Raw genomic sequence first — 115,343 nt, forward strand, 5'->3', positions numbered from 1 at the left:
GTGGTCGGCTCGACCGGCCTGGACGCACTGAAGTCCCTCGCGGTCATCATGCTCGGCTTCTACGCCACGTGCCTGGTCTTCGTCTTCGCGGTGCTCGGCACGCTGCTGCGGCTGGTCGCGGGCGTCAACATCCTTTCGCTCTTCAGATACCTGGGCCGCGAGTTCCTGCTGATCCTGTCCACGTCCTCGTCCGAGTCCGCCCTGCCGCGGCTCATCGCGAAGATGGAGCACATGGGCGTCAGCAAGCCCGTCGTCGGCATCACCGTGCCGACGGGCTACTCCTTCAACCTGGACGGCACCGCCATCTACCTGACGATGGCCTCCCTCTTCGTCGCCGAGGCGATGGGCCAGCCGCTGGCCATCGGCGAGCAGATCTCGCTCCTCGTCTTCATGGTCATCGCGTCGAAGGGCGCGGCGGGTGTCACCGGCGCCGGCCTGGCCACGCTTGCGGGCGGTCTCCAGTCGCACAAGCCCGCGCTGGTCGACGGTGTCGGCCTGATCGTCGGCATCGACCGGTTCATGAGCGAGGCGCGCGCACTGACGAACTTCGCGGGCAACGCCGTCGCGACGGTGCTGATCGGCACCTGGACCAAGGAGATCGACAAGGGCCGCGCGGCGGAGGTCCTCGCCGGGCGCGTGCCGTTCGACGAGACGACGCTGGGCGACGACGGGCACGGCGGCCACGGCGGCCACGGCGGTCACGACGTCGAGGGTGACGCCCCGGCCGGTGTCCCGGAGCGGCGCGCCGAGGCGGCGGAGCCCGCCAAGGTCTGAGAAACCCCGGGGGAGACAGGGGGTGCGGAGCAAACCGCGCGGGAGCCGACGGAGAAGCCGGCTCCCGCGCGGTTCACATGGGGTTCGGCTTTGGCGTACCGCCGGTAACATGGCGGTCGTCGTGCACGCATGGCATGCGCATGCCTCTGATGGCACTGCCCGCCGACCGCCGACCGCCGACCGCCGACTGACCGACCGTCACCGGTACCGCCGCGAAGGGATGGTCCCCCCATGTCACGTCTGGCCCGCTCGACCGCCGTGCTTGCCCTCGCCCTCTCGCTCACCCTCGGCCTCTCCACGTCCTCGTCCGCCGGACCGTCGAAGGCCGCGGCACCGCTCCGTGACGTGGTCCTGGTCGGCAACAGCGCGGACGGCACCGTGAGTTTCCTCGACGCCCGTACGTACCGGAACCTCGGCACCCTCGACGTCGTCCCCGGCCTGGAGGAGATCCTGGCCGGCATGGACGTGTTCCGCCGCGCCGCGTACGAGGTGGTCAAGCAGCCTCAAGCGGTTCGTCGCCCGCGAGATCGACCCCAGACGCTCGGCCCGGCCCGGAGATCACCGGCGGGAGCACTGACCAGCACACCAACCGAACAAACCACTCAAACCGACCTTGCTCCCGCAGCTTGACAACTATAGGAGCATCCCGCACGTGAGCACGGGTCCGCAGTGTTCAGCTCAGCCCACGGGGCGCTTCTGGTTCTCGATGTACTGCTTCACGAGGGTCAGGGGTGCCCCGCCGCAACTTCCGGCGAAGTACGAGCCGGACCAGAAGTGCCCGCCCCACAGGTACCGGCGCACGTGCGTGTCGTACTCCTTGTGCAGCAGGCGGGCGGAGACTCCCTTGAGGGAGTTGACCAGCTTGGAGAGCTGGACCTTCGGTGGGTAGTGCACGAGCAGATGGACGTGATCGTCCTCGCCGTTGAACTGCTTCAGCTCGGCCTCGAAGTCCGCGCACACCTCCCGCATGATCTCTTCGCAGCGCGTCAGCATGGCGTCCGTCATGGCCTTGCGCCGGTACTTCGTGACGAAAACCAAGTGGACGTGCAGGTTGTAGACGACGTGACGGCCCGTGCGTATATCGGGGTTTGGGTTCCAGCGTGGTGACATGAACCAAGTATGTATGGTGATCGCTATGCAGCTCAGGTACGGGTTCCGCTTGTACCCGACCGGTCCGCAGCGCTCGGCGCTGGCCAGGGCGTTCGGGTGCGCTCGGGTGGTCTTCAACGACGCGCTTCGCGTCCGTGAGGACGCCCGTGCCGCCGGGCTGCCGTTCGTCACCTCCGGCGAGCTGTCCAAGCGGCTCACGGCGTCGAAGAAGACGCCCGAGCGGGCGTGGCTCGGTGAGGTGTCCTCGGTGATCCTCCAGCAGTCCCTTCGGGACCTGGACACCGCGTACCGGAACTTCTTCGACGGCCTCAAGGGCAAGCGCCCGAAGACGGGGCCGCCCCGCTTCAAGTCCAAGCGGGACACCCGGCAGGCGATCCGCTTCACCGCGAACGCCGGATGGAAGATCACCCCCGGCGGGAAGCTCCGTCTCCCCAAGGTCGGCGACGTGCCGGTGAAGTGGTCGCGCACCCTGCCGTCCACGCCTACCACCGTGACCGTCATCAAGGACAGCGCGGGCCGCTATTTCGCCTCGTTCGTGGTCGAGACCGGCCCGGAAGAAGTCCTCACCCCGGTCAGGCCCGAGGTCGGCATAGACCTCGGCCTGGGACACTTCGCCGTCCTGTCGGACGGCCGGAAGGTCGACAGCCCGCGCTTCCTGCGCCGAGCTGAGAAGCAGCTCAAGAAGGCTCAGCGCTCCCTCTCCCGCAAGGAGAAGGGCAGCAGCAACCGGAACAAGGCCCGCGTCAAGGTCGCCCGCGCTCACGCACGGGTGGCCGACGCACGGCGGGAGTTCCACCACCAGCTCTCCACCAAGCTGATCCGCGAAAACCAAGCCATCGCGGTGGAAGACCTGGCGGTCAAGGGACTCGCCCGTACACGCCTGGCCAAGTCCGTGCACGACGCCGGATGGTCGCAGTTCGTAACCATGCTGGAGTACAAGACCAGCCGGTACGGGCGCACCTTCGTGCGCATCGGTCGGTTCGAGCCCACCTCACAGGTCTGCTCGGCCTGCGGCGTCAAGGACGGCCCCAAGCCCCTGCACGTCCGAGAGTGGACCTGCGGGGCGTGCGGGACCGTCCTGGACCGAGACATCAACGCGGCGGTCAACGTCGCCAAGGCGGCCGGACTGGCCGTGACAGCCCGTGGAGCGCAGGTAAGACGGGGACTCGTCCCCGCACAGCGCGTTGAAGCAGGAACCCACCCGGAGCCGCACCCGACAACGGCGCGGCAGACGGGAATCGCCCTCCTCTAGGTGGGCGAGGATGTCAAAACATGTCCATCGGTGTGACGTCGCTGCCCAAGGCCCTCGACTTCCTCAAAGGCACCAAGCAGGTCACCGTCGCCGACGCCACGACACTGAAGGTGGTCCGCACGTACACCTTCGACAAGGGTGTCCGCCCGGCCGTCGTCACCCCGGACGGCAGGACGATGTACGCCCAGCTGTCGTACCTGAACGGATTCATCGAGTACGACCTGGAGGCCGGTCGTACGGTACGGACGGTCGAGATGCCGTTCAGCGCCGCGGGAGCGGCGCTGAAGCCGGACGACTACCCGCAGAACTCCGCGCACCACGGCATGGCCATGAACGCCGCGCGGGACAAGCTGTGCATGGCCGGGACCATCGACGACTACACGGCGGTCGTCTCCCGCCCCGGTCTCACGACGGACGGCTTCGTCCACTACCCGCAGGGCTCACTGCCGTACTGGACGGTGACCGGACCCGGCGGCAAGCACTGCTGGGTCACCCTGTCCAACCGGGACGAGGTGTCGGTCGTGGAGTACGGGACGGCGAAGGAGGTCGCACGGGTGAAGGTGGGCGACTTCCCGCAGCGCGAACGGGCGGGACGGGTGGCGCCGGAGGCCCTGTCGGGGCTGACACCGCAGGGCTGAGGCCCGGCGGACGCCCGGCCTCACGGACACCGCTGTTGCCCTGACGTCGGCGTCAAGCTCTAGGTTCGTGGCATGCGAATCGGCGAACTGGCGGAGCGCGCCGGGGTGACCACCCGCACCCTGCGCTACTACGAGTCGCGCGGGCTGCTGCCCGCCCGGCGTACCGGCAACGGCCACCGCGTGTACGACGAGGACGACCTGCGGCTGCTCCAGCAGATCCGCACCCTCCAGGACTTCGGGTTCGACCTGGAGGAGACCCGGCCGTTCGTGGAGTGCCTGCGCGCCGGTCACCCGGCCGGGGACGCGTGCCCCGCCTCGCTGGCCGTGTACCGGAGGAAGCTCACCGAGCTGGACTCCCTGATCGGCCGGCTCCGGTCGGTCCGCGACCAGGTCGCCACGCACCTGGCCGTCGCCGAGGCGGCCGAGCACGACGCCCCCGAACCACAATGCGCATTCGGAGGTACCACCCCATGACCCTGACAGCCGTCACGGACGCGGACTTCGGCACCGAGGTCCTGGCCGCCGACCGCCCCGTCCTCGTCGAGTTCACCGCGGACTGGTGTGGCCCCTGCCGCATGCTGGCCCCGGTCCTCGCCGAGGTCGCCGCGGAGGAGTCCACCCGACTGAAGGTCGTCCAGCTCGACATCGACACCAACCCCGAGACGGTCTCCCGCTACGCGGTCCTGTCGGCCCCCACCCTCATGCTGTTCCGCTCGGGCGAGCCCGTGAAGTCCATGGTCGGCGCCCGCCCGAAGCGCCGCCTCCTCCAGGATCTGGAGGAGTACCTGGAGCCTGCCCTCACCGGGCACTGACCAGCAGTCGCTCCACGTCGCTCCACGCGGGCGCCGACAGCAGAGGACGCAGCCGCTGGAAGAAGCCCAGCAGTTCGGCGCCCCACTGCTGCCGGAACTCCGGGCTGACGGACGCGATGTCCAGTTCGTTGGCGGCGGTCAGCTCGGCGAAGTCGCGCCGCCGGGACGGTGACGGGCTGAACACCACACCCGTGAACCGGTCCCGGTACGGCGCGTCGTCCTGCTCCAGGCGCGGGTACGAGGCATCCCGGTCGCAGCTCGCGTAGAAGTACACGAGCTCCTCGGCCTCCGTCCCGACGGCGGCCCGCAATTCCCCGCGCCGTTCCAGTGGCAGCAGCGCCGTGGCGAAGCCGTCCGTCCCGTAGAAGGCGTGGCACAGCCCGGCGAGCCGCAGCTCCGGCCGGGCTCCCCATGCGGCGAGCCGCTCCCGCACCCGGAGCAGATGCGCGAGCAGGGTGCCACCCGGATGCTCCATCCCCTCGGCCCCACAGGCCCTGAGCAGCGCGACCGCCTTCTCCTCCGCCATGCGCCCCCCTGTCACCGCCGCACAAAAAAGCCCCGGTTCCGAATTGACGGCCGGGGTATATCTGCGCGTATATTCAATGGTTCCGTGTGTACGCATAAAAAAAGCAGCGCACGGGATTTGAATAAGCGCACAGTATCGCGTCGGGAGTGGAATTGTCAATCGGGGAATCCGAGGCGCTGCGGAAAGAACAGCACTTCATCAGTGAGCTGTACGCCCGGCTCGACATGCTGCGCGAGCGCGCCGAGGCCGCCGTGCGGGACGCGCTGAAGGATGCCGGGACCGGGCTGCAGGCGCGGCTGGAGCGGGATGTGCTGGTGGCCGAGCAGTCGGGGCTGCTCGCCGCGTACAACGCCGGCGACCAGGGGCTGTGTTTCGGGCGGCTGGTGTTCCAGGACGGGCGAGACCACCACATCGGGCGGATCGGGATCCGCGAGGACGACGACGAGCGCACCCCTCTCGTCATCGACTGGCGCGCCGACGTCGCCCGGCCCTTCTACCTCGCCACCGGCCACACCCCCATGGGCCTGAGCCGCCGGCGGCACATCAGCACACACGGGCGTGACGTCACCGGCCTCCACGACGAGATCCTCGACCTGCGGGACGGCACCCGCACCGGGCACGAGGGGCGGGACGCCGACTCCGTACTGCTCGCCGCGCTCGACGCCGCCCGCACGGGGCGGATGCACGACATCGTCCAGACCATCCAGGCCGAGCAGGACCGCGTCATCCGCGCCCCGCACCAGGGAGTCCTCGTCGTCGAGGGCGGCCCCGGCACCGGCAAGACCGCCGTCGCCCTGCACCGGGCCGCGTATCTGCTGTACGCGCACCGGGAGCAGCTCGCCCGGCGGGCCGTCCTCGTCGTCGGGCCCAACCCGGCCTTTCTCGGCTACATCGGTGAGGTCCTCCCCGCCCTCGGGGAGACCGGTGTCCTCCTCGCCACCATGGGCGAGCTGTTCCCCGGCGTCCACGCCGTCGGCATCGACACCCCGGAGGCGGCCGAGATCAAAGGGCGCGCCGCCATGGCCGGCATCCTCACCCGGTACGTGCGCGACCAGCAGACCGTGCCGCCCACGCAGGACCCGATAGAGATCGACCACGAGGACTACGGCACCCTCCTCCTCGACCGCGACACCGCCGAGGACGCCCGCTGGGACGCCCGCGGCACCGGGCTGCCGCACAACCTCGCCCGCCCCCGCTTCGCCACCCGGATCATCGACGCGCTCACCGCGCAGCTGGCCGACCGGCTCGGCGCGGACCCGTTCGGCGGGCCCAACCTCCTCGACCCGTCCGACATCGCCCAGCTCGGCAAGGAGATCGCGGCCAGTGGCGAGGTGCACGCCGCGATCGAGCGGCTGTGGCCGAGCCTCACCCCGCAGGGGCTCGTCGAGCGGTTCCTCGCCGACCCGTACGGGTATCTGCCCGACGGCGAGGCCGAGTTCCTGCGGCGGGCGCCCGGCGCCCCCTGGACCCCCGCCGACGTCCCCCTCCTCGACGAGGCCGCCGAGCTCCTCGGTGACGACGACTCGGCCGCCCGCGCCGCCGCCGCCCGCGAGCGCGCCCAGCGCGTCGCCTACGCGCAGAGCGTCCTCGACGTCTCGTACGCCTCCCGGACGTACGAGTTCGAGGACGAGGAGTCCGAGGTCCTCGGCGCCCACGACATCATCGACGCCGAACGGTTCGCCGAGCGCCACGAGGAGGACGACCACCGCAGCGCCGCCGAGCGGGCCGCCGCCGACCGCACCTGGGCGTTCGGGCACATCATCGTGGACGAGGCGCAGGAACTGTCCGCGATGGCGTGGCGGCTGCTGATGCGCCGTATCCCCACCCGCTCCATGACCCTCGTCGGCGACCCGGCCCAGACCGGCGACGCGGCGGGGTGCGGGTCCTGGCAGGAGATCCTCGACCCGTACGTGGGGGAGCGCTACGAGCACGTCATGCTCGGCGTCAACTACCGCACACCCGCCGAGATCATGGAGGTCGCGGCGGAGGTGCGGCGCACCGAGGAGCCGGGCTTCCGGCCGCCGCGCTCGGTACGGTCGACGGGCGTACCGCCCTGGGAGGTCACGGCGGACGACCTCGTGGGCGCCGTCGCCGACGCGGTCGCGCGGGAGGTGCGCGAGGAGGGCCGGCTCGCCGTCATCGCCCCGGCCGCCCACCTCCCGGCCCTCGCCGCGGCGCTGCCGGACGCCGCCCACGGGCCGAGCCCCGATCTGACCCGGCCCGTCGTACTCCTCGAATCCCGGCAGGCGAAGGGCCTGGAGTTCGACACCGTGCTGGTGGCCGACCCGGACGGTATCCGGGCCGGCGCGCCGCACGGCGTCAACGACCTCTATGTGGCCCTGACCCGTGCGACCCAGCGCCTCGGCCTGATCCGGCTCGGCTGACCGGCCTCAGCCCACCGGCTTGAACCACACCGTCGCCAGCGGCGGCAGCGTCAGCCGCACACTCACCGCGCGGCCGTGCGCCTCCACGTGCTCGGGCCTCACCGGGTCGGCGTTGCGTACGTCGCTGCCGCCGTAGCGGGCCTCGTCGGTGTTCAGGACCTCCGCCCACGCGGTGACCTCCGGGGGCACGCCCAGCCGGTACTCGTGCCGCACCACCGGCGAGAAGTTGGTCACCGCCAGCAGCGGGGCGCCCTGCTCGTCGTAGCGCAGGAACGCGAACACGTTGTCGTCGGCCGCGTCACCCACGACCCAGCGGAAGCCCTCCGGGACGGTGTCCCGCTGCCACAGGGCGGGCGTCCCGGTGTACACGGTGTTCAGGTCGCGGACCAGGTCCCGCATGCCCCGGTGGTCGCCTGCCGAGTGGTAGTCGTCGCCCAGCAGCCACCACTCCGGCCCCTGACCCTCCGACCACTCCGCGCCCTGCGCGAACTCCTGGCCCATGAAGAGGAGCTGCTTGCCCGGGTGGGCCCACATGAAGCCCAGGTATGCGCGGTGGTTGGCGCGCCGCTGCCACCAGTCGCCGGGCATCTTCGACACGAGGGCCTGCTTGCCGTGCACCACCTCGTCGTGCGAGATCGGCAGGACGTAGTTCTCGCTGTACGCGTACACCATCGAGAACGTCATCTCGTTGTGGTGGTACTTGCGGTGCACCGGCTCCTTCGAGACGTACACCAGCGAGTCGTGCATCCAGCCCATGTTCCACTTCAGACCGAAGCCGAGGCCGCCGTGGTCGGTGGGGACGGTCACGCCGGTCCAGGCCGTGGACTCCTCGGCGATCGTGACGACGCCGGGGCAGCGGCGGTAGACGGTGGCGTTCATCTCCTGGAGGAACCGGACGGCGTCGAAGTTCTCCCGGCCGCCGTGCTCGTTGGGCGCCCAGTCGCCGTACTCGCGGGAGTAGTCGAGATAGAGCATCGACGCGACGGCGTCCACCCGCAGGCCGTCGATATGGAACTCCTCGCACCAGTACACGGCGTTGGCGACGAGGAAGTTCCGCACCTCGGTCCGGCCGTAGTCGAACTCCAGCGTCCCCCAGTCGGGGTGCTCGGCTCGGCGCGGGTCCGGGTGCTCGTACAGCGGCGTGCCGTCGAAGCGGGCCAGGGCCCAGTCGTCCTTCGGGAAGTGCGCCGGGACCCAGTCGACCAGGACGCCGATGCCTGCCTGGTGGAGGCGGTCCACCAGATACTTGAAGTCGTCCGGGGTGCCGAGCCGGGCGGTCGGCGCGTAGTACGAGGTGACCTGGTAGCCCCAGGAGGGGCTGAACGGGTGCTCGGCGACGGGCATCAGTTCGACATGGGTGAAGCCGAGGTCCTTGACGTACGCGGGCAGCTCATCGGCGAGCTCGCGGTAGGTCAGGCCCGGCCGCCAGGACGGCAGGTGCACCTCGTACACGGAGAACGGCGACAGGTGTACGGGGCGGTCGCCCCGGTGGGCCATCCACTCGGCGTCCCCCCACACATGGTGCGAGGCGGTGACGACGGAGGCGGTCTCCGGCGGGCACTGGGTGCGGCGGGCCATCGGGTCGGCGCGCAGCGAGTGGCCGCCGTCGGGGCCGACGATCTCGAACTTGTACAGCGTCCCCTCGTCGATGCCGGGCATGAACAGCTCCCACACCCCGCTCGCGCCCAGTGACCGCATGGGCAGGCCCGAGCCGTCCCAGAACGTCCAGTCCCCGGCGAGCCGTACACCGCGTGCGTTGGGCGCCCACACGGTGAAGCGGGTTCCGGCGACCCCCTGGTGGGTCATCACATGTGCGCCGAGCGCTCTCCACAGCTCCTCGTGGCGGCCCTCCCGCACCAGGTGCAGGTCCAGCTCGCCCACCGAGGGCAGGAACCGGTACGGGTCGAGGACCTCCAGGTCGCCCGACTCGTACGACACGAGCAGCCGGTAGTCCGCCGGCACCTCCGGCAGCGGCAGCACGCCCGAGAACAGCCCGTCCCCGTCGTCGTGCAGCGCCCGCCGCTCGCCGTCGCCGAGCACGACGGCCACCGCCCGCGCCTGCGGCCGCAACACCCGGAACGCCACGCCGTCCGGCACCGGGTGAGCCCCCAGCAGTCCGTGCGGATCATGGTGCTCACCGGCCAGCAGCCGCGCTCGGTCGGCGCCCTCCAGGGGGTGGGCCGGCACCCCGTCGGCACTGACACGCGGCCGAGGCGGCCTACCGGGTACGGGCGCCTCCAGGGTGGTGACGACGGGCTGCCTGGTCGTCGCGGGCGGTTTACGGGTCGGACGGCGGGGGGTCACGGGGGAATGCCTCCTCGGATCGGTCACGTCAGGGGGTCGGGGAAGTACGGGGGGCGCTGCGAGAGCGCCCGGTCGGTGGAGGGCCTGGACCCGGTCGACGGCTCCGACCGCTCCGTCCCGGCGCCACGCGCCGAACCGCGCGCCGACGCCGACCCCGGCGCGTGGCGGGGGTCGGGGGTGTGCCGCTCCGGGGCGGGCGTCGGGTCCGTGGTGGCCGGGGTGCGGCGTTGTCCGTCGTCGGCCCGGCGCGGGTCCGCGGCCGGGGCGGTCGGGCGGTGTCGGGCCGACGGGTTGCCCGGAGGCCGGGGCGCCGTCGGCCGGGGGGTGGAGAGACGGCGGATGGCGGACATGGGGACCGGGAGCCAGTCGGGGCGGTGGCGGGCCTCGTAGACGACCTCGTACACCGCCTTGTCGGTCTCGTAGGCGCGCAGCAGTTCCGGCTCGGCGCGCGGGTCGTGGCCGGACGCCTCGGCGTAGCCCGTGCAGTACGCGTCGCGGCAGCGGTCCGCCCACTCCGCGTTCCAGGGGTGGTGGGAGTGGGCCGCGTAGTCGAAGGAGCGGAGTATCCCCGCCACGTCCCGCACCGGCGGCTGCGGGCGGCGGCGCTCGGCGAGGGGCTTCGTGGGCTCGCCCTCGAAGTCGATCAGCGTCCAGTCGCCGTCCGGCGTGCGCAGCGCCTGCCCCAGGTGCAGGTCGCCGTGGACCCGTTGGGTCCCCCATGTGCTGCCGTTCTCGGCGAGTGCGGCGACCGCCTCGAAGGCGGCGCGCAGCCCGGGGACGTACGGCATGAGCGCGGGCACCGCCTGCGTGGCGGCGTCCAGACGGCGGCTCATCGCGACGGCCAGGTTCTGCGCCTGGCTCCGGGCCAGCGTGATCGTCGGCAGCGCGTCCGCCAGGGCGGTGTGGACCTCGGCGGTGGCGCGGCCCAGCGCCCGGGCCTCCATGGTGAAGTCGCGCCCCTCAGCCAGCGCGTCCAGCGCCAGTTGCCAGCCGTCCCGGGAGCCGCGCAGATACGGCTGGAGGACCCCGAGCGTGGCGCCGTCCGGGCGGCCGGCCCCCGCCTCGTACCAGGCGACGGGCGCGGGCACCCGGGCGCAGCCGGCCCGGGCGAGCGCGAGCGGCAGCTCCAGGTCCGGGTTGGCGCCGGGGTGGATCCGCCGGAAGATCTTCAGGATGTACGCGTCGCCGTACACGAGCGACGTGTTCGACTGCTCGGTGTCCAGGACGCGTGGTGTGAGCCCGTCGGGGATGGCCACCGTGCGGTGGAAGTGCAGCGGGCCGATCGGGCCCGGTGCGCGCAGCCGCTCCAGGAGCAGCGCCGTGAGGCGCGGGTCGCTGAGCGCCTCGTACACGGCGCGCCCGGCCAGCGGCCCCTCGGTGACGTGCCCGATCAGGGCGGGCGCCAGCTGCGGGGGCAGGGTGTCGCGTACGCCCAGCAGCAGCTGGTAGCAGTCGCCGGGCGACGCGGACATGGCGGCGAGACCGGGCTGCTGCACGCGGACCAGCAGGTGCAGCAGGCCCGGCCCGGCGGTGTCGACCGGCAGCAGTTCGGTCGCCGAGACGAGGGCGAAGCCGGTGACCGGCCGACCCTTCCCGGCGAACCATCGTCTCCGCGGCAGCCATTCATGGAGCAGCGGCGCCAGTGACGGCAGCAGGGCGACGGGTGCCCGGGCGGTGGATGCGGTCTCCGACATGGCAGCGCGTCCTTTCCCCGGGTACTACAGAATGCACAGAACGTGCAGAGTGTCCCGGAATGCGGCATGGGCTGTCCGGCTGTGCGGGACGTGTCGGGCGGGGATGGTCCTTATCAACCCGAATCGACGTATGAGGGGGACAGTGCCCAGGGCGGAGCGAGGAAAACGCCCCGCCCTGATGTGGGGGTGTGGGGGGTGAGGACGCGCCGTCAGCGGGTGGAGGAATCTGTGGAGTTCATGGCCCGCACGGCCGGTTCCGCCGGTTCCGCCGGTTCCGCGGAGTCCGGCGCCGACCGCGCCGACGGCGGCCGTACCGCTTGCGGTCGTGCCGACTGCTTCGCGGAACCCGCGGCCGCCTTCGTGGGGAGCACCGTGTCCTTCCGCAGCCGGAACCAGTAGAAGCCGTGCCCTGCCAGGGTGAGCAGATACGGCCACTCGCCGATCGCGGGGAAGCGGACCCCGCCGATGAGCTCCACCGGGTGGAGCCCGTTGAACTGCCGCAGATCCAGCTCCGTCGGCTGCGGGAAGCGCGAGAAGTTGTGCACGCACATCACCAGGTCGTCGCCGTACTCGCGGAGGAACGCGAGGACCGCCGGGTTCGACGACGGCAGCTCCGTGTACGAGCCGAGCCCGAAAGCCGGGTTCTGCTTACGGATCTCGATCATCCGGCGCGTCCAGTGCAGCAGCGACGACGGCGACGCCATCGACGCCTCCACGTTCGTCACCTGGTAGCCGTAGACCGGGTCCATGATGGTCGGCAGGTACAGCCGTCCCGGGTCGCACGACGAGAAGCCCGCGTTCCGGTCGGGCGTCCACTGCATCGGGGTCCGCACGGCGTCCCGGTCGCCCAGCCAGATGTTGTCGCCCATGCCGATCTCGTCGCCGTAGTACAGGATCGGCGAGCCGGGCAGCGACAGCAGCAGCGCGGTGAACAGCTCGATCTGGTTGCGGTCGTTGTCGAGGAGCGGCGCCAGCCGCCGCCGGATGCCGATGTTGGCGCGCATCCGCGGGTCCTTGGCGTACTCCGCGTACATGTAGTCCCGCTCCTCGTCGGTGACCATCTCCAGCGTCAGCTCGTCGTGGTTGCGCAGGAAGATGCCCCACTGGCAGTTCGCCGGGATCGCCGGCGTCTTGGCCAGGATTTCGGAGACGGGGTAGCGGGACTCCCGGCGGACCGCCATGAAGATTCTCGGCATGACCGGGAAGTGGAACGCCATGTGGCACTCGTCGCCGCCGGCCGCGAAGTCGCCGAAGTAGTCGACGACGTCCTCCGGCCACTGGTTGGCCTCGGCGAGCAGCACCGTGTCCGGGTATGCCGCGTCGATCTCCTTGCGGACCCGCCTGAGGAAGGAGTGCGTCTGCGGCAGGTTCTCGCAGTTGCTGCCCTCCTCCTGGTAGAGGTACGGCACGGCGTCGAGGCGGAAACCGTCGATGCCCAGGTCCAGCCAGAACCGCAGTGCGGAGAGGATCTCCTGCTGGACGGCCGGGTTCTCGTAGTTGAGGTCCGGCTGATGCGAGAAGAACCGGTGCCAGTAGTACTGCTTGCGCACCGGGTCGAAGGTCCAGTTGGACGTCTCGGTGTCGACGAAGATGATCCGGGCGTCCTGGTACTGCTTGTCGTCGTCGGCCCAGATGTAGTAGTCGCCGTACTGGCCGTCCGGGTTGGTGCGGGACTCCTGGAACCACGGGTGCTGGTCGCTGGTGTGGTTCATCACGAAGTCGATGATCACCCGCATGCCGCGCTGATGGGCGGCGTCCACGAACTCCACGAAGTCCGCCAGGTCACCGAACTCCGGCAGCACGGACGTGTAGTCCGCGACGTCGTAACCGCCGTCCCGCAGCGGCGACTTGAAGAACGGCGGCAGCCACAGGCAGTCGACGCCGAGCCACTGCAGATAGTCCAGTTTGGCCGTGATTCCCTTGAGGTCGCCGATGCCGTCGCCGTTGCTGTCCTGGAAGGAGCGGACCAGCACCTCGTAGAACACGGCCCGCTTGAACCAGTCGGGGTCCCGGTCCTTGGCGGGGGTGTCCTCGAACGTGTCGTGGACGGGCTCGTTCACGGTCATGATGTGGGTGACCCTCCGATCGGGGGAGACGGTCGCAGGACCGTGAGGACGTGCGCGGGTGTGGCACCCGGCTCGAGGCGCACGTAATTGGTCCTGCCCCAGTGATAGGTCTCGCCGGTGAGCTCGTCGCGCACCGGTACGGTCTCGTGCCAGTCCAGGCCGAGCTCCGGCATGTTCAACGAAACCGTCGCTTCCTGGGTGTGGTGGGGATCGAGGTTCACGACCACCACCACCACATTCGACCCCGTCCGCTTGCTGTACGCGATGACCGCGTCGTTGTCGGCGTGGTGGAAACGCAGGTTGCGCAGCCGCCGCAGCGCCGGGTTGCGGCGCCGCACCCGGTTGAGCGTGGTGACGAGCGGGGCGATGCTGCGGCCCTCCCGCTCGGCCGCCGCCCAGTCCCTGGGCCGCAGCTGGTACTTCTCCGAGTCGAGGTACTCCTCGCTGCCCTCCCGCAGCGGGGTGTTCTCGCACAGCTCGTACCCGGCGTACATGCCCCACGTCGGCGAGAGCGTCGCCGCCAGCACCGCCCGCGCCTCGAACGCCGCCCGGCCGCCGTGCTGGAGGTAGGCGTGCAGGATGTCCGGCGTGTTCACGAACAGGTTCGGCCGCATGTACGAGGCGGCCTCGCCGGACAGCTCCGTGAGGTAGTCGGTCAGCTCCTGCTTGGTGTTCCGCCAGGTGAAGTACGTGTACGACTGCTGGAAGCCGATCGCGCCGAGCGTCCGCATCATCGCGGGCCGGGTGAACGCCTCCGCCAGGAAGATGACGTCCGGGTCGGTGCGGTTGACGCTCGCGATGACCTTCTGCCAGAACACCACCGGCTTGGTGTGCGGATTGTCGACGCGGAAGATCCGTACGCCGTGCGCCATCCAGTGCCGCAGCACTCGCAGCGTCTCACGGACGATGCCCCGCATGTCCTTGTCGAACGCGATCGGATAGATGTCCTGGTACTTCTTAGGCGGGTTCTCGGCGTACGCGATGGTGCCGTCGGCCCGGTGGTGGAACCACGCGGGTCGCCGCTTCACCCAGGGGTGGTCCGGGGAGCACTGCAGTGCGAAGTCCAGCGCCACCTCCATGCGCAGCTCACGGGCGCGCGCCACGAACGCGTCGAAGTCCGCCGGCGTGCCGAGGTCCGGGTGGACGGCGTCATGGCCGCCCTCGGCGGAGCCGATCGCCCACGGCACACCCGGGTCGTCGGGCCCGGGCGTCAGGGAGTTGTTCGGGCCCTTGCGGTGCGTGCCGCCGATCGGGTGGATCGGAGGCAGGTACACCACGTCGAAGCCCATCGCGGCGATCGCCGGCAGGCGCTCGGCGGCCGTGCGGAGGGTACCGGAGACCAGCCGGCCGTCCTCGTCGTACCGCGCGCCCTCGGAGCGGGGGAACATCTCGTACCACGACCCGTACAGCGCCCGCTCCCGCTCCACCAGCAGCGGCAACCTCTTCGACGCCGTGACCAGTTCCCGCAGCGGGTTACGGGCCAGGGCCTCGCGGACGTCCGTGGTGAGCGCGGCCGCGAGCCGTTCGGCGGGCGCACGGCTCACGTCGCGCATGGTGTCGACCGCGGCGAGGACGGCCTCGCGGTCTTCGTCCTTCGGCACGCCGTCGGCCGCGCGCTCATGGAGCGCGGCGCCCTCCTCGAGGACCAGGTCCGTGTCGATAGCCGCGGGGATCTTGATACCCGCCTCGTGGCGCCAGGTGGCCACCGGGTCGCTCCACGCCTCGACGTGGTACGTCCAGCGGCCCTCGCAGGTGGGGGTGACCTCGGCGCCCCACCGGTCCGTGCCGGGCGCCAGCTCTCTCATGGGGGTGAACGGGCCGGGCCGCCCGGACGGGTCGGTCAGCACCACATCGGCGGCGACCGCGTCATGGCCCTCCCGGAAGACCGTGGCCGTGACCTGGAAGGTCTCACCGGCCACCGCCTTGGCGGGGCTTCTACCGCAGTCGACGAGGGGAGAAACGTCCAGGACGGGAATGCGACCAATCAGCGAGTTCACAGCATCACCTGAGGGTTGCTTACGGGGTATCGCTCTTTGTAACTGCTCTGTTGACGCATGGCGCTGCGCAGGCATCACCGCTCCTCTCCGGGTTCACTCGGGTGGGCGGGTACCGGAGGAGCCTTCCCATGCCTCTCGGGTGGGCAATCCGGGGGTTCAGTACCTACCGACACGTAGGGTTGTCCGGCCAGACAGCCGAGAACCGACCCCGTTCGATGGAATTACGGGGCCGGTTCACCGGTCGGGAGTGTCAGACGCTCTTTCGTGCCGCCAGGGAGGGGCGAGGGATCACCGCTCGGCCCCGCTCGGCTCCTCCGCCCACACCTGCCACGGACGCCGTGTGATCCAGTCCTCGACCGGCGCGGGCCGGACCGAGAGCAGCCGGGCCGCCGTGCCGTCGTCGCCCGCCATCAGCAGCGGATCGGCGCCCGTCGCCATGTAGTGGTAGATGCCCGCGATACCCGCCGCCGCGTCGTCGCCCAGCACCCGCGCCAGACTCCGCTCGAACACCGCGGGCTCCAGCGGTACATAGTGTACGGACCGGCCGAGGCCGCGCGCGAAGGCCGCCGCCAGATGGTCACCGGTCAGCGTCCGCGCGCCGCCGATGTCGAACGACCGGCCCTCGACGCCGTCCGCGGTGAGCGCCCCGTACACCGTCTCCGCCAGGTCCTCGTGGGACAGCCACGCGGTCGGGGTGTGGGCGGGCAGCGGGTAGGCGAGCACCCCGTCGTTGACGAGGGCCGGACCGTTCCACGGGCTGAACAGATTGTCAAGGTAGACCGGCGGGCGGACCACGACGAGGGGCACGCCGCTGTCGCGCAGCACCTCCTCGGCGACCCGCCGGGTCTCGAACGCCGCCACATGCGTCCTCCCGGCCGGTACACGGGTGTTCGCGTTGTATACGATCCGGCGCACTCCGGCGTCCCGGGCGGCGTGCGCGACGTTCAGCGCGTACTGGGCGACGCGCTCCTCGTCGTACACCAGCGGCATCGCCACGGCGGCGTGCGTCGCGCCCTCGAACATCGCCCGGACGTCCTCCGGCCGCCCCAGGTCACCGGATGCGCAGGCCACGCCGGGCATCGGGGGCCGGTCCCCCTCGGGGCGGCGCGACAGGGTCCGCACCCGGTGGTTCCGTTCGGCCAGGAGACGGGCGATCGCGCCGCCCTGGAAGCCGGTCGCGCCCACGACTGCGACGCGCATCGGAATGTGATCGGACATATGCCTGAAGGGCCCTTCGATAGGGTGTCTGAAGCTGCCAAGACGGCACCTTTCAGGCTGGCGGCGGCGGCTTTGGCCGATCAATTAACAAACCGGGGCGGGGGTTGAAGGATCGTCCATGGACAGCATGCGGAACGACGGCGACGACCTCCTGAGTGAGCTGCTGAAACCGCTCCGACTCACCGGGGTGTTCGACAGTCGCTGGCACGTACGGGCCCCGTGGGCCATCGAGGGGGACGCGGAGCAGAGCTGCGCGGTCCTCCACTATGTCGTCGAGGGCGACTGCTGGATCGGCGGCACCGACCATCCCGCGCAGCAACTCCTCGCCGGTGACCTGGCCGTCTTCCCGACCGGCGCCGCCCACCGGCTCTCCGACCAGCCCGACCGGCAGGGCGTGCCCCTCAAGACCGTGCTGCCCGAGCGGCAGCCCGGCACCTCCGGCGAGATCCGCATCGGCGGCGAGGGCCCCGAGAGCCGGCTGCTCTGCGCCGGGCTGCACTACGACTCCAGCGCCGCCACCGGCCTCTACCGCGCGCTGCCCTGGGCACTGGTCCTGGACCGCTCCCAGGTCGACCGCGAGCCGCTGCTCCGCGACACGCTCCGGCTCCTCGCCGCCCCCGACCGGCCCACCGGACCCGGAGACCGGCTCATCACCCTGCGCGCCTTCGAGATGGCCCTCGTCCTCGCCCTGCGCCCGCTGCTCCGCGACTTCTCCGAGAACCCGGCCGTCCTGCCCGTGCTCCGCCACCCCGGCATCAGCCGCGCCATGGTGATGATCGCCACCAGATTCGCCGAGCCCTGGACCATCGAGTCGCTCGCCCGCGAGGTGGGAATGTCCCGCTCCGCCTTCACGGCCGCCTTCCGCGAACTCGTCGGCGAGGCCCCCGCCCGGCATCTGACGGGGCGCCGCATGCAGGAGGCGGCCCGGCTGCTCTGCGAGACGTCGCTGCCCCAGTCGGCCGTGCCGCAGCGCGTCGGCTACCAGAGCGCGGTCGGCTTCCATCTGGCGTTCCGCAAGTGGTTCGGCAAGACCCCGGGGGAGTACCGGTCCCACGCGGCGAGGGTCGCGTGAGCGCGGCCCGGCCCGCGTACGGAACATTCCGGTCGCAACGGCGGGCAACGGCTGGCCGGTTCTTAAGGACCGCTGGACGGTCGTTCATTGCCGCAGGTGGCCAAGGGCGGAAAGGCTCTGCTCGGCACAGCCGTTCCCCAGAGGAGACATGGTGACCAGGTCCGGTCAGGATTACTTGCAGTCGCTACGCGACGGCCGCGAGATTTGGCTCGACGGCGAGCGGGTCGACGACGTCACCGGGCACCGCGCCTTCCGCAACACGGCCGCGTCCCTCGCCCACCTGTACGACCTGGCGCACGACTCCGAGCACACCCCGGTACTCACCCGGGACGGCGTCCACCGGGCGTATCTGGTGCCCCGCTCGTACGACGACCTCGTCGCCCGCCGCGCCGCCCACAAGGTGTGGGCGGAGGCCGGGTACGGGTTCCTCGGGCGGACCCCCGACTACATGGCCGGTGGCGCGGCCGGGTTCGCCGCCGCGCCCGCAGTGTTCGCGACCGCGACGTACGACGGCTCGGCGCCCGCCCTCGCCTACCACCGGCGGATGGCCGAAGGTGATCTGTATCCGGCGTTCACGCTCACAAATCCGCAGATCGACCGCACCCGGTCCGCGGCCGAGCAGGAGCAGGACGATCTGGTCGTCCGGGTCGTCGCGGAGAAGGACGGCGGGATCGTGGTGCGCGGCGCGAAGATGATCGGCACCGCCGCCGTCTTCGCCGACGAGGTGATCGTCGGAACCATCGAGCCGCTCCCGCCGCAGGACGCCGACCACGCCGTCACCTTCTCGCTGCCCCTCGCCACACCCGGGGTGAAGCTGCTGTCGCGCACCTCCTACGAGGCCCGGGCGCGCAGCGTCTTCGACAACCCGCTGTCGTCGCGGTTCGACGAGAACGACGCGCTGCTGGTCTGCGAGGACGTGTTCGTGCCGTGGGAGAACGTCCTCACCTACCGGGACGTCGACGCGTCGTTCCGCATGTGGTGGCACACCCCGGCGTTCCGGAACTTCGTCCACCAGGCGGCCACCCGGTTCTGGACCAAGCTGGAGTTCCTCACCGGCATCGCCATCCTGCTGGCCAAGGCGAACAACACATACGAGCTGCCGCCCGTCACCCAGACCATCGGCCGGCTCCTCGGCAGGGTCGCGCAGGCCAAGGCGTTCGTGCTGGCCGCCGAGGCGTCGTACGAGCAGGTCGACGGCGGGCGCGGTGGGGTGGCGCCCGGCAAAGACATCTCACTCGCGCAGCGCATCATGGCCGCGGAGCTGTACCCGCAGGCCGTCCAGGACATCAAGCTCCTGGCGGGCGGCGGGCTCATCCAGCTCCCCGCGTCCGGCGAGGACCTCCTCCACCCGGAACTCGGCCCGCTCCTCCGCAAGTACGTCCGCTCGCCCGGCACTCCGGCCGAGGAGCGCGTCAAGCTGCTGAAGCTCGCCTGGGACGCGCTGGGCTCCGAGTTCGCCGGCCGCCACGAACAGTACGAGCGCTTCTACCACGGCGCCCCGCACGTCGCCCTCATGCAGCAGGCATGGGAGGGCGACGGGGCGGCCTGCGAGGGGTTGGCCCGGGCGTGCCTGGACGGCTACGACCTGTCGACCGGGACGCCCCGGTGAGCGCCCCCCGTCCGGCGGGGAGACACCGTGGCAGGTGACGTGCACGGAGCGCGGGGGGCGCTCGCACTGCTCGCCTCCACGCAGCTCCTTCTCATCATGGACACGGCGATCGTCAACGTCGCCCTCCCGTCCGTCGGCCACGACCTCACCGCGAGCTCCACCACCCTCTCCTGGGTCGCCAACGCCTATCTCATCTCCTTCGGCGGCCTGCTCCTCCTCGGCGGCCGCGCCGCCGACCTACTCGGCCACCGCCGACTGTTCGTCACCGGCCTCGGCCTGCTCGCCGCCGCCTCCGCCGCCGGAGCGCTCGCCGGCTCGGCGGCGACGCTCGTCGCGGCCCGAGCCGCGCAGGGCGTCGGGGCGGCGCTCGCCGCGGCCGCCGCGTTCGCGCTGCTGCTCAACCTCTTCCCGGACGGCCCCGCCCGGCATCGCGCGCTGGGCGTGTTCGCCGCCATGGGCGGCCTCGGCGGGGTCCTGGGCACCGTCCTGGGCGGGGTACTCACCGACCTGCTGGGCTGGCGCTCCACGTTCTGGCTCAACGTCGCCCTCGCCGTCCTCATGGCCGCCCTCGCGCTCCGGCTGCCGGCCGGCTCCGCGCCCGCCGCCGAGCCCGGCTTCGACGCGCTCGGCGCGTTCACCGCGACCGCCGGGCTCGGCCTCGTCGCGTACGCCCTCGTCGCCCGCAGCCCCCTCGCGGGCGTCGCCGGGCTCGCCCTCCTGGCCGCGTTCGCCCTGCTGGAGACCCGGGTCGCCCGGCCGCTCGTGCCGCCCGCCGTGCTGAGACGCCCCGCGCTGCGCCTGGCCAACGGGCTGAGCGCGCTCGCCCAGATGGCGCTGTTCCCCATGTTCTTCCTGGTGAGCCTCTACCTGCAGAGCGTCCTCGGGTACTCCCCGCTGCTCGGCGGCCTCGGCCTGCTGCCGCTCTCGCTGGTCGTCGTCGCGACCGCCCCGCAGACCGGCCGGATCATCGCCCGGCTCGGCCTCACCCGGACCATGACGCTCGGCTTCACGCTGCTGCTGGCCGGCATGGTGTGGCTGGCGCTCGCGCTCTCCGCCGACGGCACGTTCGCCGGCACCGTCCTCGCGCCCAGCCTCGTCCTCGGCGCCGCCCTTCCGCTGGTCATGGTCACCACCAATGTGGCCGCCACGGCGGAGGCGGCGCCCCACGAGACCGGGCTCGCCTCCGGCCTCGTCAACACCAGCCAGCAGTTCGGCTCAGTGCTGGGCCTCGCCACCCTCGTGGCCGTCGCCACCGCCTTCCCCCGAGCTCTCGACCTCGTTCGAGCGGGGGGCACCCCCCTCACCGAGACGGCGACCCCACTCGCCCAGACCACCGGCTTCCGTGCGGCCCTGCTCGTCGGCGCCGCCTTCGCGGCAGCGGCCGCCCTGCTCTCCGTGCGGCTGCGCCTGCCGTCCCCCTCCCCCGAGCTCCCACCTCCGTTCGAGCAGGGGGGAGCCCCAGCGGCGGCGAGCCTGCGCCAGGACCGGGCCGGCGACCCGCGGTGACTGCCCGGCGGCCCGGGCGGCGGGGACCCGGCGGCTCACCGCCGGGCACCCCGCCGCGCCCTGCCCGCCGGAGCCGACCGCGACACCACCTCATCCACACGTGCCCGAGAGGGGCCTTCGTTGACCCTTTACGACCTAGTCGAGCCCGGACTCGTCATCGCCTGCGCCGAACCGCGCTACCGGATATCCGAGATACGCGCCGCCGACCCGCTCGGCGCCGACGCGCTGCTCGCCGCCGTCCCCGGCATGAACCGGGACGCCGACGTGGCCGCGCTCACCGTTGCCCTGCGCGCCCTCGCCCCCGACCTCGACCGGGTCGCCGAGTGGAGCGTCGTGGAGGCCCTCGCCGGGATGCGCGACCTGGGGCTGCTGCTCGGCTCCCTCAAGCGCCACGGCGCCGAGCCCGTCGCCGCCGTCCCCGAGGTGCTGCCCGTCCTGGAAGAGCTGGGCCGCCGCACCGGCATGGTGCCCCGCGACACCGTCCACCACTACACCACCTGGAACCCGCTCGGCCGGCGCCGCCGCACATACACCGGCGCGGAGATGGAGGCCCACCTCCAGGACGCCGTCAGCATGGTGTTCCCCAGCCTCGTCGCAGCGCTCGACACCTGCGGCGAGCTGGCCCGCCTCGAACCGTACGACCCCGGGTTCGCCCTCGCACTGGACCGCACCGCACAGCACGTCCAGTCGATGGTCGACTCGATCGACTTCACCGTCGCCAACGTCACGCCCGAGTTCTTCGCCCGTGTCCTCCGCCCGTACTTCGAGGAGATCGACGTGGCAGGGCGCGACTACCTGGGCCCCGCGGCCGCCCAGGTACCCCTCTGGCTCGTCGATCTGACGCTCTGGCAGAGCGACCGCTCCGACCCGCGGTACGACGCGTTCCTGGAGGAGTCGGTCCAGTACAGCCTGCCGTCGTGGCGCGCCTTCCACGCCGCGCACCGGGGCGGCGCCTCCGCCGTCGGCAAGCTCTCCGCGGCGCTCAGCTGGGAGACCACGCACCGGCTGTCGCCCCAGCTCACCGCGTCCGCCGTCTCCCTGGCCCGGGTGCTGCGCCTCCTGAAGACCTTCCGCGCCCGCCACCTCGGCATCGCCCGCAAGGCCTACCACGACGACCTGCGCCTGTACGAGGCCGGCAGCGGCGGCGCCCCCGTCGCCCTCCTCCGCGGCGTCCTCGACCTGACCCGGGACAACGAGACCCTGGTGCGCCGCGCCACGGTCCTCCCCCGCACCCCGGCCGCCTGAGAGGACCACGGGACATGACCCAGAACACCACCCCGCGCGAACCGGACGGCACCCTGACCATCCGGCACGGCTCGGCCCCGGCCCCGGCCGCCGCCCCGGACCCGGACCCGGACCCGGCCTCCACGGCCCCCCGTGCGGCGACCCGCGCCACGGCCGCCCGCGGCACGACGCCCGACATCCTCGTCGCCGGTGGCGGTGTCGCCGGGCTCACCGTCGCGCTCGCGCTGCACGCCGCCGGGTTCGGGCGGGTCACCGTCGTCGAGGCGGCGCCCGAGATACGGCCCGTCGGCGCCGGGCTGAACCTGATGCCCAACGCCGTGCGGGAACTCGACGCGCTCGGAGTGCTCGACCGGCTGGAGACCGACGCCGTCCGCACCCGCGAGCTGCGGTACTACCACCGGTGCGGCGCCCTCGTCGCCCGCGAGGAACGCGGCGTGCGCGCCGGCTACCGCTGGCCGCAGCTGTCCGTGCACCGCGCGCACCTCCAGCGCGTCCTCGCCGACACCGTCCGGGAACGCCTCGGGCCCGGCGCGCTCGTCACCGGCGTCCGCGTCACCGGTGTGGAGCAGCCGCTGGGCGGCGCACGGCCGCGGGTGCGCATCGAGCACCGCTGCGACGGCACCCGCAGCCTCGCCGCCCTCGAACCGGACGTGCTGATCGGCGCCGACGGCATCCGCTCGGCCGTCCGCACCGCCCTCCACCCCGACGAGGGCGAACCGCCGTGGAACGGCATGCTCGTATGGCGGGGGGTGTCCAGCATGGACGCCCGGCGCACCGGCTCGTTCATGTTCATCGCGGGCGACGACCGCCAGAAGGCCGTGGTCTACCCGATGACGGAGCCGTCGCTGCGCCGCCCCGAGGTCCTCGTCAACTGGGCGCTCTCCATGCCGGCCGACGCCGTCGACGAGCGCTTCCTCGGGGACTGGAACCGGCCTGTCCCGGTCGGCCGGTTCTTCGAACACTACGAGGGCTGGGAGTTCGGCGGGGTCAGTGTCCCGGAGGTTCTGCGCGCGGCCGACGGCGCGTACGAATACCCCATGGTGGACCGCGAACCCCTCGCCCGCTGGAGCCACGGCCGTACGACCCTGATCGGCGACGCCGCCCACGCCATGTACCCCATAGGCTCCAACGGCGCCACCCAGTCGATCATCGACTCCCGTGCCCTCGCCCACGCCCTGGCCGTACACCCCGACCCGGGGGAAGCGCTCGCCGCGTACGAGGCCGAACGCCGCCCCGCCATGACGGAGCTTCAGCGAGCCAACCGGCGCCTCGGGCCGGAGGTCGTCATCAACCTGGCGCACGAGCGGGCCCCCGGCGGCTTCACCGACATCGACGACGTCATCCCGCCGGACGAACGCCGTGCCATCGCCGCCCGCTACGCGGCGACCGGCGCGTTCGACCCGGAGACGGTGAACCTCGGCTCGCCGTACGACGTCCCGTCCCGCCGGACCCCGCGCCGCGACACGCCGCCCCGTGGCACCCCGCGTGGTACCCGGCGTGACTCCGGGCGCGACACCCCGCGCGACACCCCGGTCCGCGCGCTCCCCTAGTGCGCCCCCGGTGCCACATGCGCCGTGCGCCATGGCCGTGCGCGTCGTCGTGGCACTACCGTCGGAGCAGGACGGCGGACGCATACCGTGGTGCGTCCGCCACTGTACGTATCTCCCCTGCGAAGGTGGAACACGTGAAGGCCATCCGTCGATTCACCGTGCGCCCCGTCCTGCCCGACCCACTCCGACCACTCAGTGACCTCGCGCGCAATCTGCGCTGGTCCTGGCATGCCGAGACCCGAGAGCTCTTCCAGGCCGTGGACCCCGAGGGGTGGCGTGCGGCCGGCGGCGACCCGGTCCGGCTCCTCGGCTCCGTCTCCGCCGCGCGGCTCGGCGAACTCGCCAAGGACCGGCGCTTCCTGCGCCGCCTGAACGCCGCCGCCGACGATCTCGACGACTATCTGCGCGGCCGCCGCTGGTACCAGAACCAGCCCGCCCAAGGCCCGGACGGCGACGCTCCGCCACCCGCGGCCATCGCCTACTTCTCGCCCGAGTTCGGGGTCACCGCCGCCCTGCCCCAGTACTCCGGCGGCCTCGGCATCCTCGCCGGCGACCACCTCAAGGCCGCCAGCGACCTCGGCGTCCCCCTCATCGGCGTCGGCCTGCTCTACCGGCACGGCTACTTCCGCCAGTCCCTCTCCCGCGACGGCTGGCAGCAGGAGCACTACCCGCTCCTCGACCCCAACGAGCTGCCCCTCACCCTGCTGCGCCGACCCGACTCCACGCCCGTCCGGGTCTCCCTCGCCCTGCCCGGCGGACGCTCCCTCCACGCCCACGTGTGGGTGGGGCAGGTCGGCCGGGTCCCGCTGCTGATGCTCGACTCGGACGTCGAGGAGAACGGCTCCGGCGAACGGGACGTCACCGACCGCCTCTACGGCGGCGGCAGCGAACACCGGCTCCTCCAGGAGATGCTGCTGGGGATAGGAGGAGTACGGGCCGTGCGGGCCTACTGCGACCTCACCGGCCACCCCGCCCCCGAGGTGTTCCACACCAACGAGGGGCACGCCGGGTTCCTCGGTCTGGAGCGCATCCGGGAGCTCACCGACGGGGGCACCGACTTCGACGCCGCCCTGGAGGCCGTCCGCGCGGGCACGGTGTTCACCACGCACACGCCCGTCGCGGCCGGCATCGACCGGTTCGACCGCGACCTGGTCGCCCGCCACTTCGGCCCGGGCGCCGAGCTGCCGGGTGTGGACCTGAGCCGCATCCTCCAGCTGGGCCGCGAGACGTACCCCGGCGGTGAACCGAACCTCTTCAACATGGCGGTCATGGGTCTGCGCCTCGCCCAGCGCGCCAACGGCGTGTCCACCCTCCACGGCGCGGTCAGCCGGTCGATGTTCGCGGGCCTGTGGCCGGGCTTCGACGCGGAGGAGGTGCCGATCACCTCCATCACGAACGGCGTCCACGCCCCCACGTGGGTGGCGCCCGAGGTGGTCCGCCTCGGCGCCCGGCAGATCGGCGCCCAGCGCGCCGAGGACGCCCTCAGCGTCGGCGGCTCCGAGCGCTGGGACTCCGTCGCCGACATCGACGACTCCGCCGTCTGGGAGCTCCGCCGCGAGCTGCGCGAGCAGCTGGTGCACGAGGTGCGCACCCGGCTGCGCGCGTCCTGGCAGGAGCGCGGCGCCGGCGCCGCCGAGCTGGGCTGGATCGACGGGGTCCTCGACCCGGACATCCTGACCATCGGCTTCGCCCGCCGCGTCCCCTCGTACAAACGGCTCACGCTGATGCTCCGCGACCGCGACCGGCTCCGTGAGCTGCTGCTGCACCCGACCCGCCCCGTGCAGATCGTCGTCGCGGGGAAGGCCCACCCGGCGGACGACGGCGGCAAGCGGCTGGTGCGGGAGATGGTCCGGTTCGCCGACGACCCGCGCGTACGCCACCGCATCGTCTTCCTGCCCGACTACGGCATGGCGATGGCGAAGAAGCTCTACCCGGGCTGCGACGTCTGGCTGAACAACCCCCTCCGCCCCCTGGAGGCGTGCGGTACGAGCGGCATGAAGGCCGCACTCAACGGCTGCCTCAACCTGTCCGTACGGGACGGCTGGTGGGACGAGTGGTACGACCCGGACTTCGGCTGGGCGATCCCCACCGCCGACGGGCCGACGACCGACGAGGACCGGCGGGACGACCTGGAGGCGCATGCCCTGTACGAGCTGATCGAGCAGCGGGTGGCGCCGCGCTTCTACGACCGGGGCGCGAACGGGCTGCCCGAGCGGTGGATCGAGATGGTCCGCCGCACGATCACGTCCCTCGGGCCGAAGGTGCTGGCCGGCCGGATGGTGCGGGAGTACGTGGAGCGCCTCTACACCCCGGCGGCGCTGGCCCACCGGTCGCTGGACCCGGAGGCGGCGCGGGAGCTGGCCGAGTGGAAGTCCCGGGTGCGCACGGCCTGGCCGGGCGTGGCCGTCGACCACGTCGAGGTGGACGAGACGAGCGAGGTCGCCGAACTGGGCTCCACGCTCGCTCTGCGGGTCCGGGTGACCCTGGGCGACCTGCTCCCGGAGGACGTGGAGGTCCAGGCGGTCGCCGGGCGGGTGGACACCCATGACTCGCTGGCCGACGCCCGTATGTTCCCGCTGAAGCCCGCGGGCGGCGGCACCGGCCCGGACCAGCAGGGCCGCTGGGTGTACGAGGGCCCGCTGAGCCTGGACCGCACCGGCCCGTTCGGCTACACGGTCCGCGTGCTGCCCGCCCACCGGCTGGTCGCGGTGGGCGCGGACCTGGGCCTGGTGGCGCTGCCGACGGAGTCCACGGCGGAGGGCGCGGGGGTCCTGATGCGCTGACCCCGGTGACCTCCCGCGCCGCTTGTGGCCGTCGCCCCCTCCCCTCGTGGGGGGCGACGGGCCGCGGCACCCACCCTGCCGCCCCGGCGGGCCCGGGACATCGTCCTGGGGTCCGGACCGCACTCGGCCGTCCGGCGGATACGGGTGCGGTACCGGAGGAGGAGCACGGGGCGCGGCGAACGCGAGCGGCCGCCCGGGGGCGATCCCCCGGGCGGCCGTGTGCTGAGCGGTGCGGTGCGGTGCGGGATGTGGCCTACGGGAACGTCAGCTTGAAGCTGTTGATGTACCCGGTGTCGTAGCGGGCCGTGTCCCGCACGCGGAGCTGCCAGGTGCCGTTGGCGTTCTCGCTGGACGCGTCGACGGTGTACGTCTCCTTGACGTTGTCGGCGGAGTCCCCGCCGCTGGCGTTCTTCAGCCGGTAGGCGCTGCCGTCCGGGGCGACGAGGTCGATGACGAGGTCGCCGCGCCAGGTGTGGACGATGTCCACGCCGACCTTGAGGCTCGACGGGGCCCGGCCCGTGACGCCGCTGACGGTGACGGACGAGGACGCGGTGCCCAGGTCGGGGATGTTCACATCGGCGGTGTTCTCGAAGACCGTGCCGCCGGGCTCGCCCGGGTCACCGGGGCGGGAGCCCACATTGATGCCGGCCCAGGCGTTCTCGACGGCCTTCACCTCGGCGCTGTCGGCGCCGTACAGCTCGGTGGCGACGGCGACCGTGCCGGTGCGGGCGCCCGCGTAGTTGGTGGTGCTGGTGAACTTGGTGGTGAGCGCCTTGAACCAGATCAGCGACGCCTTGTCACGGCCGATGCCGGTGACGGGCAGCCCGTCGGAGGTCGGCGAGTCGTAGTCGACGCCGTTGACCGTCTTCTTCCCGCTGCCCTCGGAGAGCATGTAGTACCAGTGGTTGGCGGGGCCCGACGAGTAGTGGACGTCGATGCTGCCGATACCGGAGTACCAGAAGTCCTTGGACTTGCCGTCCCTGCTCGGCTTGTCCATGTAGCGCAGCGGGGTGCCGTCGCCACGGATGTCGATCTTCTCGCCGACGAGGTAGTCGCCCTTGTCCTGGGTGTTGTCGGCGTAGAACTCGACGGCGGCGGCGAAGATGTCGGAGGTCGCCTCGTTGAGGCCGCCCGACTCGCCGCTGTAGCGCAGCCCGGCGGTGTTCGACGTGAGCCCGTGGGTCATCTCGTGGGCGGCGACGTCGATGGACGTCAGTGGCTTGGAGTTGCCGGAGCCGTCGCCGTACGTCATGCAGAAGCAGCTGTCCTGCCAGAAGGCGTTGACGTAGTTGTTGCCGTAGTGGACCCGCGAGTAGGCACCGACGCCGTCGCCGCGTATGCCGCTGCGCCCGTGGACGTTCTTGTAGTAGTCCCAGGTGAGCGCGGCGCCGTAGTGGGCGTCTGCCCCCGCGGTCTCCAGGTTGGACGGGGAGCCGTTGCCCCAGACGTCGTCGGAGCCGGAGAACAGGCTCCCGGTGCCGGAGGTGCCCCGGTTGAGGTTGTACGTCTTGTGGTTGCCGCGTGCGGTGTCGGTGAGGTTGTACGAGCTCCCCGACTGCGCGGTGCCGAGGGTGACCTGGCCGCTGTACATGGTGTTGCCGGTGCCGTTGTGGACGGCCTGCCACTCGTACAGCTTGGCACCGGTGCGGGCGTCGGTCACGACGTGCAGCTCGTTCGGGGTGCCGTCGTGCTGGAGGCCGCCGACGACCGTCTCGTACGCGAGGACGGGGTCGCCGTCCGCGAGCCATACGACCTTGCGGGGTGCCCGCTCGGCCTCGGTCGCCTTGGACCCCTCGGCCCGGGCGGCGGTGACGGCCTGCCGCTCGGCGGCGGCGGGCGCGAGGCTCGCGCCGGTGCCGACGTTCCTGAGCTCCGCGCGGGACGCCTTGGTGACGCTCCGCGTCGCCCCCGCCTTCGACTCGGTGACGACGAGGTCGCCGCCGAGTACGGGCAGGCCCGCGTAGGTGCGCTCGTAGCGCGTGTGGGTGGTGCCGTCGCGGTCCTGGACGACATCGCGGACGACGAGCTTCTCCTGCGCGCCGAGGCGGAGTTCCCTGGCGGTCGCCGCCTTGCCCGCGTCGGCGGCGCGGATCAGCGCGGTGCGCTGGGCGGGGGAGAGGTCGGCGGGCAGGGCCCCGGGGTCGGCCTGTCCCGCGGCCTGGCTCGTGGGGGCGGCGGTGGCCCATGCGTCGGCGGCGGTGGCCGACCCGGTCTGGACACCCACGGCGAGCATGGCCGAGGCGGCTATCAGAGCGCCGGTCGCGGTGGCGCGACGGCTTGGCGTGGATCTCACGCGGACTCCTTTTGCGAGGGGGGTACCGGGGGCTGGGTGTGCCCTCGGGAGGTGCAAGAAGAGCTGGCGGAGCAACGTGCGGAGAATGGGGGAAGAGTGGCACCGGACATGGGCATCTGTCAGGACCGCGTCAAAAACTTGGCCAGAATTCGTCCGTTGCCTGAAATGTCATATCCGTTAACCGGACAATGGGCGGCCGTTGGCCGCTCCGGACGACACTGCGGCCCGGCAATGGCGTCCGCGACCGGATGAGCGCGGTCGAGCGGGCCGCTCTGCTGCGGCTGATGAAGAAGCGACAGCGACGGCACCATGCGGTACAACCCGCTGAAGAAGTCGGCCGGGCACAGCCGTTCGAGGTGGTCAGGCCACCCGGTGGCTGTGCCGGGTGGCGAGGACGGCCGGGACCGCGCTGGAGGAATCGGGGCAGTAGTCGGTGCACTCGCTGCGGGTGATCGGCTTCTTGTCGCCGCGCCGCGCCGCGCGGCGTCGGTTTCCTCTTCGATCAGCACGCGCACACGGGTCGGCGCGTCGGCGTCGATGAACCATGACGACGTGAACGTGCACGAAGCCGTTCTTGACCTCACCGGTGCCGGTCGTCTCTCCGGGGAGGTAGGTGGTGATGCTGTCCTTGAGCGGGTCTTCGGCGGGCGTGATCGAGAATGATCACGCGGCGGCTCCGGTGCGCTGGGCGAAGAGGTGCAGGCCGGGGATCTCCCGGTTCGCGGTGAGGAGTTCGGCGGTGATTGCCCGAACCTTCGGACGCCGGGCTTCTTCCGGCGCGTACTGCTCCATGGCCCGCAGGGCGATGAAAGCCTTCTCCGGCTCGCCCAGGTCCCGCCAGACGCGGGCGATGTCCATGCACATGCGTCCTCGGCGCTCCGCGTTGGGTAGGCGGCGCAGGTCGGTCTTCTCCGCGAAGGTCAGGGCCTCGTCGGCCTCGCCCAACGCATGGTGCACGGAGATCCGGAACACCTGCGTTTGGTCGATCCCGAACACGCCGGGGATATACAGCTTGCGGGCCATCGTTTCCCGGCGGGACGCGGTCTCTTCGGCCTCCTCGATGAACTCCATGGCTTGTCCACGCCAGCGGGGCTGGGCGGCGCTGTAGCTCGCGGTCAGCAGCAGCGTGCCGCGCATGGCAAGCTGGTCGGGGCTCTCGTCGAGCCGGTCGGCCGCTTCCTTGAGGTGGTCGATGGCGGCCTGGTACTCACCGGATCGGCGCATGGTGATGGCCATGGAGTGCGCGGCCTCTCCCATGACGACCGGGTTGCCCGTCAGCTCCGCCTGCATACGGGCCCGGTCGGCGGCGATCCACGCGTAGCCCTGGTAGTTCTTGATCGCGAGCTGTGCGAGGAGGACGTAGGCGCGTGCGGCGATGTCGTGGGCGCGTGATGCCAGGGACCGGGAGATGAGCGGCGGCAGCGCGCGCCCGAGATCGGTGTAATGCGCTTCGTGGAACAGGCCGCGGGCGTGGCTGAGCGACGAGGTGAGGGCGTCACGGGCAGCGGGACGGGCGTCGGGGAGCTTGAACAGCGCCTGTTCGACCAAGTTCTTCGGTTCGGCGGCCGAGGCGGTGGAGGACGGGAGCGCTGCGGCGATCCCCACCCCCAGTCCCAGAGTCAGCAGCTCACGGCGGTGCACATCGTCCCCTTCGAGTCCCACGGCTTCTGCGGACAGGCCCAGCACATCACATAAGGCGACCAGCGCGGCCGTATCCGGTGTGACCTTGTCGTTCTCCACGCGGGACACCCACGAGGCGGAGTAGCCCACGGCGTCGCCCAGGCCCCCTTGAGACAGCCTCTTGATCAGTCGCGCGCGCCGTAGCGTCTCGCCCAACGTCTCGGTCATGCACACATTTTGCCGATTGATGCACAGGTCTTGCAGGTGTTTCCAGCGTCGTAGCCGCCGGGCGCGTACTGCCGTTGACTGAGTGTCACGCCGCCTGGGAGCCCCTGGGGAGCAGTACCGGCTCCTGGGCGGTGTCTCCAAACCGGCGGCCACGTCCTCGTGTCCCTCGCGCCGGGGACGGCGCTACCGGCGCCGGGTGCTTTCCCCCCGAGGCCCCGGTGCTATCCAGCACCACTCGAAACACAATCGAGAGGAGCACCACCATGAGCACCACCCTCAGCCCGGAGCGCATCGAGCTGGGCCGGTTCTTCACCGTCACCGCGCGGCGGTTCCGCGACGGTGACAGGAGGCCGATGGAGATGTTCTCCCCGGCCATCGACGCCGAGTGGCACGAGCTGCTCACGTCCCCGGAGTACGCCGACTTCTGCACTGAAACGGCCGGCATGCCGCTCGGTCACGCGCCGTTCATCGGCGTGGGCGAGATCTCCTGGGTCCAGGCGTACGAGGAGATGTTCGGCTCCCTGCCGGAGATCTGGTTCACCGACAAGGATGGCCAGGTCGACCGGGAGGCCCTGAACCGCTACCGGGACACCGGCGTCGTGGTCGCCGAGTGGGACTGCGGACCCACCACCGGGGACGGCGACGACGCCGTCCCGGAGCGGCGCGAGACCGCCACCCGGTGATCACCACGCACGCTGAAGGGGTGCTCCGGCCCACCGCCGGGGCGCTCCGCCTCATTGAGGCCCGCACCACGAACCCGTGCTCGGCCGACGTCACGCCGTACGTGCAGGCGGTCGCCGCCCACTGCCCCTACCTGGCGCCCTCGGTCGAGCGCGGGCTTACCGGGTGGACGGTGTACGAGGCGGCCGGGGACGAAGACGACATCGAAGCGGAGGTGTTCCACGCCGGGGTACAGGCCGCCGAGTGGGTGCGTCCTCTTGCTGGTCGGCGGCATGGCGCGCTCGTGTGCGAGAACATCGTCCTCCTGGGCGCTGACTACGGGGTGATGAAGTGGCCGCACTGGGCACTGAAGAACCTGTACGGGCCCATGGGGTTGATGTTCGGGAAATTCCGGGCCGGCGAGGAGCACACCGACCGGTACGGCCGCGACGTGCCCTCCCCTCCGGTGCCGTTCATGCCGGTCCGGGGCGCGGTACGGCCCCGTGACCCGCGTTTCCTGGCCGCCACACCCACCCTCGCCGCCGCTCTCGCCAACGCGGTGGACGACGGCCGGGACGTATTCGCTGATGTACCGCCTGAGTGGAAGGACGTGAAGCGGTGGGCGCACCAGCTCCTGTTGAAGCAGTAGAGGTCTTGGCCGAGCGGCTGGGGCCACCGGTCATCGAGGATCTCCTCAGCGACCGCCGCGGGTCACGGGCATGGAAGCTCGAAGGTTCTCGGGGCGCGGTCGCGCTCAAGGCCAACAACCCCGAGGACGACGGTGCACGGGACAAGGCCGCCGAGATGGACCAGGAGGACCGTCATCTCCTCAAGCTCATCCACGCGGGTGCGATCCGCCCCGGCTACCGGGTCGACGCCGGGGCCTGGGAGCGCGGTAGGTGGCTTGCGGTGGGCTGGGTCAACGGCGTCCCGCTGTGGCGAGCCTTCGCGCTCGCCCGGGGAACCGAGGGCGACCGCCCGTCTGTGCGGCCCTGGCTCCTCGGTATCGCCCGCACATGGGCTGAGCGCCTGGCGCGGATGCACGCCGCAGGGTGGGCCCACGCCGATGTACAACCCACCAACACCCTCGTGACGCCCGACGGGCATGCGGCGATCATCGACTACGCCTTGTCCTGCGGCCCCGATGAGGACCACATCCCGTACCGGGGAGCCCTGACCCACACGACCGCTCCGGAGGTGGCGGACGCAATCCTGTCCACGAGCAACGACACCCATGTCCAGGCCCGGCCGCCAGCCGACGTCTGGGGCCTGGGGGCGTCGCTCTTCTGGTGCTGGACCGGACAGCGCCCCGTCTCCTACGAGGACACCGCAGACCGCGCGGTGAAGCTCCAGACCATCACCAAAGGCCGCACCATCCTCCTGGACCAGGCCCGGCCGTGGGCCTTCCCGGTGTTCGAAGACATGCTGTCGGCCTGCCTGACGCCGTCCCCCGAGGACCGGCCCACGGCCGCCGATCTCGCCGCCATGCTCACCGCGGGCACCCGTTGATACGCCTTCGGCCCCTCACCATGGACGACGCACCCGAGCTCCGCCGCGTCTACCACGGTGGATCTGTGCATTTCCTGGGACGAGGGGAGATGACCGGCGAGGACGCCGAGCGGTACATCGAGCGCATCCAGGCATGGGCGAAGGAGGAACCGGTCGTTCATCATGTCCTCGGTATCGACCATGCCGGGGACCTGGTCGGTGTCGTCAAGCTCCGCCGCGTCGGCACCCACGGCCGGGTGAGCTACGTCCTACGCGAAGACACCTGGGGCTCCGGGTACGCAACCGAGGCCGTGAAGCAGCTCGTCGTGTACGCCTTCACCACCGCCAGCCTGGACAGCCTCGGCGCAAAACACCATCCCAACAACCCCGCCTCCGGTCGCGTCCTGACCAAGGTCGGATTCGAGTGCGTCGGCACGTCGAACATGCATGCCGTTGACGGGGTGGTCGTGCCCCACCTGGTGTACGAACTCCACCATGCTCGTTGAACAGCCCGAGCACCGCGCCCCACCGAAGTACGACCAGGAGGCGGGGCGCAGTACGGTCTCAGACGACGCGCTCGCGGACCGGCGCTTTCGGAGCCGTGTCCCCTGCCGCGGCTGGGTCGGCGTCGATGCTGCCGGGACTGGCGCCCGGTGAATCCCGGATGAATGCACCCGGTACTCCCGGACGGCCGGCGTCGACTCCATCGCGTCCCACGCGATCGCCACCGACGTCTGCGTCTGAGCGGTGCGCTGGGCGTTCGCCGGGGCGGTCGGGGTGGATGTCGCGGGCAGCACGGCCGTCAGCGGCGCGCGTGAAGGACGAGTACGCGCTGCCACCGAAGTCCAGCGCGCGCATGGCCCGGACCTTGAGGTTCACCAGGCCCGTACGCGTCCACGGCGCGGCTGTCGTGATCACGGGGAACAGCCGGCTCGCCGCCGCCATCGGACAGTGGGGCCACCGGGATGAGTGCATCCGCGAATGGTGGCCGCTCAGGCGTTGAACTGGTCGCGCTGGATCGCCGAGACGAACGAGGACCAGGCTGATCGGTCGAAGGCGAGGGCGGGGCCGTCCGGGGTTTTGCTGTCACGGACGGGGACGACGTCGGGGATGGCGGGGGCTATTTCGATGCAGTTGCCGCCGTCGTTGCCGCTGTAGCTGCTCTTGATCCACTCCATGGCGCTCGTACCCCTCCATAACGTCGCTGATCAGAGCCGCGGATTCACGGGCTGACAGAGCGTCCGCCCTGAGCACATCATAGGCACGGCTGTAGCGGGTGTAGAGAGTTGGATCGTCTTGGAAATGGCCTCTGTTGAGAGACTCCGAGTACAGCCACTCGTCCCCCTCTGGCAGCCTGATCAGCGTCATGGACGTCTTTGGCCGGCTGAGCCCCGCGCGGTTCGCCGGGGCGACCTGGATCCAGATGTTGGGGCGCTGCCCCACATCGAGAAGGTGTGCGCACTGGACCCGCATGACGGCCGGGCCGCCCACGACGGTACGCAGGCAGCTTTCGTCCAGTACCGCGATGTACAGCGGTCCACCGGGGGCGAGGAAACGCTGCTGTCGACTCAGTCGGGCCTTGACCCGTTCCTCCACTTCCTCGCCGCCGGCGATCTGGGAGAACAGGGCCCGCGCGTAGTCCTCCGACTGCAAGAGGCCCGGCATGTCCTGAGCCTGGTACTCGCGTAGCGCCACCGCTTCGGCGTCCATCTCCGCCCTGCGCCTGAACCAGTCCGGGTGTGTGACCTCCGGATACCAATCGATCTTTCCCCACAGTCGCAGCAGCACCCCTCCCGTCCTCAGCAGGTCGTCGCACGTCCTGGCGAACGTGTCCTGCGGGACGCGTGTGCCCGCCTCCACGCGGGCCACGTGGGAGCGGTCGCACGGGATCTTCCTGGCGAGTGCCGCCTGAGTGAGGTCCGCAGCCTCGCGGTAGTGCTTCAGCAGCTCGCCGAACACGGCGGCGGTCGTGGCCGCCGTTCCCCCTGTGGCGTTGCGTCGGCTCACCTGGTCTCCCCCTGTGACAGTCGATCAATGGCACGTGCAAAGCGTTGAGTTGCGTCGATGCGCTGAGCAACGCTGGACGCACCCAAAGTAATTGAGCGTCCTCGCGTCGCGGGGCGTGAGCCACGTACGGAGCAGCGATGGAACAACAGGTCGAATGCGGCACGCTTGTCTACGACCCGGTGGCCGACAAGGTCGGCGAGTACCGGGCCGTCTCGGGTCCGTATGTGCTGCTGCGTCCCCTCGGTGGGGGACGGGAATGGGAGGCCGATCCGGTACGCATCCGCCCGGCGTCCCTGGCCGAGCGGCTCAGCGCCGGGGTGCGGGCCGCCAACGGCCGGACCGCGACCGGCGCCGCCGCGTCCCTGGACCGGCCACCCGCTCCCGTACCCGGCTGTGCGGCCTGCCTGGAGCTGGCGGCCCTGCGCGCGGACGCGCGCAACCGGCACGACGGCAGCGCGGCGACCGACGCCAGCGTCCTGCTGCGGCGCCATCTGGCGGAGCGGCACGCGGGCTGACGGTTCTGTCCGGGACTGACGAAAGCGGCACCGGAAGACTGTGGGGCGCGTGTCAAGTGCCTTGCGGGCCAGGCGTGTTGGAATCGCCTGCATGGCGACTGCATCTGCTGCTCCCGGTGACTCCCCGCGGCCTCTCCGTGCCGAGGTCGAGCGGCTCCGTGACGAGGCGGCACGGCAGAAGAACCTGGCCCACCGAAGAGCCGACTTCTGGGCGAAGGTGGACATCGGCCTGGGCTTTCCCGCCGCCATGCTGGCCGGCGTGTCCGGTGCGGCGGGGCTGGCCTCGGCCGACGCCCGGGTCCCCGCCGCGCTGGTGGCGCTCGCCGCGGCGGGGCTCGCCGCTGGGGCGGCGTTCCTGCGGAGCGATTCCCGGCGCCGCGCGAACAAGCGCGCCCGCCAGGCATGGGCGGCCGTGGAGGCCCGGGCCAGTGTGACGCTGCTCCAGGAGCGCGTGGCCCCCGACGACCTCGGCGAACTCTTCGAGGGCCGCCAGGCGGCCCTGGTCGCTTACGAGGGGGACGAGCCGCAGGGGTGACAAAGGAAGGGTGGGGTTCGCGCCGTTCTGTCGTGAGCGAGGCCCGGGTGAGGCCGCTGACCGTACGGTCCCGACCCGCGAAATCGGCCAAAGCCGAGCCGGGACTCCCGCGTGCGACGGGTAACCTTCCGCGTGCGTGACGACCCCGCCGACGCGGGGGCGAGGAGGGGGCGGTCAGTGAGCGGGGTGGTGATCCATCTGCCGCGGGGGAGCGGTGGCGGCGGCGTCGGCGGCGAGTCGTGCGCTGACGCGGTGACGTTGCGGCTCGGCCCGGGGGAGGTGGCGCGTTTCGGGCGGGGCTCCACGACGAGCCCGGTCGAGCTCCGCCTCTTCGATGAGGCGATCTCCCGGCTGGCGGGGGAGATCCGGGTGACCGACGACCACTGGCAGCTCAGCAACCACAGCACCTCGCAGAGCTATCTGGTCGAGAACCCAGAGGGCGCGGGGGAGTATCTGAGGGTTCCGCCACGGCGGGCCGGAGCCCCCATACCCTTCGAGTTCTCGCGTGTCGTACTGCCCACCCGTGGCGACAGCGCGGTCGCCTTCCAGGTGTTCGCGCCCGACCACGTCTACCTGGACCCGGACGGCACGGGCGGCCCGTTGGGGAGCCGCACGGTCATGGCGTACTCCCTGGACGAGACGGCCATCTACTTCCTGGTGCTGGTGGCGCTCTGCGAACCGCGGCTGCGTGACGAGTCGCCGGTCGCGGTGCCGACCACGCCCCAGATCGTCGAGCGGCTCGGCGGTCACGCCGCCTGCGAACGGCTGACGGCCCGGGCGGTCAGCTCGCACATCGACTACCTGGCCGAGGAGAAGGTCCGGGTCGGCGTCCCGGCCGAGGACGAACACCGCAGGGGTGCCCGCCGCAACGGCAAGCGGGAGGCACTCGTCGGACTCGCGCTGCGGTTCGGGCTCGTACGGGAGGAGCATCTCGCGCTGCTGCCGCCCAGGGTCGGAGGAGTGAACGGTGCACGGCCCGGCCGACACATCGGGAAGTGACCGCACCGAACAGGTCCCGCCCGGCTACCGTGTGGGCCGCTGGGAGGTCACCGGGCCGATCGCGGCCGGTGGCTGGGCAACGGTCCACGCGGGACGGCCGGTCGGCGAGGACGGCACAGGGGACGGCGGCCACGTCGCGCTCAAGTTCCTGCCGACGGCCGGGCTCTCGCCGCGCCAGGCCCGCAAGGTCGCGGAGACCGCCCGACGCGAGGTCGAACTCGGCCGCCGGGCCGGTCATCCGAGGCTGATCCGTCTGCTGGACTCCGCCGTGCTCAGCGAACCGGACCACCCGTTCCTGGACGGCGCGATCGTGCTGGTCATGGAGCGGGCCGAGCGCAGCCTGCGCGATCTCCTTGACGCCGACGCCGACGCCGACGCGGGAATCACCGAGGCGGAAGCGGCCAGGCTGATCACGGAGGTCTGCGAGGGCCTGGCACATCTGCACGGCACCGGCTGGGTGCACGGCGACCTCAAGCCGGACAACGTCCTGCTCATGGCGGACGGTTCGGTCAGGCTCTCGGACTTCGGGCTCGCCACGGAACTGACCGGCACCCATGGCACCCACGGGTACGCGCCGCCGATGGGCACCTTCGACTACCTCCCGCCCGAGCGCTGGAAGGCCCAACTCGGCGAGCACGGCGTCCAGGTCCGGCCGAGCGCCGACATCTGGGCCCTGGGCATCATGATTCACGAGCTGTTCGCGTCCGGAGCCTCGCCGTTTCCCGGAGCCACCCCCATGGCGCGCGGCGCGGCGGCACAGGAGTACGCCGAAGGCCGGGCGCCGCTGCGCATGGACAACGCGGTACCGCCCTTCTGGCGTGCGCTGGCCGCCGACTGCCTCGCCCCGACGCACGCCCTGCGTGCCGCGCACACCGCCGAGAGCCTGCTGACGCGCATCACCGCCCGGCAGACCGGGGAGTCCGCGGCGACCGGGGCCGGCCGGGGCCCGGCGGCACGTCGGCGGAGGGCGGCCCGCGCCGCCCTCGCGGCCGTCGCCGTGTGCGGAGTGGCCGCGGCGAGCTGGTCGTACGCCGTGCGCGACGAACCTGGCGACGCGGCCACCACTACCGCCACCGCCACCGCCTCTACCACCGCATCCGTCGGCCGGGTCCGGGTGTTCAACGCCGAGCAGGCATGCCGGGGCCGTACCGACCGGGACCCGCAGTGCAGTCTCGGCCTGGCGATCGACCCCCTGCGGGCCTACACCGCCGACAACGTCGTACCGACACGGGTGTGGCACGGTGACGTCCTCGCCGTCGACTGCCGACTCCCCGAAGGGACGCCCATCGTGGACGAGTCGGACGACTGGTCCGCCGAGTGGTACCGCGTCCTCCTTCCGGCGGGCTCCGCACGGTCCACCGCCTGGCTGCCCGCCGTACGCACGAAGGACCGCCCCGAGCTCCCCCGTTGCCCGGGTCCCACATCCGTGCGCTGAGCGGAACACTGCCGGAACCGCCGGGCCCCGTCACTCCGGATCGTTCCGGATACCTCGCCCGCCAGGCCCATGGCTACCTTGCGGGCTGTCGGTCCGCGGACCGCGCTCACGAAAGGAACAGAGCCATGCGCAGCAGCATGCGAACGCTCCTGATCGGCGGGGCCTTCGCCTTCGCGTCCCTCGCCCCGGCGCCCGGCGCCCTGGCCGTCGGAAGCACATCCGCCCCGGCCCCCGCGCCCGCACCCGCGCCGGTCGCCGCAGCCGTCCTGCAGACCTTCAAGAACCAGGCCACGGACCGGTGCATGGACGACACCGACCAGGGCTTCCGCACCTGGAGCTGCAACAACACCAACCCGCAGAAGTGGTCCGTACACGTCTGGAACGACGGGACACGCCAGCTGCGGAACCTCAACACGGGCCGCTGCGTGGAGGACTCCGACAACGGCTTCCGCACCGCCGTGATCTGCGACTCCAGCCCGGGACAGAGCTGGTGGGTCAAGGTCTGGGGCGACGGCACCATCAGCTTCCAGAACCAGGCCACCCTGCGGTGCATCGACGACAGCGCCCAGGGCTTCCGCACCTGGGTGTGCAACGGCGGCACCTACCAGAAGTGGTCCTGACGCATGCGGCGCTCACACACAGCACCCATACGGTTCGGAACAGTCGTCCTGCTGGTCACGGCGGCCGTGTCAGCCCTGGGCGGCCCGGCGCTGGCGGTGCGGAGCGCGGACGGCGTGCCTGGTCCCCTCGGGCACACCGCGCCGGCCGAGGCGTACTGCGCCGTTCCCTCCGACCGGGACATCGCGGTGACCCGCAAGGTCTACGAGGTCGGCCAGCGCATGGGGGTGTCCGACAAGGTGATGCTCGCCGGCTTCGAGGCGGGCTGGGTCGAGTCCCATATGAACAACCTGGCGTGCGGGGACCGGGACTCGCTCGGCGTCTTCCAGCAGCGGCCCTCGCAGGGCTGGGGCACGCCCGACCAGATCCTCGACGTCGGTTACGCGGCGGGCAGGTTCTTCGAGGTGGCCCTGCGGATGGAACCCGGCATGGAAGGCAGCACCGCCGGTCAGCTGGCCCAGGCCGTCCAGCGCTCCGCCTACCCGGAACGGTACGACCAGGCGGAGGGCGTCGCCCGGGCGATGCGGGACGAGGCGTTCCAGCCTTACGGCGCGATCGGGGCGAAGTACCACAGCATGGGCGGGCACGGCAGCGTGCTCGGCCTGCCGGTCCGTGCCGAGGAGGCGTCCTCGCTGGACGGACGCTTCCAGCTGTTCCAGAACGGGATCATCATCTGGCACCCGGACGTGGCCTACGCCGTACACGGCGACATCCTGGACAAGTTCTGGGCGACGGACGCGGAGCGGCGCTGGGGCTTCCCGACGATGGACGAGGCCGACGCCGCACAGGCACCCGACGGAACCCGAGGCCGCTACCAGGTCTTCGAGCGTGGGCTGTTCCTGTGGTCGCCGCAGACCGGCACACACACCGTCCACGGAGCGATCTACGACGCGTTCCGCTCCGCCGGCCACGAGAAGGCGCTGGGCTACCCCGTCACCGACGAGGCGGACGAGGCCGGCGGCGGCAAGGCCCAGCGGTTCCAGAACGCCACCATCCACTGGCATCCCGACAAGGGCACCTGGATCACCGAGAAGTGACCAGCCGCCACGCACTCCCCTTCCCGACCAGGAGGTCATGTTGAGCGAGCACCGCCCCACCCGCAGGAACGTCCTGAAGGCCGCCGGGGGGTTCTCCGCGGCGATGGCTCTCGCCGGCGGGAGCGTCCTCGCGGCGGCGTCACCGGCCGCCGCGGCGGGCGACGGCTTCGGCCTGCGCATCACGGACCGCAACGAGAGCGACCCCCGTATGTGGTACTACCGGTTCGCCACCGACGCGATCGGCTGGGACCCCGGCGTGAACGTCCTGCTCCCCGACGGCTACCACACCAGCGGACGCACCTACCCCGTCCTCTACCTGCTCCACGGCGGCGACCAGGACTTCATCACCTTCGACCGCCCGCCCCTGAACATCCGTGCCTGGACCGCCGGCAAGCCGATCATCGTCGTGATGCCCGACGGCGGACGCGCGGGGTGGTACTCCAACCCGGTCAGCTCCAACGTCGGCCCCCGCGACTGGGAACACTTCCACATCGAGCAGCTGATCCGGTGGGTCGACGCCAACTTCCGGACGTACGCCGAGTACGACGGCCGCGCCGTCTCCGGGTTCTCCATGGGCGGCTTCGGCGCGTTGAAGTACGCGGCCAAGTACTGGGGCCACTTCGCCTCGGTCAGCTCCCACTCCGGCCCCGCCAGCCTGCGCCGCGACGACGGCGCGGTCGTCCACTGGGCCAACGCCTCCTCCATGGCCGTGGAACTGGGCGGCGGCATGGTCTACGGCGCGCCGTGGGACCAGGCAAGGGTCACCGCCGACAACCCGGTCGAGCGCATCGAGAGCTACCGGAACAAGCGGGTCTTCATGGTCGCCGGGACCAGCCCCGCCACCGTGTGGGACTGGTTCAACGAGATTCATGTGCTCAACGGGCAACGTGAGTTCCGCGGCCTTCTCGGCAACGCGGGCATCCCGCACGAGTGGTACGAGGAGCCCGGCGGCCACTGGGTGCGCGAACACCTGTTCATCCGCGACCTCGACGGGATCATCGGCCGACTCCGCAAGGCGTAGGCGAGCCCGACGCGCGGACGGACGCATGCACGCCCGGCCGCCCGTCACCCCACCACGCTCTCCCGCCACGCCCGGTGCAGCCCAGCGAAACGGCCGTCACCGGCGATGAGCCGGGAGGGCGGGCCGTCCTCCACGACGCGGCCGTGCTCCATGACCAGCACCCGGTCCGCGATCTCCACCGTCGACAGTCGGTGGGCGATGACCACCGCCGTACGGCCGTGCAGCACCGTGTCCATCGCGCGCTGCACCGCCCGTTCGCCGGGGATGTCGAGGGAGCTGGTCGCCTCGTCCAGGATCAGCACCCCCGGATCGGCCAGGAGCGCGCGGGCGAAGGCGACCAGCTGGCGCTGGCCCGCCGAGATACGGCCGCCCCGCTTGCGTACGTCGGTGTCGTAGCCGTCCGGGAGCGCGGCGATGAAGTCGTGCGCGCCGATCGCCTTCGCGGCGTGCTCGATCTCCTCGCGTGTGGCGTCCGGGCGGCCGACCGCGATGTTCTCCGCGACCGTCCCGGAGAACAGGAACGCCTCCTGCGTCACCATCACCACCCCGCGCCGCAGCTCGGCCGTGGACAGGTCCCGCAGGTCGACGCCGTCGAGGAGGACGCGGCCGTCGGTGGGGTCTCCCCCGCTCGAACGGCGTTGAGAGCTCGGGGAAGGGTCGTAGAAGCGCGCCAGCAGCTTCGCCAGCGTCGACTTGCCCGCACCCGTCGAACCGACCACCGCCACCGTCTGACCGGCAGGGATCGTCAGGTCGAAGCGCGGCAGCACCTCGCCGCCCGTCCGGTACGCGAACCGCACGTTCTCGAAGACCACCTCGCGGCCCGGGGCGTCGGCCGGGCGCGCGGGCAGCTCCCGGGACACGTCGGGCTCCGGCACCGTCGGTGTCTGGGCCAGCAGCCCGGCGATCTTCTCCAGGGACGCCCCCGCCGACTCGTACGCGTTCAGGAACATCGCCAGCCGGTCGATGGGTTCGTACAGCCGTCGTACGTACAGCACCGCGGCGGCCAGCACGCCCAGCGCGAGCGTGCCGTCCGCCACCCGGTACGCGCCCCACAGCACCATGCCCGCGACAGCCGTGTTCGCCACCAGGCGGGAGCACATGACATAGCGGGCCATCTCGAGGATCGCGTCGCCGTTGCGCCGCTCATGGCGGTGGTTCAGAACGCCGAACACCTCGTCGTTGGCCCGCTCCCGCCGGAACGCCCGGACCGGCCGGATGCCGTTCATGGTCTCCGCGAACCTCACGATGACCGCGGCGACGGCGGTGGAGCGCGCGCTGAACGCCCGGGACGCCCGCCGCCGGTAGAGCCGTACGAGGAGATACAGCGGCACGAAGGAGGCCACCGCGACCGCGCCGATGCCCCAGTCGAGCCAGAGCAGGAGCAGGGAGATGGAGACGAAGGAGAGGCAGACGCTGATCAGTTCCTGCAGGCCCTCGCTCAGCAGCTCCCGCAGCGACTCCACATCGGTCGTCGACCGCGAGATCAGCCGCCCGGACGTGTACCGCTCGTGGAAGTCCACGCTGAGCACCTGGGCGTGCCGGAAGATCCGCCCCCGCAGGTCGAGCAGCACGTCCTGGTTCACCCGGGCCGAGGCACGGACGAAGCCGTACTGGAAGGTCCCCGCTCCCACCGCGCAGAGCACGTACCCGGCCGCCACCGCGACCAGCGGGCCGTGGTCGCCCTGGCGCAGCGCCGGTACGGCACGGTCGATGGCGTAGGCGACGAGCAGTGGCCCCGCCTGCACCGCCGCCTGCTGGAGCAGCAGGAGAAGCGCCGACAGAGCCACCCGGGCCCGCCGGGGCGCGAGCAGCGACCGCAGCAGCGCCCCCGTCGCGCCCTTCGGTGCGGGCAGCGCGTCCTGGGAGAACGGGTCCCGCTCCCGCGCCGGGGCCCGCTCCGCCTCGTGTCCCCGCCCCCGCCTCTTCTCCTGTGCCGGCCCCTGCCTCTTCTCCTGTGCCGGCCCCTGCCTCTTCTCCTGTGCCCGACCCTGTTCCCGGCCGGGCTCGGGCTCGGGCTCACGAGCCTGCGTCCGTGTCTGAGCCGTCATCGCTCCCCGTCCTCCGCCCCCGACATCAGCCACGCGTACTCCACACTGCTCCGCAACAGCTCCTGGTGCGTGCCGACCGCCGCGATCCTGCCCTCCGACAGGAGCGCGACCCGGTCGGCCAGGAGCACCGTCGACGGGCGGTGCGCCACCACGAGCGCGGTCGTGTCGCGCAGCACCTCCCGCAGAGCCGCCTCCACCAGGGCCTCGGTATGGACGTCCAGGGCCGACAGCGGGTCGTCCAGGACCAGGAACCGGGGCCGGCCCACCACCGCGCGGGCCAGCGCGAGCCGCTGCCGCTGCCCGCCCGAGAGGCTCAGGCCCTGCTCGCCGACCTCCGTGGCCGTGCCCTTCGGCAGGTCCGCGACGAAACCGGCCTGGGACACATCCAGCGCGCTCCGCAGCTCCGGCTCGCCCGCGTCCGGGCCCGCGCCCATCAGGACGTTCTCCCGGACGCTCGCCGAGAACAGCGTCGGCTCCTCGAACGCCACCGCCACCAGCGCCCGCAGCCGCTCCCGGGGCATGGCCGTGATGTCCGCGCCGTCCAGCAGGATGCGCCCCGCGGTCAGCTCGTGCAGCCGCGGCACCAGGGCCGTGAGCGTGGTCTTCCCGGAGCCGGTCGCGCCCACCAGCGCCAGAGTCTCGCCCGGCCGGATGCGCAGATCGACCCCGCGCAGCACCGGCGGAGCGTCCTCCGGCGCGTCCGGGTAGCGGAAGCACACGTTCTCGAAGACCACACCGCCCGGGGCGTCGTCCTGCCCGGACGCCACCGGCGCCACGGGGCCCGGCTCCTCCTCCGCCTGGTCCATCACCTCGAAGTACCGCTCCGTCGCCGTCGCCGCCTCCTGACTCATCGCCAGCAGGAATCCGATCGACTCCACCGGCCACCGCAGCGCCAGCGCCGTCGACAGGAACGCCACCAGCGTCCCCGCCGAGAGCGAACCGTCCGCCACCTGCACGGTGCCCAGCACCAGCGCCGCCCCGACCGCCAGTTCCGGCACGATCGTGATGAACGCCCAGACGGTCGCCAGCAGCCGGGCCTTGCGCAGCTCCGTGCCGCGCAGCCGCCCGGCCTGCACGGCGAACGCCCGCTCCTGGCTGCGGTGCCGGCCGAACCCCTTCACGACCCGGATGCCGAGCACGCTCTCCTCGACCACCGTCGTCAGATCGCCCACCTGGTCCTGAGCCCGCCGCGCCACCTTCGCGTACCGCACCTCGAACAGCGAGCAGCCCACGATCAGCGGCACCACCGGCACGAGCAGCACCAGGCCCAGCCCCCAGTCCTGCGTCAGCAGCACCACGAACCCGGCCAGCACCGTCACGCCGTTGACGAACAGGAACGTCAGCGGGAACACCAGGAACATCCGCAGCAGCGACAGATCCGTGGTCGCCCGTGACAGCAGCTGACCCGACGCCCACCGGTCGTGGAAGGCCACCGGCAGCCGCTGCAACCGCCGGTAGAGGTCGCCGCGCAGCGCCGCCTCCACGCCCGTCAGCGGCCGCGCCACCAGCCAGCGGCGCAGCCCGAACAGCAACGCCTCCGCGACGCCCAGCGCCAGCACGGCGAGCGCGCCCAGCCACACCCCGCCCGGGTCACGGTCCGCGACCGGGCCGTCCACCATCCACTTCAGCACCAGCGGGATGACCAGGCTCAGACAGGACGCCACGACCGCGACGAACGCGGCCGTGAAGAACCTGACCCGTACGGGCCTCAGATAGGGCCACAGCCGCAGCAGCGAGCGCACGGCGGAGCGCTTCGGGGCAGGGGGCGGGACGGCGTACGACGGTGAGGGAGGCATCAGGGCCGAGCGTACGGTTCACCACTGACATCGCTCATGCGCTTTTCCGCCGAACAGCCCTCGGTCCTTGGCCCTCGTTCTCCGGTCCCGGACCTCCCGGACCTCCCGGACCTCCCGACCTCCGCCCGGACCCTGTTGCCCCGGACGTCCCGTCCTCAGGTCCGCACCCGCCACAGCATCGCCGACCGGCCCGGCACCGTCACCTTCTCCCCGCCCCGGCACACCACCCCAGGCGGCTCCTCCTGCTCCTCCCGCGACGTGTCCACCACCAGCTCGTACTCCTCCGCCCACGGCGGCCCCGGCAGCTGGTGCCCGACCGGCCGGTCACCCGCGTGGAGGACCGCCAGGAAGCTGTCGTCGGTGATCCTCCGGCCGCGTGCGTCCCGGCCCGGGATGTCCCGCCCCGACAGGTAGAAGGCGATCGTCGGCGTCGGCGCGTACCAGTCCCGTTCCGTCATCTCGTCCCCCTTCGCCGTGAACCACGCGAGGTCCCGCAGCCCGTCGACCCCGGGGCGGCCGGAGAAGAACGCCCGGCGCCGCAGCACCGGGTGAGCGTGGCGCAGCGCCAGCAGCCGCCGGGCCAGCGCCAGGAGCTCCCGCGCCCACGGCTCGTCCAGCAGCGACCAGTCGACCCAGCCGATCTCGTTGTCCTGGCAGTACGCGTTGTTGTTGCCGCCCTGGGTGCGCCCCATCTCGTCCCCGGCGACCAACATCGGCACGCCCGTGGAGAGCAGCAGCGTGGTCAGCAGGTTGCGGAGCTGGCGGCGGCGGAGGGCGCCCACCGCCTCGTCGTCCGTATCGCCCTCGGCGCCGCAGTTCCAGGACCGGTTGTCGTTCGTGCCGTCCCGGTTGTCCTCGCCGTTCCCCTCGTTGTGCTTCTGCTCGTACGAGACGAGGTCGCGCAGCGTGAACCCGTCGTGCGCGGTGATGAAGTTGACCGACGCGTACGGGCGGCGCCCGCCCCAGGCGTACAGGTCGCTCGACCCCGACAGCCGGTACCCCAGGTCACGCACGTCGGGCAGCGCACCGCGCCAGAAGTCCCGCACGGCGTCCCGGTACCGGTCGTTCCACTCCGTCCACAGCGGTGGGAAGGCACCCACCTGGTAGCCGCCGTTCCCGACGTCCCACGGCTCGGCGATCAGCTTGACGCGGCGCAGCACCGGGTCCTGGGCGATCACCGCGAGAAACGGCGACAGCATGTCCACGTCGTGCATGGACCGGGCCAGCGCCGCCGCCAGGTCGAACCGGAAGCCGTCCACACCCATCTCGGTCACCCAGTAGCGCAGCGAGTCCGTGATGAGCCGCAGCACCTGCGGCTGTACGACGTGCAGCGTGTTGCCGCACCCCGTGTAGTCGGCGTACCTGCGGGCGTCCGGCTGGAGCCGGTAGTAGCCCCGGTTGTCGATGCCGCGCAGCGACAGCATCGGGCCGAGCTCGCTCGCCTCCGCCGTGTGGTTGTAGACGACGTCCAGGATGACCTCGATGCCGGCCTCGTGCAGCGCCCGCACCATCCGCCTGAACTCCCCGACTTGCTGACCCTCCGTCCCGGAGGCGGCGTACGCGGCGTGCGGCGCGAAGTAGCCGATGGAGTTGTAGCCCCAGTGGTTCCGCAGCCCGCGCCGCAGCAGATGGTCCTCGTGTGCGAACTGGTGTACGGGGAGGAGCTCGACCGCCGTCACCCCGAGGCGTACGAGGTGGTCGACCGCCGCGGGGTGGGCGAGCCCCGCGTATGTGCCGCGCAGCTCCTCCGGGATGCCCGGGTGCCGCATGGTGAAGCCCCGCACGTGCAGCTCGTAGATGACCGAGTCGGCCCAGGGCGTCTTGGGCCTGCGGTCGTCGGCCCACTCGTCGCCGGGCGCGTCGTCGTGGACCACGACGCCCTTCGGTACGTACGGCGCCGAGTCGCGGCCGTCGCGCACGGTGTCCGCGACATGCTGGTCCGGCCAGTCCCGGACGTGCCCGTACACCTCGGGCGGCAGCGTGAAGTCACCGTCGACCGCGCGCGCGTACGGGTCGAGGAGGAGCTTGGCGGGGTTCCAGCGGGCGCCCGTCCACGGGTCCCAGCGGCCGTGCACCCGGTACCCGTACCGCTGCCCCGGGCGCACGCCCGGCGCGAAGCCGTGCCAGATCTCGTGCGTCAGCTCCGTCAGCGCCAGCCGCGTCTCGGTGCCGTCCGGGGCGAACAGGCACACCTCGACCGACTCGGCGCCGCCCGCCCACAGGGCGAAGTTGGTGCCGGCGACCCCGTCGGGGCCGGTCCGGAAGCGGGCGCCCAGCGGGGTAGGCGACCCCGGCCAGACCGGTGGCGCCGGCACCGCCGAGCCCGGCCCCGTACGCGCGCCGGAGCCCGTGCCCGTGGCTGTGGCTGTGGCCTTCCCCGTGCCCGTGCCCGCGCCCGTGCTCCCGTGTAACCCGTTCGGCCCTGTGCGACGCACCTCCACGGGCGCGTCCGGTGCGTCCGGCACCGCACCCTGAACTGGCCTCTGCTCGGCTGCGCTCGACACCTGCCGGCCTCCCGCGGCTCGTCCGGCGTCCGGAACAGGGCTCCCGACCACCCCGATCCGGTCCTCCCCGTGTTCTGCCCGGAGTCTCCTGATCCCAACATGACCGGTACCGAACACGACCCGTACAGACGTTTCCCTCACCGGGCCGCGGTCGTTGGGCGGAACATGAGACATGTACTGAAGCGGGCAGGTCTGGGCGTCGCCGCGGTGGCGGCCTGGGCAGGAGTGATGGCCGGGGCGGCCGGGTGCACGGCGGTCGGCGGCACCGGCGGCACCGGCGCCCCCGGAAGCCTCGGGAGCCCGGGCGGACACGCGAGCCCGGGCGGACAGGGGGGCGGCGGAGCGAAGGGCGGGTCGTCCGACGACACCATTCAGGTGACCCCGCGGAACGGCGCCGAGAACGTCGCCCCGGACGGCCGACTGGAGGTGCGGGTGCCGGGCGGGCGGCTGGAGAGCGTCCAGGTCCGCAGGATCGAGGACGCGCGGCCCGCCGAGGTGCCGGGCTCCGTCTCCCGGGACGGGCTGAGCTGGCGGCCGGAGCCCGGCACCCGGCTGGCGCTCGCCGCCAAGTACAGCGTGGACGCGGTCGCCCTGGACGGCCGCGGCCGCCGCTCCGCCCGGCACACCACCTTCACCACCCTCGTCCCCGAGCACCGCTTCATCGGCTACGTCGCGCCGGAGCACCGCTCCACCGTCGGCACCGGCATGATCGTTTCCTTCCGGTTCAACCGGCCCGTGAAGAACCGTGCCGCCGTCGAACGGGCCGTCCGTGTCACCGCGGACCCGCCCGTCGAGGTGGCCGGCCACTGGTTCGGCGCCAAGCGCCTCGACCTGCGCCCCGAGTCGTACTGGGCCCCGGGCACCGAGGTCACCGTCGATCTGCGGCTGCGTGACGTGGAGGCGGCCCCGGGCGTCTACGGCATCCAGCACAGGACCGTACGGTTCACCATCGGCCGCTCGCAGATCTCCCGCGTCGACGCCGAGGCCCACACCATGGAGGTGCGGCGCGACGGCCGCCTCCTCGCGAAGCTGCCCGTCACGGCCGGCGCCCCGAAGACCACCACGTACAACGGCAGGATGGTGGTCACCGAGCTCTTCGAAGTGACCCGGATGAACGGTGCGACGGTCGGCTTCAAGGACGCCGATGGCAAGGGGGAGTACGACATCAAGGACGTGCCGCACGCGATGCGGCTGACCGCCTCGGGGACGTTCCTGCACGGCAACTACTGGGCGGAGCCGTCGACCTTCGGCTCGGCCAACGTCAGCCACGGCTGTGTCGGCCTGCGCGATGTGAAGGGCGGGGGAGCCGACACCCCGGCGGGCTGGTTCTTCGACCGGACGCTGATCGGGGATGTCGTGGAGGTGGTCAACTCACGCGACCGAAAGGTCGCTCCCGACAACGGCCTGGGCGGCTGGAACATGGGCTGGGAGCAGTGGAAGGACGGTTCCGCGCTGCGTTGATTCCCCCGGCCCCGGCCGCCGCGCCCCGATTGGTTTCCCTGTGAACAAGTTGGGACTGAACAGTGACATTCCGGGGCGCTCCGCAGGGCTCACGGTGTGATTGTCTAGCGCGGTGCGCGCGGGTTCAGCGCGCGGGGGTGCAGGCCACGGCGGTGCCGGGCTGTGCGAGGGGAGAGTACATCGTGAAGGGGCAGCCGATATGGGGAGCGCCGGCCGGCGCGGCGTCGCGGGGACGGCGCCGGCGGGGCGCCGGTCCGCTGGCCGTCGTTGCCGGAACGTTGCTGCTGCTGGTCACCGCGTGCGGAGGCGGGGGTACCGCGGACAACGGCAAGGGTGGCGCGGCGCCGGGTAAGCAGGACTCGCAGCAGGTGGAGAACGCCGCGTCGCAGGCGGTCGTCACCATCACGCCCAAGGACGCCGCCGTCGACGTCGCGACCAGCGGCGCGCTGAAGGTCACGGCGGAGAACGGCAAGCTGACCACGGTCACGGTCACCGACTCCAAGGGCATGCCGGTCGAGGGCACCATGTCGGCGGACGCCACCGGCTGGCAGCCGGTCAGGCACCTGGCTGCGGCCACCAAGTACAAGGTGCACGCCGTCGCCGAGGACGAGGCGGGGCGCGAGTCCGCGAAGGACACGACCTTCACCACGCTGGAGCCGAAGAACACCTTCATCGGCCACTACACACCCGAGGACGGCCAGACCGTCGGTGTCGGTATGCCGGTGTCGATCAACTTCACTCGCGGCATCACCAACCCGGAGGCCGTGGAGGCCGGTGTCAAGGTGACCGCCGTGCCTTCCGTGCCGGTCGAGAGCCACTGGTTCGGCAACGACCGTCTGGACTTCCGCCCGGAGAAGTACTGGGCGCCCGGCACCAAGGTGACCGTGGAGCTCAACCTGGACGGCGTCGAGGGCCGCCCCGGCGTGTACGGCAAGCAGGCCAAGTCGTTCAGCTTCACCATCGGCCGCAGCCAGGTCTCCACGGTCGACGCGAGCGCCAAGACCATGACGGTCGTCCGGGACGGCAAGACCGTCAAGACGATCCCGATCACCGCGGGCGCCCCGGCCACCACCACGTACAACGGGCAGATGGTCATCAGCGAGAAGTACAAGGTGACCCGGATGAACGGCGCGACCGTCGGCTTCGGCGGCGAGTACGACATCAAGGACGTGCCGCACGCGATGCGCCTGTCCACCTCGGGCACCTTCGTCCACGGCAACTACTGGGCCTCGCCGGGTACGTTCGGCTCGGCCAACGTCAGCCACGGCTGTGTCGGCCTCCGCGATGTGCGCGGCGCCGGCGACGGGTCCATGCCCGCCGCGTGGTTCTTCGACAACTCGCTCATCGGTGACGTGGTGATCGTGAAGAACTCCAAGGACAAGCAGATCGCCCCGGACAACGGCCTGAACGGCTGGAACATGTCCTGGTCGGAGTGGATCAAGTAGTCGTACGGCGACTTCCGGGCGGAGGGGCCGGTGCTGTGAGGAACAGCACCGGCCCCTCCGCCATTAACGGCGGTTAACCTGCCTCGTATGACAGTGACTCTCGAAGTTTCCGCGGGCGTCGGCACCGTCCGCCTGGACCGCCCGCCGATGAACGCGCTGGACATCGCCACGCAGGACCGGATCAAGGAGCTCGCCGAGGAGGCCGCGGGCCGCGACGACGTCCGCGCCGTGGTCGTCTACGGCGGCGAGAAGGTGTTCGCGGCCGGTGCGGACATCAAGGAGATGCGGGCCATGGACCACGCGGCCATGGTGCTGCGCGGGAAGGCGCTCCAGGACTCCTTCACGGCCGTCGCCCGGATCCCCAAGCCCGTCGTCGCCGCCGTCACCGGGTACGCGCTGGGCGGCGGCTGCGAGCTGGCCCTCTGCGCCGACTTCCGGATCGCCGCCGACAACGCGAAGCTGGGCCAGCCCGAGATCCTGCTCGGCCTCATCCCGGGCGCGGGCGGCACCCAGCGGCTGGCCCGGCTCGTCGGCCCGTCCAGGGCCAAGGACCTCATCTTCACCGGACGCCACGTCAGGGCCGACGAGGCGCTGGCCATCGGGCTCGTCGACCGGGTCGTCCCGGCGGCCGAGGTGTACGAGCAGGCCCACGCCTGGGCCGCGAAGCTCGCCCAGGGCCCGGCGCTGGCGCTGCGTGCCGCCAAGGAGTCGGTCGACGCCGGTCTGGAGACGGACATCGACACGGGCCTGGCCGTCGAACGCAACTGGTTCGCGGGCCTGTTCGCCACCGAGGACCGGGAGCGCGGCATGCGCAGCTTCGTCGAGGAGGGCCCAGGCAAGGCCAAGTTCCTCTGAGGCGAACGGTTCGTTGAAAATTCAGCCGTGCGGGTGGTTTAAGGTCATATCGAACTACTCTTGGCTCACCCCGCACCGGCCCTCTCCGTGATCATGCAGAAGCCCTGTGTCACCGCAGGTCAGGGTGGATGTTCCGGGCTTCTGTTGCCGCCGTCATATGCCAACAACGGTGTGCGGGGCCGTCGGTTCCGCGGGGTCGATTCCCGCGGAACCGCCCCGCGGGCCCCACGGGGCGGCCATGATGGTGGGCATGGCGGGGCTGGAAGGTGTGGAGCAACCGTGGCAGCGGGGCGGTGCGACGGCCGCGCGGTGGGTGCCGTCCGCGGACGACGAGCAGGCACTCAAGGCGCTCGAACTGCACGGTGACCCGACCGTGGAAGAGGTGCGGCTGCCGTCCCGCCCCGAGTCCGCCGCGACCGCCCGCCGGCTCGCCCAGTGCGTCGCGCTCCGTCACTGGGTGCTCGCCCCGGAGCCGGCCGAGAACGTGATCCTGCTCGTCTCGGAACTCGTCGGCAACGCCGTACGGCACACCGGGGCACGGATGTTCGGTCTGCGGATGTACCGCCGCCGGGGCGGCCGAATCCGCGTCGAGGTCCGCGACCCTTCACGCGGCCTGCCCTGCCTTATGCCGGTCCAGGAACTCGACACCAGCGGCCGCGGCCTCTTCCTCGTCGACAAGCTCTCCGACCGGTGGGGCGTGGATCTGCTGCCGCGCGGCAAGAACACCTGGTTCGAGATGCGCGTCACCGACCGCTGAACGCGCCGACGGCCGGACGCGCAGAAGCCCCCGGTCCGTCGTCGTGCGGCGCCCCGGGGGCCTCTGATGGAGCGCCACGGACGGAAGGGGTGTGTCCGGCGGCGCTGTCGACGACCTGGCCCGGGTCGAGGGGGTCGTGCGGCCGACTATGGCAGACGGGGGGCCTGGCCAACAAAAGAAGGTACATAACGGGTCAATCTTCATGATCTGCTTGATGTCGCCCTTAAATGGTCGCGTGACCGTGCACCTGAGCAAGCGATCCATCAGCCTCGTCGCGGCCGCCCTGCTGGTCGCCCTCGCCGGCTGCGGCACCACCGACGACCGTGCCGCGCCGAAGGCGGCCGCGCCGCCCGCCGTACCGAAGCGGGTCGCCCCCGCGGGGCCGGCCGGGCTCCCGGGCATGCCGCCCGTACTCGACCCCAAGGACATCTACGCGGCCGACCGCCCCGGCAAGCTCTCCCCGGTGGTCAAGGACTTCCCGTCGCGCGTCTACGTCCCCAACACCCTCTCCGACACCGTCTCGGTCATCGACCCGAAGACGTACAAGGTCGTCGAGACCATCCCGGTCGGCAAACACCCGCAGCACGTCGTCCCGTCCTGGGACCTCAAAACCCTCTGGGTCAACAACAACCAGGGCCACACCCTCACCCCCATCGACCCGGCGACCGGGGTGCGGGGGAAGGACGTCGAGGTCCACGACCCGTACAACCTGTACTTCACGCCCAACGGCGAGTACGCGGTCGTCATGGCCTCTCTCGACCGGGAGCTCGTCTTCCGCGACCCGCACACCATGGAGCGCCGCCACACCGAACCGGTCTCCTGCTACGGCGTCAACCACGCCGACTTCTCCGCCGACGGCAGGTACTTCATCGTCTCCTGCGAGTTCTCCGGCGAGCTGCTGAAGGTCGACACGGAGAAGATGAAGGTCGTCGGCCAGCAGAAGCTGCCCTTCCACGGGGCCATGCCGCAGGACGTGAAGCTCTCGCCCGACGGCAAGACCTTCTACATCGCCGACATGATGGCGCACGGCATGTGGGTCCTGGACGGCGAGAAGTTCACCACGCCCACGCTCCTGCCCACCGGCAAGGGCTGCCACGGCCTGTACATCTCCCGAGACTCCAAGGAGATGTACGTCCCGAACCGCGGCGAGGGCTCCATCTCCGTCTTCGACTTCGCCAAGGACAAGCTGACGAAGAAGTGGTGGCTCCCGGACGGTGGCTCACCCGACATGGGCGGCGTCTCCGCCGACGGCAAGGTCCTGTGGCTGTCCGGGCGTTACGACTCCGAGGTGTACGCCATCGACACGACGACCGGTGCACAGCTGGCCCGGATCCCGGTCGGCGGCGGCCCCCACGGCCTGGCCGTCTACCCCCAGCCGGGCCGCTACTCACTGGGGCACACCGGCGTCTTCCGCTGACCCCCGGCCGGCCACCAGCAGGGCCTCGGAGCAGACCGGGCGGAAGCCGGCCGCCTGGAACGCACGGACGCTGCGGGCGTTGCCCGGTGGCTGCTGCGCCCAGACCACCGTGCCGGGGACCAGGTGGCGGGCCGCCCGGGCGAGCAGCGGGCCCAGGCCACGGCCGCGGGCCTCCTCGTCCACCTCGATCGCGGCCTCCCAGCGGCCCGCCACCGCGCGGCCCAGGATCACCACACCGCCGTCGGCCGCCCACACCCGTATGTCGTCGCGGTACTCACGGGCCCGCACCACCCGCGGGTGGTCGGGGTCGTCGATCTCGCGCAGCGCGACCGGCGGCTCCCCCGGCAGCCTGCCCGCGACGGTGAGCATGTCGATCGTGTCCATCCGCCGCCCCGTACGGGCCATCAGCGCCGTCAGGAAGCCGGGGCTCATCGCCGCGGCCAGCGGGTCGGCCGCCGTGGCGGCCAGTTCCGCCCTGATCCACTCCTCGTCCTCGTCCACGAAGACGACGGAGTGCGCCGTGAAGGCCAGCACCCCCGCGTCGCGCGGGCCCGGCTGCGGCACGATCGTCGTGGAGCCGTCCGGCGGTGGGAAGTCGCCGCGCGCCGCCGCCGACAGAATGCGTGCCACCGCTTCACTCATGAGCCCATCGTCGCGCACGGGGCCCGCGAGTACCCTGCCGCCCCTGCCGTTACGCTTGCCGCCGAAGTGCACAGATCATGAAGGGGTGGAGCGATGGCGGACATCGAGTCTGCGCGCAAGGCTTTCGACCGGTTCGACGTGAACGGTGACGGGTTCATCACGGCCGCCGAGTACAAGGGCGTCATGGCCGAGCTGGGCGATTTCAACGTCACCGAGCCCGTGGCCCAGGCCGTCATCAACGCCCAGGACGGCAATGGCGACGGTCTGCTGAGCTGGGACGAGTTCTGGGCCCACCTGAACAGGGCCTGAGCCGCGCCACCGGCCGAGCGGCGCCACCCGGTCCACCGGGTGGCGCCCCGGTCGTCGAGCACCTGTTCCCCCGTTCTCCCGGCAGCGGAGCGGGGCCCGTACCCACACGCTCGCCGCCTTGTCCAACCCGGGTTCGCCGATGGCCGCTTTGCGCTATGAATGAACAAGGGGCCGCGCGGGTGGGGGCCCTCGGGCGATCGGAGGCGTGGTGGCGGCAGCGGCGACGGAGACGGACCGGCTGGTCGAGTACTTCTTCTGCGATCCCCAGACCGCGCTCGGACGCTACGGCACCCCCGCCGGGCGGAATGTCACGGAGTGCGGCCATGAACTGATCACCGGAGCGCTGCACCGCTACGACCTGGTCGACGGGAGCCAGTTCCCGGTCACGCTCCAGCTCTACCAGGGCCTCTCCAATGTCGCCGGCCACCTGTGGGAGCAGGAGGTCCGTGTGCTGCTGCGCGCGGCGGCGCTGCGCCACCCCGCGCTCCCGGAGATCGTCACCGGCGGTTACCGCGACGCCGAGGCGACCCTGTCGAAGGGCTTCGACGTCAGCGGCTTCGCTTATGTGGTCACCAAGGGCGCCGTCCACAGCCTCGCGGACGGTGGACTCCTGGACGACCTGCGGACCCAGCGCGCGGTCGCCGTACGGCAGTTCTTCTTCCTCGCGGACGCCCTGTCCGTGCTGCACGGTCAGAAGATCGTGCACCGCAACCTCTGGCCCGGCAGCATCGACGTCCACCAGGACACCTCCATGCCGGTCGGGCCCGAGCGGCTGCAACTGCGGTTGTCCCGCTTCGAGATGAGCGCGCTGATCGGCAACCTGCTGCGTGCCACCGAGATGGACACCGAGCACGCCGTCGAGCAGGTCACCCGGCTGCTGCTGGGGCAGGGCACCGAGGCGCTGGCCTACTGCGCGCCCGAGCGGCTCGCGTATCTCTTCCCCGAACAGGGCAACGAACCCGCCGACCACGCCAGCTCCGACGTCTTCAGCCTGGGCGCCACCGTCGCCGAGTGGTTCCTGCCCGAGAAGCCCGGCCCCGCGGCCCCGTCCGGGCCCGGACGGGAGAACCTGCTCGACTGGGCGCGGAGCCGGCACACGGCGTTACGCGATGCCCTCGCCGACCGGTCGGACCTGCCGGGGCCCTTGCGGTCGCTCCTCACCGCCATGCTCGCCCCCCATCACCGCGGGCGGCCCACCAGCCAGGACGTGGTGGACCGCATCAGCCGCAACTACGAGGAGATATCCGGCTACTGGACCGAGGCCGCCGACGTCCAGCTGCCCTACCTGGTGGCCTTCCTCCCCACCGAATCCCGGCACACCCTGTACCAGTGGGGCTGGCTGACCCACGACCCGGAGACCGAGGAGGGGCACCGGGAGCTGGCCGAACTCATCGAGCAGGACCTGCGCGGCGCACGCCTCGTCCACGCCCAGCACGGGGCCGTGCCCTACATCGCGCCGGGCGACAAGGCGACCAAGAGGGATGCCCAACTGCTGCTCCTCGGGAGCCGCGCGGCCTGGTTCTGCCAGCGGTACCGGCCCTTCAGCGCGCTGGGCACCGCCCTGGGCCCGCCCCGTGACGACACCCTGGTCATCAAGTACACGGTGGCGCTGGACAGTTCCGCCGGCCGGTCCATCCAGTACGACATCGACCGGACCCGGTTCCACCGCACCATCCCGTCGGTCGACGCCGTCGCGTACAACATCCATCCCGCGGAGTTCGCGAAGGCCCAGGCCGGCCGCCCCAAGTGGACCCCGCTGATCGACGCCATCGCGCGGGCGGTGGTCGACTCGCCCACCGACCTGGTCTACGAGCAGGCCTTCGACTGGCTGCTGAGCTACCAGGAAGTGGAACTCCAGGCACGCGAGTACGCCTACGCGATCGACAAGGACGACAACAACGGAGGGCGCTATCTGACGCTCCGCCTGGACGCGGCACGCGACGACTCCCGCATACACCGCAGCACCATGCTGACCCACTACTGCGACGACCCGGTCCTCCGGCCGCCCCTCGGTGACTTCTTCGCCTCCTTCGCCTCCGAGGAAGGTGGCCACATCGAGGTCCTGGCCGACCGCAACGGCGCCCCGCGCTACCAGCGCAGGCGGCAGGTCCTCGTCAGCCTGGACGACCAGCTGGGCGAGGAGGCGATCCGGGTCCGGCTGCACTCCGACAGCGACCGGCCCCCGGACCGGGGCTGGATCCGCCCCGCGGGCGACGTGGGGAGCGTGGTCGCCTTCCGCCGCCAGGTGCACGCGCGCTGGAAACTGCTGGGCAACAAGGTCCTCCTCCAGCAGCTCCAGCACCCGACGACGATCAGAGGCCTCCCGGAACGCTGGAAGGACGCGGGCGCCGGTCTCGTGGGTGGCGAGGTGGTCACCGACATGCTCGTGTCGCAGCCGTTCTTCGCCCTCCAGGGACCACCCGGCACGGGGAAGACGGAGATGACCGCACGGGCCGTCGTCGCCTACCTCCGGCAGGAGACCGCCGCCCGGGTCATGGTCTCCGCCCAGTCCAACTGGGCCCTGGACAACCTCGCCGCCCGGATCCTGGAGCGGCTCGCGGCGGTGGACGAGGAGGAGACGGAAGCCGGTGAGGCACCGCCGGAGAGCCGCCCGCTCGACGCCCTCACCGTGGGAGACGTCATCGCGCTGAGGGTCACCACGAACTCCTCCGCCGACCGCGTCGACGACCGGCTGCGCCCCTTCCGCCCGGCGGAACTCGCGGTGGCGCGCTCCGAGGCCCTCCAGAGATTCGCCGCCACGGCGCGGGACGAGCCCGGCCGACACGGCAAGGAGCTTGAGCTGCTCAGGGATTGGGAGGCCGTGGCCAAGGGGGCCGTGCCCGAGCTCACCGACCGTATCCGCAGATCCGCCAACCTGGTCTTCGCGACCTGCTCGTCGGCCGACCCCGAGCACATGTCGATCACCGGCAACGACGAGCCGTTCGACTGGGTGCTGATCGAGGAGGCCGCCAAGGCGTGGCCGACCGAGATCGCCATCCCGCTCTCCCAGGGCCTGCGCTGGTCCCTCATCGGCGACCACCACCAGCTCCCCGCCCACCGCAGGCAGGATGTCGAACGCTTCCTGCACGACTCCGCCGACCACCCCGACCCCGCACTGGCCCTGCACGGCGCCCGGGGCGCCGAGTATCTGCGCGTCTTCGACATGTTCGGGAGCCTCTTCGACCAGCCGGCCACCGACGCCCACGAGGGCGACGGCTACCTGTCCAGGCCCGTCCGCACGCTCAGTACACAGTTCCGGATGAACCGGCCGATCGGTGACCTCATCAGCCGGGTGTTCTACCCCGACCCCGAGGACCCCGGCGGCGAGGGCCTGATCCGCACCGGCAAGCCCGACGAGCCGCACGGCTACAGCGCACCGGAGTGGCTGGGCGACACGTCCTTGGTGTGGCTGGACACCCACGCGCTCCCCGAGTGCGAGGACGAGCCCGCCTGGAAGAACCGCGGCGAGGTCGAGGTCGTCGCCGAGCTGGTGTCCCGGCTCTCTCCACGCCCGCGGCCGCGCCGCGAGGGCATCGGCCACGACGCCCTGGCCGTGCTCACCCCGTACCGGCAGCAGACCGAGCTGCTGCGCGCCCGCAGCGACCTCGCTCCCTTCGTCCACACGGTCCACGCCTACCAGGGGCGGGAGGCGGAGGCCGTCATCGTCTCCCTGGTCCGGGACCGGAACCGGAGCGAGGCCAGGGACAAGCCGTGGAAGAACCTGGGCCATCTGGTCCAGCCCGACCTTGTCAACGTGATGTGCTCACGCGCCCGACGACTGCTGATCATGGTCGGCGACTTCGAGCACTTCGCCGGCAGTGGGGTGGAGTTCTGGGCGCGGGTCTGCGAGACCTTCCAGTACCAGGACCAGGTCCTGGTGCTGCCCGCGGGACGGGTGTTCGGTGGCTGACCGGCACCACACGGCAGGAGCGGCAGGAGCGGGGGGAGCGGCAGGAATGGCAGGACCGGCCGGAGCGGTGGGGGCGGCCGGAGCGGTGGGGACGGGGGAGGAACAGCGATGGGAAATCTGACGGTCAGCGTGCCCTGCCTGGTGGTGCCGGTCCGGGTCACGCTCGGATACGGCCGGTTCGTCTCCCCGATCGAGCAGATCGTCCTGAAGAAGCTCACTCTCCACGAGGCCGAAGGCCAGGGTGAGCCCGCCGACTACGGGGCCGACGAGCTGGCCCGCGGCCTCGGCCTCGGCCAGCGCCTCACGCTCGACATCATCTCCGACCTGTGGCACAAGAACTACATCACACTGGATCTCGCCCGGGGCGTGGTACGCGCCGCCGACCACGTCCGGCGCCGTGCGGCGCAGGGGACGCTGCACGAACTGGCGGGAGCCGAGGTGCACAGCGCCGAGTACTCCCTCATGGTCGACTCGCTCACCGGCACCCTCATGCCGGTCAACGGCTACCTCCGCCCGCAGGAGGGCCACCACGTCGTCCCCGTGCTGGACCAGTGGGCCGCCGACGAGAACTTCACCCAGGCCGAGCTGGCCGACGCCCTGCACGAGTACCTGCGGCAGGAGCGGCGCCAGGAGCGCCGGTCGGCCACACACGCCCGGGCACAACGGGTGCTCACCGCCCAGCTGGTGCCGGCGGCCCTGCGGCCGCCGCCGCAGCACCGCTACCTGCCACTGAACGTCATCGTCGGGTGGGACAACGACGCGGAGAAGATCCGGCTCTCCTCGGACGACGCCACCTTTCCCACCGAGAGCCGGCTGCGCGCACTCGGCAGGATCACCGAACTCCTCGAACTCCGGCCGACCAGCACCTTCACCACCCAGGTCCGGCGCGCCGCGAACAGCCAGTTCGTCGAGTCGCCCTCGCTGGAGACGGCCCTGGACCGACTGGAACAGGCCGCCGCCGGGGCGGCGGCCTCGGACCCGGGCACCCACCACACCCGGCACAACGAACTCGCCCGGCAGGGCCGCCAGGTGACGGATCTGCTTCGGCTGCGCGTCGCCTCCGAGGTCGGCACCCGTGTCCTGGTCGACGGGGACGAGCACCGGGAGGCCCTTGTCGACCTGATCCAGAGCGCCTCCAGACAGCTCGTGCTGGCCTGCCCCGCCATCGGTTACGAACCCTTGTACGCGATCTCCGAGCAGCTCCGGCAGGCGCTGATGAGAGGCGTACAGGTGGTGCTGCTGTGGGGAGAGAAGCACGGCGACGAACTCCCGGAGAAGGTACGGAACCTCCTCAACGCCCTGCGGCGGGCGGGCCGCGGCAAGCTCGTGTGGACCTACCGCCCCAGCCGCACCCACGCCTGTCTGGCGGTCAGCGACGACCGCGCCGCCCTCGTCACGAGCCACCGCTTCCTGAGTCCGCCACCCCCGCGGCACGGCAGGGAGGGCCGCGACCGGCAGAACCGGGCCCGGCAGATCGGGGTACGGATCGACGCCCCGACCCCCGGGCCGTGCGACCCCGTGGAAGGGCTGCTGCGCTGGGCCAGGACCGCGGTACCGGACTACTCGGTCGGCCAGAAGGTCCGCACCCGGCACAGCGACTTCTCCGAAGCCGCCGCCGCGGAGGCCCCCGAGGCCGCGGAGGGAGCGGAGGGAGCGGAGGGAGCCGACGAGCGGTCCACCGCCTGGAACCCCCGGCTCCCCGAGCTCCCCGCGGAACCCGCCGAGACCACCGACGGCACACCGCCGTCCGAGGCCGTGGTCGTGGTGTGGGGCCAGGCGTGGGTCGAGTACGCGGCCGCCCTGCGCAGGGAGTTGGAGGCCCGTACGCTGCCCTGGGCCGCCGTGCAGGTGGACGGGGCACACCGCGAGACCCTGTGGCAGGCGCTGCGCCACAGCCGGTTCCGCCTGCTGCTGTCGGGTGCCCGCGTCGGCCCGGACGCCTTCGACTCCCGCGCCTCCCAGGCCGTGGACAAGCTGCTGCGGGCGGGCGTGCAGGTGACCATCGCCCACGGTCGGCCGACCAGGTCGACCGGGGTCGCCGAGGGTCCACGCCGGCTGCTGGCGGCGCTGAAGGCGGACTTCGGCGGGCACGGCCTCAAGGTCGTGCAGCAGGCGACGAACGCCCGCGTCATGGTCAGCGACGACGAGGGGCTGGTCGGCAGCTTCGACCTGCTCGACCTCGGCAGCCAGGCACCGGGTGTGTCCCGCCGCCCCAGCGAGATCGGACTCAGGGTGATCGACCAGCGCACGGCGGGCCAGCTGGCCGCCGCCGTGCACGGAGCCCTGGACCACGACGCCCCCGAGCCGGCGGAGTCCACCGGGCCGACCGTCGTCGCCGGCCCCGAGGGCACCGTGCCGGACGCGGTCGGACGGGCCCAGCGACTGGTCAACGCCGTCGCGGAGGAGGCCCCTTCCGGCGATCCGGCCGCCGTGGCACGAGTCGTCCGCGACTGTGTCGAGGAGGTCATGGACCAGGGACCGGACGCCGTGTGGGCGCTCCTCGACACCCTCGGGCAGCACGAGGCGTACCGCCCGGTGCTGCGCCCGGCGGCCGCGTACGCGACCGGGAAGATGACGGGCGGCAGTACAGAGATCCGCACCTGGCGCCGCTGGCTGATGCGGGACTGCTGGGAGCGCGGAATGTTCGTCGAGGCCATGGTGCTGCGCGCCGCCGTCCCCGGGGAGCACACCCGGCCACGCCTGCCGCTGGCGCTGGCCGCCGCCGCTCGCGGTGACGCGCTCTTCGACGACGCGATGCTGGAGGCGGCCGTGACCGCCGAGGAGGCCCTGCTGCAGTCCAGGCCGTGGGCGGACGCCGAGGCCGCCGCCCTGGTGTCGCTGTGCGTGGCCGAGATCCTGACCTCCGACCGGGCAGAGGCCGCGGCGGAGGCGCTGGAGCTGCTGGAGCAGTACCTCGCCGACCCGTGGCGGGCCCTCTGCCGACTCGGCCGGAGCCACTGGGACGCACGGACGCTCGGCCCGGTACCCGTCGCCGAACTGCGGGCCCAGGCCGACGGCGCCCGGCACCGGGCCGAACTCGCCCGCGCCTGGGAGGAGCTGGCCCGGCTGCACGGCCGCGCCGCCCAGGTCACCTTCCGCTTCCAGTCCGGCATCCGCACCCACGCCCAGCTCTTCCGCCCCGACGGCGACTTCGGCCGCCTCAAGGAACCCCTCGAGACCCGGGACGCCCAGGCCCTGCGGCAGTGGCAGGCCGCGCACCCGGCCTCCGACGTCGACCGGATCCTGGACCGGGCCACCCGCTCGGTGGAGACCGCGCACGAACTCCCCCTGCTGATCAGCAACCAGCGGCTCAACTTCGTGGCCCGGCTCACCGAGATCGCCGAATGCGCCGCGGAACTCGTCGCGCTCCTGGACGCGGACAGCCCGGCCGGCACCCGCAGACTCGCCGAGTACGTACCGGTGGCGCGCGAACTGGCCTCGCTGCTGCCCCAGGCCGTCGCCGCGGCCGACGGCCTGGGTGGCCCGGAGCCCGTGCTCGCCCGGGCCATGCTCGACCGGCTGACCGACATCGCCGTCTGGGGAGGCTCCGCATGACCGCACCGCAGGACGAGACCGGGACCTCCACCGTTCCGCGCGACCTCGCGACCCGCTGGGCCGAGCGCTGGCGCTACCCGAAGCTGCTGGCCCTGCTGAACGGTGCGGACGGCGGGACGCCGGTCGGCCCCGACAAGATGGCCGAGGCGATCGCCGACGGGCTGGCCCACCCCGTGGAGAACCCCGAGCACGCCGTACGGGCGCTGATCGAGCGGGGCGAGTTCGCGGCGGCCCGGCAGGTACCGGGCCGCACCGGCACGGAAGCAGTCGTGGAGGCCGCCGTCGCCGAGGCGAAGGCCCGGCTGGGCCGGCGCCTCGACCGGCTGACGCGGCGCGCTGTCCGCGCGGGCCTGGCCGACCAGCCCCCGCAGGGCCTGGAATCACTGGCGGAGATCCGGTGGGCCGATGCCGAGAAGGCCCTGGACAGCTGGCAGGGAGACCTCAAGAAGGCCGAGAGCCGCCGGGTGGCCGCACTGGAGGACCGGCTCGCCGCCGCCTTGGAGGAGGACAGCTGGTCCTCGGCGGGAGCGGACGCACTCGGCGCGGCCCGCGCCGACTGGGAGCAGGCCGTCCGGAACTGTCTGCGCCAGGGAGAACTGGTCGCCGCCGAAAGACTGCTGGACGCGGGGCCGTCCCCGGACGCCGTCGGAGGTCCGCTCACCGTCCCCCAGCTGCGGATCTGGCCCTGGGCGGATGTGCCGCTGCACGAGGCGCTGGCGTGGTACGGCGGCTCGGTGAGCACCCGCCCGGAGTTCGGCAGCCAGTGGCGGCCGCGCGACCGGTCGGGCATCGAGCTGATCGACGCGCTCACCGAGCTGCACCGGAACATGTGCGTCGAGAACGTACGGAACTTCGCCAACGCCCTCGACACCCACCTCGGCGCCGACGCCGCGCGGCACCAGGTGGAGGAGTGCGGCAGCGGCTTCGTCACCTGGCTCTCCGGAGTCGCCGACTACCAGCGCATCCCCCAGCTCGCCCTGCCCCGCAAGCTCCGTCTGTATGTGGGCCCGGACGACTGGGTGCCGGAGACGCTCGACGAGGACACGCCCGGAGCCTGGCTGGTGCTCAGGACGCAGGCCACGGCGGCCCAACGGAACGGCAGCCCGCCCGGAGTGGCGGTGCTCGACGCGCGTACGGTGCTCCAGCTCGCCGCTCCCGACCGGCACGGCCGGGCCACCCCGCGAGGTCACCGCACCGTCAACGTCCTGCGCGCCATGGGCCGGGGCCTGCGCGTCGTGGATGTCGCCGGCCGGCAACGGCTGCCGGACGACCGCTCCGGACCCGCGGCACATCCGCACGAGGAGCACGAGGACCTCGCCTGGTGGCTGGACCTCCTCGGCGTCCGGTACACCGACGCGGTCGTGGACATGCTCCTGTACGACACCGACGGCCACCCGGTGGCACTGCGCGCCGCCCTGGTGGGCCTCCTCCCGGACACCGGCCGGCCCTACGAGCTGACGGCGGAGGCCCTTGAGGAGTGGCGCGCCGACCCGGACGCCCAGGCAGCCTTCCACGACGCGGTGGTGGAGCGGTCGTTCCTCGGTTCCGACCGCGAGGCGGCCGCCGCCCTGCGCTCGGTGCTGCTGCTCGTGCGTGGTGAGCCGGACCTGACGCTGTCGGCGGAGGACATCGCGGCGGTGGTCGGCTCGTACGCGTCCGGTGCGGGGAGTCCGCCGATGGAGCTGGGCGCCGCCCTGTCCCGGGTGGCCGCCGCCGGTTTCCTGCGCCATGAGCCGGGCGACGGCCGCTATCGCTGGAACGGCCCCGGTCTGGCCGCCCTCCTCGTCGGCCCGGAACCGCGACGCGTCGAGGCCCGGCTCGACGAGGACGTGCGGGAGCTGTACGGCCGCAGGGACCGCAGCGAGGAGAGCGCGGTGCTCGGCCTGCTGGAGGTACGTGAGTCGTACCAGCACACCATGGTCAACCGGCTGGCCGGAGCGGCGGCCACCATCCAGCGGATGCTGGAGCGCGAGGATCTTTCGGAGCCGCGGCGCGTCGAGCTGGAGGGCGCGCTGCGGGCCGTGGAGGAGGGCCAGCTGGCGGAGGCACGGGCCCGCGACCCCAAGCGGCTGTACGACGACCTCAACACCAAGCAGCGGCTGGACCTGCGGGCCGAGCTGGAGAGCCACTGCCTGGGGCTGCTGACCGCGGCGCCCGCCGGCGTCGACGTCGCCTTCGTCCCGCACACCGACCAGGAGGTGCTCGTCTGGGCCAGCCATCAGCTCCTGAAGATGGCGATGGGGAATCTGCTCGACAACGCACTGCGGGAGGTCGGCCCCGAGGGCACGGTCCGGGTGACTCTCGGTCTGCCGGCCCGGGGGCGCGGGGGCGCCGGTGGTCCCGTCGCCCGTATCGACGTCGAGGACAGCGGGCCGGGAGTGCCCGAGATCTGGCTGCCGTTCCTCAACGGCCGGGTGAGCGGCCCGCCGCCGGCCGTGCCGAAGGGCAGCGGCCGGGGCGTCGCCTTCGCACGGAACTTCATCGTCGACCACAACGGCACGCTGACGTTCCTGGCGCGCTCAGCGGACCTGGGGGGAGCTCATGTACGGATCGAGCTGCCGGTGACCGAGACCGCACCGCAGCGCTGAGAGGTCATTCCGGGCCCGAGCCCAGCATGCGGTCGACGACCTCCCGGACATGGAGGTTGTCGAACGACCCGTCGGCCCTGTCCGCCTTGGTGACGATGTCCGAGAGTCCGAAGCGTTCGGTGAGATTCCGGAGGTTCTGCCGCACGTTTCCGCTGGGGAAGTACGCGGTGATCAGTATCCGCGGTATGCCGCGCTTCTGAAGGTCCCGCAGTACGTGGTAGCCGTGATGGTCGGTGTTGCGCGGGGTCAGATGGCGGTCCACCAGCGCGCCGTGGAACCGCGGCGGATCGCCGGCCATGAGCCGGTGATATCCGTCGAGGTCGCTCACCACGGTGGTGTCGCAGTCGCCGAACAACGTCTCCAGCTCCCGGCACATGTGCTGGTCGTCCTCCACGATCAGCAGCCGCCGTCTGCGCACGGCCCGTGGAGCCGGGTGCAGCGCGTCCGCCGCCTTCACCGCCGGGTCGCCGCCGAACCGGTCCGCGAACGTGTTCCAGCCGTCCACCTCCACCCCCCGCCGGAACAGCTCCGACACCCGGGCCATCAGGTCACGCCGTGCCTTGAGCGCCTCGTTCCAGTGCCTGGCCTCGACCAGGGGGTGAATCTCCAGCGGGTCCCCGCGCCACATCGCCAGCAGACGGGCCACCTCGCCGGCGTCCACCGGGTCCCCCAACGACGCCACCTGACCGGGGAATTCGAGCACATCCAGACCGAGCATGCCCTTCGGCAGCCGGTAGCCGCCCGAGGCCGACCTGGGGAGCGCGACACCGTGCTCCTTCAGGGCCGCGTTCAGCTTGCCGATGTGCGTGTGCACGGCGCCGGCGGCCCCGCCGTTCGGCAGCATCCCCTTGAGGTTCTCGGCGGACACGAACTGGCCCCGCACGAACAACAGCCGTAAGAGGATGGCCGCCGCCACCCCGCCGAGGGATGTCCGTCCCCCGGTGCGGCTCTCCACGATCAGTTCGCCGAGTGCGGCGACATACGGCCTGTCCTGTTCCGGAACTCCGACCCTCATGGCCTCATGCTAGCCCTGGAGAAACACATCTCAACCTGAACTGAATGCAACTCAGGGGAGCTGTGACAGCGCTGAGTTCAGCTTGAGAACGCTGCTCGTGGAGCGCCTGAGAAAACGTCGGTTTCCTGGGGGCACGGGCAGCAGGCCCGACGGCCCCGACGGGCCGGACCCCACCTCTCCCAGGAGTGAAACCGCCATGTCCTCAGCGTTCTGGAAGACCTGTGCCGCCGCCGGCACCGGCTCCCTCACGGCCCACATCGCCGGCCTCACCCCGCTGCAGAGCGTCGCCACCGGCGCCGCAGTCCTCGTCGCCGTCGTCCTGCTCAAGCTGCTCGTCCTGGAGTGGTTCTCCCGCAAGAGCGACGGCGTGCGCGGCGATGTGCTCAAGTTCGCCTGCATGCTCTTCCTGGGCCAGCAGCCCGCCCCCGCCGAGAGCACGGAGAACCCCGGGACGCCCGAGAACCCCGGGGCTGCCGGGAACCCCGGGGCCCCCGGGACCTCCGGGGTCCTTGAGACCTTCGGGACCGCCGGGACCTCCGGGGTCCTTGAGACCTTCGGGACCGCCGGGACCTCCGGGGTCCTTGAGACCCGGGAGGAGCCCGACACCCCCGAGGGCCTCAGCACTCGATGATGTTCACCGCGAGGCCGCCGCGCGCCGTCTCCTTGTACTTCACGGACATGTCGGCGCCGGTGTCCTTCATGGTCTTGATGACCTTGTCCAGGGACACCTTGTGGCTGCCGTCGCCACGCATCGCCATCCGCGCCGCCGTGACGGCCTTCACGGCGGCCATGCCGTTGCGCTCGATGCACGGAATCTGGACGAGTCCCCCGACCGGGTCGCAGGTCAGGCCGAGGTTGTGCTCCATGCCGATCTCGGCGGCGTTCTCCACCTGCTCGGGGGAGCCTCCCAGCACCTCGGCGAGCGCGCCCGCCGCCATCGAACAGGCCGAGCCGACCTCGCCCTGGCAGCCGACCTCGGCGCCGGAGATCGACGCGTTCTCCTTGAACAGCATGCCGACCGCGCCCGCCGCGAGCAGGAAGCGGACCACACCGTCCTCGTCGGCGCCGGGCACGAAGTTCACGTAGTAGTGCAGCACCGCCGGGATGATGCCGGCCGCGCCGTTCGTCGGGGCGGTCACGACCCGGCCGCCCGCCGCGTTCTCCTCGTTCACCGCCATCGCGTACAGCGTGATCCACTCCATGGAGAGCGCCAGCGGGTCGCCCTCGGAGCGCAGCTTGCGCGCGGTGTTCGCGGCACGGCGGCGGACCTTGAGACCACCCGGCAGTATGCCCTCACGGGACATACCGCGCGCCACGCACTCCCGCATGACCCGCCAGATCTCCAGCAGCCCCTCGCGGATCTCGTCCTCGGTGCGCCACGCCTTCTCGTTCTCCAGCATCAGCGCGGAGATCGACAGGCCGGTCTCGCGGGTGAGGCGGAGCAGCTCGTCACCGGTGCGGAAGGGGTACTTCAGGACGGTGTCGTCGAGCACGATCCGGTCCGCGCCGACGGCGTCCTCGTCGACGACGAACCCGCCGCCGACCGAGTAGTACGTCTTCTCCAGCAGCGTCGCGCCGTCGGCGCCGTACGCCCACAGGGTCATGCCGTTGGCGTGGTACGGCAGGGCCTTGCGGCGGTGCAGCACCAGGTCCTCGTCGAAGTCGAAGCCGATCTCGTGCACACCGAGGAGGTTGATGCGCTTGTCGGTCCTGATCCGCTCGACCTGCTCGTCGGCGGTCTCCACGTCGACGGTACGGGGTGAGTTGCCCTCCAGACCGAGGAGGACCGCCTTGGGCGTGCCGTGGCCGTGGCCGGTCGCGCCGAGCGAGCCGTACAGCTCGGACCGGATCGAGACGGTGTGGGCGAGAAGGCCCTCGTTCTTCAGACGGCGCGCGAACATCCGGGCCGCCCGCATGGGGCCGACCGTGTGGGAGCTGGACGGGCCGATGCCGATCGAGAACAGGTCGAAGACCGAGATGGCCACGGGTGACTCCTTGGGGCTGGTAGACGCCGCTGTCTGCCGGGGTGGTGCGGGAGGGTGGGGCGCGTGGGGCGTGGGGCTGGGTGTGGGGTGCGGGGTGGGGTGCGGGGTGGGGCATGGAACGGGGCACCGCACTCACCGAAGCCAGTGTGCGCGGTGCCCCGCAATTCGGTCTGTAACCTACGTAACTCTTACAGGCCGGGGTAAAGCGGGTGCTTGTCGGCGAGCGCCGTGACCCGGGCCTTCAGCGCGTCCGCGTCGTACGACGGCTTGAGCGCCTCGGCGATGATGTCGGCGACCTCGGCGAAGTCGTCCTTCTGGAAGCCGCGCGTGGCCAGTGCCGGGGTGCCGATCCGCAGGCCCGAGGTGACCATCGGGGGCCGCGGGTCGTTCGGGATGGCGTTCCGGTTGACGGTGATGCCGATCTCGTGGAGCCGGTCCTCGGCCTGCTGGCCGTCGAGCTCGCTGTTGCGCAGGTCGACCAGGACGAGGTGCACATCCGTGCCGCCGGAGAGGACGGAGACGCCCACCTCGGTGACATCGGGCCGCACCAGGCGCTCGGCGATGAGCTTCGCGCCCTCCAGGGTGCGCCGCTGGCGCTCCTTGAAGTCCTCGCTCGCCGCGACCTTGAAGGAGACCGCCTTCGCCGCGATGACATGCTCCAGCGGGCCGCCCTGCTGACCCGGGAAGACCGCCGAGTTGATCTTCTTGGCGAGCTCCTGGGTCGACAGGATGACGCCACCGCGCGGGCCGCCCAGGGTCTTGTGCGTGGTCGTGGTGACCACATGGGCGTGCGGGACCGGGTTCGGGTGGAGCCCGGCCGCGACCAGGCCCGCGAAGTGGGCCATGTCGACCATCAGGTACGCGCCGACCTCGTCCGCGATCCGGCGGAACGCCGCGAAGTCCAGCTGGCGCGGGTAGGCGGACCAGCCGGCCACGATCAGCTTCGGCTTGGACTCCTTGGCGAGGCGCTCGACCTCGGCCATGTCCACGGTGCCGCTGTCGTCGACGTGGTAGGCGACGACGTTGTACAGCTTGCCGGAGAAGTTGATCTTCATCCCGTGGGTCAGGTGCCCGCCGTGCGCGAGGTTCAGACCCATGATCGTGTCGCCCGGCTTGAGCAGGGCGAACATCGCCGCGGCGTTGGCCTGGGCGCCGGAGTGCGGCTGCACGTTGGCGTGCTCGGCACCGAACAGCGCCTTGACGCGGTCGATGGCGATCTGCTCGACCACGTCGACGTGCTCGCAGCCGCCGTAGTAGCGGCGGCCGGGGTAGCCCTCGGCGTACTTGTTGGTGAGGACTGAACCCTGGGCCTCCATGACCGCGACCGGAGCGAAGTTCTCCGAGGCGATCATTTCCAGGGTGTTCTGCTGACGGCGGAGCTCGGCGTCGACGGCGGCGGCGACGTCCGGGTCCAGCTCGTGGAGAGGGGTGTTCAGAAGCGACATCACGCGGTCCCTAGGGGTCTGGGTGTCGGGCTGGTCAGCCGGCGAACTCGGTGTACTCGTCGGCGGAGAGCAGGTCCTTCGGCTCCTCCGCGACGCGCACCTTGAAGAGCCAGCCGCCCTCGAACGGAGCGGTGTTCACCAGCGACGGGTCGTCCACGACCTCCTGGTTCGCCTCGACGATCTCACCGGAGACCGGCGAGTACAGGTCGCTGACGGACTTGGTGGACTCCAGCTCACCACAGGTCTCGCCCGCGGTGACCGTGGCGCCGACCTCGGGGAGCTGGACGTACACGACGTCGCCCAGGGCGTTCGCCGCGTGCTCCGTGATACCGACCGTCGCGACGCCGTCCTCGGCGGGCGACAGCCACTCGTGCTCCTTGCTGTAGCGCAGCTGCTGGGGGTTGCTCATGACCTGGATTCTCCTGTACGCGGGGGAGTGGTGGTGAACGGGGAGGGGGTGCGCGGGATCACGTCCGGCGCCGCGGGCGTCGCGAGCGTGCCGCCCGGAGGCGTGCTCTCTCGCGAGCGTGTCACTTCTGGCGCTTGTAGAACGGCAGCGCCACGACCTCGTACGGCTCGTGGGTGCCGCGGATGTCGACGCCGACGCCGGAGGTGCCGGGCGCGGCGTGCGCCGCGTCCACGTACGCCATGGCGATCGGCTTGCCCAGCGTCGGCGACGGGGCGCCCGAGGTGACCTCGCCGATCACCCGGCCGTCCGCCACCACGGCCATCCCGGCGCGCGGCACCCGGCGGCCCTCGGCGACCAGGCCGACCAGCTTGCGCGGCGGCGCGGTCTCGGCCCGCTCGGCGGCGGCCTCCAGGGCGGCCCGGCCCACGAAGTCGCCGGCCTTCTCGAACTTCACGACCCGGCCGAGGCCCGCGTCGAACGGGGTCAGGGCGGTGGTCAGCTCGTGCCCGTACAGCGGCATGCCCGCCTCCAGGCGGAGCGTGTCGCGGCAGGACAGGCCGCACGGGATCAGGCCGACGCCCTGGCCTGCCTCCGTCAGCGCCCGCCACAGCGGCTCGGCGTGCCGCGGCTCGACGAACAGTTCGAAGCCGTCCTCGCCGGTGTACCCCGTCCGGGCGATCAGCGCCGGCACACCCGCGACCGTGCCCGGGAGTCCCGCGTAGTACTTCAGACCGTCCAGGTCCGCGTCGGTCAGGGACTTCAGGATGCCGGGGGACTCGGGGCCCTGGACGGCGATCAGCGCATACGCGTCGCGGTCGTCGCGCACCTCGGCGTCGAAGCCCGCCGCCCGCTCGGTCAGCGCGTCCAGCACGACCTGGGCGTTGGAGGCGTTGGCCACGACCATGTAGTGAGAGGACCCGGCCTCCCGCTCCTGGAGCCGGTACACGATCAGGTCGTCCAGGATGCCGCCGTCCTCGCGGCAGATCATCGTGTAGCGGGCGCGGCCCACGCCGACACCGCCGATGTTGCCGACGAGCGCGTGGTCCAGCAGGTCCGCCGCCTGCGGGCCGGTGACCGTGATCTCACCCATGTGGGAGAGGTCGAACAGACCCGCCCTGGTGCGTACGGCCTGGTGCTCGTCGCGCTCGCTGGCGTACCGCAGCGGCATGTCCCAGCCGGCGAAGTCGGTCATGGTCGCGCCCAGCGAACGATGCAGCGCATCGAGGGCCGTATGGCGGGGGGAAGTACTCATGAAGGGGCTCCCAGGTCCGGGGCATGGTGACGAGGACGGTCCTCCCCATCTGTCATCGGAACCTGAGAGGTTCGCCGTGACCCCTTACGGGCCCGCGGCTTGCACCTTGGGTGGAGCCGCCACGCCGAGGTGCGGCGACGGCTCGCTTTTCAGATCTGCCTCATCCGTGCGGTACGGGGCCTGAGAGATTCAAGGGAGGAACTTGCTCCTTCGGCGCCCGGACCAGAGCTGGCCCGGAACTCTCCCGCGCGGATTCGATCGGCCGGTATGCGGTTGTCGGCGCGCACATCATCGCACGAGGGTGCGGATCGGCAAACCCTCGGCTGTCGGCAAATCGCTTGTGCCCTATTACCGTTTCTTTACACTTCTTGGGCAGGCTGTCGGGGGAGCCGACTGGGAGGGGCCATGACGATGCAGCGGTCCGGCGCATACGCCACGACCGCGGGGGTGCCGGCGCCACCGGCACTGCCCGCCCGCACCACCGCCGCCCCGGTCCTGCGGGACCTGCGCGACCGCGGCGGGCACGTCCCCCGTGAGCTGGCCTTCGCCGCGGGAGACGTGGTCGTCGTCTCCGGCCTGCCCGGCAGCGGCAAGTCCACGCTCATCAGCCGCACCGCACCCGGCCGCGCCGTCGACTCCCAGGACACCAGGGACCGCTGGGATCACCGCCTGCCACGGCTCCTCCCGTACGCCGTCTACCGGCCGCTCGTACGGATCGCCCACTACGCCGGGCTGTGGCGGGAGCTCCGCTCCGGGCGCAGCGTCGTCGTCCACGACTGCGGCACCCAGTCCTGGGTGCGCCGCTGGCTCGCCCGCGAGGCCCGCCGCCGGGGCAGCGCCCTGCATCTGCTGCTGCTCGACGTGAAGCCCGGCACTGCCCGTGACGGCCAGCGGGAGCGGGGGCGCGGTGTGTCCGCCTACGCCTTCGCCCGGCACCGCAGAGCCGTCGGGCGCCTCGTCCGGGACGCCGAGCGGAGCGTACTGCCGGGCGGCTGCGCCTCGGCCGTGCTCCTCGACCGCGCGGCGGCCACGGCGCTGGTCAGGATCACCTTCGGCGACCACACCGGCCCCCACCCGCGCTAGGGTGCTGCGGCACGCACCGGAAGGACACAGGAAAGCCCGTGGAAGCAGCCGACACAGCCGCCGCAGCCTCAGTCGACACCGCATGGCCGGCCAACGAGCTGGAAGAGGTCCTCTCCGCCTCCCTCGGCCAGAGCGCCGCCGGAGCCCGGATCGTCGAGGTCCTCGGCCGCGGCCAGGTCTGGGTGCCGCTGCCGAAGGGCGGCGGCCCCGACAGCGCGGGCCCCGGCGGCCCCGGCCTGGACCTGCCCACGCTCGAGCTCGACGGCCGGCCGTACGTCCCGGTGTTCAGCTCCGAGACCCAGTTCCGCGCCTGCGTCGGCGACCATATGGCGTACACGGTCGCGCCCGCCGTGGAGTTCGCCCGCGGCCTGCCCCCGCAGCTCGGCATCGCCCTGAACCCCGGCGGCACCATAGGCGCCCCGCTCCCGCCGCCCGCCGTCGCCGAGCTGTGCCGCACCGGCCGGCGTCCCGCGAACGACGGTTCCCCCCAGGCCGGGGACCCAGCGGGAGGGGCCGCGTCCGGCGCCCGCGTCCGGCTGTACGAGCCCGACTGGCAGGACGACCCCGTCGACTTCCTGGCCGCGGCAGGCGCCGAGTTCGATGCGGCCGGCCTCGTCCTCACCGCCCGCCGCGCGCTGGCCAGCATCGAGGGTGAGCCGCCCACCCTGTTCATCGGCGTCCAGCTGTCCTCCTGGGAGGGCGCGGACCGCATCGTCCCCATGGACGCCCTCGGGCGCGCCCTCGGCCGCGTCGCCGTGCCCTGGCCGGTGAACCTGGTCCTCCTCGACGTCGCCCACGACCTCGTCGGCGACTGGATGCTGGAAAAGGTCGTCCCCTTCTACCGGCGCGAGCACAGCTCCTGACCGGAAGCCCCCTTAAGCTGGACCGGAAGTCTGTTGAATCGAGGGGCGGGATCCGGGTGAGCGCGTCAGGCACTGCGGCGGGCAATGGGGCGTCCCCTGCTCAAGCGGAGTCGAGAGCTTGGGGAGAGGTCGAGCACATGCTGCGGCAGATCACGCCCGGCCGCTACGACGCGTACGAGGCGCTGCTGCACGCCCTCGCCGACGGCCAGGTGTGGATGCTCCTCTGGCACGGCCAGGCCGGCTCCCCGGACGCCCAGTACGGCAACATGGAGATCGACGGCCTCGGCTACGCCCCGTGCGTCACCTCTGCCCAGGAGCTGGCCGCCTCCGGCTGGAACCGCTCTCACGAGCTCGTCGCCGTCCGTGACGTGGCCCGCGCCCTCTACCCCGACCGCTGGGGCATCTGGCTCAACCCGCACGCCCCCGGCGGCGGCGTCGGCATCCCCTGGGCCGACCTGCGCCGTATCGCCACCGGCCTGGACCGCATGCCCGCGGGGCCGCTCAGGCTCACCGAGCCCGCTATCGAGCTGCCGCAGTTCTACGCCCTGCTCACCCAGAACGCCCACCGCACCCCGGCCGTCCGCTCGCTCCGCCGCGCCTGGGTGCAGCCCTCGCTCGGCACGCCGTACCTGGCCATCGGCCTCGACCTGTACGACACGGGCCAGGCGTCCGTGGACTCGGTCCGCGCGATGATGCAGCAGTCCGTCGCCGCCGTCCCGGACGGGCTGCCCGTGTCCACCGTGGCCATGTCCGACGCGTACGACCCGGTCGCGATGTGGCTCCTCGCCAACGCGCGGCCGTTCTACGACCGGGAGGCCCACCTCGCCCCTCCCGCACCCGGCGCGGGCGGCTACGGCTACCCGCAGCAGCGCTGAGCTGCCGTTCAGTAGCGGACCCGAACTCCCCTGTGTGTCCGTGGCGTTAACTCGGACAGTGCGCTTGTCCTGGATGAACCCGGTTTGGCGAGTGTCCGGGTCTCGACTAGGTATCACCGCTATCCGGACTGTTCTCCGGGGTGTCACCCGTCGGTAGTGTTCGGCCGTCAAGACCTCATTCACTAGGCCAAACCAGGGGTGGCCCATGCGAATACTCAAGTCCCGCGCCGTCCGCGCGGTCACCGCGGCGCTGGCCGTCGGAATGATCGCGACGGGCTGCGCCAGCGAGCGTGGCAAAGACGGCGACAAGGGCGGCGACAAGGACACGTTCGTGTTCGCGGGCGCCGGAGACCCCAGCTCGCTGGACCCGGCCCTCGCCAGCGACGGCGAGACCTTCCGGGTCACCCGCCAGGCGTTCGAGGCTCTGCTTGAGCACGAGCCCGGCGGCAGCGAACTCGTCGGCGGCCTCGCCGAGAAGTGGTCGAGCAACGACGCCGGCACGGTGTGGACCTTCAACCTGCGCAAGGGTGTGAAGTTCCACGACGGGGAGCCGTTCAACGCCGAAGCGGTCTGCGCCAACTACGACCACTGGTTCAACTGGACCGGCACCTACCAGTCCAGCGCCGTCTCGTACTACTGGCAGTCCATCATGGGCGGCTTCGCGCAGAACGAGGACAAGGACGCCCCCAAGGCGAACTACAAGTCCTGCACCGCGAAGGACGCCGACACCGCAGTCATCGAGGTGCACGAGCCCTCCGCCAACCTGCCGGGCGGCTTCTCCCTCCAGGCGCTGGCGATCCACTCGCCGAAGGCCGTCAAGGCGTACGAGAAGCAGGCGGCGACCGGCAAGGACGACGCCATCACGTACCCCAAGTACAGCCAGGAGGCCGGCACGGTCGCCGGCACCGGCCCGTACAAGATCATGAAGTGGAACAAGGGCAACAAGGAAGTCGCCCTTGAGCGCTTCGACGACTACTGGGGCGAGAAGGCCAAGGTGAAGAACCTGGTCTTCCGTGCGATCGCCACCGAGGAGGGCCGCCGCCAAGCGCTGCAGGCCGGTGACATCGACGGCTACGACCTGGTGTCCCCGGCGGACGTGAAGACGCTGGAGGGAGAGGGCTACGAGGTCCCGACCCGTGACGTCTTCAACATCTTCTACGTGGGCATGACCCAGGAGAAGAACCCGGCACTGCAGAAGCCCCAGGTCCGGCAGGCCATCGCGCACGCCGTCGACCGCGAGAACATCGTCAAGACCCAGCTGCCCGAGGGCGGCAAGGTCGCCACGCAGTTCATGCCGGACACGGTCGCCGGCTGGTCGGACAAGGTGAAGACGTACCCGTTCGACACCGACAAGGCCAAGCAGCTGCTCGCGGCCGCCGGTGAGCCGAAGCTGAAGGTCGAGTTCTGCTACCCGACCGAGGTCACCCGGCCCTACATGCCGGCCCCGCAGGACATCTTCGAGCTGATGAAGGCCGACCTCGAGAAGGCCGGCATCACCGTCACCCCCAAGCCGATGAAGTGGGCCCCGGACTACCTGGACGCCACCGAGGCCGGTGCCTGTGCCCTGCACATGCTGGGCTGGACCGGTGACTTCAACGACGGTTACAACTTCATCGGTACCTGGTTCGCCGAGTACGACAAGCAGTGGGGCTTCAAGGAGCCCGCCGTCTTCGACGCCGTGACCGGCGCCTCCAAGGAGACCGACCCGGCCAAGCGCGTCGACGCGTACAAGGCCGCCAACGAGAAGATCATGGAGTACCTGCCCGGTCTCCCGATCTCCTCTTCGCCGCCGGCCATCGCGTTCGGCAAGAACGTCAACCCGCCGAAGGTCTCCCCGCTGACGCAGGAGAACTTCGCCGAGGTCTCCTTCAAGTAATCCCCCCACCGAATGCGGGGTCCGCCCGGCCACACCTCAACGTGGCCGGGCGGACCCGCTTCTGACGTACACGTAAGAAAGGGGCATGCGGGGTGCTGCGACTCGTCGTACGAAGACTGCTACAGCTGATACCCACCCTGCTCGGCCTGTCGGTTCTCCTCTTCCTCTGGCTGAACCGGCTGCCCGGCGGACCCGCCTCAGCGATCCTGGGTGAACGGGCCACCGCGACCGAGGTGGCGCGCATCAACCGGGCCCTCGGCCTGGACCAGCCCATCTGGGTGCAGTACGGAAGATTCATCAAGCGCATCCTCCAGCTGGACCTCGGCACCTCCACCAAGACCGGCCAGCCCGTGTGGGACGAGTTCGCCCTGCGCTTCCCGGCCACGGTCGAGCTCAGCATCACGGCCATGCTCATCGCCATCGCCGTCGGCATCCCGCTCGGCTACCTCGCCGCGAAGCGGCGCGGCGGCTGGCTCGACGTCGCCTCGGTGTCCGGCTCGCTCCTCGGGATCTGCATCCCGGTGTTCTTCCTCGCCCTCATCCTGAAGGGCGTCTTCGCCGTCAACCTCGGTCTCTTCCCCAGCTACGGGCGGCTGTCCACCGGCCTCGACGCGACCGGCGTCACCGGTTTCGCGGTCCTGGACGGCCTGTTGACCGGCGAGTTCGACGCCGCGTGGGACGCGCTGTGGCATCTGATCCTGCCCGCCGTGACCCTGGCCTCGATCCCGCTCGCCGTCATCGTCCGCATGACCCGCGCCAGCGTCCTGGAGGTCCTCGGCGAGGACTACGTCCGCACCGCGGAGTCCAAGGGCCTGGAGAAGAGCGTCGTCCGCGTCCGCCATGTGCTGCGCAACGCCCTCCTTCCGGTCGTCACCGCCATCGGTCTGCTGACCGGGTCGCTGCTGTCCGGCGCGGTCCTCACCGAGTCCGTGTTCGCCTTCGGCGGCATCGGCTCCTTCATCAAGGACGCCATCGACGCCCGTGACTACCCGGTGCTGGTCGGCTTCATCATGTTCATCGCGATGGTGTACGTCGTCATCAACCTGCTCGTAGACCTGGCGTACAGCCTCATTGACCCGAGAGTGCGGGTGAACTGACGTGTCCGCCAAGACCGACAAGATCGACCGCCTCGCCCAGCTGACCCAGGCGAACGAGACCACGTCCGGCGCCAGTCTGTGGCGCGAGGCGTTCCGCCGGCTGAAGGCCAGCAAGATGGCCGTTATCGGCGCGGTCGTCATCGCCGTGTTCGTCGTCGTCGCCGTCATCGGCCCGTGGGTCGCACCCCATGCGCCGACCGCCCAGACATGGCGCGGCGAGGTCTTCGCCAACCAGGGCAAGTTCGTCGGCATGCGCGGCGAGAACTGGTTCGGCCTGGACCACCTCGGCCGCGACATGTTCTCCCGCATCCTCGTCGGCGCCCGCCAGACCCTTCTGGTCGGTGTCGTCTCGATGCTCATCGGTCTGCTCGTCGGCGCGTGCGTCGGCATGCTGTCCGGTGCCGCCGCCACCCTCGGCGGCAAGGCCGGCCGCCGCGTCGACACCGTCGTCATGCGGTTCATCGACATGATGCTGTCGCTGCCGTCGCTGCTGCTCGCCGTCTCCATCGCGGCCGTCCTGGGCCAGTCCCTGACCACCGTGATGATCGCCGTCGGTGTCGTCCAGATCCCGATCTTCGCGCGGCTGCTGCGCGGCTCGATGCTCGCGCAGGGCGGCTCCGACTACGTGCTCGCGGCCAAGGCGCTGGGTGTGCGGCGGAAGCGGATCGTGCTCACGCAGATCCTGCCGAACTCGCTCAGCCCCGTGATCGTCCAGGCGACCCTCAGCCTCGCCACCGCGATCATCGAGGCCGCCGCCCTGTCCTACCTGGGCCTGGGCAACCCGGATCCGGCCGTCCCCGAGTGGGGCGTGATGCTCTCCCAGGCGCAGCGGTTCTTCGACAACGCGCCGATGATGGCCGTCTACCCGGCGGTCGGGATCATCATCACCGCCCTCGGCTTCACCCTGCTCGGCGAGGCCATGCGCGAAGCCCTCGACCCGAAGCTGCGAGGCTGAACTGCCATGCCACTGCTATCAGTTGACGAACTCACCGTCACCTTCGGCGGCCGCGGCCGTACCCCGTCGCGGGCCGTCGACGGCGTCTCCTTCACCGTCGACCAGGGCCAGGTCGTCGGCCTGGTCGGCGAGTCGGGCTGCGGCAAGTCCGTGACCTCCCTCGCCCTCATGGGCCTCCTTCCGCGCAAGGGCGTCCACGTCGGCGGGCGCGCCGAGTTCGACGGCGTGGACCTGCTCGCCATGAGTCAGAAGAAGCTCCGGGACATGCGCGGCAGCAAGCTCGCCATGATCTTCCAGGACCCGCTGTCCTCGCTGAACCCGGTCATCCCCATAGGCGTCCAGGTCACCGAGATCCTCCGGCGCCATCGGGGGCTGAAGGGCGAGGCCGCCCGCAAGGAGGCCGCGCACCTGCTCGACCGGGTCGGCATCCCCGACCCGGACCGGCGGCTCAAGGAGTACCCGCACCAGCTGTCCGGCGGTATGCGCCAGCGCGCCCTCATCGCCATGGCCGTGGCGTGCGCGCCCCGGCTTCTCATCGCCGACGAGCCCACGACCGCGCTCGACGTGACGATCCAGGCGCAGATCCTGGAACTGCTCAAGGAGCTGGTGGACCAGGAGGGCACCGCCCTGCTGATGATCACCCATGACCTGGGCGTCGTGGCCGGGCTCTGCGACCAGGTCAACGTGCTCTACGCGGGGAAGGCGGTGGAGACCGCGGGCCGCCGCGAGCTGTTCGCCCACCCCACGCACCCGTACGCGCACGGGCTCCTCGGCTCCATCCCGCGCCTGGACGCACCGCGCGGCGAGCCGCTGAACCCGATCCGCGGCTCGATCAACGACAAGATCGCCTGGGCGGACGGCTGCGCGTTCGCGCCGCGCTGCGACCACTACACGATGGAGTGCCTCACCGGTACGCCCCAGCTGACCGAGCCGCGCGCCGAGGGCCACCGTGTGCGCTGCGTGAACCCCGTCATACCCGAGGCCGCACAGGGCGAGGAGGTACCGGCATGAGCCTGCTCGAACTGGACGGTGTGAAGGTCCACTTCCCGGTGAAGAAGGGCGTGCTGTTCGATCGTACGGTGGGCCATGTCTACGCGGTCGACGGCGTGTCGCTGCGGGTCGAGGCGGGCCGGACTTACGGCCTGGTCGGAGAGTCGGGCTGCGGCAAGACGACGCTGGGCCGGGCCGTGCTGCGGCTCGTCGACGTCACGGACGGCGAGGTGGTCTTCGACGGCACGGACCTGGCGAAGCTGCCCGAGGAGGAGATGCGGAAGTTCCGCCGCCGCCTCCAGATGGTCTTCCAGGACCCGCTGGGCAGTCTGAACCCCCGGCAGAACATCGAGTCCATCCTGACGGAGGGCATGCTCGCGCACGGCATCGGCGCGACGCAGGAGGAACGCCGCGAAAAGATCAAGGCGATCCTCCAGCGGGTCGGGCTCCCGACGAACGCCCTGTCCCGCTATCCGCACGAGTTCTCGGGCGGCCAGCGCCAGCGCATCGGCATCGCGCGGGCGCTGGTGCTGGAACCGGACGTCATCATCTGCGACGAGCCGGTCTCGGCCCTGGACGTGTCCATCCAGGCCCAGGTGATCAACCTGCTGGAGGAGCTCCAGGAGCAGCTGGGCCTGACGTACCTGGTCATCGCCCACGACCTGGCCGTCGTCCGGCATATCTCGGACGTCATCGGCGTCATGTACCTCGGCTCGCTGGTCGAGGAGGCCCCGAGCGACGCCCTGTACGCGGCGCCCAAGCACCCGTACACCAAGGCCCTGATGTCGGCCGTCCCGGTACCGGACCCGGAGGTGGAGGACCGCCGGGAGCGCATCCTGCTCCACGGCGACCTCCCGTCCCCGGCGAACCCCCCGGCCGGCTGCCGCTTCCACACCCGCTGTCCCTGGGCCCAGCCGCGCTGCGCGGAGTCCCGCCCGGAGCTGGCGGACACCGGCGACGGCCACAAGGTCGCCTGTCACTTCACCGCCGAGATCGAGGCGGGCACCCTGCCTCTGACGCGCGCGACGGGCGGGGAGGCTGTCATGGGCACGGGCACGGGCACGGGCGCAGGCACATCGGCCTCGGGCGAACCGTCGCCGGAGCCGGCCGACTCCGACGACTCTGCCGAGTCCGCCGAGCCGGTGGAGAAGACCGCGTGACGCCCCGCCCGGGCGCGGGCAGACCCCGCGCCCGGGCGGGCCGGTCCCGCGGGGTGCGCACGCGGGCGTGAGACAGGACGCCGCCGCACGCGCCCCACGCGGTAGAACAGTGCGGTGCTCCTGGATCTGTTCACCCCCTCCGTCCTCCACGCGCTGGACCTCGCCGGCATCTTCGTCTTCGCGATCTCCGGCGCGCTCCTCGCCGTCCGCAAGAACTTCGATGTCTTCGGCATGGCCGTCCTCGCGGAGGTCACCGCGCTGGGCGGCGGGCTCTTCCGGGACCTGGTCATCGGCGCCGTACCGCCGGCCGCCTTCACCGACCTCGGGTACTTCCTGATGCCGCTGGTCGCCACCGTCCTGGTGTTCTTCCTGCACCCGGTCGTGGAGCGCACCCAGGCCGCCGTCAACGTCTTCGACGCCGCCGGCCTCGGGCTGTTCTGTGTGGCCGGGGCGACCAAGGCGTACGAGTACGGGCTCGGGCTGACGCAGTCGGCGGTCCTCGGTCTGGCGACCGCTGTCGGGGGCGGCGTCCTCCGGGACGTCCTCGCCAACGAGGCGCCGTCGCTGCTCCGCTGGGACCGGGACCTCTACGCGGTGCCGGCGATCGTCGGCGCGACCATGGTCGTGCTGTTCATCCGGTTCGAGATGCTGAACCCTCTCACCAGCGCTCTCGCCGCCCTCACCGCGTTCGTTCTGCGGCTGCTCGCGCTGCGGTACCGGTGGCGGGCGCCCCGCGCCTGGAACCGGCGCTCCTCGGCCACCGAGGAGTAGCGTCGTCGACAAAGCTACCGCTTAGTAATTAGTTGTTGTACCGTTTCTGGTCATGGACAGCAGTCAGTTCGACCGCGACACCGCGGTCACCCTCCGCGAGCCCGGTGTCTACGACACGGACCTCTCCGCCGAGTGGACCATCTTCGGCGTCGTCAACGGCGGCTACCTGCTCGCCCTGCTGGGCCGCGCCCTCGGTGAGGCGCTGCCGCACCCGGACCCCTTCTCGGTCTCGGCCCACTATCTGGCGCCCTCCCTCCCCGGCCCGGCCGTGATCCGTACCGAGACGGTCCGTACCGGGCGCACGCTCTCCACCGGCCAGGCGTCCCTCTTCCAGTACGCCGAGGACGGCACCGAGACCGAGCGCATCCGTGTCGTCGCCACGTACGGCGACCTGGGCGGCCTGCCGGACGACGTCCGTACGACCGCGAAGCCGCCGGCCATCCCGCCGTACGAGCACTGCTTCGGCCCGTCGGACGCCCCGGTGCCGCTGCCCGGCTCCGCCGAGATCACCCGGCTGCTGGACATCAGGCTGGACCCGGCGACCATCGGCTGGGCCGTCGGCGAGCCCTCCGGCAAGGGGGAGATGCGCGGCTGGTTCGGTCTCGCCGACGGTCGCGACCCCGACCCGCTCTCGCTGCTCCTGACGGTCGACGCGCTCCCGCCGACCGCGTTCGACCTCGGCCTCCAGGGCTGGACGCCGACCGTCGAACTCACCACGCACATCCGCTGCCGCCCCGCCCCCGGCCCGCTGCGGGTCGCCATCACCACCCGCAACCTCGCGGGCGGCTTCCTGGAGGAGGACGCCGAGGTCTGGGACAGCGCCGACCGCCTGGTCGCCCAGTCCCGCCAGCTCGCCCGCGCTCCCCGCGAGGCGTAACCGGGACCGGCGCGGGGGGCGTACGCGTACGGCCCAGGACGCGCCGCGCGCACCGGTCAGTCAAGCCAGTGGCGGCGGCCCAGGCTCACCAGTCGCAGCCGCCGCCGCGCCACCCGCGCCACGCGCTCCCGGGCGGCGGGGTCCTCCTCCGCCGCCAGGAACGCGGACGCGGTCATCACCATGAGGTCGACGTACAGGCCCGCCAGCATCAGCAGATCGTCCCGCTCCCAGCCGGCCGCCTCCGGGGGCCGCCCCAGCCCGTCGGCCACCTCCTCGGCGAACCGGTCGAGTTCGCCCCCGATCGCGTCGCGCACCGCCCGCACCCCGCCGTGCCGCTCGCGCACCAGGAACCGGACGTGCGCCGGGAAGTCCCGTACCAGCCCCGCGATCAGGTCCACCGTCGCGGCGATCCGCTCCTCGCTGTCCCCGGTGGTTGCGAGCGTCGTACGGATCGTCCCGTGCAGGCTGCCCAGCGCCTCGTCCACCAGGGCGACCCCGAGGTCGGCGGTGTCGCGGAAGTGCCGGTAGAAGGCCGTCGGGGCGATGCCCACCGCGCGGGTCACCTCCCGCAGCCCCAGGCTGCTGAGGCTCTGGTTCTCGAGCAGCGCGAGCGCGGCGTCCATCAGTGCCTGGCGGGTCTTCCGCTTCTGCGCCTGCCGGACTCCCATGGCTCCGGGGCTCCCGGTGGTGTGACTCATGCCATGCAGTAAACAACCGTTCTCCGAACGGTTCCAGTGGCGCCAAGTGACTAGACTGATGGGTCAGTGCACAGTTGTAACCTCACCGTTCGGAGAGGCAACCCGATGCTCTTTCTCGTCGCCGCCCTGCTGTTGTTGGGCACGGTCCTCGGCACCGCCGCCTTCGTGCCCCTTCCCGTCACCGCCGCCGGGGCCACCGCCATCGCCGCCTGGCTGCTCGTCTTCGCCGCCCGTGAGCGCCTCGCCCGCCGGCGTCGGCGCTGTCAGCACTGAGAGGCCGATCCGCCATGGAAAACGCCGTGATCCCGCGCAGCGACGCCGACGGCATGGCCGTCGCCGCCTTCGTACTCGGCCTCGTCGGCCTGCTCGTCCTCAACATCGTCCTCGGCCCGATGGCCATCGGCCTCGCCGTGCTCGCGCTGCGCCGCGGCACCCAGCGCCGCGGCCGCGCCCTCCTCGGTCTCGCCCTCGGACTCGCCGATCTCGCCCTCCTGGCCACGCTCGTGTCCGTGACCGGCACCGTGTCGTGGAGCCTCGCCTGACCCGTCCGGTGGGGCCGGGCAGGCCGGGGAGCCGAGCCGGGCAGGCCGGGGAGCGGAGCCGGGTCGACGTCCTGGCCGCACCGGGGCCGAGGGCCGTGCCGCGCCCCGGGCGGGCGTCCGGGCCGAATGGCCGGATACGCCCCCGCCGGGCGGCCGCCCCGGGCTCGTAGAATCGGTGCACCATGGCTTACCTCGACCACGCCGCGACCACTCCGATGCTCCCGGAGGCGATCGAGGCGATGACCGCCCAGCTCACCGCCACGGGCAACGCATCGTCCCTGCACGCCGCCGGGCGCCGGGCCCGCCGCACCGTCGAGGAGGCCCGCGAGACCCTCGCCGAGGCGCTCGGCGCGCGCCCCAGCGAGGTCGTCCTCACCTCCGGTGGCACGGAGGCCGACAATCTCGCCGTCAAGGGCCTCTACTGGTCCCGCAGGGACGCCGACCCGCGCCGCGTACGGGTTCTCGCGAGCCCCGTCGAGCACCACGCCGTCCTGGACGCCGTCCACTGGCTCGGCGACCACGAGGGCGCCACCGTCGAGTACCTGCCTGTCGACGCGTACGGCCGTGTCCACCCCGACGCGCTGCGCGAGGCCATCGCCCGCGACCCCGACAGCGTCGCCCTGGCCGCCGTGATGTGGGCCAACAACGAGATCGGCACCATCATGCCGGTCCGCGAACTCGCCGACGTCGCCCGCGAGTTCGACGTCCCGCTGCACTCGGACGCCGTCCAGGCGGTCGGCCAGGTCCCGGTCGGCTTCGCCGACTCCGGACTCGCCGCCATGGCCGTGTCCGGGCACAAGATCGGCGGACCCTACGGCATCGGGGCGCTCCTCCTCGGCCGCGAGTACAGCCCCGTACCCGTGCTGCACGGCGGTGGCCAGGAGCGCCACGTCCGCTCCGGCACGCTCGACGTCCCCGCCGTCGCCGCCTTCGCCGTCGCCGCGCGGGTCGCCGGCGAGCACCGCGAGGAGTTCGCCCGCGACATCGGTGCCCTGCGCGACGAGCTGATCGACGCCGTCCGTACGGCCGTTCCGGACGCCGTGCTCGGCGGCGACCCCGACGACCGGCTCCCCGCCAACGCCCACTTCAGCTTCCCCGGCTGCGAGGGCGACTCCCTGCTCCTCCTCCTGGACGCCCAGGGCATCGAGTGCTCCACCGGCTCCGCCTGCACCGCCGGCGTCGCCCAGCCCAGCCATGTCCTGCTGGCCACCGGCACCGACCCCGACCTGGCGCGCGGCACGCTCCGCTTCACCCTCGGCCACACCTCCACCCGCGCCGACGTCGAAGCCCTCGCGAAGGCCATCGGCCCGGCCGTGGAGCGGGCGAGGACGGCGGGCCTCAGCTAGCCGGCGCCGCCCTCGTGGTCGCCGCCCTCGTGCCCGGGGCCGGGGCGGACGGCGACGGTGGCGGTGACGCGGGGCGCGCCGCGGCCTCCCGTACGAGCCTGATGTACCGGTCCCAGTCCCAGTGCGGCCCGGGGTCCGTGTGGTCCGTGCCCTCGACCTCCACATGGCCGATGATGTGCTCCCGGTCCACGGGTATGGCGTACCGGGCGCATATGTCGGCCGCCAGCCGCGCCGAGGACTCGTACATGGCCGCGGTGAAGTCCTGCGGCCGGTCCACGAAGCCCTCGTGCTCGATGCCGACGCTCCGCTCGTTCATGCTCCGGTTCCCCGCGTGGAACGCCACGTCCAGCTCGCGGATCATCTGCGCTATGCGCCCGTCCTTGCCCACCACATAGTGCGCGGCCGCGCCGTGCCCCGGGTTCTTGAACACGCGCAGCGCCGTCGCGTAGCTGCCCTGCACGACATGGATCACGATCCGGTCGATGCCGAAGTCGTCCGGGCGGTCGGCCCGCCGCCAGTTCGCGCGGGCCGCCGCCGTCCACTGCGCGTCCGCGTGGTCCAGCTCACCCTCCACCCGCTTCTTCTCCGTGCCCGGAAGCCGCCACCACATCCGCCTCAGCTCGTCCCACCCCAGCGCCGCCGCGCCCGCCACGGCGGCCCCGCCACCGATCAGCAGGGCACGCCGCCCCACCCGTCCGCTCTGTTCACTGCCCATGTGACCGTGAACGCTTACTCACGCGACTACGGTTCCCGGAGCCCCGTACCCTGGTAGCGCTATGACTGAGACCTCCCAGCGCCCCCTCCGTGTCCTCGCCGCCATGTCCGGCGGCGTCGACTCCGCCGTCGCCGCCGCCCGTGCCGCCGAGGCGGGACACGACGTGACGGGGGTGCATCTGGCGCTCTCCGCGAATCCGCAGTCCTTCCGCACCGGTGCGCGAGGCTGCTGCACCATCGAGGACTCGCGCGACGCCCGCCGTGCCGCCGACGTGATCGGCATCCCCTTCTACGTCTGGGACCTGGCGGAGCGTTTCCGCGAGGACGTGGTGGAGGACTTCGTCGCCGAGTACGAGGCGGGGCGTACGCCCAACCCGTGCCTGCGGTGCAACGAGAAGATCAAGTTCGCGGCCCTCCTCGACAAGGCCCTCGCCCTCGGCTTCGACGCGGTCTGCACGGGCCACTACGCGAAGGTCGTCACCCTCGCCGACGGCACGCGGGAACTGCACCGCGCCTCCGACATGGCCAAGGACCAGTCGTACGTCCTCGGCGTTCTCGACGAGCGGCAGCTCGCCCACGCCATGTTCCCGCTCGGCGACACGCTCACCACCAAGGACGAGATCCGCGCCGAGGCCGAGCGCCGGGGCCTGGCCGTCGCCAAGAAGCCCGACAGCCACGACATCTGCTTCATCGCCGACGGTGACACCCAGGGCTTTCTCGCCTCCCGCCTCGGCAGGGCCGAGGGCGACATCGTCGACGAGTCCGGCGCCAGGCTCGGCACCCACGACGGCGCCTACGGCTTCACCATCGGCCAGCGCAAGGGCCTGCGCATCGGCCACCCGGCCCCGGACGGCAAGCCCCGCTACGTCCTGGACATCTCGCCGGTGGACAACACCGTCACCGTCGGCCCCGCCGAGGCCCTGGACGTGACCGCCCTTACCGCCGTCAAGCCCCGCTGGTGCGGCCGCGCCCCCGACGGGCCAGGCACGTACACCGCCCAGCTCCGGGCCCACGGCGGCGAGACGGAGGTGACGGCCGAGCTGACCGGCGGCGAACTCCGCGTCACCTTCGCGGAGCCGGTCCGCGGCGTCGCCCCGGGCCAGGCGATCGTCCTCTACGCCGGCACCCGAGTGGTCGGCTCGGCCACCATCGCCACAACGACCCGCCGCACGGCGACGGTCACTGCCTGAGGCCCTGTCCCGATCGCTCCCGTCCCGATCAGGTCCCGTCCCGATCAGGTCCCGTGCCGTTCACGTCTCGTCCGGGCCGTAGAAGCAGAAGTGCCCCTTGATGGCCGCCACTTCGGGCTTCGGGTCCGGGTAGGCCCATACCGCGTCCGGGCGGCCGGGGAGGGACCAGTACGACGCGGTGCCCTTGAACGGGCAGTACGTGTGCTTCCCGGACGGCTCCAGCAAGTCGGTGCGGACGTCCTCGGGCGGCAGATAGTGGCGTACGCGGCAGCCCGTTTCGCGCAGGGCGAGGGCGCGGCGGCTGTCGGCGACGATCTGCCCGTCCCGCTCGACCCGGACCGGCCCGTCGGCCGGCTCGACGGTGATGCGGTGTCCTGATGGCGTCATATCCGGGTCAACGGCGCCCGGTCCGGCCGTGTTCCCCGTTCCGGCCCCGTACGGTTGCGCCATGAACATCTGCGTCTTCCTCTCCGCCGCCGACCTGCACGAGCGCTACACCGGCCCCGCGCGCGAGTTCGCCGGACTCCTCGCCAAGGGCGGCCACACTCTCGTCTGGGGCGGTTCCGACGCCGGTCTCATGAAGGTCGTCGCCGACGCCGCGCAGGCGGCGGGCGGACGGCTCCTCGGCGTCTCGGTGGACTTCCTCTCCCACAAGGCGCGCCCCGACACCGACGAGATGGTCGTCACCAAGGATCTCGCCGAACGCAAGGCGCAGATGCTCGCCCGGGCCGACGCGATCGTCGTCATGGTCGGCGGCACCGGCACGCTCGACGAAGCCACGGAGATCCTGGAGCTGAAGAAGCACGGCCTGCACACCAAGCCGGTCGTGCTGCTCAACACGGCCGGTTTCTACGACGGCCTGAAGCAGCAGTTCCGCCGCATGGACGAGGAGGGCTTCCTGCCGCTGCCCCTCACCGACCTGGTCTTCTTCGCCGAGGACGGCGTTTCGGCGCTGGCCTACCTGGAAGAGGTCGCCGGGATTCGCTAGGTGCCGGGGTGCGAGCATGGCTGCCATGACCACACATCTGATCACCGGCGCCGGCTCCGGCATCGGCGCGGCCGTCGCCCGCCGCCTCCACGCGCGCGGGGACGACCTGATCCTGGTGGCGCGGGACGCCGGACGCGCGAAGGAGCTGGCCGGCCGCTACCCCGGCGCCGGCACGCTCGTCGGGGACCTCGCCAACCCGGACCGGCTGTCCTGGGCGTTCTCCCACCAGACGCTGCCCGACCGGCTCGACACGCTGCTGCACATCGCCGGCGTGGTGGACCTGGGCCCGGTCGGAGAGCTCACCACGAAGGCATGGCGCACGCAGCTCGACGTGAACCTGGTCGCCCCGGCCGAGTTGACCCGGCTGCTTCTGCCGCAGCTGCGCGTCTCCCAGGGCCATGTCGTCTTCGTCAACTCCGGCTCCGGGCTCCGCGCCAACGCCGACTGGTCCGCGTACGCCGCCTCCAAGCACGGCCTCAAGGCGCTCGCCGACGCCCTGCGCGCGGAGGAGCACGGCAACGGCGTCCGCGTCACCTCCGTCTACCCGGGCCGCACGGCCAGCCCCATGCAGGCCAAGGTCCACCGGCAGGAGGGCAAGGCGTACCACACGTCCGGCCTCATGGACGCCGAGTCGGTCGCGACGACCCTCCTCATGGCCATCGACCTGCCGCGTGACGCGGAGGTCCAGGACCTGACCGTCCGCCCGGGCCGGTAGGCGGCTGCGCGTACCCTTCCCGGGTGAGCGAGAACAACCACAGCGACGAGATCAACTGGGGTCCGGCCACGGGGGTCGGGTCGATGCCGGGCGGCGACGCGCGCGAGGCGGCCAAGGCCGTGACCGGGTCCTTCGAGGACTTCGTCCACCTTCCCGAACTGCCCGCGCGCGGCCCGGGCGCCGACATGATCGGGCGGACGGCCGGGCTCCTCGTCGAGGTGTACGCGCATGTGGAGCCGAGCGGCTGGCGGATCAGCGACCGGCCCGGCCGCGACACCCGCCGCGCGCACGCGTGGCTGGGGGAGGACCTCGACGCGCTGGAGGAGTTCACCCAGGGCTACGAGGGCCCGCTGAAGGTCCAGGCCGTCGGGCCGTGGACGCTCGCCGCCGCGCTGGAACTGCGCGGCGGCGAGGCCGCGCTCGGCGACCCAGGGGCCTGCCGTGACCTGGCGGCGTCGCTCGCCGAAGGGCTGCGCGGACACCTCGCGGAGGTACGCCGCCGGGTGCCCGGCGCCCGGCCGGTGCTCCAGCTCGACGAGCCGTCCCTCACCGCCGTGCTGCGCGGGCAGGTCAGGACCGCCAGCGGCTACCGCACCCACCGCGCCGTCGACCGCCAGACCGTCGAGAGCGCCCTGCGCGATGTGATCGGTGTCCACGACGGGCCCGCCGTGGTGCACTCCTGCGCCCCCGACGTGCCGTTCGCGCTGCTCCGCCGGGCGGGTGCGGCGGCCATCTCGTTCGATTTCGGGCTACTCACCGAGCGTGACGAGGAGGCGATCGGGGAGGCCGTCGAGGGCGGCACGAAGCTGTTCACCGGCACGGTGCCCTCCACGGACAGTCGATTGTCAGAACCTGCCGGTAGCGTCATGGGAGTCAGGACGCTGTGGCGCAGGCTGGGGCTGAATCCGGGGACTCTCGGCGAGTCCGTGGTGATCACCCCGACGTGCGGTCTCGCGGGCGCTTCGCCCGGGTATGCCCGCCGTGCGCTGGCGCACTGTGTCAAGGCGGCGAAGTCCCTCGCGGACAACCCTGAGTAACGGGAGGATCGACGTGGCTGTCGAACAGCACGACCAGCACGACGTGGTGCCGGCGGATGCCCGGGAGGAGCACGCCAGGCTTGCCGAGAAGGTCGAGGAGCACCGCTTCCGGTACTACGTGAAGGATCAGCCGGTCGTCAGCGACGCCGACTTCGACCGGCTCCTGCGCTCCCTGGAGCAGCTGGAGGAGCGGTATCCCGAGCTGCGCACGCCCGACTCGCCGACCCAGAAGGTGGCGGGGGCGTACGCGACGGAGTTCACGGCCGTCCAGCACCGCGAGCGCATGCTCTCCCTGGACAACGCGTTCGACGACGAAGAGCTGGCCGCGTGGGCGGAGCGCGTCGCGCGGGACGTCGGCGCGGCGGACCACCACTTCCTGTGCGAGCTGAAGGTCGACGGCCTGGCCGTGAACCTCACGTACGAGAAGGGCAGACTCACGCGCGCGGCGACCCGCGGCGACGGCCGGACCGGCGAGGACATCACGCCGAACGTGCGGACGATCTCCGACATCCCGGACCGGCTGGAGGGTGACCGGATCCCGGACCTGGTCGAGATCCGCGGCGAGGTCTACTTCCCGATGGAGAAGTTCGAGGAGCTGAACGCGCGTCTGGTGGCCGCGGGCGACAAGCCCTTCGCCAACCCGCGGAACGCCGCGGCCGGTTCGCTCCGCCAGAAGGACCCCCGCGTCACGGCCACGCGCCCGCTGCACATGGTGGTGCACGGCATCGGGGCGCACGTGGGACTCTCTCTCGACCGCCTTTCCGAGGCGTATGAGCTGCTCCGCGGGTGGGGCCTGCCGACGGCCCGGCACAACAGGGTGGTCGACAGCCTGGACGGCGTACGGGAGTTCATCGCGTACTACGGCGAGCACCGCCATTCGGTGGAGCACGAGATCGACGGGGTGGTCGTCAAGCTGGACGAGATCCGCCTCCAGGGGCGGCTCGGCTCGACCTCGCGCGCCCCGCGCTGGGCCATCGCGTACAAGTACGCGCCGGAGGAGGTCAACACCAAGCTGGTCGACATCCGCGTGGGGGTGGGCCGCACGGGCCGGGTCACGCCGTACGCGCATGTGGAGCCGGTCACGGTCGCGGGCTCGGAGGTCGAGTTCGCCACGCTGCACAACCAGGACGTGGTGAAGGCCAAGGGCGTCCTCATCGGCGACACGGTGGTACTGCGCAAGGCCGGTGACGTCATCCCGGAGATCCTCGGGCCGGTCGTCGACCTGCGGGACGGCGGCGAGCGGGAGTTCGTCATGCCCTCCGAGTGCCCCGAGTGCGGGACCCCGCTGAAGCCGATGAAGGAGGGCGACGTCGACCTGCGCTGCCCGAACGGCCGGACCTGCCCGGCCCAGCTGCGGGAGCGGCTGTTCTACCTGGGCGGACGGCGGTGCTTCGACATCGAGAGCTTCGGCTATGTGGCGGCCGCCGCGCTGACCCGCCCGCTGGAGCCGGCCGACCCGCCGCTGGCCGACGAGGGCGACCTGTTCGATCTGACGATCGAACAGCTGCTCCCCATCAAGGCGTACGTCCTGGACCAGGACAGCGGGCTGCCCAAGCGCGACCCCAAGACGGGTGAGGAGAAGGTCGTCACGGTCTTCGCCAACCAGCAGGGTGAGCCGAAGAAGAACGCCCTCGCGATGCTCAGGAACATCGAGGAGGCGAAGCAGCGCCCGCTCGCCCGGGTCATCACGGCCCTGTCGATCCGCCATGTCGGCCCCGTCGCGGCGGAGGCGCTGGCCCGCGAGTTCCGCTCCATCGACCGCATCGAACAGGCCACCGAGGAGGAGCTGGCGGCCGTCGAGGGGGTCGGACCGACCATCGCCGCCTCTCTGAAGCAGTGGTTCGAGGAGGACTGGCACCGCGAGATCCTGCGGAAATGGCGGGCCGCGGGCGTCCGGATGGAGGAGGAGAGCGCCGGCGAGGAGGAGGGCCCGCGCCCCCTGGAGGGGCTGGCGGTCGTCGTCACGGGCACGCTGCAGAACTTCACCAGGGATGGCGCAAAAGAGGCGCTCCAGAGCGTCGGAGCAAAAGTGACCGGTTCCGTTTCAAAGAAGACGTCCTTCGTGGTGGTCGGTGACAACCCGGGTTCCAAGTACGACAAGGCCATGCAGCTGAAGGTTCCGGTTCTGGACGAGGACGGCTTCGCCGTCCTGCTGGAACAAGGCCCCGACGCAGCCCGTGAAGTGGCCGCACCCGTCGAACAGTAGGGCGAGAACAGGCCGGAAATCGTCACCCGTTCAGCGCATACCAGACGGATAAGGGTGGCCGGGTCGCATTCGGGCAAGAGCTGTAGAGCGCTGCCCGTCGAAGCCCTCCGCGGCCTACTGTTGAGACGTGCGCCTGTCGTGCACGGCTGCGTTGGGGAAGTCCAGTCGTGGTGGCATGACAACAGGCCATCACGAGGCAGAGGCAACGGCACCGCCGGCTGTGAGAGGGACGGAATGAAACCGACCGAGAGTGCCGATCCGGTCGTACGACCGCGCACGCAGGCGCCCTTCACGGCGCCCTTCGCGGCCGCCTACGAGGGCGTCCTCGCCAGGCTGCCCGTCATCGTGGTGACCCTCGCGGGCGTCGCCCTCACCACCGGCTTCTACCGCGCCGTGAGCCATGGCCACGCCCTCTTCCCCGGCGGCACCACCGGCTGGTCCCTCGCCGTCCTCACCGGCATCGTCGTCGGCCACCTCGTGGCCCTCGGCCGCGACCGCTGGTGGGGCGGCACCGGCTCCGGCGCCGCCCTCACCCTCGCCGTGCTTCTCCTGTACGGCTGGGTGCCCGCCGGGCTGGTCAGCCTCGCCGTCGTCGTCCTCGTCAGCGCCGCCCGCAGGCACCGCTGGCGACAGGGCCTGCTGCACGGCGCCGCCGACATCCTCGGCATCGGCGCCGCCGCGCTCGTCCTCGCCGCCTTCGGCGACGTCCCGTCCGTCGAACGGCCCTGGGAGCCCCTCGAATGGGGGATCGCCGCCGTACCGGAAGTCTCGCTCGCCGCGGGCACCTACCTGGTGGTGACCCGTCTCGTCCTGTGGTACACGCTCGCCCCGCAGACCGGCGGTCTGCCCACCGCCGCCCGCACCGCGCTGCTCCGGCAGGGCCTCGTCGCCGTCGCCCTGCTCGGCATCGCCCCGCTCATCTGCGTCGTCGCCGTCTCCCTGCCGGTGCTCCTGCCGCTGTTCGCCGTGCCCTTAATCGCCCTCGACTCCACGATGTGGATCGCCCGAGCCCGCGCCGAGGAACAACTGCGCGACCCGCTCACCGGGCTCCCCAACCGCCAGTGGCTCCTGGAGCGCACCTGGTCCGCCCTGGAGGCGGCCGAGGCCGACGGCGTCCGCACCGCGCTCGTCCTGATCGACCTCGACCGCTTCCGGTCCGTCAACGACACGCTCGGTCACCTGGCGGGCGACCGGCTGCTCCTCCAGATCGCCGAGCGGCTGCGTCTCGCCCTGCCCCGAGGGGCCGAGGCCGCGCGGCTCGGCGGCGACGAGTTCGCCGTCCTCCTCCCGACCGCCGACTCCACCACAAGCGCCCAGCGCATCGCCCGGCACCTCGCCGCCGAGCTGTCCTCGCCGCTCGACCTCGACGGGCTCACGCTCGTCCTGGAGGCCAGCGCCGGCGTCGCCGTCTTCCCCGACCACGCCCTGGACGCCGAGGGGCTCCTCCAGCGCGCCGACGTCGCCATGTACCAGGCGAAGCGGGACCGTACGGGCGTCGAGGTGTACGAGTCCAAGCGCGACTCCAACACCCCCGACCGGCTCGGCCTCCTCGGCGACCTGCGCCGCGCACTCGACGCGGGCGAGGTCGAGCTTCACTACCAGCCCAAGGTCCGCTTCGACGGCCATGTCGCGGGCCTGGAGGCCCTCGTCCGCTGGGTCCACCCCGAGCGCGGCCGGGTCCCCCCGGACGAGTTCATCGCCATCGCCGAGTCCTCCGGCCTGATGCCGCATCTCACCGAGTACGTCCTGGAGACCGCGCTCGGCCAGGTCGCCAAGTGGCGCTCCCAGGGCCTCGAGGTCCCCGTCGCGGTCAACGTCTCCCCACGCGATGTCCACAGCCCGGGCTTCGCCGGCGCGGTCGCAGCCCGCCTGGCCCGGCACGGCGTCCCCGCCGGAGCCCTCCAGCTGGAGATAACGGAACACGTCCTCCTGGAGGACCCCCAGCGCGCCGCCGACACCCTCGCCGGGCTGACCGGCCACGGCGTGAAGATGTCCCTGGACGACTTCGGCACCGGCTACTCCTCCCTGGTCCACCTCCGCCGCCTCCCGGTCAGCGAACTGAAGATCGACCGCTCGTTCGTCGCCCGCCTCGCTGTCGACAACGAGGACGCGGAGATCGTCCGCTGCACCGTGGACCTGGCCCACTCCCTGGGCCTCCTCGTCGTCGCCGAGGGCGTCGAGGACGACGAGACCTGGGAGCGCCTCCGCGACCTGGGCTGCGACGCCGTCCAGGGCTGGCTCGTCGCGGCGGCGATGCCGCCCAACGAGACCACGGCCTGGCTCCGCGCACGGGGCGAACGCGGCTGGCACCGGCCCGCCGCGGCACTCCCGCCGTCCCCGTCCGACGAGCCGTCGAGCCACCCGGTCACGTAACCGCAGCGCAAACCGTTTCACAGGCATCGCCACCCGACCCATAGGATTGGGCCAAAACCCACAACACTCACCCCTGAGGATCGCTGCATGCCTGGCATCACGCGCGAGGAGGTCGCTCACCTCGCCCGGCTGGCACGTCTGGAGCTGTCCGGCGACGAGCTCGACCACTTCGCCGGACAGCTCGACGACATCATCGGCGCGGTCGCCCGCGTCTCCGAGGTCGCCGACCAAGACGTCCCGCCGACCTCCCACCCGCTGCCGCTGACCAACGTCATGCGCGCGGACGAGGTCCGTCCGTCGCTCACCCCCGAGCAGGCGCTCTCCGGAGCCCCCGCACAGGAGCAGCAGCGTTTCAAGGTGCCGCAGATCCTGGGGGAGGACTGACCGACATGACGGACAGCACCATCATCAAGCTCACCGCCGCCGAGATCGCGGCGAAGATCGCGTCCGGCGAACTCACCGCCGTCGAGGTCACCGAGGCCCACCTCGCGCGCATCGCCGCCGTCGACGAGAAGGTCCACGCCTTCCTGCACATCGACCGCGAGGGAGCCCTCGCCCAGGCCCGCGCCGTCGACGAGAAGCGCGCGCGCGGCGAGAAGCTCGGTCCGCTCGCCGGCGTGCCGCTCGCCCTCAAGGACATCTTCACCACGCGGGACATGCCGACCACCGTCGGCTCCAAGATCCTCGAGGGCTGGCGCCCGCCGTACGACGCGACGCTCGTCAAGAAGCTCCGCGCCGCCGACGTCGTCATCCTCGGCAAGACCAACATGGACGAGTTCGCCATGGGGTCCTCCACCGAGAACAGCGCCTACGGCCCGACCGGCAACCCCTGGGACCTCACCCGGATCCCCGGCGGCTCCGGCGGTGGCTCCTCCGCCGCCCTCGCCTCCTACGAGGCCCCGCTCGCCATCGGCACCGACACGGGCGGTTCCATCCGCCAGCCGGCCGCCGTCACCGGCACGGTCGGCGTCAAGCCGACGTACGGCGGCGTCTCCCGCTACGGCATGGTGGCGTTCTCCAGCAGCCTCGACCAGGGCGGCCCCTGCGCCCGTACGGTCCTCGACGCGGCCCTCCTCCACGAGGCCATCGCCGGGCACGACCCGATGGACTCCACCTCCATCGACGCCCCGGTCCCGGCGGTCGTCGAGGCCGCCCGCAACGGCTCAGTCGCCGGTCTGCGCGTCGGTGTCGTCAAGCAGTTCCGCGGCGAGGGCTACCAGGCCGGTGTCGTCCAGCGGTTCGACGAGGCCGTCGAGCTCCTCAAGGAGCTGGGCGCCGAGGTCGTCGAGCTGGACTGCCCGTCCTTCGACCTGGCGCTCTCCGCGTACTACCTGATCGCGCCCTCCGAGTGCTCCTCCAACCTCGCCCGCTTCGACGGCCTGCGCTACGGCCTGCGGACCGGCGACGACGGCACGCGCTCCGCCGAGGACGTCACATCCCTCACCCGCGAGGCCGGCTTCGGCGACGAGGTCAAGCGCCGCATCATGCTCGGCACTTACGCGCTCAGCTCCGGCTACTACGACGCGTACTACGGCTCCGCGCAGAAGGTCCGCACGCTCATCACACGGGACTTCGAGAGGGCCTTCGAGCAGGTCGACGTGATCGTCAGCCCGACCACCCCGACCACCGCCTTCCCGATCGGCGAGCGCGCCGACGACCCGATGGCCATGTACCTGGCCGACCTCTGCACCATCCCGACCAACCTGGCCGGCAACGCCGCCATGTCGCTGCCCTGCGGCCTGGCGCCCGAGGACGGCCTGCCCGTCGGCCTGCAGATCATCGCCCCGGCCATGCGGGACGACCGCCTCTACAAGGTGGGCGCCGCGGTCGAGGCCGCCTACGTGGCACGCTGGGGCCACCCGCTGCTGGAGGAGGCTCCGTCGCTGTGAGCGCACTGACCAAGGCCAAGGGCTTCAAGAAGTCGAGGGCCGGTACGTACCTGTCCATCGGCACCACCGCGTTCGGCGCGCTGAGTGTGATCAAACAGGCCCGCAAGGCCCGCTCCGAGCACGACACGCTGCAGCTCGTGGACGCCGTCGTGTCCGCCGCTGCCATCGTCACCGGCCTCGCCATCCTGGTGCGCGAACTGAAGCGCATCGGTGACGACGACGTCCTGTTCGGCTGAGAGGGAATGTTTCACCGTGACCGTCACGACTGACCTGGTGTCGTACGAGGACGCCCTCGCCACCTACGAGCCCGTCATGGGCCTGGAGGTGCATGTCGAACTCGGCACCAAGACCAAGATGTTCTGCGGCTGCTCCACCGAGCTGGGCGCGGACCCGAACACCCAGACCTGCCCGGTCTGCCTCGGCATGCCCGGCGCGCTCCCCGTCGTCAACGCGACCGGCGTCGAGTCCGCCGTCAAGATCGGACTCGCGCTGCACTGCGAGATCGCCGAGTGGTGCCGCTTCGCCCGGAAGAACTACTTCTATCCGGACATGCCGAAGAACTTCCAGACCTCCCAGTACGACGAGCCGATCGCCTTCAACGGCTACCTGGACGTCCAGCTGGAGGACGGGGAGGTCTTCCGCGTCGAGATCGAGCGCGCCCACATGGAGGAGGACACCGGCAAGTCGACCCACGTCGGCGGCGCCACCGGCCGTATCCACGGCGCGCAGCACTCCCTCCTCGACTACAACCGCGCGGGCATCCCGCTGATCGAGATCGTCACCAAGCCGATCGTCGGCGCCGGTGACCGCGCACCCGAGGTCGCCAAGGCGTACGTCGCCGAGCTGCGCGCCCTCATCCGGGCCCTCGGCGTGTCCGACGCCCGCATGGAGGTGGGCCAGATGCGCTGCGACGTGAACCTGTCGCTGCGCCCCATCGGCACCGAGAAGTTCGGTACGCGCAGCGAGACGAAGAACGTCAACTCGCTGCGGTCGGTCGAGCGGGCCGTCCGCTACGAGGTCCAGCGGCACGCCGCGGTCCTCCTCGGCGGCGGCACGATCGTCCAGGAGACCCGCCACTTCCACGAGGACGACGGCTCGACCACGTCAGGCCGGGTGAAGGAGGAGGCCGAGGACTACCGGTACTTTCCGGAGCCCGACCTCGTGCCGATCGCCCCGTCCCGCGAGTGGGTCGAGAAGCTCCGCGCCGGCCTGCCCGAGCTGCCCCGGGTGCGCCGCGGCCGGCTGCGCGAGGAGTGGGGCATCTCCGCGCTGGACATGCAGTCGATCCTGAACGCCGGCGCCATCGACCTGATCGTCGCCACGGTCGACGCGGGCGCCCCGGCCGACCAGGCCCGCAAGTGGTGGATGGGCGAGCTGTCCCGGCACGCCAACGAGTCCGGTACGTCCCTGGACCAGCTGCCGATCACCCCGGCGCAGGTCGCCCGGGTCACCGAGCTCGTCACATCCGGCGACCTCAACGACAAGCTGGCCCGCCAGGTCATCGTGGGTGTCCTCGCGGGTGAGGGCGACCCGGACACCGTCGTCGAGAAGCGCGGCCTGAAGGTCGTCTCCGACGAGGGCGCGCTGGGCGCGGCCGTCGACGAGGCCATCGCGGCCAACAGCGCCATCGCGGACAAGATCCGCGGCGGCAAGGTCGCGGCCGCCGGCGCGCTGGTCGGAGCGGTCATGAAGGCCACCCGTGGCCAGGCCGACGCGGCCCGCGTCCGTGAGCTGATCCTGGAGAAGCTGGGCGTCAGCGAGGGCTGAGAATCCCGTACGCGTGGGGCGGTGCACCGGACTCCGGTGCACCGCCCTCCGTGTTTCCCTTCCCCCCGGGGCCTCCTCACGGTGTTGTGAGTCAGGCCACGAAAGGGGCAAAGGATCTCTTTTCGCTGTCAGAGTGGCTGTCAAGCAGGTCATGTGTTCTTCCGGGAGGCTCCCGGCGATGAACCACGAACCCCTCAGGGAGCGAACCCTTTGGCAGCCCTCGCACGGTGGTGTCTTCACCACCGACTCGTCGCCGTACTGCTCTGGCTTGCCGCGTTCTGCGGAGTCACGGCGGCCTCGGCTGTGGTCGGGTCCGCGTACTCCAACGACTACGAGGTCCCCGGCACCGAGTCCGGCAGGGCCACGGCCCTCCTTGAGGAGACGTTCCCCGGCCAGGGCGGCGACAGCGGCACCATCGTCTGGCACACCGAGCGCGGCAGCGTCCGCGCCGAGGGCGTCGAACAGCGCATGACCACCATGCTCGACAAGGTCGCCGACCTCCCGGGCGTGGTCGCCGTCACCACCCCGTACGCCTCCACCGAGGCCGCCCGCGAGGCCGAGGCGTCACAGCCCGCCCAGTCGTCCCAGACGTCCGCGCAGGCGCCCGCCAAGGCGGCCGAGGCGGCGGCCGAGGCGTCCGACGCGAAGAGCGGACAGATCAGCGAGGACGGCCGCACCGCCTACGCCACGGTCACCTTCGACGAGCACGCCGAGGACATCCCGCAGGAGCAGGCCCAGGCCCTCGTCGACACCACACGCGCCGCCGCCGGCGACGGCGTGCAGGTCGAGGTCGGCGGCTCCGTCGCCGCGCTCACCGAGAGTGAGGGCTCGCACACCGCCGAGATGGTGGGCGTCGCGGTCGCCGCCGTGGTGCTCTTCCTCGCCTTCGGCTCCCTCGCCGCGAGCGTCCTGCCGATCGCCACGGCCCTCGTAAGCGTCGGCACCGCCTACTCCGGCATAGCCCTGCTCAGCCACCTCATGACCGTGGCCGACTTCGCCCCGATGCTGGGCATGCTGATCGGCCTCGGCGTCGGCATCGACTACGCGCTGTTCATCGTCACGCGCCACCGCAAGGGCCTCAAACGCGGGCTCAGCGTCACCGAGGCCGCCCAGAACGCCGTCGCCACCACCGGCCGTGCCGTCGTCTTCGCCGGAGCGACCGTCTGCATCGCCCTCCTCGGCATGCTCATCCTGCGGCTCGGCTTCCTCAACGGCGTCGCCATAGCGGCGTCCCTCACCGTCGTCCTCACGGTCGCCGCCTCCGTGACGCTGCTGCCCGCCCTGCTGTCCCTGATCGGCATGCGGGCCCTGTCGCGCCGCGAGCGCCGCCGTCTCACCGAGCACGGCCCGGAGCCCGAGCTGCCCACCGGGTTCGCCGCCCGCTGGTCCGCGTTCGTCGAGCGCCACCCCAAGAAGCTGGGCGCCGTCGCCGCCGTCGTCATGCTGGTCCTGGCACTGCCCACGTTCTCCCTCCGCCTCGGCACCTCCGACCAGGGCAACGGCCCCGCGACATCCACCACCCGCCAGGCGTACGACCTGCTCGCCGACGGCTTCGGCCCCGGCGTGAACGGCCCGCTCACCCTCGTCGCCAAGCTGGACGGCGCCGGCGACCGCCTCGCCATGAACGAGCTGCCCGCCCAGCTCCGCACCACGGCGGGCGTCGAGTCCGTCGGCCCCGTCACGTACAGCGGCGGCGGCAACACCGCGGTCCTCACCGTCGTACCGGACTCCGCGCCGCAGTCCCAGCAGACCAGCGACCTGGTCGACCGGCTGCGCGGCGACGTCCTGCCCACCGCGGAGGCCGGCACGTCGCTCGACGTGCACGTCGGCGGCATCACTGCGGCCTACGACGACTTCGCCCAGGTCATCATCGGCAAGCTGCCGCTCTTCGTGGGCGTCGTCATCGCCCTCGGCTGTCTGCTGCTCCTGCTCGCGTTCCGGTCCATCGGCATCCCGCTGAAGGCCGCCCTGATGAACGTCGCCGCCGTCGCGTCCGCGTTCGGGATCGTCGTGGCGATCTTCCAGTGGGGCTGGGGCAGCGAACTGCTCGGCCTCGGCCGGGCCGGACCGATCGAACCCTTCCTGCCGGTGATCGCCGTATCGGTGCTGTTCGGGCTCTCCATGGACTACCAGGTGTTCCTGGTGAGCCGGATGTACGAGGAGTGGCGGGAGACCGGTGACAACCGGCGTGCCGTCCGGGTCGGCCTCGCCGAGACCAGCCGGGTGATCAACTCCGCCGCCGTCATCATGATCGCCGTGTTCCTCGCCTTCGTGCTCTCCGGCGACCGGGTCATCGCGATGTTCGGCATCGGACTCGCCGCGGCCGTCGCCCTCGACGCGTTCGTCCTGCGGACACTGCTGGTGCCGGCCCTGATGCACATGCTCGGCGGCGCGAACTGGTGGCTGCCGCGCGCCGTCGACCGGTGGCTGCCCCGGATCAGCATCGAACCCCCGGAGTCCCGCGAGCCCGCACGTGCGAAGATCCCCGGGCAGCGCACGAGCGGGGACGGAGAGCTCGTGCAGTGACCCGCCGGACCGGCGGGGGAGGGGGAGGACAACGGTGTTCAGCATGTCCCTGGGCGACGACGGCGCGGAGTTGCGGCCGCTGGAGCCCTGGCAGGCCGAGGAGTACCTGGCCCACATCGACCGGGGCCGCGAGTTCATCGGCCGGTACGTAGGACTCACCGACGTCGTACAGGACCTGCCGTCGGCGCGGACCTTCCTCCAGAGGTACGCCGAGAAGGCCGCCGCCGACACCGGCCGCATCTACGGCATCTGGCAGGACGGCACCCTCGTCGGCGGTGTCCTGTTCCGCATCATGGACGTCGACGCGGGCAACTGCGAGGCGGGCTGCTGGCTGGAGCCCGCCGCAGTCGGCCGCGGCCTGGTCACCCGCGCCGTCCGCGCCATCATCGACTGGGCCGTCGACGTACGCGGCCTCCACCGCGTCGAGTGGCACGTCGACGCCGCCAACACGCCCAGCATCAACGTCGCCAAGCGCCTCGGCATGACCAGGGACGGCGTCATGCGCGAGGAGTACCTCTACCGGGGCGTACGGCACGACACGGAGATCTGGTCGGTCCTCGCCCCCGAGTGGCGTGCCCGACGGGACACCGGGCCCGCCGCGTAAGGCCGTGCGTGCGGCGGCGCGGGTGGCGACGGTCGGACGGTCCTCCGCCTGACGGTCGCACCCGGGCCGCCGCCTCTCATGACACCTCCAGCAGGAGGACCCTGTCGTCACCGGACTCCGGCGTGCCGCGGGTGTCCGTCTCGCTGGTGACCAGCCAGAGCCTGTCCCCGCCTGCCGCCAGCACGGTGCGCAGCCGGCCGTACTCCCCCTCCAGGAATGCCTGGGGCGCCCCCGCGGCCTTCTCACCGGCCAGCGGGACACGCCACAGCCGCTCACCCCGCAGCGCCGCCATCCACACCGAGCCCCGCACCACCGCGATGCCGCTCGGCGACGCCTCGGCCACGCGCCACTGCACCACCGGGTCGACGTAGTCGCGTCCGCCGCCCTTCCCCTCGACCTCCGGCCAGCCGTAGTTGGCACCCGCCTCGATCAGGTTCAGCTCGTCCCAGGTGTTCTGCCCGAACTCGGCCGCCCACAGCCGCTTCTCGGCGTCCCACGCCAGGCCCTGCACATTGCGGTGCCCGTACGAGTACACGACCGAGTCCTCGAACGGATTGCCGTCAGCGGGCTGCCCGTCCGGGGTCATCCGCAGGATCTTGCCGCCCAGCGACGTCTTGTCCTGCGCCAGCCCGGTGTCCCCGGTCTCGCCCGTGCCCGCGTACAGCATCCCGTCCGGGCCGAACGCGATGCGCCCGCCGTTGTGCACCAGACCCTTCGGGATGCCGCGCAGGACGGTGTCGGGCGCACCCAACTGCTGCCCCGCGGGCCGACTCTCGTCGTACAGCATGCGTGCGACGCGGTTGTCGGACTCGGTGGTGAAGTACGCGTAGATCAGGTGGTCCTCGGCGTACTTCGGTGAGAGGGCGAGGCCCATCAGACCGCCCTCCCCGCCCGGCGCCACCCCGGGCACCTCGCCGAGCACGGTCAGCTTCCCGCTCTCGGCGTCCACGCGTGTGATGGTGCCCTCGTCGCGCGAGGAGACCAGCAGGTCCCCGCCCGGCAGCGCGGCCAGCCCCCAGGGCGACTTCAGGCCCTGCGCGACCGTGGACACCACCCGGACCGACCCCTTGGCAGGCGCCGCGGACGGCGAGGCACCGCCCGTCGGCGCGGCGGAGGCGGGTGCCGAGGCCGCGGACGCGGTGGGCGCGGTGGTCGCGGGACCGGCCGTGCCGTTCCCCCCGTCCGCCGAACACCCGGTCGCCGACAGCAGCGCGGCAGCGGCCAACACGGCCGTCACAGCAGGACGTTGCACGGTTCTGTTCCTTCCGGCGGCGGACTGGAGCTCACTCCCGTCTACCCTAGAGACCGCCGCGCCCGCACGGGATCAGCCACGTGGCCGACCGACCCCTGAGGTCACCCGCAGAGCATCGGCCGCAGCCCGCAGCCCGCAGCCCGCAGCCCGCAGCCCGCAGCCCGCAGCCCGCAGGGCCCCAGGCCCCGTCATGGGCCCCAGCGGCCCGTACCCCGGCTTCTCAGCCCGGCCTCCGGCCCCAGGGCCTCAGCCCCTCAGTCCCACGACCCGCGCGCCGGCGGCAGCCGCCCGATCTCCGCCAGGTCCCGCGCCGTCAGCGACAGCGTGGCCGCCCGGGCGTTCTCCACCGCCCAGCGCTCCCGCTTCGTACCCGGCACCGGAACGACATGCCGCCCCTGCGCCAGCGCCCACGCCAGCGCCACCCGTGCCGGGGTCACCCCGGCCGCCGGGCCGCCGTGCCGTTCGGCGACCCGGCGCAGCCCGGCGACCAGCGGCTGGTTCGCGGCCATCATCTCGGCGGTGAACCGAGGGTGCCGGGCCCGCAGGTCCTCCGGCTCGAAACCGCCGCCCGGGGTCAGCGTCCCGGTCAGGAAGCCGTTGCCCAGGGGCATCGCCGCGAGGAACCCCACGCCGCGCGCCGCGCACCACGGCAGCAGCCGGGCCAGCGCCTCGGGCGACCACACGGACAGCTCCGCCTGTACGGCGCTCACCGGGAACACCTGCTGGACCCGCTCCAGCTGCCGAATCGTTCCGTCGTACAAGTCGTACGAACCGCGCCGGGACCCCCGTACGCCCACCGCGCACCACCCCAGCGCCCGCACCTTCCCCGCCGTCACCAGCTCCGCCAGTGCGCCCCAGGTCTCCTCGACCGGCACCTCCGGGTCCGCCCGGTGCAGCTGGTACAGGTCGATCACATCCGTCTGGAGCCGCCGCAGCGACGCGTCGCACGCCCGGCGCACATAGGACGGCCGCCCGTTCGCCACGATGTGTCCGTCGCCCACCAGCAGCCCGCACTTGGTCGCGACGAACGCTTCCGCGCGGCGCTCCTTGAGGACCCGCCCCAGCAACAGCTCGTTGGTGAACGGCCCGTACATGTCCGCGGTGTCGAGCAGGCTCACCCCGGCGTCGAGCGCGGCGTGCACGGCGCGCAGCGAGCGTTCGCCGCGCTGCTGTGAGGCACTGTAGGCCCAGCTCATCGGCATACAGCCGAGGCCGACCGCCCCCACTTCCAGCCCGGTCGCCCCGAGTGTCCTGCGCTCCAACTCCCCGTACCTCCCTGTGCCGCACCCCCAAACTAACCAATCGCGCGCGGGCCGCTTCGCCTAGCTAGCCTCCTGGGCATGACTGCTGACGTTGCCGCCGATGTGTGGCTGCCCATCCCGGCCGACGAGATCGAGGGCCTGCCGGACCCGTCCACGGCCGGACTCGCCTACCGCTTCTGGGACGGCGGCCCCGACCTCCCGGCCGACCCGGCCCAATGTGCCTTCTACGTGGTCCCGTACATGAAGGGCACGGAGATCGCCGTGCGGCCGATGGCCGCGATGACCACGCTGCGGGTCGTGCAGACCCTGTCGGCCGGCGTCGACCATGTGACGCCCGGACTGGTGGACGTTCCGCGAGGGGTGGCGCTGTGCAACGCCAGGGGCGTCCACGAGACCAGTACGGCGGAGCTCACCCTCGCGCTCGTCCTGGCCTCGCTGCGCGGCATCCCCGGCTTCGTACGAGGCCAGGACCGGGAGGAGTGGCGGGCCGGGTTCTACCCGTCGCTCGCCGACAAGGCCGTACTGATCGTGGGGTACGGATCGATCGGCGCGGCGATCGAGGACCGGCTCGCGCCGTTCGAGTGTGCGCGGGTGGTGCGCGTCGCGCGCTCCGCCCGCACCACCGAGCGCGGGCCCGTGCACGCGCTCACCGATCTGCCCGCGCTCCTCCCCGGGGCCGACGTGGTGATCCTGTCCACCCCGCTCACCGCCGACACCCACCACCTCGCCGACGCCGAGTTCCTGGCTCGCATGAAGGACGGCGCGCTGCTGGTCAACGTCGCCCGCGGCCCGGTCGTCGACACCAAGGCCCTGCTCGCGGAGGCCGAGAGCGGACGCATCACCGCGGCCCTCGACGTCACCGACCCCGAGCCGCTGCCGGCCGGGCACCCGCTGTGGCACGCTCCGGGAGTGCTGGTCAGCCCTCATGTCGGCGGCTCCACCTCGGCGTTCATGCCACGCGCCAAGCGGCTGATCGCCGAACAGCTGACCCGCTTCGCCGCGGGAGAGCCACTGCGCAACACCGTCCTCACCACCGGCTAGCCGCCAGGCCCGGGCCGCGGCGCCGTGCCCGTCCCGGCGGCCCGTGCCCCGGCCGGGTACCAGGGGCACGTTCCATGTGCAGGCCCCCGGGGGAATGTACCCGCGCCCATTGCCTGCGGTCCTTGCGTCCGGACCGATACGCTCCGGAGTGAAATGCCTGCACTGTGTGTCCATAGGCGTCTTGATCGTCACACAGTGTATAGAGTCCCTGTCCCTGAGTGACGAACCTGGTGTATCGTCGCGACTCGGGGGTGCGTCGGGCACGGGCAGACAGGCGCCGGGGAACGACGCGAGCCGACGTGGTTGCCGATCAGAATCCGAGGGGGGCGACAGGCGATGCGCGGTCGATGCAGCGAAGATCCGAAGCGGCGGGGTGGCCGGACCTACCGGACGGGAATCTTCCCGACGGGAGCCTTCCGGTGAGCGCCCCCGGCATGGTCATCGACCGCAGGTCGGTCACCGGCGGCGGACCGGGCGGAGGGCCGGGCCGAGGGCCGGGCGGAGGCGCGGGCGGCACGACGGGACAACTCCTCCTCGCCCTCCTCTGCGCCGGGTACGCGACCGGCGCGCTGTTCGGCTGGGGATCCGAGGAACTGGCCCTGATCATGGGTGACTTCGGGCTCAGCGCCGCCGCCCTCGCCGCAACCGTCTCGTGCCTCCGCTATGCGTGCGCGCACGGCAGCCGCTTCCGGCCCGCCTGGCTGCTCTTCGCGTTCTCCTCCGCCATGGCCGCCGTCGGCAACGCCGTCTGGGGCTGGTACGAGGTGGTGCTCGACCGGCCGGTGCCCAGCCCGTCCCTCGCCGACCTGTTCTTCCTGCTCTTCGCGCCACCGGCGATCGTCGGCCTGCTCGTCCTCGCCAAGCGCCCGGTCACCTGGGCCGGCTGGGTCTGCCTCGGCCTGGACTCCTGGCTCATCGCCGGATCCCTGCTCACCCTCTCCTGGAGCCTCGCCCTCGCGCACACCGCGCGCTTCGAGGGCGAGAGCGTCGCCCACACGGCCCTCTCGCTCGCCTATCCGCTGCTCGACATCGTGCTCGTAAGCATGGTCCTCGCGCTGCACTTCCGGCGCTCCAAGGGCAACTGCTCCGCGGTCCACACCGCCATCGCGGCCCTCGCTCTGACGGTCCTGTGCGACGCCCTGTTCACGTCCCCGCTGCTGCGCGACACCTACCGCTCCGGGCACCTGCTGGACGCCGGCTGGTTCGCGGGCTCGCTGCTCCTCGCGTACGCCCCATGGGGGGCGCGACGCAGGACCGCCGAGGCGCCGCCGCCCCAGCGCGGGCCGCGCCGGCAGCGGCCCTCCGGCCGCCCCATCGCCGGATCGCTCGCCGCCCTCACGCCGTATCTGGCGGCCGCGGTCTGCACGCTCAGCATCCTGTACTCCGTCATCGAGGGCCGCCGAGTGGACCGCGTCGTCGTCTTCACCGGCTGTACGGTCGTGCTCGCCCTGGTCGTCCGGCAGGGCATCATGCTGCTCCACAACATCTCCCTCACACAGGAACTGGCCCAGAAGGAGAACCACTTCCGCTCTCTGGTCCAGAGCTCCAGCGACGTCATCATGATCGCCGACCCGAGCGGAGTCCTCCGCTATGTGAGCCCCGCCGCCGCCGGTGTGTACGGACGGGACGCCGACGAGCTCATCGGTACGGAGCTGGCCGCCCTTATCCACCCCGACGACCTCGGCGGGGTCGTCCACGAGGTGCGGCGGTTCCTCACCGCCCCGCCCTCCGAGGAACCCACGACCCGCATCGAGTGCCGCTTCAGGTCCGGCGCCGGCGACTGGCTGAACGTCGAGTCGACCGTGAACCGCCACCAAGGCGGCCTGATCTTCAACAGCCGCGACGTCACCGAGCGCGTCCGGCTCCAGGCCCAGCTCCAGCACAACGCCGAACACGACCCGCTCACCGACCTGCCCAATCGCGCCCTGTTCACCCGGCGTGTCCGCCAGGCCCTCAGCGGCCGCCGCTCCGGCGACTCCGGCACCGCCGTGCTCTTCATCGACCTCGACGGTTTCAAGGGCGTCAACGACCGCCTCGGCCACCAGGCCGGCGACGAGCTGCTGATCCAGGCCGCCCGCCGCCTCCAGGACTCCGTGCGGGCCGGGGACACCGCCGCCCGGCTCGGCGGCGACGAGTTCGCCGCCCTCATCGCCGGGGACGCCGGCCACGACCCGGCCGCCCGCGAGTTCCAGGTCCACGAGATCGCCGACCGGCTCCGCCTCAGGCTCTCCCAGCCGTACCAGGTGGACGGCACCGAGGCGCGGGTCGCCGCGTCCATCGGCGTCGCCTTCGCCGAGCCCGGCATCAACGCCGGTGACCTCCTGCGCAACGCCGACCTGGCCATGTACCGGGCCAAGGCGGGCGGTAAGAACCGCGTCGAGTTGTACGCCCCGCAGATGCAGGCCGAGGTCGTCCGCCGTACCGAACTGGCCGCCCGGCTGCGCACCGCCCTGCACGACGGCGAGTTCGCCCTGCTGCACCAGCCCGTCGTAGACCTCGCCACCGGCCGGGTCGCCGCCGTCTCCGCCCAGGCCCGCTGGCGCTCGTCCCAGGGCATCCTGTTCACCCCCGCCGAGTTCCTCCGGGTCGCCGAGGACGGCGGCGAGCGCACCGCCGAACTCGGCCGGTGGATGCTGGAGGAAGCTGTCGAGCAGGCCGCCGAGCGCCACCGCCTCGGCCACCACGCGCCCGTGTCGGTGCGCGTCCCGGCCCGCCGCCTCCTCGACCGCTCCATGCCGCCGGCCACTGTCGAGGCGCTGCTCACCCGGCACGGACTGCCCTCCGGCGCTCTGATCGTCGAGCTCGCCGACAGCGACCCCAGGATCTCCTTCGACGAGCTGGAACAGCGCCTCGTGGCCCTCCGCAGGCTCGGCGTCCGGATCGCCCTGGACGGCTTCGGCAGCGGCTATGCCGCGATCAACGCCCTGCGCAGGCTCCCCGTCGACATACTGAAGCTCGACCGGGGCCTCGTGGAGGGCGTGGTCGAATCCGCCCGGCTGTACAAGATCACCAACGGGCTCCTCAGGATCGCCGGCGACCTCGGACTCCTGTCCGTGGCCGAAGGTGTGGACGTGCCCGAGCAGGTGCTGGCCCTGCGCGCCATGGGCTGCACGCACGCGCAGGGGATGGCCTTCGCCGGCCCGGTCGACGAGTACCGGCTGCGCCGCGCCCTGGTCAGGGACGAGTTCCCGGTCCCCGGCGGGGTGCCACAGCCGGTGCTGACCGGCGGTGCGCCGCCGCCCGGCGCTCTTCCACCAATGCGCTCACATAATGAGACGCGCGTCCCACCCACTTGACACTGATGGTGCGCCGGGTGGAGGGTCAGTGCCATGCGCACCCGAATTCTCGTACTTGGAAAGCGCGTCGGCTGAGCAGGTTCCGACATGGCCCTGCGGATCCACCCCGGCGCGCTCCCCTCGCTTGCCTCACGGCACGAGGGGTTTTTTGTTGCACCGGCACCCCGCGACAGACCCTGACAGACCCTGACAGACCCGCCAGAAACCCTCGCCAAACCCTCAGCTTCGAGAAGAGATTGCCGATGACCGAGCAGGCCACCGGGGCCCATCACCCGCAGCCGCGGCCCCGTTCCGGCGGACAGCCCTCCGCCACCGTTGAGCACGTCACGGGCGCCCAGTCCCTCATCCGCTCTCTCGAGGAAGTCGGCGCCGACACGGTATTCGGCATCCCCGGTGGCGCCATCCTGCCCGCCTACGACCCGATGATGGACTCCACCCGGGTCCGCCACATCCTGGTCCGTCACGAGCAGGGCGCGGGTCACGCCGCCACCGGCTACGCGCAGGCCACCGGCAAGGTCGGCGTCTGCATGGCCACCTCCGGCCCCGGTGCCACCAACCTGGTCACCCCGATCGCCGACGCGCACATGGACTCCGTTCCCCTCGTCGCGATCACCGGCCAGGTCTCCTCCAAGGCGATCGGTACCGACGCCTTCCAGGAGGCGGACATCTGCGGCATCACCATGCCGATCACCAAGCACAACTTCCTGGTCACCAAGGCCGAGGACATCCCGCGGACCATCGCCGAGGCATTCCACATCGCCTCCACCGGCCGCCCCGGCCCCGTCCTCGTCGACATCGCCAAGGACGCACTCCAGGCGAAGACCACGTTCAGCTGGCCGCCGCAGACCGATCTGCCCGGCTACCGCCCGGTGACCAAGCCGCACGCCAAGCAGATCCGCGAGGCCGCCAAGCTGGTCACCCAGGCCAAGCGCCCCGTCCTGTACGTCGGCGGCGGCGTCCTCAAGGCCGGTGCCACCGCCGAGCTGAAGGTCCTCGCCGAGCTGACCGGCGCCCCCGTCACCACCACGCTGATGGCCCTGGGCGCCTTCCCCGACACGCACCCCCTGCACGTCGGCATGCCCGGCATGCACGGCTCCGTCACCGCCGTCACCGCCCTGCAGAAGGCCGACCTGATCGTCGCGCTCGGCGCCCGCTTCGACGACCGCGTCACCGGCAAGCTCGACAGCTTCGCCCCGTACGCCAAGATCGTCCACGCGGACATCGACCCCGCCGAGATCGGCAAGAACCGCGCCGCCGACGTCCCGATCGTCGGTGACGCCCGCGAGGTCATCGCCGACCTGGTCCAGGCCGTCCAGGCCGAGCACACCGCGGGCCACACCGGTGACTACAGCGCCTGGTGGAACGACCTCAACCGCTGGCGCGAGACCTACCCCCTCGGCTACGACCAGCCCGACGACGGCACCCTCGCCCCGCAGCAGGTCATCCAGCGCATCGGCGAGCTGGCCCCGGAGGGCACGATCTTCGCCGCGGGCGTCGGCCAGCACCAGATGTGGGCCGCCCACTTCATCGACTACGAGCAGCCCGCCACCTGGCTCAACTCCGGCGGCGCCGGAACCATGGGCTACGCCGTCCCCGCCGCCATGGGCGCCAAGGCCGGCATGCCCGACCGCGCCGTCTGGGCCATCGACGGCGACGGCTGCTTCCAGATGACCAACCAGGAGCTGGTCACCTGCGCCCTGAACAACATCCCGATCAAGGTCGCCATCATCAACAACGGCGCCCTCGGGATGGTCCGCCAGTGGCAGACCCTGTTCTACAACCAGCGCTACTCCAACACCGTCCTGCACTCCGGGCCCGAGACGGACGGCACCGCGTCCCACAGCGGCTCCGCCGCGGGGCCGAGCGCCGGCACCCGCGTCCCCGACTTCGTGAAGCTCTCCGAGGCCATGGGCTGCGTCGCCATCCGCTGCGAGCGCCCCGAGGACGTGGACAAGGTCATCGCCGAGGCCAACGCCATCAACGACCGCCCCGTCGTGGTCGACTTCATCGTCCACGAGGACGCCCAGGTGTGGCCCATGGTCGCCGCCGGCACCTCCAACGACGAGGTCATGGCCGCCCGCGGTGTCCGCCCCGACTTCGGCGACAGCGAAGACGACTGAGGCCGAGAGAGCAGTCAGGAAGAGGAACGACACACATGTCCAAGCACACGCTCTCCGTCCTGGTGGAGAACACCCCCGGCATCCTCGCCCGGATCGCCGCCCTGTTCTCCCGCCGCGGCTTCAACATCGACTCGCTCGCCGTCGGTGTCACCGAGCACCCCGACATCTCCCGCATCACCATCGTGGTCAATGTCGAGGACCTGCCGCTGGAGCAGGTGACCAAGCAGCTCAACAAGCTGGTCAACGTCCTGAAGATCGTCGAACTCGAGCCCAGCGCCGCCATCCAGCGCGAGCTCGTCCTGGTGAAGGTCCGGGCAGACAACGAGACCCGCTCCCAGATCGTCGAGATCGTCCAGCTGTTCCGCGCCAAGACCGTGGACGTCTCACCCGAGGCGGTCACCATCGAGGCCACCGGATCGAGTGACAAGCTGGAAGCGATGCTCAAGATGCTGGAACAGTTCGGCATCAAGGAACTCGTCCAGTCCGGCACGATCGCCATAGGGCGTGGTGCCCGGTCCATCACGGACCGGTCGCTGCGCGCTCTCGACCGCTCGGCCTAGTCCGCGTAGCGAGACCCCTCAACGTCCACGTCCCTCCCCACCGTACGGTGGGACGCACAACCAGAACACCCAAGGAGAAACCCAGTGGCCGAGCTGTTCTACGACGACGACGCCGACCTGTCCATCATCCAGGGCCGCAAGGTCGCGGTGATCGGTTACGGCAGCCAGGGCCACGCCCACGCGCTGTCGCTCCGCGACTCCGGTGTCGACGTCCGCGTCGGTCTGCACGAGGGCTCCAAGTCCAAGGCGAAGGCCGAGGAGCAGGGCCTGCGCGTCGTCACCCCGGCGGAGGCCGCCGCCGAGGCCGACGTCATCATGATCCTCATCCCGGACCCGATCCAGGCCCAGGTCTACGAGGACTCCATCAAGGGCAACCTCAAGGACGGCGACGCGCTGTTCTTCGCCCACGGATTCAATGTCCGCTTCGGCTTCATCAAGCCCCCGGCCGGCGTGGACGTCGCGCTGGTCGCCCCGAAGGGCCCGGGCCACCTGGTCCGCCGCCAGTACGAGGAGGGCCGCGGCGTCCCCGCGATCGCCGCCGTCGAGCAGGACGCCACCGGCAACGCCTTCGCGCTGGCCCTGTCGTACGCCAAGGCGATCGGCGGCACCCGTGCGGGCGTCATCAAGACGACCTTCACCGAGGAGACCGAGACCGACCTGTTCGGTGAGCAGGCCGTGCTGTGCGGCGGTACGTCCGCGCTGGTCAAGGCGGGCTTCGAGACCCTCGTCGAGGCCGGCTACCAGCCGGAGATCGCCTACTTCGAGTGCCTCCACGAGCTGAAGCTGATCGTCGACCTGATGTACGAGGGCGGCCTGGACAAGATGCGCTGGTCGGTCTCCGAGACCGCCGAGTGGGGCGACTACGTCACCGGCCCGCGGATCATCACCGACGCCACCAAGGCCGAGATGAAGAAGGTCCTCGGCGAGATCCAGGACGGCACGTTCGCCAAGAACTGGATGGACGAGTACCACGGCGGTCTGAAGAAGTACAACGAGTACAAGACGCAGGACTCCGAGCACCTGCTGGAGACCACCGGCAAGGAGCTGCGCAAGCTCATGAGCTGGGTCGACAACGACGAGGCGTGAGCCTCGCGGCCGCGGGGCCGGGCACACGCCCGGCCCCGCGGCCGTCCTCTCCCTCTCCCCCTTCCTGATTCCTGCCGTTCGGAGGCTTGTCCACGGCGTCCAGCCTCGTGTGGGTGATCCTGCCGACCAGGCGCAGAAAGCGACCCGTGCCGCTACTACACTGAGGCTCACTCCCGGGCCGGTGTGACCGGCGGTTCCGGGGGTCCCGGGGTCCGCCCCGGGAGACCGGGGGCAGCCCCGGAAACAGCCCTGCACACCTATACGCGTCAGGCCCACAGCGTCGTGCGTCTTCCACGCGGCAAGCCCCCTCCACCGCCTGCGGCCGTCGGGACGGCCGTCCGCACTGGACTTGTGAGGACCTCACGTGAGCTCGAAACCTGTCGTACTCATCGCTGAAGAGCTGTCGCCCGCCACCGTCGACGCGCTCGGGCCCGACTTCGAGATCCGGCACTGCAACGGCGCGAACCGCGAGGAGCTCCTCCCCGCCATCGCCGATGTGGACGCCATCCTGATCCGCTCCGCCACCAAGCTCGACGCCGAGGCCATCGCCGCCGCGAACAAGCTGAGGGTCGTCGCCCGCGCGGGCGTGGGCCTCGACAACGTCGACGTGTCCGCCGCCACCAAGGCCGGCGTGATGGTCGTCAACGCCCCGACGTCCAACATCGTCACCGCCGCCGAGCTGGCCTGCGGCCTGCTCGTCGCCACCGCCCGTAACATCCCGCAGGCGAACACCGCCCTCAAGAACGGCGAGTGGAAGCGCAGCAAGTACACGGGCGTCGAGCTGAGCGAGAAGACCCTCGGTGTCGTCGGCCTCGGCCGCATCGGCGTGCTGGTCGCCCAGCGTATGTCCGCCTTCGGCATGAAGGTCGTGGCCTACGACCCGTACGTCCAGCCGGCCCGCGCCGCGCAGATGGGCGTCAAGCTGCTCTCCCTGGACGAGCTGCTCGAGGTCTCCGACTTCATCACCGTCCACCTGCCGAAGACCCCCGAGACCCTCGGCCTCATCGGCGACGAGGCGCTGCACAAGGTCAAGCCGACCGTCCGCGTCGTCAACGCCGCGCGCGGCGGCATCGTCGACGAGGAGGCGCTGTACTCGGCGCTGAAGGAGGGCCGCGTGGCCGGCGCGGGCCTGGACGTGTACGCGAAGGAGCCGTGCACCGACTCCCCGCTGTTCGAGCTGGACCAGGTCGTGTGCACCCCGCACCTGGGCGCGTCCACGGACGAGGCGCAGGAGAAGGCCGGCATCGCCGTCGCCCGCTCCGTCCGCCTCGCCCTCGCCGGCGAGCTCGTCCCCGACGCGGTCAACGTCCAGGGCGGCGTCATCGCCGAGGACGTCAAGCCGGGCCTGCCGCTGGCGGAGCGCCTCGGCCGCATCTTCACCGCCCTCGCCGGCGAGGTGGCCGTCCGCCTCGACGTCGAGGTGTACGGCGAGATCACCCAGCACGACGTCAAGGTGCTGGAGCTCTCGGCGCTGAAGGGCGTCTTCGAGGACGTCGTCGACGAGACCGTCTCGTACGTCAACGCGCCGCTGTTCGCCCAGGAGCGCGGCGTCGAGGTGCGGCTCACCACGAGCAGCGAGTCCCCCGACCACCGCAACGTCATCACGGTCCGCGGCACCCTCGGCGACGGCGAGGAGGTCGCCGTCTCCGGCACGCTGGTCGGCCCCAAGCACCTCCAGAAGCTCGTCGCGGTCGGCGACTACGACGTGGACCTCGCACTGGCGGATCACATGGTGGTCCTCCGCTACGAGGACCGTCCGGGCGTCGTCGGCACCGTCGGCCGCATCCTCGGCGAGGCGGGCCTGAACATCGCGGGTATGCAGGTCGCCCGTGCGGAGGAGGGCGGCGAGGCGCTCGCGGTCCTCACCGTCGACGACACGATCCCGCAGCCGGTCCTCACGGAACTCGCCGCGGAGGTAGGCGCGACGTCTGCCCGCTCGGTCAACCTGCGCTGACCCTCGCCCGCCCCGATCCGCCCGGCGCCCCCGCCCCCGCAGCTCTCTGCGGCCGGGGGCGCCGCGCGTTCCCCCTCCGGGCCACGGAGGCAGCGGCACCCGCGGTGCTCAGAGACGGTGGGCCTTCAGGGCCATGTGCAGGAGCAGCCGGTCCTCGCCCCGGTCCAGGTCGAGGCCGGTGAGCTGTTCCACGCGGGAGAGGCGGTAGTAGAGGGTCTGCCGGTGGATGCCCAGGGCCGCCGCCGTGCGGCCCGCCTGGCCCGCGTGGTCGAGGAACACCTCGGCCGTCCGGGCGAGTTCGGCGTGCGCCGGGGAGAGCAGCGGGCGCACGGCGGGGTCGTCGGCGGTCGCCGTCGGCAGGGCGGTCAGCAGCCGGTACGGGCCGATGGACGCCCAGGGCGCGACCGGGCCCAGGAGCGGCTGGGCCAGCGCCGCGCGGGCGGCCGACGTCGCCTCCGCCCAGGCCGCTGCCAGCTCCGGCAGGCCGCGCCGGGGGGCGGCGATCCCGGCGACGGCGCCCGGGCCGGCCGTGTCGCACAGCCGGGTGCCGGCCGTCAGGGCGGGGGAGAGGGCGTCGGCGGAGCGGAGGCGGACCAGGGCGCCCAGCGCGTGTCCGCCCGGCCGTCCCGGCGCGGGCTCGCCCGAGCCGTGCTCGCCCGAAGGGTGCTTGCCCGACGGGCGCCCGCCCGGCGCGTGTCCGCCCGGCGCGTGTCCGCCGGGCGCGTGTCCGCCGGGCGCCCACGGCAGGGTGCACAGGGCCGCCGCCCCGGGGGCCGTACGTACCGAGGGGCTGTCGCCGCCCGGCCACGGCGCGACGCACACCAGGGCGTGCAGCCCGTCCGCGCCCGGGCCCAGCGCCGTACGCAGCGCGGCCAGCGCCAGGTCGTACTGCGAGCCCCGCTCCGCCGTCAGCGCCGCCCGCAGCTCCCGTGACAGGTCGGCGCCCGCCCGCTCCTCGTCCGCCAGCTGCGCGCCGATCCGGGACGCCACCTCCATGGCCGCCGCCAGCCGCTCCGGCGACGGGCGCGGTGAGGCGTCCAGCAGCCAGACGTAGCCGAGGGCCACGCCCCGGTGCCGCACCGGAAGGCAGAGCCGGTCCCGGTACACGCCCGCCTCCGGGGCGGCCGGGATCCGGACCGGGCCGGTCGCGCGGGCGATACCGAACCCCTCGAACCAGGCCCGCACCGCCGGCGTGGACTTCCGGGTCAGGATCGAGCGCGTACGGACCGGGTCCATCGCGGTGGTGTCGTCGCTGTCGTGCGCCCCGAAGGCGATCAGCCCGAAGTCCCGGTTCTCCAGCGTCGCCGGGGCCCCCAGCAGCGCCGAGATCTCGTCGACCAGCTCTTGGTAATCGCCCTTCACCCGGACATTCTCCCACCCGCTTCAGACAGATGTCTGAGATCCGCGGCACGGATGCGTGACAGCTGTCGATGGCAGACGCCCGGGGCGATCCTTAGGTTTCACGGTGGTTCTCCGTGCTGTTTCCGATTGGTCGGGTCGCGGCCGTTTCCGTCCCGTTCCCCACCCCTGTTCGTGGAGGTGCCCCGTGCTGGGTCCCGTGATCCTCGCCGCGTCGCGCAGCGACAAGATGCGCCGCCTTGTGTCCGCGGCCCCGGTGACCAAGCCGGTCGTCGACCGGTTCATCCCGGGCGAGACGGTCGACCAGGTCGTCCCCATCGTCACGGACATGGCGGACAAGGGCCTGGAAGTCACCCTCGACGTCGTCGGGGAGGACATCACCAGGCCCGAGCAGGCCACCGCCGCCCGTGACGCCTACCTCCAGCTCGTCGAGCGCCTGAAGCCGCTGGGTCTGGAAGCCTGTGCCGAGATGTCCGTCAAGCTGTCGATGTTCGGCCAGGCGCTGGAGGGCGGCCATGAGCTGGCCCTCGCGAACGTCCGCCCCGTCGTCGAGGCCGCCGCCGCGATCGGTACGACGGTTACGCTGGATGCGGAGGACCACACCACGCTCGACTCGATGTTCGCCATCCACGACGAGCTGCGGAAGGACTTCCCGGAGACTGGCTGCGTCATCCAGTCGTACCTCTTCCGCACCGAGGACGACGCCCGCCGCCTCGCCGCGAACGGCAGCCGCGTCCGCATCGTGAAGGGCGCCTACAAGGAGCCGTCGTCCGTCGCGTTCCAGGACAAGGCCGAGGTCGACAAGGCATATGTCCGCATCCTCAAGATCCTCATGGCGGGCGAGGGCTACCCCATGATCGGCTCGCACGACCCGCGGCTGATCGCCATCACACAGGAGCTCGCCCGCCGCGCCGGGCGCAAACTGGATGAGTACGAGTTCCAGATGCTGTACGGAATCCGCAGCGAGGAGCAGGTCCGGCTCGCCGCCGAAGGACACCGGATGCGCGTCTACACGGCGTACGGGACGGACTGGTACGGATACTTCATGCGCCGCCTCGCGGAGAAGCCGGCCAACCTGCTCTTCTTCGCCCGCTCGATGATCACCAAGAACTGATCCCGTAGCCCTCAGGGCCGAGTCCCTCCCACCCTCACCAAAGGAGCAACGAGACCCATGGACGCTGTGACCCAGGTCCCCGCCCCGGTCAACGAGCCGGTGCACGGCTACGCCCCCGGTTCCGCGGAGCGCACCCGGCTGGAGGCCAAGCTCAAGGAGCTGGCCGAGAACCCCATCGACCTGCCGATGACCATCAACGGCGTCAAGCGCCTGGGCGGCGGTGAGCGGGTGAACGTCGTCCAGCCGCACAACCACCAGGCCGTCATCGGCACCTTCGCGAACGCCACCCAGGAAGACGCCCAGGACGCCGTCGACGCCGCCCTGGCCGCCGCGCCGGGCTGGCGCGCGATGTCCTTCGACGACCGCGCCGCGATCTTCCTGCGCGCCGCCGACCTGCTGGCCGGCCCGTGGCGCGAGACGCTGGCCGCCTCCACCATGCTCGGCCAGTCGAAGACCGCCCAGCAGGCCGAGATCGACACGCCCTGCGAGCTGATCGACTTCTGGCGCTTCAACGTCAAGTACGCCCGTGACCTGCTCGCCGAGCAGCCGCCGGCGAACTCCCCCGGTGTGTGGAACCGCCTCGACCACCGCCCGCTGGAGGGCTTCGTCTACGCGATCACGCCGTTCAACTTCACCGCGATCGCCGGCAATCTGCCCACCGCCCCCGCCCTCATGGGCAACGTGGTGGTCTGGAAGCCGTCCCCGACGCAGACCCACGCCGCCGTGCTGCTCATGGAGCTGCTGGAGGACGCCGGCCTGCCCAAGGGC

General features: G+C 71.7%; 92 protein-coding genes, 2 pseudogenes and 1 riboswitch (2 of these 95 running past the window's edge). Of the genes and pseudogenes, 67 read left to right on the top strand and 27 right to left on the bottom strand.

All coding sequences use genetic code 11. The features are described 5' to 3' along the window. On the top strand, nucleotides 1-774 hold the 3' portion of the coding sequence (locus FVS66_RS28270) for a cation:dicarboxylate symporter family transporter (RefSeq protein ID WP_149184065.1). 615 nt of this gene lie to the left of the window's left edge; the window shows 774 of its 1,389 coding nt (coding positions 616-1,389); its start codon lies off the left edge, out of view; it ends in the stop codon at nucleotides 772-774. Between the two features lie 231 nt (nucleotides 775-1,005). Beyond that, entirely contained in the window at nucleotides 1,006-1,404 is a 399-nt protein-coding gene (locus FVS66_RS28275; protein WP_149184066.1) for a hypothetical protein, read from the top strand. A gap of 48 nt (nucleotides 1,405-1,452) precedes the next feature. Here FVS66_RS28275 and tnpA read toward each other — a convergent pair whose 3' ends face one another. Continuing rightward, nucleotides 1,453-1,884 (bottom strand): IS200/IS605 family transposase, encoded by a 432-nt coding sequence (gene tnpA, locus FVS66_RS28280; protein ID WP_149184067.1) that lies wholly within the window; start codon nucleotides 1,882-1,884, stop codon nucleotides 1,453-1,455. Nucleotides 1,885-1,909: 25 nt separating this feature from the next. Between tnpA and FVS66_RS28285 the strand changes: the two genes are divergently transcribed. The 4 genes from FVS66_RS28285 (at nucleotide 1,910) to trxA (ending at nucleotide 4,586) form a co-directional block, all read left to right on the top strand. Then, nucleotides 1,910-3,136 (top strand): RNA-guided endonuclease TnpB family protein, encoded by a 1,227-nt coding sequence (locus FVS66_RS28285; protein ID WP_149184173.1) that lies wholly within the window; start codon nucleotides 1,910-1,912, stop codon nucleotides 3,134-3,136. A gap of 20 nt (nucleotides 3,137-3,156) precedes the next feature. Next, entirely contained in the window at nucleotides 3,157-3,774 is a 618-nt protein-coding gene (locus tag FVS66_RS28290; RefSeq protein ID WP_149184068.1) for a hypothetical protein, read from the top strand. Between the two features lie 72 nt (nucleotides 3,775-3,846). Beyond that, nucleotides 3,847-4,248, top strand: coding sequence for a MerR family transcriptional regulator (locus tag FVS66_RS28295; protein ID WP_149184069.1), 402 nt, complete (start codon nucleotides 3,847-3,849; stop codon nucleotides 4,246-4,248). Beyond that, a complete protein-coding gene (trxA, locus tag FVS66_RS28300) occupies nucleotides 4,245-4,586 on the top strand; it encodes a thioredoxin (RefSeq protein WP_149184070.1) in 342 nt (113 codons plus the stop codon). The genes FVS66_RS28295 and trxA overlap by 4 nt, the downstream gene beginning before the upstream one ends. Here the strand turns inward: trxA and FVS66_RS28305 are convergent. Then, the gene (locus FVS66_RS28305) at nucleotides 4,573-5,112 is read right to left on the bottom strand and encodes a DUF6817 domain-containing protein (protein WP_149184071.1); all 540 of its coding nucleotides are present in this window, start codon (nucleotides 5,110-5,112) and stop codon (nucleotides 4,573-4,575) included. The two genes, trxA and FVS66_RS28305, sit on opposite strands and share 14 nt — an antisense overlap. A 224-nt stretch (nucleotides 5,113-5,336) precedes the next feature. Here FVS66_RS28305 and FVS66_RS28310 point away from each other — a divergent pair, with 224 nt between their 5' ends. Next, a complete protein-coding gene (locus tag FVS66_RS28310) occupies nucleotides 5,337-7,496 on the top strand; it encodes a UvrD-helicase domain-containing protein (RefSeq protein ID WP_149184174.1) in 2,160 nt (719 codons plus the stop codon). 6 nt (nucleotides 7,497-7,502) lie between these two features. Here FVS66_RS28310 and glgB read toward each other — a convergent pair whose 3' ends face one another. The 5 genes and pseudogenes from glgB to FVS66_RS28335 form a co-directional block, all read right to left on the bottom strand. Continuing rightward, on the bottom strand, nucleotides 7,503-9,800 hold the full coding sequence (gene glgB, locus FVS66_RS28315; RefSeq protein WP_262387263.1) for a 1,4-alpha-glucan branching enzyme: 2,298 nt from the start codon (nucleotides 9,798-9,800) through the stop codon (nucleotides 7,503-7,505). 326 nt (nucleotides 9,801-10,126) lie between these two features. After that, nucleotides 10,127-11,494: pseudogene (locus FVS66_RS36295) on the bottom strand (maltokinase); the annotation flags it as partial. Nucleotides 11,495-11,868: 374 nt separating this feature from the next. Beyond that, nucleotides 11,869-13,560: pseudogene (treS, locus tag FVS66_RS28325) on the bottom strand (maltose alpha-D-glucosyltransferase); the annotation flags it as partial. Further along, nucleotides 13,557-15,548, bottom strand: a complete 1,992-nt coding sequence (locus FVS66_RS28330) for an alpha-1,4-glucan--maltose-1-phosphate maltosyltransferase (RefSeq protein ID WP_149184175.1) — start codon at nucleotides 15,546-15,548, stop codon at nucleotides 13,557-13,559. The gene FVS66_RS28330 and the pseudogene treS, both read right to left, overlap by 4 nt. 297 nt (nucleotides 15,549-15,845) lie before the next feature. Beyond that, nucleotides 15,846-16,757, bottom strand: coding sequence for an SDR family oxidoreductase (locus tag FVS66_RS28335; protein WP_149184073.1), 912 nt, complete (start codon nucleotides 16,755-16,757; stop codon nucleotides 15,846-15,848). 136 nt (nucleotides 16,758-16,893) lie between these two features. Between FVS66_RS28335 and FVS66_RS28340 the strand changes: the two genes are divergently transcribed. The 6 genes from FVS66_RS28340 (at nucleotide 16,894) to glgP (ending at nucleotide 26,540) form a co-directional block, all read left to right on the top strand. Then, the gene (locus tag FVS66_RS28340) at nucleotides 16,894-17,847 is read left to right on the top strand and encodes an AraC family transcriptional regulator (protein WP_149184074.1); all 954 of its coding nucleotides are present in this window, start codon (nucleotides 16,894-16,896) and stop codon (nucleotides 17,845-17,847) included. 148 nt (nucleotides 17,848-17,995) lie between these two features. Then, on the top strand, nucleotides 17,996-19,456 hold the full coding sequence (locus tag FVS66_RS28345) for a 4-hydroxyphenylacetate 3-hydroxylase N-terminal domain-containing protein (protein ID WP_262387265.1): 1,461 nt from the start codon (nucleotides 17,996-17,998) through the stop codon (nucleotides 19,454-19,456). Between the two features lie 27 nt (nucleotides 19,457-19,483). After that, nucleotides 19,484-20,962, top strand: a complete 1,479-nt coding sequence (locus tag FVS66_RS28350; RefSeq protein ID WP_262387266.1) for an MFS transporter — start codon at nucleotides 19,484-19,486, stop codon at nucleotides 20,960-20,962. Between the two features lie 120 nt (nucleotides 20,963-21,082). Next, complete coding sequence (locus tag FVS66_RS28355) at nucleotides 21,083-22,207, top strand: monodechloroaminopyrrolnitrin synthase PrnB family protein (protein ID WP_149184075.1); 1,125 nt, start codon at nucleotides 21,083-21,085, stop codon at nucleotides 22,205-22,207. A gap of 14 nt (nucleotides 22,208-22,221) precedes the next feature. After that, nucleotides 22,222-23,757: a flavin-dependent oxidoreductase gene (locus FVS66_RS28360; protein WP_149184076.1), complete on the top strand. Its 1,536-nt coding sequence runs from the start codon at nucleotides 22,222-22,224 to the stop codon at nucleotides 23,755-23,757. Nucleotides 23,758-23,891: 134 nt separating this feature from the next. Further along, complete coding sequence (glgP, locus tag FVS66_RS28365) at nucleotides 23,892-26,540, top strand: alpha-glucan family phosphorylase (RefSeq protein ID WP_149184077.1); 2,649 nt, start codon at nucleotides 23,892-23,894, stop codon at nucleotides 26,538-26,540. Between the two features lie 253 nt (nucleotides 26,541-26,793). Here the strand turns inward: glgP and FVS66_RS28370 are convergent, their stop codons facing one another. The 3 genes from FVS66_RS28370 to FVS66_RS28380 form a co-directional block, all read right to left on the bottom strand. Then, nucleotides 26,794-28,833: a M4 family metallopeptidase gene (locus tag FVS66_RS28370; RefSeq protein ID WP_149184078.1), complete on the bottom strand. Its 2,040-nt coding sequence runs from the start codon at nucleotides 28,831-28,833 to the stop codon at nucleotides 26,794-26,796. 360 nt (nucleotides 28,834-29,193) lie between these two features. Continuing rightward, a complete protein-coding gene (locus FVS66_RS28375) occupies nucleotides 29,194-29,397 on the bottom strand; it encodes a hypothetical protein (protein ID WP_149184079.1) in 204 nt (67 codons plus the stop codon). Nucleotides 29,398-29,496: 99 nt separating this feature from the next. Next, nucleotides 29,497-30,681, bottom strand: coding sequence for a helix-turn-helix transcriptional regulator (locus FVS66_RS28380; protein WP_149184080.1), 1,185 nt, complete (start codon nucleotides 30,679-30,681; stop codon nucleotides 29,497-29,499). 263 nt (nucleotides 30,682-30,944) lie between these two features. On the opposite strand from FVS66_RS28380, the gene FVS66_RS28385 reads away from it, so the two are divergent. The 4 genes from FVS66_RS28385 to FVS66_RS28400 are packed head-to-tail and all read left to right on the top strand — an operon-like array spanning nucleotide 30,945 to nucleotide 33,335. Beyond that, on the top strand, nucleotides 30,945-31,364 hold the full coding sequence (locus FVS66_RS28385) for a hypothetical protein (protein ID WP_149184081.1): 420 nt from the start codon (nucleotides 30,945-30,947) through the stop codon (nucleotides 31,362-31,364). A gap of 20 nt (nucleotides 31,365-31,384) precedes the next feature. Next, complete coding sequence (locus FVS66_RS28390) at nucleotides 31,385-31,990, top strand: hypothetical protein (RefSeq protein WP_149184082.1); 606 nt, start codon at nucleotides 31,385-31,387, stop codon at nucleotides 31,988-31,990. Between the two features lie 5 nt (nucleotides 31,991-31,995). Then, complete coding sequence (locus tag FVS66_RS28395; RefSeq protein WP_262387267.1) at nucleotides 31,996-32,850, top strand: protein kinase domain-containing protein; 855 nt, start codon at nucleotides 31,996-31,998, stop codon at nucleotides 32,848-32,850. After that, on the top strand, nucleotides 32,847-33,335 hold the full coding sequence (locus FVS66_RS28400) for a GNAT family N-acetyltransferase (protein ID WP_149184084.1): 489 nt from the start codon (nucleotides 32,847-32,849) through the stop codon (nucleotides 33,333-33,335). The genes FVS66_RS28395 and FVS66_RS28400 overlap by 4 nt, the downstream gene beginning before the upstream one ends. Nucleotides 33,336-33,821: 486 nt before the next feature. Here FVS66_RS28400 and FVS66_RS36300 read toward each other — a convergent pair whose 3' ends face one another. Then, the gene (locus FVS66_RS36300; protein ID WP_262387276.1) at nucleotides 33,822-33,998 is read right to left on the bottom strand and encodes a DUF397 domain-containing protein; all 177 of its coding nucleotides are present in this window, start codon (nucleotides 33,996-33,998) and stop codon (nucleotides 33,822-33,824) included. After that, the gene (locus FVS66_RS28410) at nucleotides 33,916-34,788 is read right to left on the bottom strand and encodes a helix-turn-helix transcriptional regulator (RefSeq protein ID WP_262387268.1); all 873 of its coding nucleotides are present in this window, start codon (nucleotides 34,786-34,788) and stop codon (nucleotides 33,916-33,918) included. The genes FVS66_RS36300 and FVS66_RS28410 overlap by 83 nt, the downstream gene beginning before the upstream one ends. A gap of 185 nt (nucleotides 34,789-34,973) precedes the next feature. On the opposite strand from FVS66_RS28410, the gene FVS66_RS28415 reads away from it, so the two are divergent. The 7 genes from FVS66_RS28415 (at nucleotide 34,974) to FVS66_RS28445 (ending at nucleotide 40,996) form a co-directional block, all read left to right on the top strand. Continuing rightward, nucleotides 34,974-35,351 (top strand): hypothetical protein, encoded by a 378-nt coding sequence (locus tag FVS66_RS28415; protein ID WP_149184087.1) that lies wholly within the window; start codon nucleotides 34,974-34,976, stop codon nucleotides 35,349-35,351. A gap of 91 nt (nucleotides 35,352-35,442) precedes the next feature. After that, nucleotides 35,443-35,886: a hypothetical protein gene (locus FVS66_RS28420; RefSeq protein WP_149184088.1), complete on the top strand. Its 444-nt coding sequence runs from the start codon at nucleotides 35,443-35,445 to the stop codon at nucleotides 35,884-35,886. A 177-nt stretch (nucleotides 35,887-36,063) separates the two neighbouring features. Then, nucleotides 36,064-36,885, top strand: coding sequence for a serine/threonine protein kinase (locus FVS66_RS28425; protein WP_187645728.1), 822 nt, complete (start codon nucleotides 36,064-36,066; stop codon nucleotides 36,883-36,885). Further along, a complete protein-coding gene (locus FVS66_RS28430; RefSeq protein WP_262387269.1) occupies nucleotides 36,854-38,320 on the top strand; it encodes a serine/threonine-protein kinase in 1,467 nt (488 codons plus the stop codon). Before FVS66_RS28425 ends, FVS66_RS28430 begins: the two co-directional genes overlap by 32 nt. A 125-nt stretch (nucleotides 38,321-38,445) precedes the next feature. Further along, on the top strand, nucleotides 38,446-38,940 hold the full coding sequence (locus FVS66_RS28435; protein WP_149184089.1) for an RICIN domain-containing protein: 495 nt from the start codon (nucleotides 38,446-38,448) through the stop codon (nucleotides 38,938-38,940). Between the two features lie 3 nt (nucleotides 38,941-38,943). After that, nucleotides 38,944-39,975: a hypothetical protein gene (locus FVS66_RS28440; protein WP_149184090.1), complete on the top strand. Its 1,032-nt coding sequence runs from the start codon at nucleotides 38,944-38,946 to the stop codon at nucleotides 39,973-39,975. A gap of 37 nt (nucleotides 39,976-40,012) precedes the next feature. Then, nucleotides 40,013-40,996, top strand: a complete 984-nt coding sequence (locus tag FVS66_RS28445; RefSeq protein ID WP_149184091.1) for an alpha/beta hydrolase family protein — start codon at nucleotides 40,013-40,015, stop codon at nucleotides 40,994-40,996. A 44-nt stretch (nucleotides 40,997-41,040) separates the two neighbouring features. Here the strand turns inward: FVS66_RS28445 and FVS66_RS28450 are convergent, their stop codons facing one another. From FVS66_RS28450 to glgX, 3 genes are all read right to left on the bottom strand, one after another. After that, nucleotides 41,041-43,044, bottom strand: coding sequence for an ABC transporter ATP-binding protein (locus FVS66_RS28450; RefSeq protein ID WP_149184092.1), 2,004 nt, complete (start codon nucleotides 43,042-43,044; stop codon nucleotides 41,041-41,043). After that, on the bottom strand, nucleotides 43,041-44,840 hold the full coding sequence (locus FVS66_RS28455; protein ID WP_149184093.1) for an ABC transporter ATP-binding protein: 1,800 nt from the start codon (nucleotides 44,838-44,840) through the stop codon (nucleotides 43,041-43,043). Before FVS66_RS28455 ends, FVS66_RS28450 begins: the two co-directional genes overlap by 4 nt. Nucleotides 44,841-44,995: 155 nt before the next feature. Further along, entirely contained in the window at nucleotides 44,996-47,155 is a 2,160-nt protein-coding gene (gene glgX / locus FVS66_RS28460) for a glycogen debranching protein GlgX (RefSeq protein WP_149184094.1), read from the bottom strand. 354 nt (nucleotides 47,156-47,509) lie between these two features. Here glgX and FVS66_RS28465 point away from each other — a divergent pair, with 354 nt between their 5' ends. The 5 genes from FVS66_RS28465 to FVS66_RS28485 all read left to right on the top strand — a co-directional run bounded on the left by FVS66_RS28465 (nucleotide 47,510) and on the right by FVS66_RS28485 (nucleotide 53,279). After that, nucleotides 47,510-48,805 (top strand): Ig-like domain-containing protein, encoded by a 1,296-nt coding sequence (locus FVS66_RS28465; protein ID WP_149184095.1) that lies wholly within the window; start codon nucleotides 47,510-47,512, stop codon nucleotides 48,803-48,805. 182 nt (nucleotides 48,806-48,987) lie between these two features. Continuing rightward, the gene (locus tag FVS66_RS28470) at nucleotides 48,988-50,250 is read left to right on the top strand and encodes an Ig-like domain-containing protein (protein ID WP_149184096.1); all 1,263 of its coding nucleotides are present in this window, start codon (nucleotides 48,988-48,990) and stop codon (nucleotides 50,248-50,250) included. 87 nt (nucleotides 50,251-50,337) lie between these two features. Beyond that, nucleotides 50,338-51,105 carry an enoyl-CoA hydratase/isomerase family protein gene (locus FVS66_RS28475; protein ID WP_149184097.1) on the top strand — a complete coding sequence of 256 codons (768 nt, stop codon included), beginning with the start codon at nucleotides 50,338-50,340 and terminating at the stop codon, nucleotides 51,103-51,105. A 250-nt stretch (nucleotides 51,106-51,355) separates the two neighbouring features. Further along, nucleotides 51,356-51,862, top strand: a complete 507-nt coding sequence (locus tag FVS66_RS28480) for an ATP-binding protein (RefSeq protein ID WP_149184098.1) — start codon at nucleotides 51,356-51,358, stop codon at nucleotides 51,860-51,862. A gap of 235 nt (nucleotides 51,863-52,097) precedes the next feature. Continuing rightward, the gene (locus tag FVS66_RS28485) at nucleotides 52,098-53,279 is read left to right on the top strand and encodes a YncE family protein (protein WP_399226481.1); all 1,182 of its coding nucleotides are present in this window, start codon (nucleotides 52,098-52,100) and stop codon (nucleotides 53,277-53,279) included. On the opposite strand, the gene FVS66_RS28490 is transcribed toward FVS66_RS28485, so the two are convergent. Further along, nucleotides 53,250-53,921: a GNAT family N-acetyltransferase gene (locus FVS66_RS28490; RefSeq protein ID WP_149184100.1), complete on the bottom strand. Its 672-nt coding sequence runs from the start codon at nucleotides 53,919-53,921 to the stop codon at nucleotides 53,250-53,252. The two genes, FVS66_RS28485 and FVS66_RS28490, sit on opposite strands and share 30 nt — an antisense overlap. A 93-nt stretch (nucleotides 53,922-54,014) precedes the next feature. On the opposite strand from FVS66_RS28490, the gene FVS66_RS28495 reads away from it, so the two are divergent. The 4 genes from FVS66_RS28495 (at nucleotide 54,015) to FVS66_RS28510 (ending at nucleotide 64,283) form a co-directional block, all read left to right on the top strand. Further along, nucleotides 54,015-54,230 carry an EF-hand domain-containing protein gene (locus FVS66_RS28495; protein ID WP_149184101.1) on the top strand — a complete coding sequence of 72 codons (216 nt, stop codon included), beginning with the start codon at nucleotides 54,015-54,017 and terminating at the stop codon, nucleotides 54,228-54,230. 205 nt (nucleotides 54,231-54,435) lie between these two features. Beyond that, on the top strand, nucleotides 54,436-58,140 hold the full coding sequence (locus tag FVS66_RS28500) for an AAA domain-containing protein (protein WP_149184102.1): 3,705 nt from the start codon (nucleotides 54,436-54,438) through the stop codon (nucleotides 58,138-58,140). 108 nt (nucleotides 58,141-58,248) lie between these two features. Beyond that, nucleotides 58,249-61,695 (top strand): hypothetical protein, encoded by a 3,447-nt coding sequence (locus FVS66_RS28505; RefSeq protein WP_149184103.1) that lies wholly within the window; start codon nucleotides 58,249-58,251, stop codon nucleotides 61,693-61,695. Next, nucleotides 61,692-64,283, top strand: a complete 2,592-nt coding sequence (locus FVS66_RS28510) for a sensor histidine kinase (RefSeq protein ID WP_149184104.1) — start codon at nucleotides 61,692-61,694, stop codon at nucleotides 64,281-64,283. The genes FVS66_RS28505 and FVS66_RS28510 overlap by 4 nt, the downstream gene beginning before the upstream one ends. Nucleotides 64,284-64,287: 4 nt before the next feature. On the opposite strand, the gene FVS66_RS28515 is transcribed toward FVS66_RS28510, so the two are convergent. Then, complete coding sequence (locus tag FVS66_RS28515; RefSeq protein ID WP_149184105.1) at nucleotides 64,288-65,298, bottom strand: response regulator; 1,011 nt, start codon at nucleotides 65,296-65,298, stop codon at nucleotides 64,288-64,290. A 196-nt stretch (nucleotides 65,299-65,494) separates the two neighbouring features. On the opposite strand from FVS66_RS28515, the gene FVS66_RS35265 reads away from it, so the two are divergent. After that, nucleotides 65,495-65,929 (top strand): hypothetical protein, encoded by a 435-nt coding sequence (locus FVS66_RS35265; protein WP_187645730.1) that lies wholly within the window; start codon nucleotides 65,495-65,497, stop codon nucleotides 65,927-65,929. On the opposite strand, the gene FVS66_RS28525 is transcribed toward FVS66_RS35265, so the two are convergent. The 4 genes from FVS66_RS28525 to gcvT form a co-directional block, all read right to left on the bottom strand. Further along, complete coding sequence (locus FVS66_RS28525; protein ID WP_149184106.1) at nucleotides 65,916-67,283, bottom strand: L-serine ammonia-lyase; 1,368 nt, start codon at nucleotides 67,281-67,283, stop codon at nucleotides 65,916-65,918. The genes FVS66_RS35265 and FVS66_RS28525 overlap by 14 nt on opposite strands. Nucleotides 67,284-67,471: 188 nt before the next feature. Beyond that, entirely contained in the window at nucleotides 67,472-68,728 is a 1,257-nt protein-coding gene (glyA, locus tag FVS66_RS28530) for a serine hydroxymethyltransferase (protein WP_149184107.1), read from the bottom strand. A 34-nt stretch (nucleotides 68,729-68,762) separates the two neighbouring features. Then, complete coding sequence (gene gcvH / locus FVS66_RS28535; protein ID WP_149184108.1) at nucleotides 68,763-69,137, bottom strand: glycine cleavage system protein GcvH; 375 nt, start codon at nucleotides 69,135-69,137, stop codon at nucleotides 68,763-68,765. Nucleotides 69,138-69,258: 121 nt separating this feature from the next. Beyond that, the gene (gene gcvT / locus FVS66_RS28540) at nucleotides 69,259-70,389 is read right to left on the bottom strand and encodes a glycine cleavage system aminomethyltransferase GcvT (protein ID WP_149184109.1); all 1,131 of its coding nucleotides are present in this window, start codon (nucleotides 70,387-70,389) and stop codon (nucleotides 69,259-69,261) included. 159 nt (nucleotides 70,390-70,548) lie between these two features. Beyond that, nucleotides 70,549-70,646, bottom strand: a riboswitch (glycine riboswitch). 148 nt (nucleotides 70,647-70,794) lie between these two features. On the opposite strand from gcvT, the gene FVS66_RS28545 reads away from it, so the two are divergent. From FVS66_RS28545 to FVS66_RS28590, 10 genes are all read left to right on the top strand, one after another. Next, the gene (locus FVS66_RS28545; protein ID WP_149184110.1) at nucleotides 70,795-71,472 is read left to right on the top strand and encodes an AAA family ATPase; all 678 of its coding nucleotides are present in this window, start codon (nucleotides 70,795-70,797) and stop codon (nucleotides 71,470-71,472) included. A gap of 38 nt (nucleotides 71,473-71,510) precedes the next feature. Next, nucleotides 71,511-72,335 carry an enhanced serine sensitivity protein SseB gene (locus FVS66_RS28550; protein ID WP_149184111.1) on the top strand — a complete coding sequence of 275 codons (825 nt, stop codon included), beginning with the start codon at nucleotides 71,511-71,513 and terminating at the stop codon, nucleotides 72,333-72,335. 56 nt (nucleotides 72,336-72,391) lie between these two features. Beyond that, nucleotides 72,392-73,210, top strand: coding sequence for an enhanced serine sensitivity protein SseB C-terminal domain-containing protein (locus FVS66_RS28555; RefSeq protein ID WP_399226487.1), 819 nt, complete (start codon nucleotides 72,392-72,394; stop codon nucleotides 73,208-73,210). A 205-nt stretch (nucleotides 73,211-73,415) separates the two neighbouring features. Further along, complete coding sequence (locus FVS66_RS28560) at nucleotides 73,416-75,086, top strand: ABC transporter substrate-binding protein (RefSeq protein WP_149184113.1); 1,671 nt, start codon at nucleotides 73,416-73,418, stop codon at nucleotides 75,084-75,086. A 92-nt stretch (nucleotides 75,087-75,178) separates the two neighbouring features. Beyond that, complete coding sequence (locus FVS66_RS28565) at nucleotides 75,179-76,183, top strand: ABC transporter permease (protein WP_149184114.1); 1,005 nt, start codon at nucleotides 75,179-75,181, stop codon at nucleotides 76,181-76,183. Between the two features lies 1 nt (nucleotide 76,184). After that, nucleotides 76,185-77,138, top strand: a complete 954-nt coding sequence (locus FVS66_RS28570; RefSeq protein WP_149184115.1) for an ABC transporter permease — start codon at nucleotides 76,185-76,187, stop codon at nucleotides 77,136-77,138. A 6-nt stretch (nucleotides 77,139-77,144) separates the two neighbouring features. Then, on the top strand, nucleotides 77,145-78,149 hold the full coding sequence (locus tag FVS66_RS28575; protein ID WP_149184116.1) for an ABC transporter ATP-binding protein: 1,005 nt from the start codon (nucleotides 77,145-77,147) through the stop codon (nucleotides 78,147-78,149). After that, complete coding sequence (locus FVS66_RS28580; protein ID WP_149184117.1) at nucleotides 78,146-79,288, top strand: ABC transporter ATP-binding protein; 1,143 nt, start codon at nucleotides 78,146-78,148, stop codon at nucleotides 79,286-79,288. Before FVS66_RS28575 ends, FVS66_RS28580 begins: the two co-directional genes overlap by 4 nt. Before the next feature lie 114 nt (nucleotides 79,289-79,402). Next, nucleotides 79,403-80,059 (top strand): trimeric intracellular cation channel family protein, encoded by a 657-nt coding sequence (locus FVS66_RS28585; protein WP_149184118.1) that lies wholly within the window; start codon nucleotides 79,403-79,405, stop codon nucleotides 80,057-80,059. A 52-nt stretch (nucleotides 80,060-80,111) separates the two neighbouring features. Beyond that, nucleotides 80,112-80,936 (top strand): thioesterase family protein, encoded by an 825-nt coding sequence (locus FVS66_RS28590; protein WP_149184119.1) that lies wholly within the window; start codon nucleotides 80,112-80,114, stop codon nucleotides 80,934-80,936. Nucleotides 80,937-80,992: 56 nt separating this feature from the next. On the opposite strand, the gene FVS66_RS28595 is transcribed toward FVS66_RS28590, so the two are convergent. Next, a complete protein-coding gene (locus FVS66_RS28595) occupies nucleotides 80,993-81,634 on the bottom strand; it encodes a TetR family transcriptional regulator (protein WP_149184120.1) in 642 nt (213 codons plus the stop codon). A gap of 105 nt (nucleotides 81,635-81,739) precedes the next feature. On the opposite strand from FVS66_RS28595, the gene FVS66_RS35270 reads away from it, so the two are divergent. The 3 genes from FVS66_RS35270 (at nucleotide 81,740) to FVS66_RS28605 (ending at nucleotide 83,522) form a co-directional block, all read left to right on the top strand. Next, nucleotides 81,740-81,907 carry a hypothetical protein gene (locus tag FVS66_RS35270; protein WP_187645731.1) on the top strand — a complete coding sequence of 56 codons (168 nt, stop codon included), beginning with the start codon at nucleotides 81,740-81,742 and terminating at the stop codon, nucleotides 81,905-81,907. Between the two features lie 14 nt (nucleotides 81,908-81,921). Beyond that, complete coding sequence (locus FVS66_RS28600) at nucleotides 81,922-82,176, top strand: DUF4190 domain-containing protein (protein WP_149184121.1); 255 nt, start codon at nucleotides 81,922-81,924, stop codon at nucleotides 82,174-82,176. 182 nt (nucleotides 82,177-82,358) lie between these two features. After that, complete coding sequence (locus tag FVS66_RS28605; RefSeq protein ID WP_149184122.1) at nucleotides 82,359-83,522, top strand: cysteine desulfurase family protein; 1,164 nt, start codon at nucleotides 82,359-82,361, stop codon at nucleotides 83,520-83,522. Here FVS66_RS28605 and FVS66_RS28610 read toward each other — a convergent pair. Next, nucleotides 83,515-84,237 (bottom strand): N-acetylmuramoyl-L-alanine amidase, encoded by a 723-nt coding sequence (locus FVS66_RS28610; RefSeq protein ID WP_149184123.1) that lies wholly within the window; start codon nucleotides 84,235-84,237, stop codon nucleotides 83,515-83,517. The two genes, FVS66_RS28605 and FVS66_RS28610, sit on opposite strands and share 8 nt — an antisense overlap. Before the next feature lie 61 nt (nucleotides 84,238-84,298). Between FVS66_RS28610 and mnmA the strand changes: the two genes are divergently transcribed. Further along, a complete protein-coding gene (gene mnmA / locus FVS66_RS28615) occupies nucleotides 84,299-85,426 on the top strand; it encodes a tRNA 2-thiouridine(34) synthase MnmA (RefSeq protein ID WP_149184124.1) in 1,128 nt (375 codons plus the stop codon). Nucleotides 85,427-85,486: 60 nt separating this feature from the next. On the opposite strand, the gene FVS66_RS28620 is transcribed toward mnmA, so the two are convergent. After that, nucleotides 85,487-85,813 carry a DUF427 domain-containing protein gene (locus FVS66_RS28620; RefSeq protein WP_149184180.1) on the bottom strand — a complete coding sequence of 109 codons (327 nt, stop codon included), beginning with the start codon at nucleotides 85,811-85,813 and terminating at the stop codon, nucleotides 85,487-85,489. A 61-nt stretch (nucleotides 85,814-85,874) separates the two neighbouring features. Between FVS66_RS28620 and FVS66_RS28625 the strand changes: the two genes are divergently transcribed. The 11 genes from FVS66_RS28625 (at nucleotide 85,875) to FVS66_RS28675 (ending at nucleotide 99,531) form a co-directional block, all read left to right on the top strand. Continuing rightward, the gene (locus FVS66_RS28625; protein ID WP_149184125.1) at nucleotides 85,875-86,414 is read left to right on the top strand and encodes a TIGR00730 family Rossman fold protein; all 540 of its coding nucleotides are present in this window, start codon (nucleotides 85,875-85,877) and stop codon (nucleotides 86,412-86,414) included. A gap of 25 nt (nucleotides 86,415-86,439) precedes the next feature. Next, complete coding sequence (locus tag FVS66_RS28630) at nucleotides 86,440-87,129, top strand: SDR family oxidoreductase (protein ID WP_149184126.1); 690 nt, start codon at nucleotides 86,440-86,442, stop codon at nucleotides 87,127-87,129. Nucleotides 87,130-87,152: 23 nt separating this feature from the next. After that, the gene (locus FVS66_RS28635) at nucleotides 87,153-88,166 is read left to right on the top strand and encodes a methionine synthase (protein ID WP_149184127.1); all 1,014 of its coding nucleotides are present in this window, start codon (nucleotides 87,153-87,155) and stop codon (nucleotides 88,164-88,166) included. Nucleotides 88,167-88,179: 13 nt separating this feature from the next. Beyond that, nucleotides 88,180-90,372 carry an NAD-dependent DNA ligase LigA gene (gene ligA, locus FVS66_RS28640; protein WP_187645732.1) on the top strand — a complete coding sequence of 731 codons (2,193 nt, stop codon included), beginning with the start codon at nucleotides 88,180-88,182 and terminating at the stop codon, nucleotides 90,370-90,372. A gap of 234 nt (nucleotides 90,373-90,606) precedes the next feature. Beyond that, nucleotides 90,607-92,745, top strand: a complete 2,139-nt coding sequence (locus tag FVS66_RS28645) for a bifunctional diguanylate cyclase/phosphodiesterase (RefSeq protein ID WP_149184128.1) — start codon at nucleotides 90,607-90,609, stop codon at nucleotides 92,743-92,745. An 87-nt stretch (nucleotides 92,746-92,832) separates the two neighbouring features. After that, complete coding sequence (gene gatC / locus FVS66_RS28650) at nucleotides 92,833-93,129, top strand: Asp-tRNA(Asn)/Glu-tRNA(Gln) amidotransferase subunit GatC (RefSeq protein WP_149184129.1); 297 nt, start codon at nucleotides 92,833-92,835, stop codon at nucleotides 93,127-93,129. Between the two features lie 5 nt (nucleotides 93,130-93,134). Then, nucleotides 93,135-94,634: an Asp-tRNA(Asn)/Glu-tRNA(Gln) amidotransferase subunit GatA gene (gene gatA / locus FVS66_RS28655; protein ID WP_149184130.1), complete on the top strand. Its 1,500-nt coding sequence runs from the start codon at nucleotides 93,135-93,137 to the stop codon at nucleotides 94,632-94,634. Beyond that, nucleotides 94,631-94,870 (top strand): hypothetical protein, encoded by a 240-nt coding sequence (locus FVS66_RS28660; protein WP_149184131.1) that lies wholly within the window; start codon nucleotides 94,631-94,633, stop codon nucleotides 94,868-94,870. Before gatA ends, FVS66_RS28660 begins: the two co-directional genes overlap by 4 nt. A 16-nt stretch (nucleotides 94,871-94,886) precedes the next feature. Further along, nucleotides 94,887-96,401: an Asp-tRNA(Asn)/Glu-tRNA(Gln) amidotransferase subunit GatB gene (gene gatB / locus FVS66_RS28665; protein ID WP_149184132.1), complete on the top strand. Its 1,515-nt coding sequence runs from the start codon at nucleotides 94,887-94,889 to the stop codon at nucleotides 96,399-96,401. Nucleotides 96,402-96,611: 210 nt separating this feature from the next. Next, a complete protein-coding gene (locus tag FVS66_RS28670; protein ID WP_149184133.1) occupies nucleotides 96,612-98,927 on the top strand; it encodes an MMPL family transporter in 2,316 nt (771 codons plus the stop codon). 34 nt (nucleotides 98,928-98,961) lie between these two features. Then, entirely contained in the window at nucleotides 98,962-99,531 is a 570-nt protein-coding gene (locus FVS66_RS28675; protein WP_149184134.1) for a GNAT family N-acetyltransferase, read from the top strand. Nucleotides 99,532-99,607: 76 nt separating this feature from the next. On the opposite strand, the gene FVS66_RS28680 is transcribed toward FVS66_RS28675, so the two are convergent. Together FVS66_RS28680 and FVS66_RS28685 are read right to left on the bottom strand one after the other, a co-directional pair. Beyond that, the gene (locus tag FVS66_RS28680; protein WP_262387270.1) at nucleotides 99,608-100,783 is read right to left on the bottom strand and encodes a PQQ-dependent sugar dehydrogenase; all 1,176 of its coding nucleotides are present in this window, start codon (nucleotides 100,781-100,783) and stop codon (nucleotides 99,608-99,610) included. Nucleotides 100,784-101,037: 254 nt separating this feature from the next. After that, nucleotides 101,038-102,045, bottom strand: a complete 1,008-nt coding sequence (locus tag FVS66_RS28685; RefSeq protein WP_149184135.1) for an aldo/keto reductase — start codon at nucleotides 102,043-102,045, stop codon at nucleotides 101,038-101,040. Between the two features lie 78 nt (nucleotides 102,046-102,123). Between FVS66_RS28685 and FVS66_RS28690 the strand changes: the two genes are divergently transcribed. The 6 genes from FVS66_RS28690 (at nucleotide 102,124) to serA (ending at nucleotide 112,102) form a co-directional block, all read left to right on the top strand. Then, nucleotides 102,124-103,086, top strand: coding sequence for a 2-hydroxyacid dehydrogenase (locus FVS66_RS28690; protein ID WP_149184136.1), 963 nt, complete (start codon nucleotides 102,124-102,126; stop codon nucleotides 103,084-103,086). A gap of 419 nt (nucleotides 103,087-103,505) precedes the next feature. Continuing rightward, nucleotides 103,506-106,382: an EAL domain-containing protein gene (locus FVS66_RS28695; RefSeq protein ID WP_262387271.1), complete on the top strand. Its 2,877-nt coding sequence runs from the start codon at nucleotides 103,506-103,508 to the stop codon at nucleotides 106,380-106,382. Between the two features lie 242 nt (nucleotides 106,383-106,624). Further along, complete coding sequence (locus tag FVS66_RS28700; RefSeq protein ID WP_149184138.1) at nucleotides 106,625-108,502, top strand: acetolactate synthase large subunit; 1,878 nt, start codon at nucleotides 106,625-106,627, stop codon at nucleotides 108,500-108,502. Between the two features lie 35 nt (nucleotides 108,503-108,537). Then, nucleotides 108,538-109,062 carry an acetolactate synthase small subunit gene (gene ilvN / locus FVS66_RS28705; RefSeq protein ID WP_023586410.1) on the top strand — a complete coding sequence of 175 codons (525 nt, stop codon included), beginning with the start codon at nucleotides 108,538-108,540 and terminating at the stop codon, nucleotides 109,060-109,062. An 84-nt stretch (nucleotides 109,063-109,146) separates the two neighbouring features. Beyond that, nucleotides 109,147-110,148 (top strand): ketol-acid reductoisomerase, encoded by a 1,002-nt coding sequence (gene ilvC / locus FVS66_RS28710; RefSeq protein ID WP_149184139.1) that lies wholly within the window; start codon nucleotides 109,147-109,149, stop codon nucleotides 110,146-110,148. 364 nt (nucleotides 110,149-110,512) lie between these two features. Then, a complete protein-coding gene (gene serA / locus FVS66_RS28715; RefSeq protein ID WP_149184140.1) occupies nucleotides 110,513-112,102 on the top strand; it encodes a phosphoglycerate dehydrogenase in 1,590 nt (529 codons plus the stop codon). A 108-nt stretch (nucleotides 112,103-112,210) separates the two neighbouring features. Here the strand turns inward: serA and FVS66_RS28720 are convergent, their stop codons facing one another. Continuing rightward, complete coding sequence (locus FVS66_RS28720) at nucleotides 112,211-113,464, bottom strand: helix-turn-helix domain-containing protein (RefSeq protein ID WP_149184141.1); 1,254 nt, start codon at nucleotides 113,462-113,464, stop codon at nucleotides 112,211-112,213. Nucleotides 113,465-113,648: 184 nt separating this feature from the next. On the opposite strand from FVS66_RS28720, the gene FVS66_RS28725 reads away from it, so the two are divergent. Further along, the gene (locus FVS66_RS28725; RefSeq protein WP_149184142.1) at nucleotides 113,649-114,575 is read left to right on the top strand and encodes a proline dehydrogenase family protein; all 927 of its coding nucleotides are present in this window, start codon (nucleotides 113,649-113,651) and stop codon (nucleotides 114,573-114,575) included. Between the two features lie 57 nt (nucleotides 114,576-114,632). Next, nucleotides 114,633-115,343: the 5' end (the start) of an L-glutamate gamma-semialdehyde dehydrogenase gene (pruA, locus tag FVS66_RS28730; protein ID WP_149184143.1), read on the top strand. It continues 921 nt past the right edge of the window; 711 of the gene's 1,632 nt are visible here — the first part of the coding sequence; its start codon is at nucleotides 114,633-114,635; its stop codon lies beyond the right edge, outside the window.

This window comes from Streptomyces sp. TRM49041, assembly GCF_008271805.1.
In the GTDB taxonomy this organism is placed as follows: domain Bacteria; phylum Actinomycetota; class Actinomycetes; order Streptomycetales; family Streptomycetaceae; genus Streptomyces.

Coding starts and splice junctions, on each gene's coding strand:
- FVS66_RS28275 (WP_149184066.1), top strand. CDS start 1,006: ATGTCACGTCTGGCCCGCTCGACCGCCGTGCTTGCCCTCGCCCTCTCG.
- tnpA (WP_149184067.1), bottom strand. CDS start 1,884: ATGTCACCACGCTGGAACCCAAACCCCGATATACGCACGGGCCGTCAC.
- FVS66_RS28285 (WP_149184173.1), top strand. CDS start 1,910: ATGCAGCTCAGGTACGGGTTCCGCTTGTACCCGACCGGTCCGCAGCGC.
- FVS66_RS28290 (WP_149184068.1), top strand. CDS start 3,157: ATGTCCATCGGTGTGACGTCGCTGCCCAAGGCCCTCGACTTCCTCAAA.
- FVS66_RS28295 (WP_149184069.1), top strand. CDS start 3,847: ATGCGAATCGGCGAACTGGCGGAGCGCGCCGGGGTGACCACCCGCACC.
- trxA (WP_149184070.1), top strand. CDS start 4,245: ATGACCCTGACAGCCGTCACGGACGCGGACTTCGGCACCGAGGTCCTG.
- FVS66_RS28305 (WP_149184071.1), bottom strand. CDS start 5,112: ATGGCGGAGGAGAAGGCGGTCGCGCTGCTCAGGGCCTGTGGGGCCGAG.
- FVS66_RS28310 (WP_149184174.1), top strand. CDS start 5,337: ATGCTGCGCGAGCGCGCCGAGGCCGCCGTGCGGGACGCGCTGAAGGAT.
- FVS66_RS28335 (WP_149184073.1), bottom strand. CDS start 16,757: ATGCGCGTCGCAGTCGTGGGCGCGACCGGCTTCCAGGGCGGCGCGATC.
- FVS66_RS28340 (WP_149184074.1), top strand. CDS start 16,894: ATGGACAGCATGCGGAACGACGGCGACGACCTCCTGAGTGAGCTGCTG.
- FVS66_RS28345 (WP_262387265.1), top strand. CDS start 17,996: ATGGTGACCAGGTCCGGTCAGGATTACTTGCAGTCGCTACGCGACGGC.
- FVS66_RS28360 (WP_149184076.1), top strand. CDS start 22,222: ATGACCCAGAACACCACCCCGCGCGAACCGGACGGCACCCTGACCATC.
- FVS66_RS28380 (WP_149184080.1), bottom strand. CDS start 30,681: ATGACCGAGACGTTGGGCGAGACGCTACGGCGCGCGCGACTGATCAAG.
- FVS66_RS28385 (WP_149184081.1), top strand. CDS start 30,945: ATGAGCACCACCCTCAGCCCGGAGCGCATCGAGCTGGGCCGGTTCTTC.
- FVS66_RS28415 (WP_149184087.1), top strand. CDS start 34,974: ATGGAACAACAGGTCGAATGCGGCACGCTTGTCTACGACCCGGTGGCC.
- FVS66_RS28420 (WP_149184088.1), top strand. CDS start 35,443: ATGGCGACTGCATCTGCTGCTCCCGGTGACTCCCCGCGGCCTCTCCGT.
- FVS66_RS28435 (WP_149184089.1), top strand. CDS start 38,446: ATGCGCAGCAGCATGCGAACGCTCCTGATCGGCGGGGCCTTCGCCTTC.
- FVS66_RS28440 (WP_149184090.1), top strand. CDS start 38,944: ATGCGGCGCTCACACACAGCACCCATACGGTTCGGAACAGTCGTCCTG.
- FVS66_RS28445 (WP_149184091.1), top strand. CDS start 40,013: ATGTTGAGCGAGCACCGCCCCACCCGCAGGAACGTCCTGAAGGCCGCC.
- FVS66_RS28450 (WP_149184092.1), bottom strand. CDS start 43,044: ATGACGGCTCAGACACGGACGCAGGCTCGTGAGCCCGAGCCCGAGCCC.
- FVS66_RS28455 (WP_149184093.1), bottom strand. CDS start 44,840: ATGCCTCCCTCACCGTCGTACGCCGTCCCGCCCCCTGCCCCGAAGCGC.
- FVS66_RS28465 (WP_149184095.1), top strand. CDS start 47,510: ATGAGACATGTACTGAAGCGGGCAGGTCTGGGCGTCGCCGCGGTGGCG.
- FVS66_RS28475 (WP_149184097.1), top strand. CDS start 50,338: ATGACAGTGACTCTCGAAGTTTCCGCGGGCGTCGGCACCGTCCGCCTG.
- FVS66_RS28480 (WP_149184098.1), top strand. CDS start 51,356: ATGGCGGGGCTGGAAGGTGTGGAGCAACCGTGGCAGCGGGGCGGTGCG.
- FVS66_RS28490 (WP_149184100.1), bottom strand. CDS start 53,921: ATGAGTGAAGCGGTGGCACGCATTCTGTCGGCGGCGGCGCGCGGCGAC.
- FVS66_RS28495 (WP_149184101.1), top strand. CDS start 54,015: ATGGCGGACATCGAGTCTGCGCGCAAGGCTTTCGACCGGTTCGACGTG.
- FVS66_RS28505 (WP_149184103.1), top strand. CDS start 58,249: ATGGGAAATCTGACGGTCAGCGTGCCCTGCCTGGTGGTGCCGGTCCGG.
- FVS66_RS28510 (WP_149184104.1), top strand. CDS start 61,692: ATGACCGCACCGCAGGACGAGACCGGGACCTCCACCGTTCCGCGCGAC.
- FVS66_RS28515 (WP_149184105.1), bottom strand. CDS start 65,298: ATGAGGGTCGGAGTTCCGGAACAGGACAGGCCGTATGTCGCCGCACTC.
- FVS66_RS35265 (WP_187645730.1), top strand. CDS start 65,495: ATGTCCTCAGCGTTCTGGAAGACCTGTGCCGCCGCCGGCACCGGCTCC.
- glyA (WP_149184107.1), bottom strand. CDS start 68,728: ATGTCGCTTCTGAACACCCCTCTCCACGAGCTGGACCCGGACGTCGCC.
- gcvH (WP_149184108.1), bottom strand. CDS start 69,137: ATGAGCAACCCCCAGCAGCTGCGCTACAGCAAGGAGCACGAGTGGCTG.
- gcvT (WP_149184109.1), bottom strand. CDS start 70,389: ATGAGTACTTCCCCCCGCCATACGGCCCTCGATGCGCTGCATCGTTCG.
- FVS66_RS28545 (WP_149184110.1), top strand. CDS start 70,795: ATGACGATGCAGCGGTCCGGCGCATACGCCACGACCGCGGGGGTGCCG.
- FVS66_RS28560 (WP_149184113.1), top strand. CDS start 73,416: ATGCGAATACTCAAGTCCCGCGCCGTCCGCGCGGTCACCGCGGCGCTG.
- FVS66_RS28575 (WP_149184116.1), top strand. CDS start 77,145: ATGCCACTGCTATCAGTTGACGAACTCACCGTCACCTTCGGCGGCCGC.
- FVS66_RS28580 (WP_149184117.1), top strand. CDS start 78,146: ATGAGCCTGCTCGAACTGGACGGTGTGAAGGTCCACTTCCCGGTGAAG.
- FVS66_RS28590 (WP_149184119.1), top strand. CDS start 80,112: ATGGACAGCAGTCAGTTCGACCGCGACACCGCGGTCACCCTCCGCGAG.
- FVS66_RS28595 (WP_149184120.1), bottom strand. CDS start 81,634: ATGAGTCACACCACCGGGAGCCCCGGAGCCATGGGAGTCCGGCAGGCG.
- FVS66_RS35270 (WP_187645731.1), top strand. CDS start 81,740: ATGCTCTTTCTCGTCGCCGCCCTGCTGTTGTTGGGCACGGTCCTCGGC.
- FVS66_RS28600 (WP_149184121.1), top strand. CDS start 81,922: ATGGAAAACGCCGTGATCCCGCGCAGCGACGCCGACGGCATGGCCGTC.
- FVS66_RS28605 (WP_149184122.1), top strand. CDS start 82,359: ATGGCTTACCTCGACCACGCCGCGACCACTCCGATGCTCCCGGAGGCG.
- FVS66_RS28610 (WP_149184123.1), bottom strand. CDS start 84,237: ATGGGCAGTGAACAGAGCGGACGGGTGGGGCGGCGTGCCCTGCTGATC.
- mnmA (WP_149184124.1), top strand. CDS start 84,299: ATGACTGAGACCTCCCAGCGCCCCCTCCGTGTCCTCGCCGCCATGTCC.
- FVS66_RS28620 (WP_149184180.1), bottom strand. CDS start 85,813: ATGACGCCATCAGGACACCGCATCACCGTCGAGCCGGCCGACGGGCCG.
- FVS66_RS28625 (WP_149184125.1), top strand. CDS start 85,875: ATGAACATCTGCGTCTTCCTCTCCGCCGCCGACCTGCACGAGCGCTAC.
- FVS66_RS28630 (WP_149184126.1), top strand. CDS start 86,440: ATGACCACACATCTGATCACCGGCGCCGGCTCCGGCATCGGCGCGGCC.
- FVS66_RS28645 (WP_149184128.1), top strand. CDS start 90,607: ATGAAACCGACCGAGAGTGCCGATCCGGTCGTACGACCGCGCACGCAG.
- gatC (WP_149184129.1), top strand. CDS start 92,833: ATGCCTGGCATCACGCGCGAGGAGGTCGCTCACCTCGCCCGGCTGGCA.
- gatA (WP_149184130.1), top strand. CDS start 93,135: ATGACGGACAGCACCATCATCAAGCTCACCGCCGCCGAGATCGCGGCG.
- FVS66_RS28690 (WP_149184136.1), top strand. CDS start 102,124: ATGACTGCTGACGTTGCCGCCGATGTGTGGCTGCCCATCCCGGCCGAC.
- FVS66_RS28700 (WP_149184138.1), top strand. CDS start 106,625: ATGACCGAGCAGGCCACCGGGGCCCATCACCCGCAGCCGCGGCCCCGT.
- ilvN (WP_023586410.1), top strand. CDS start 108,538: ATGTCCAAGCACACGCTCTCCGTCCTGGTGGAGAACACCCCCGGCATC.